Source organism: Rhizobium laguerreae, assembly GCF_002008165.1.
Taxonomy (GTDB): Bacteria; Pseudomonadota; Alphaproteobacteria; order Rhizobiales; family Rhizobiaceae; genus Rhizobium; species Rhizobium laguerreae.
In genome coordinates this window covers 561,949-676,080 of the sequence record NZ_MRDM01000010.1, presented here as the reverse complement: position 1 = coordinate 676,080, position 114,132 = coordinate 561,949, and the positions used below count along the sequence as shown (strand labels likewise).

Below are 114,132 nucleotides of genomic sequence, written 5' to 3'. Positions count from 1 at the left end.
AATGCCGTAGCCGAAGGAATAATCATTCATCCTGCCATCGCGCATGATGTTGCTGCGCACCACGGCGTCATCCCCCAACGACGAAAAGGAGAAATTCTTGCCGCCGATGAAATTGTACTCGACCAGGTATTTTCGAGTTTTGTCGCAGACCAGCGCGCCCTTGTTCGATGCGCTCGCCGGCGACTGCAGGAAGAGGTTGCCGCGGATCACGATATCGGAGCTGATATTGTCGTCGCTGTTTTGATAGGCGAACTGGCAGCAGTCTGCTCCCTCGCCTGGCGCCGCGCCGATGCGATTATTCTCCAGCAGCACGTGCGTCGTCTTCGTCAGGTAGATGCCGTCGCCGTTCACATTCTCCGTTTCACAGCGCCTGACGGTGAGATTCCTGCCGTTGTGAAATTTGAAGCCTCGAGGAGAATTCTTGACGATAACGTCTTCGATCACCGTATCGGAAAACACCTGATAGGCGACGCCGACATCGGGCGCACCATCGATGACCTGGCCGCGTGTAGACGCGCCGTGAACTTTCTTTCGCAGGATGGCGGTCATTACATTTCCTTCGATACCGGTGCCGCGGGAATTAAGCAGAGGGCATGTGGCGGATGTTTGAATATTTGGAAATTCAGCTTGTAAACCGCCCATCTTTCAGAAACGACAGGGTCTGGCTCCACATCACCTTATTGACGGGCAAGAAAGTGTGGTTTGCCGGAATGACGACATGCGCCGACGCGCCGTCGAGACGGGTGCTCTCCACCGAAACCTTCCCATCGTTCGGAACCCTGAGGCCGATGATAAGCGAAGAGACCGGGTCGATGGTCCGATTCCCGGCGATGATGCCAAGTTCATAATCCACCGTGCCGAACAGCTCGGTCATGGCGGTTTGATCGGTAATCAGCTGCTGCCCCGCCGGTCCATAGAACTTCCTGTATAGTGGCCAGCTCTTGAGTAAATCGGCAATCTGGCTGCCGTTGTTCGGCGTTCCGACCATGACCACCCTTCCCAGATTGGCTGGGCGATAACGCGCAAGAAAAGCACGGATGATTAACCCACCCATCGAATAACCAACGAAATGGACCCGACCGTCGCCTGCCTCCTTCGCAGCGTCGTCGATCTCAGGTCGGATGGTGTCGACGAGATCGCTGATCGAAAACTTGGTGGAGGGGTAACCGACATTCACAACCCGATAACCGTGGCCGGACAGGAAGCCGGCGAGCTTCGCCATGCTTTTCTTCGTCCGGGCAATGCCGTGAAAAAGGAGGACAGTGTCGTCCATCAGTATCCGCTCAACGGGCTGCATCGATCAGGCGCCTATCCTCTAGCTCTCAAGGTGACGCTTGTCACGAACGGCAGACGTTCTCGAATAGCGGCGTGCTTGATGCGGCGTCCCGCTAGTGATCTAGTGGATGATGAAATCAAGGTGAACTTCAGCAGCCGTCTCATGAATGTTCGACCGCTCCTATGCAAGCGTCTTTTGTGGGTCTGAAAAGGACGCGCGGCGCTGTAGAGAAAGAAATGCGTGCACGTGACGACCAGCATCCGACATATCGCTAAACTTGCAGGAACGTCAGTCTCTTCGGTCTCGCGCGTGCTCAACAACAGCGGTTACGCCTCGCCTGAGCTCAGGGATCGCGTCGAGGCGGCTATCCGAACGCTGAACTACACGCCGAGCAAGGGTGCCCGTATGCTGCGCGGCGCACCAAGCCGGATGATCGGACTGATGCTGCCGTCGATTGAAGTGCCTTTCTTCGGCATCCTGGCCCATGCGATCGAACAGGAATTGTTCCAGCACGGCTATCAGACGCTGATCTGCAGCACGGCGGAAAATATGGACCATGAGGTGCGCTATATTTCCATGCTGCTCGCCCAGCGCGTCGATGGCGTTATCGTGGCAAGCGCCTTCGGCAGCATCGAGCATTTCGGGGTGCTACGGGACGCTCGCATTCCGATCATCGCCATTGACCGCGAGCTGAGCGGCATTGCCGACGATGCTGTCATGGCCGATCACGAGGAAGGCGGACGGCTGATGGCGCGCCATCTGATCGATCTCGGCCATCGGGCAATCGCCATCGTCGGCGCGCCGGCCCACAGCCAGCCGATCCAGCTTCGCCTGCAAGGCATCACGGCCGAGATGGCGAAAGACGCCATCGCGCCCGCCATCGTGGCGATGGCCGAAGAGCACAGCTTTGCAGAGACCTACCGGCTGGCGCGGGAGCTGCTGGCGTCTCGACCTGAGGTCACCGCGATCATCGGCACGACCGACGTTTCGGCGATTGCGGCAATCCATGCCATCCAGGATCGCGGATTTTCCGTTCCGAGCGACTATTCGGTCGTAGGCTTCGACGACCTGCCGGAGGCAGCCTACGTCTTTCCACGGCTGACAACGGTCGCACAGCCGATCCGCGACGTCGGGCGGCAGGCAGCACGGCTGCTGGAAGCGCTGATCGACGAGCACCACACGGGAGACGAATCTCGACAGGGTGCGATCGTAAAAGTGCCGGTCACGCTGATCGAGCGCGATTCCACCGGTCTCGTCCGCAACTGAGGTCGGACCCCGAAGCTAGGGCCGGACGATGACCTTGATCTCGCCTGGCAATGGCGCGTTGCCCACCACCTCGGCGACCTCCTCGAGACCTATGGTTTTGGTGACCAATGCGTCCAGTTCCAACACCCCGCTCGCGACCATTGCCGCAGCACGCGAATGAGTGAAAGGGTTGAGGTAGGCCGGCCTGATATCGACTTCGTTGACCAGCAGATCGAAGGGCAGAACCGGCACCTCGACACCCGCCGGCGTCACCCCGAAAAGCACAAAAGTGCCACCGCGCCGCGCCATTTTCAGCCCGTTTTGAAGCGTGTCGCTGACGCCGGCGCACTCGATGACCACGGCGGCGCCGCCTTTGGTGACCTCTCGAACGGAAGCGATTGTGTCTGAACCGGCCGGGTCGAAGGCGTGCGTCGCCCCCAGGCGCAGAGCGGTTTGGCGTCTCGATTGCTGCCGCGTGATCAAAATAATCTCGCCTGCCCCAGCCAGGCGGGCCAGTTGCACCATGAGCAGGCCGATCACTCCCCCGCCGAGGATAGCGACGCTGTCGCCCGGACGGATCTTTGCCTTGTCGATGGCGTGGATACAGCAGGCCAGCGGTTCACTGAAGGCGCCGTGAACGGGATCGAGGTCAGCCGGCAGGACGAAGGCCTGGGCCTGTGGCACCGCCACATATTCGGCAAAGCCGCCATCCCGTGTCACACCGATGGCAGTCAAGCTCTCGCACAAGTTCGGCCGCGCCTGCGTGCAAGCCCGACAGGTGCCGCAGGCAATATTCGGGTCCACCGTCACAAGCTCACCACCGGTAAAGCGGGTAACGGTATCGCCGATCGCTTCGACTATGCCGCAGAATTCGTGGCCCAGCGTCACGGGGATAGCCGTCGGATACTCACCCTTGTACATGTGGCGATCGGAACCGCAGACGCCGGCCACTGTAACCCGGACAAGCAGCTCGCCCGGCCCGGCAACCGGCTTCTCGACGCTGCGCATGGTCAAAGACCCGATCGACTCTAAACGTACAGCTCTCATTCCACTCCTCCAGACCACAAGTGATTGTGCTGATCACACGTCCGCCCCGCGGCATCGACCATCCCGGGCACGGCTCAAGCGCTCAGCTCATGACATTGCCGCCATCGACATTGTAGCACTGCGCCACGATATATGCTGCATCGGGCCCGGCCAGGAAGGCGGCCATGGCAGCTTGTTCTTGGGGGGCGCCAAATCGTCCGGCGGGCACGGCGGCGGCCACGCGGCGCTTGACGTCGCCGGGTTTCAAACCTTCCCGGCTGCCGAGTTTTGCATCGACGACGTCCCACATCGGCGTATCGACGACGCCGGGAGCGATGGCGTTGACGTTGATCCCGTAACGGATCAGCTCAAGAGCGCAGCTTTGGGTGATGCTGATGACGGCCGCCTTGGAAGCGCAGTAAGCCACGGCCGGTCCTTCGCCCCGGCGCCCAGCCTGGGACGAGAAGTTGATGATGCGTCCACCTTCCCCTCTCTCCACCATGTGCCGGGCAACGGCCTGCGTCATGAAGATCAGGCCTTCGATATTGACCTGAAATACCCTAGCGGTCCGTTCCCGGGATATTTCCAGGATGGACTCGACGTCGTAAATGCCTGCGGCGTTGACCAGGATGTCGGTCTGACCGGCGGTGGCGATGGTGAAGCGTACAGCTTCTTCGATGCTGTCCTGGCTGGTCACGTCAAGCGCCACACCCCAGGCCTGCGGGCCGATCGCTTCGGCGACCCGTGCGCATCGTTCACCGTCGAGGTCCGCCACGACAACCCTGGCGCCTTCGGCGGCAAAGCGTTCGCAGACCGCCTTGCCGATGCCGCTCGCTCCTCCTGTAACCAATGCCACCTTGCCGGAGAGCCGCGCCGTTTCCGTATGGGTCATCGCACTGCCTCCCCGGTCGCGCCTAAATCGGCAAAGGCGCCGTGCGCGGCTGCCATAATGAATAGCTTCATGTTTGCTCCTCCCCTTTTGACTGAACGATAATCGGAGCCGCCCTCCTGAGGCCGCGCCAATGGGCTAAGCGGATTCCGGGTTCGTCTCCTTCGCCTCGCGAATAAGGACAGACATGTCGGGGATGCCATCGGTGGCCGTCGCCCCCTTGAGGCAACGCGCAGCTGCGGCATGGGCGACGGCGCAGATATGCTCGACCGGCCAGTTCTCATGCAGGCCGTAGAGCACGGCGGCGCAGAAAGCGTCTCCTGCGCCGACGGTACTGACGATGTCATCGGGATCGACGGGTCGTGAACGCGTCATGATCGGAGAAGCGTCGGGCGAAAACCAGAAGCAGGTTTCCGGCGCATGGATGATCGCGCCCTTGGCGACGCCCGCCGCAAGCAGGCGCTCGCCCGCTTCCAAAAGCCCCGCCTCGATCAAATCTCCCTTCGCATCGCGAACGATAACGCCGGTTGCCCGCCCCGCCTCCATCTCGTTGATGATCAGGAAATCGCAGAAGGGCAGAGCGACGCCGACCTTGGCCGCAAATTCCGGGTCTTCGCTCGATACGAAATCCACGCAGGTCGTCAGGCCGGCGCGCCGCGCCGCTTCCAGCAGGCGCGATGCTCCCGAACGGCCGTCAGGGCCAATGCGGTCGAGACCCGGCAACAGCATGAGATAACCGAGATAGAACAGCCGGTAGCCGGCCGTGGCGAAGACCACGGGTGAGACAAACTTGTCCGTGACGGCATCGTTGGCGCCACCATGATAGAAGAAGGTCCGGTTCTGGCCGGGCACATTCATGACATGCGTATGCGCCGTCACCCGGTCGGCAAGCGCGGTGAGCCCCCCGACATCGACGCCGGCAACGGCCAGGCGGGCTTTGACGATCTCTCCGTCCTGATCGGCGCCGATGCATCCTGCTGCCGCCAGCTTTCCCGGAAATCCGAGCGAGGCCAGATCGGTGACGACGTTGGCCGCCCCGCCCCCCACGCCCAGATCCTGGTGCAGGATATGCGCGAGATTGCCCTGTTCGGGCCAATAGGACAGGGTGTGGACACGATCGACGATGAAGTTTCCCGCGCAAACGATGCCGCCCTGCTTTTGACTGTCGCGATCGTGAACCTCCTCCCCGGCTCGCATCAGCTGACTCCTTCGTTCCACAGAGGTCTCAGCGGCGGCTCGTCTTCCTTGATCGCGGCAAAGCGGCCGATCGGCTCCAGAAAGAAATTGTCGCTATTGTCGTCGTTGACCTGGCTGACCTCGCCGACAAGGACAGGTCCGCCATCTTTCCAGCCGTAGAAGCGGTGGTAAAGCCCGGTGCGGATCGTCACGCTCTGGCCCGGCCGGAGAACCAGCGGCTCCCATGCCGCGAGCCGGTGCGGTAGCCCGTCTACCGGCACCGTCACATCCTCCGTCAGCACATTGCCATCGGCATCGGTTGCGGCGAATTCGATGACGAGATCGCCGCCGGCGCGATTGATGATGTCTTCCATCTTCGCCGCATGACGGTGCGTCGGCGTGAGCTGCCCTTCCTCGACGAAGAGCAGCTTTTCGGCATAGGTCCGCTCACCCCAGATATCAACGATGCCATTGCGCAGGCAAAACAGCACGAGGCCGCATTCGGCGAAGCGGTTCGAGCCGAAATCGGTGACATCCCAACCCAGCTGATGGGCGCGCAAATAGGCTGAGGCCTCGGGATGAGCGGCAAAATCGGCCGCCGTCCAAGAGCCCCATGCCGGCAGGGACCAGTGCCAACGCTCGAGAGTCTCGGTTGCCTGCAGCAACGCGGCGTTGATCTCGGAGCGCTTCATCAGGCGGATGCCCCGTCATAGTCGACCGGCACCACGACGTCCTCGCGGCCGGATTTGAGGGCTGCCGTCAGGACCGCATGATGCGCCTGCGCCTCCGCCGGGGTCGCGCAGCCGAAACCGTTGGCATTGCCGCCGGCAAGCTCATCGACGAAGGCCGCCCACATCTGCTGTATGGCGTCGGCAAAACCGAATTCGAAGATCTTGCCTGTTATGGCTGGAAACAGCGAGCCATAACCAAGATCCTCGGTGCTCCAGGCCTGGGCACCGCCATTATAGTCCATCCACTGCCACTGGCGCGGCGACTTCGTGCTGAAGAACGCGCTCTTCTTCATGCCGAGAACCCGGATGTACCAGGTGTTAGATTCGCCGGGCGCGATGCGCCAGGTTTTCAGCACCATCGGGAAATCCTGATCCCCGGTGCGCACACGGCTGCTGATCGTGGCATTGTCCCAGGTGGTGCAGGGCAGCATGCCGCCCTTGCCGTCAGGACGTTCAGTGACCTTCTTGACCAATTGCGCATGCAGGGTCGTGGGGCGCCAGCCGAGACGCAGCGGCACGTGCAGCACATGCATGCCGAGATCGCCCATGCAGCCATAATCGCCATTGACCTCGGCCATGCGCTTCCAGTTGATCGGCTTCTGCCGGTCGATATCCGAAGAGTGCAGGAAACCCCCCTCGACTTCGATTATATCCCCCATCTCGCCGCTTTTTGCGAGCGCGATGACCTTCTGTGCGCCGGGGAAGAAAGGCATTTCCGAAGAGCAGCGGACCAGGAGTTCAGGATGCTCGGCGAGAACCGCCATGATTTCCCGGTTCTGAGCGGCGTCCATGCCGAAGGGCTTTTCGCCGAGAAGATGCTTTCCGGCCTTCAGAATGTCGACGTAGAATTGCTGGTGCAGCACATGCGGGACAGCACAATAGACCGCATCGACCTCGGAATTGGCCAGAAGCTCCTTATAATCGGCGGTGAACTGGCGAACAGTCGGCACATGATCCCTGAACCAGTCGAGCAGCGTCGCGTTGGTATCACAGACGGCGACGATTTCCGGTCGCGCCTTCACATCGGCCAGATGCAGCCAGCGCGCCGCAGCGCTCGCGAACTCGCGCCCCATCAGACCGCAGCCGATGACGCCGAAGCGGAATATATTCGTCATGACATGTCCTCCCAGACGCTCGTCAGCCAATATGCAGCGAGGCTTGCTCGACGGAAGCCTTGTCATGGACAATCGCCATCAAGGCCCGCGTCATGCCGCCGGGATTATGATGTTGGATGACGTTGCGGCCATAGACGATGCCACGGGCGCCCTGCTCCATCAACTGCTTGGTGCGGACCAGGATTTCCTGATCCGAAACGCGGCCGCCGCCGCGCACGAGCACCGGCAGGCCTTGGGCGATTTCGACCACGCGGTGATATTCCTCGACATTGTCGCAGGGGTCGGCCTTGATGATATCGGCGCCGAGTTCGGCCGCCTGGCGCACAAGCGGCAGGATCTTGTCGATCGCGCCGTCGACCATATAGGCGCCCTTGGAATTGTCCTGCATGACGAGCGGCTCGACCATCAGCGGCATGCCGTAGATCTCGCATTCGCGTTTCAGGCTGTTCACATTGCGCACGCAGGCGCGGTAGACTTCCGGCTGGTCCGGCAGCATCAAAAGATTGACGACGACACAGGCGGCATCCAACGCAACGCCCTGTTCCACCGCCCTGTCGATCATTTCGGAAAACAGCTGAGACGGCAGAGGATTGCCATAGATGTTGGCGATGTCGGTGCGCAGCACCAGTGCCGGGCGATGTTTGCCGGGAATAGCCTGCAGAAGGGGTGCCGTCCCCGGCGGAAGCTGAATGGCATCCGGCGCCGCATCCGCGATCACCTCGATCGCCGTCTTCATGTTCTCGATGCCGGAAAGGAAGGTTCGTTCATTGAACATGCCGTGATCGATAGCAACGTCAAAACAATTTCCAGACACGCCGAAAAGTCGGTTCAATCGCGCGGATTTCATCAAACTTCCTCCCAATATGGTAACGTTTCCACATTTGGATAAACGCAGCAGGAATGCGAGTCAAGGTAATGTGGTAACGTTTCCATACTTGGTTTCCAGGTGTGGACGAGGTGCCGCTCGCACCTCGTCCGGGACCGACTACCAGCAGGTGAACCCTGCATCGACGTTGACGATCGCCCCGGTCATGAGGCTGGCGGCGCCTGATGCAAGGAAGAGGACCGCGCTGGCAACCTCCTCCGGCGTTCCCATTCTTCCCATCGGCGTGTCGGCGAGCCAGAGCGGGATACGCTCCCGATTGGCTTCGACGGCCACCACCATCGGCGTTTCGATGTAGGTAGGCGCGACGGCGTTTACCCTGATGCCGTGATGCGCCCACTCGGCGGCCAACGAACGCGTGAGGTGATGGACCGCCGCCTTGGAGACGTTATAGGCCGTCTGAGGCTGGGGCCGGTTGCAGATGTGCCCCGACATCGAGCCGAGGTTGACGATGGCGCCGCGTTTCATCGAAATCATGGAACGACCGAAGGCGCGCGAGCACCAGAAGACGCCGTTGAGATTGACGTCCATCATGCGCAGCCAATCGGCGTCGGTGAGATCCTGCGCCGGGATGCCGCTTTGGCCAATTCCGGCATTGTTCACCAGGATGGTCGCCGGCCGCCCGCCATCGGCAAGCTCGGTTGCGATTGCGTCCATTCGGGCCGCGTCGGTGACGTCGCCGACCCGGACTTCGATGTCGTAGCCTCGGTCGCGCAGCGCAAGCGCTTGCTCAGCGTCGGCCTCGCTGCGTTCGATGACGACGACGGCGGCGCCCGCCTCCGCCAGCGCCTCGGCGCAGCAGAGCCCAATTGCGCGCCCTCCTCCGGTGATCACCGCCCGTTCGCCGTCGAGGCGAAATTTCTGCTGGTAGCTCATCTCACGTCTCCTCAAATGTCAAAGGCGCTTGGCAGCACGACGATATCGCGGATGGTGACGTTGCGCGGCCGGGTCAGCATGAAGATGATCGCGTCGGCGACTTCCTTGGGCTCGATCAAGGCTCCGGCCTCCTTGGCCTTGCGAAGGTTTTCCTCCGGCCAATCCGCAAGCAAAGCGCTGATCACCGGCCCTGGAGAAACCGATCCCACACGAATGCCACTTTTCAGAAGCTGGCGCCGCATCGTCTGGACAAAACACGTCATCGCCCATTTCGACGACGAATAAACCGGTTCCCATGGAATCGCCGAGTGTCCGGCGACGGAACTGGTGACGACAATGTCGCCGGTGCCGCGTTCGATCATGTGCGGAATGACGTTTCGAACGTTCTTGATGACGACATTGACGTTGAGATTGAGCATCCGATCGATGGTATCGAGATCGGTCTCCATCAGGTCGCCGCCGATATAGGTGCCTGCATTGGCATGCAGGATATCGAGCTTGCCCGTCTTCGACAGGATGCCCTCGAGCAATCCCGCGCACTGGTGCGGATCCAGCAAGTTGAGCACCAGCGGAATAGCGCGCTCGCCAAGCCGGGCACAAACCGTCTCAAGGGCCTTCTCATCGCGGTCCACCAGCACGACCGTCGCGCCAGCTGCGAGCATTGCCTCCGTCGAAGCGAGCCCTATTCCGGACGCAGCACCCGTGACCGCCGCGATCTTCCCATTCAATTCCGTCATCGATTTTTCCTCCTGTCTTGATTCTGATTGCTATTTATTCCCGACGCCGCAGGCGGCGTGATAGTCTGCAAGACTCTTCGTCACCCTCCAGATCAAAACCTGTTCCGGATCGAGCGGCGCATCTGCGAATTCCTGTGCGGCCGGCATGTGCTGCCAAAACAAGGGCAGCGGTACGATTTGCCCTCGAAGCGCCTCACATAGCTGCCGGACGGCATCTTGGGCTTCAGCCGACGCCCAATAATAGCGAATGCGGTCAGACAGCGAATAGTGCCGCAACCAGCGCATCTCGGCGTTCGTGCCGTGGTAGTGGCGGCTCCAGTTGCCCGGCTGATCGAGCATCAGCGCCTCCATCGCCACATAGAGCGGACGCTGGCCGTAATCGGGCAAGAGGTCAGAGGCGATCGCATCCAGTGCGTAGAGCGCCTCGCGCAGGACGAAGGTCAGCTCGGGACCGACCTTCAAAATGGGAAAGCCGTCCTCCACCAGCGCGGTCAAGGGCCGGGTTCCCTGATAATCCGTCGAGTGCGCCTCGAAGACGAACTGCGGCTCCTCGGTGAGCACCGATTTCAGCGCGTCTATCTTGCTGCGATCATAATGGATGACATTCTGATTGCCGAACTCGACGCCCGGCTGAACGACCAGACCGATGGCCCGTCCAAACGCTTGCCCGAGTCCGGCCTCCGCAAAGATCCGGCGGTGGACTCCGATCGTCTTCAGCGCCGCTACGGCCGCCGTCGGTTCGATCGTTGTCAGGGCGTGGTCGGCTCCACCCGGCGGTGGCACTTCGGTGCCGATGACATAAACCGGCATTGCGCCGCCGCTCTTCTTCGCCGACGCCTCGGCGACCGCCGCAAGCCGGGCGGCGCGATGGGCGGTGGTTTCGTCGTCGAGCGCCGCCGGCTCGCCCCTGCAGCCCATCGAGGCGTCGAGGTGAAGCTTGCGAAACCCTGCCTCGACATAGGCGGAAACCATCTTCTCCGCCTCGGCCATGGCCTCTTCGGCCGGGCGGTCGCGCCAAGGATTGGGGCCGAGGTGATCGCCACCGAGAACGATCAGATTTTCGGGGCACCCCTCCTCGACTGCTATTTTGCGGACGAGGGACGCGAAGTCGCTTGGCGTCATCCCGGTGTAGCCGCCGAGGTGGTTGACCTGGTTGCAGGTCGCTTCGATCAGGACGGTGCTTGCCTGTTGCCGCCCGTGTCGGAGTGCTGCTCGAAGCACGATGGGATGGGCCGAGCATACGGAGGTCACGCCTCTGGGGTGGCCTTCGATCCTCAGCCTGGCCAGTTCGTTGAGATGCACCTGCATCACGGGCGCCTTTCCGTTGAAGCGATAAACGCGTCGAGTTCTTGCTGAGTGCCGGCACCTTCCATCGGACCGAGGACCGTCACGTTGCGGGCGCCGGCGGCGGAGGCATAGGTCAGAGCTTGCTGCGGAGACATTCCGAGCCGCCGGCAGGTGAGATAGGCACCCCCGAAGCAGTCGCCGGCGCCGGTGGGGTCGACCTCTTGAACGACAAATGCCGGAGCGTCGATGCGGTCTCCGTCTCTGCCGAAATAGGTCGCGCCTTCGGCTCCGCGCTTCAGCACGATCTCTTTGACGCCCACCTCGAACAAGCGGCGGATCGCGTCTGCCTCCCCTTCGACACCTGCGGCACGCTCAAGCTCCTCTCCGGACGGCAGAAGCAGATCGGCGGCAGCGACAAGCTTGGAAAAGCGGCGCTTGGTATTCTCATCCAGCTTCAATTCCTTGCGAATGTTCGGATCTACCGAGAGCGTTCCCCCGCGTGCCTTGACGATGTCGACCGCCTTGTCGATCACCTCACGCGCACTGGGGACCGACAGCGCGGAACCCATCACGTGAAGATGCCCGCTCCGATGGATGAGATCGCCGACCGGTTGAGACCAGCCGAAGCGCGCAGCTGCTGATGTGGCGATGTTGTAGACGAAATCCCGGGAGCCATCCTTGCGGTAGCGAACGAAAGCGCTTCCCGTGGGATAGTCCGGATCGATCGAGATCGTCGAAACATCGACGCCGTCGCGTTTGAGGCGATCGGTATTGACACGACCGAAATCGTCATCGCCGACGGCGCCGACCATTGCGGCCTTACCGCCGAGGCGGCCGCATTGGGAGATGAAGATCGCCGGCGCTCCGCTCGCGAACGGACCGACGAGCGGCTGGGCTTCGAGAAACCCGTCTCCGACCGTCGTGGCGACGATCTCGACGAGGATCTCCCCTACGCAAACGGTGGGACCAAGCGGGTCCGGAGCCAGTACTGAAGTCATTTGCAATCCTGCTTTCGATCGTTCTTGTCGTCAACTCGTCGCCGACTGGATCGGCGCACCGTCCTCGCCGCCGAATTCCTCGCTCTCCAATGACAGAAAGCGCTGGTGCAACATGCACGCCGCCCCGAAGGCGGAACCGAACTCCGCATCATCGTCCACGACGATGTCAGGCGTGGGGAAAGGTATACTCTGGCCCTCCGACATGTGGACCGCCACGCGGGCGGCCACCATCGGGTAGAGGGATGCCACGGAGCCACCCAGCACGATCCTGTCGGGGTCGAGCAAACGACAGGCCTGCAGCAATGCGTAAGCGAGATGGCGCGACCAGGTTTCGGCGATATTGACCGCGGCCGGGACGCGATCATGAACGTCGCCAAGGAACTCCTGCAGATCGACGTGCTTACGTCCAATAGCCTCGCGATACTGCCTGATCAGCACTTCGCGACCGATCAGCTGCTCAAACTTCTGACCGCCGCTTCCCGGCACCAGAGTGTGGCCGATTTCTCCCGCCAGGCCGTGGCCGCCCCGGAACAGTTTGCCATCGATCATGATGCCGCCGCCGACGCCGGTTTCCATCAGCAGGAACAGGGTCACGCCTGAGACGCCGTGACGATAGCTGTCGCCGATCGCAAAGGCGTTGGCGTCGTTTTCAACCGCGATCGGGACGGTGGCCGGGAAAGCAGACCGCCCAACCTCCTTCAACGACACCTCCCGCCAGCCGATGATGGGTGCGAGGGTGACGATTCCGTCCGGCCGGATGTGGGCCGGCGCCGATATGCCGAGACCCTTGCACCGTCCGATCATCCCCTTCGCCATTGCGCCTATGATCAGCTCGACGCCCTGCGCCACGGCCTCCTCCACGGTCGACGACGGCGTGTCGAACGCGATTTTCCGACATGCCCGGACTTCAGCGGAGAGATCGACAACTGCAGCCGATATATGCTCGACGCCAATCTCTATCCCGACGAAGAATGCGGCATCGGGCACAAGTTCGAGCATGATGCCCGGGCGCCCGGCACGGGAATGTTCCAGGCGCTGCTTGCCGCTCTCGTCCGACTCCTGAACGAACCCGCCTTCCGTGAGTTCGGCGACGATCTCTCCCGAGGACGAGCGATTCATCCCGAGCTTCCGGGCGAGATCCGCCCGGCTGAGGCTTCGGTGGGCATAGATCGTCTGCAAGGCGGCGACGATATTATTCTGCCGGATCCTGCGCGGCGAACTTCCGATGGAGACGGTGTCGTTCATATTTCAATTCCCTTCAGTCGGCCCAACCCTTACACGACTGGAACAGGCTGTCAGAGGGATAATCAGGGCCGCGCGTTTGTGGCGCGGCGGCGCTTGGCCTCGTCATATTTCAGCTCGATGTAGCGCTTGGCGTGCGCCGCAAGCGGATCATTATCCTCCCAGGTGTCGCGCCAGATCGCGCAGGCGAGCGACAGACCTTCGTCCACGACCGTCGTCGAGAAGCTTTCGAACACGATGTCGCGCTTGTAGTCGATGTCGAGCAGAGCGTCGAAGATCAGATCGAAGTTGATGACGCCGTCGCCGAGGTAACCGCGGTTGCTCTCGCCGATGTGGAAGTAACCGATCTTGTCGCCGGCCAGGCGGATCGCCGCGGCCGGATTGGCTTCCTCGATATTCATATGGAACGTGTCGAGGTGGAGACGGACATGCTCCGATCCGGTCTCGGCGATGAACTTCAGCCCCTGCGCCGCCGTATTCAGCAGGTTCGTCTCGAACCGGTTGACAATTTCCAAGACGAGGTCGACGTTCGCTTGTCTCGCGACTTCGGCTGTCGCGGCGATCGCGGCGACGCTGTTGTCCCAGCCCCTCTTCGTCGGCTGGCGATTGTACTTGGTGTGCGCGGAATAGAGAATTCCACCCAGCTTGTTGCCGCCGATATCACGGACCGCACGAACGGCGTCGGCCAGCGTCTGCTTGCCGGCAGACACGGCAGAAGCGTCCTCGCTCGATACGTCCCTGTCGAGCGGCAGACCCATCGTCACGCCAATCTCGACGTCAAGCGACTGCGCAAGCTTTGCAAGTCGATCGAGATTGAATTTCTCGGGTCGCAGATAGGCAAATTCGATGGTGCGATATCCGTGTTCGGCCGTCTTGTTCAGGGCCATCTCCAGCCCTTCCTGCGTTTGGCCGCCTGTCCATACAAATGAATGGATACCCAATCGACGCATAGCCTTTTCCTCCAAAAAATGCCTTTGGCTGTGGACAGTGCTATGCCATTTAGTTTGGCAAGACAACAAATAATTTTAACGGCAATTTTTGTGCTGCTTTGCGAAATTACCTTGCAATGCAATATATTACACTTCTTGCGATTTGCATCGCACCCTCCGCCGGAAATTAGTTTCTGCAAAAATCAATGGGATAGATCAACGATTTGCATGTTTAGACAACAAATGTTGCGTCGCCAGTTTTTTTGGCCTACACAAAGGACCGGCGAAATGATCTCGCTGCACTTTGGGAGGATTGAAAATGAATTATGCTTTGAAGGCTAGCGCGCTTGCGCTGACGCTCGGCCTCGCCACGACTGCTTCGCCGGCCTGGGCTGACTTCTGGTCCGACGCCGGCGCCAAATTCAAGGGCGTGACACTGCACGGCGTCACCGAAAGCACCCCGCCATCGAACTACATCAGGAACGTGCTCGCTCCGGAATTCGAAAAGAAGACCGGCATCAAGGTCGACATCGAGACGACGTCCTGGGATCAGATGTACGACAAGGCCATCAAGGACATGGAAGCCAAGACCGGCATCTATGACATGGTCTATATCGAGCAGGACATCATCTACTCCTATCTGGCCAGGAATTTCCTCGTCGACATCACGAAGACGCTGAAAGACCAGCCGGATCTGAAGGCGCCGACCTACGACGACGCCAATTTCACCAGCTTTGCCGACTACTTCAAGGACTCGAGCGGCGATCTCTTCGGCGTTCCGATGGAAGCCTTCCTGAAGGCGTATCTCTATCGCAAGGACCTCTTCGACGATCCGAAGATCAAGGAAGCCTTCAAGAAGGAAACAGGCAAGGACCTGAAGCCGGCGACCACACACGCGGAATATACTGAGATCGCCGAATTCTTCACGAAGTACGGCAAGGACAACGGCATGGAGCTCTGGGGCACGACCGCTCAGGCACATACAGGCCATCCGGCGTCCTGGTACGAATTCTTCGAGTCCATCGTGCCGACCTTCGGTGTCTACAATTGGGGCATCGACGCCAAGAACAACTATGCGGCGACGGTCGAACATGGCGGCGCGATGAACAGCGACAAGGCGAAGGCCGCCTTGAAGTACTGGCTGCACCTGCGCGACATCGCTCCTCCGGAATCGACGCAGTCAACCTGGACGGAAACTGCAACGACCTTCGCCGCGGGCCGTGTCGCCCAGGGGCTGATCTATGGTGAGAACGCCGCCTGGATCGCAAGCGATCCGGCGCAGTCGAAAGTGGTCGGCCAGGTCGGTTTCGCTCTGCCGCCGCTCGAGCCGGGCGTGCTGGACGACGCGAAAGCCGGAAAGGGCTATATCGGCTACTACGATGGCGGTGCCTTCGGCGTGCCGGTCACGTCCAAGAACAAGGAAGCGTCACTGCTGTTCCTCGAATTCATCGGCCAGAACGAAGTGCAGCCCGATTGGGCGATCGCCGCACCACGCATCACCAATACGGCGACGTTCGACGATCCGAAGGTGAAGGAGATGGACGTCAAGCTCGGCGGCTTCTACACGATGCTGAAGGACGACGGCAAGCTCTTCGCCGGCGCTCCCCCCTACCCCTTCCATGCGCAGGTGCGTGAAGCGACCGCTCCCATCTTCTACGACATCCTGACCGGCAACATCGGGCCTGATGAAGGCCTCGACCAGATGGCGGCCAAAGCCGAAGAAGAGCTCACCTCGCTCGGTTATCGCAAATAAAGCATCCTCCCCAACTGACGGGTCGTTCCGACGACCCGTCATCTTTCGCTCCTGATCGAGCGGACGTCCACATAGTGTTCAATGGGGGATAGGCGATGCATTCGCAGAAGCTCGGGTGGCTGTTGCTGTCACCGACCATAGTGATCCTCGGACTGTTCGGGATATTTCCGTTCATTTACGTCCTCTGGGTCTCTTTCCATTCATGGAACCCGTTCGCTGCCAATCCGGGCATGATCTTCAACTGGGCTGAGAACTATCGGCGGCTCGTCTTCGACCCGCAGTTCCTGGCATCGCTCGGCATAACCCTGGCATTCGTCTTCTTCGCGGTCGTGTCGGAGTTGGTCCTCGGCTACATCCTCGCCCAGGCGCTGCTTAAGGACTTTCCCGGAAAAGCAGTGTTTCGCACGATCCATACTCTGCCGCTGATCATGGCGCCGATCATCGTCGGCTCCGTCTGGAAGCTGATGACCACGCCGTCGATCGGCATCATTCCCTATCTTCTCAGGAGCTGGTTCGGCTACGATCTGAATATCGGCCAGAGCGCCGTTGCGGCCTTCACCGTCACTGTCATCATGGATATCTGGCACTGGACGCCGCTCGTCACCCTCTCGCTGATCGCCGCACTTGTCTCGCTTCCATCAGACCCGTTCGAGCAGGCGCAGATCGACGGCGCCGGCAAGAGCCAGATCTTCTGGCACATAACGCTGCCCCTGATCCGCCCGGCCCTGCTCGCCACGGTGTTCATCAGGCTGATGGACGCACTGCGCACCGTCGACGAAGTCCTGATGCTGACCGGCGGCGGCCCGGGCTCATCGACGCGCTACATCGGCGTCCATATCTTCAGGGAAGTCTTTCCCAAGACGAATTACGGCTACGGTTCGGCGATCTCCGTCATCGTCCTCTATCTCACCATCGTCGTCTGCTGGCTGCTCTATGTCGGCCTGATTGCACCCCGCGTGAAGAGAGGTTGAAGCGATGAAGACCCGTTTTCCCTGGCTTCCGGTCGTCCTCTGGACCTTGATAAGCTTCGTCACCCTTTTCCCGATCTACTGGCTCTTCGTCATATCGGTGAAACAGCCGTTCGACCTGTTTTCGACGCCCGATGTCATTCTCCGGAGCTTCTTCTGGAAGAATTACCAGGACGTGCTGACCAATCCGACCTTGCGCGGATACATGCTCAACTCGCTGATCATTTCGTCGGGCAACGCGCTGCTCGTCACCACGCTCGGCTTCCTTGCCTGCTACGCCCTGACGCGCTTCGACCTCGCCGGCAAGGAAAGCATCTTCTTCTGGACGATCACCAACCGCATGGCGCCGCCGGCGGTCTTCCTGCTGCCGCTTTTCCTGCTGCTGACGCAGGTCTACAGGATCGGCGACTTCTCGCTCGCCGATTCCAAGTTGGGCATGATCCTGGTCTATTGCTCCTTCAACCTTCCCTTCGCCATCTGGACGCTGCGCCCGACCGTGGAAGGCATTCCGAAGGAATTGGACGAGGCGGCCTATATGGACGGCGCGAGCCCATGGACCGTGCTCTATGATATCATCTTTCCTTTGGCACGGCCCGGACTTGCGGTGACGCTGATCCTGACCTGGGTGTTTGCGTGGAACGAATATCTGCTGGCGGCGACGCTCACCAACTTCCATGCGCGGACACTCACCACCGGCCTGTCGGAATATGTGACGACGACGGGGACGGCCTGGGGCATCATGGCCGCGATCTCGATGCTGACATTGGTTCCGGCGCTCATCGTCTTTTCGGTGGTCCAGCGTCACATCGTCGCCGGCCTGACCTTCGGTGCCGTGAAAGGATGAAACGATGACGTCTCAATCAGAAAATAACGAACCCAAGCCAGGCTTCCTGCCAATCGAAACGAACTGGTTCGACCGGCTCTTCATCTCGATCGTGATCTGGGTCGCGCTCTCCCTGTTTTGGATGCGGTTCATCGAGCCGTTCGGGCTTTCCGTATGGTTCGCGGCGGCAATCTCGGCAGTCCTTGGCGCCTATATCGTCTGGAAGGGATGAGGCGATGAATTCCGTCAACGACATCAAGTCACAAATCGTGCTGCTTAGGGGGAACGACATTGGCAAACGTACAGGTTAGCGACGTCACCAAGAAATATGGCTCTCTTCAGGTCATGCATGGCGTCAGCGTCGACATCGAGGACGGCGAATTCGTCGTGCTGGTCGGTCCATCCGGCTGCGGCAAATCCACCCTGCTCCGGATGATCGCCGGGCTGGAGACGGTCAGCAGCGGAGATATCCGGATCGGCAGCCGTGTCGTCACCAATGCTCCCCCGAAGGAGCGTGACATCGCGATGGTGTTTCAGAGCTACGCGCTCTATCCCCACAAGACGGTCGCCGAGAATATGGGCTTTCCGCTGAAGATGGCCAAGCGTCCGAAGGCCGAGATCGCCGAGAAGGTCGGCAGGGCAGCCGAGATCCTCGACCTGACGCGTTATCTCGACCGTTATCCGAAGCAACTGTCGGGCGGGCAGCGTCAACGCGTGGCAATGGGCCGTGCCATCGTCCGCGATCCGCAGGTCTTCCTGTTCGACGAGCCGTTGTCGAACCTCGACGCCAAACTCCGCGTCACCATGCGCGTCGAGATCAAGGAGCTTCACCAGCGGCTGAAGACCACCACCGTCTACGTCACGCACGACCAGATCGAGGCGATGACGATGGCCAACAAGATCGTGGTGATGCGCGACGGCAGGGTCGAGCAGATCGGCAAGCCTCTCGATCTCTACGACTTCCCCGTCAACCTCTTCGTCGCCGGCTTCATCGGCAGCCCATCGATGAACTTCCTTCAAGGCCGCATAGCCACCCGCGACGGCAGGAAGATCGTCGTCACCGACCAGGGCATCGCCCTTCCGATGGCGGACACAAATGCGGATGAAGGACGAGCCGTTACCTACGGCATCCGACCGGAGCACATCACGATCGGCGAAGAAGGCGTTCCGGTCGAGGTATCGGTGTTCGAGCCGACGGGTTCGGAGACGTTGATCTTCGGCCGCACGGGAGGCGTGCCGATCGACGCCCTTATCCGCGAGCGTATCGAGGTCGACCCCGGACGGACGATGTACTTCCACATCGATCCCCGACGTGCGCATATCTTCGATCGGGAAACAGGCCAGAGACTTTAGGAGAACGATCCATGGAGTTCAAAGGAAAGACGGTGATCGTGACCGGCGCCGGAAAAGGCATCGGACGCGAAATTGTAAGGATGCTCGTCGAACGGGATGCGCAGGTCGTCGCGCTGACCCGCAGTGCTGCCGACGTCGAAACGCTGCGAGGGGAATTCGGCTGCCGGGCAATCCAGGTCGATCTCGCGGATGCCGATGCGACCAGAGAGGCGGCAATCGCTGCCCTTCCCGCAGATTTGCTTATCAACTGCGCCGGCACGACCGAGCTTCAGCCGTTCCTGGAGACAACCGTCGAAGCATTCGATCGTCTCGTCGCGGTCAACACGCGTGCTCCGATGATTGTCGCCCAGGAATATGCCCGCTCGCTGATCAAGGAGGGCCGTCCAGGCGCTATCGTCAATGTCTCGTCGGTCGCATCCTTCGTCGGCATCCCCGACCACGCTGCCTATTGTGCGTCGAAAGGTGGATTGGACGGCTTGACGCGGGTTATGGCAAAGGAACTCGCGCCTCACGGCATACGCGCAAACGGCGTCCACCCAACGGTGACGTTGACGCCAATGGCGGTGAAGGCATGGAGCGATCCCGAGAAGGCCGCAGGGATGATGAAGCGAATTCCCGTCGGTCGCTTCGCTGAGCCGGCAGACATTGCCGAGGTTGTTCTTTTCCTGCTCTCCGATCAGGCTGCCATGGTGAACGGCATATCGATGCCGGTGGACGGCGGCTATATGATTGCCTGAAGGTCAGGGCTAACGTGTCGTACGATCCTGCGATTGCAGCACGGGAAGCGGCGAGGTTGACCGCCGCACCAACCGACGCAGCTCATCTTGATCGACAAAGTGATCCGTCACTCCGGCCTCCTTATCCGGATGACTGAAGACAAGACCGTCGGAATCCTCAAGCTTCAGAGCTTGCTCGGTATTCATGATCCCCAGTGCCTGGCGCTCGTACTCGGACTCGAGCGCCGCCTCGACGATGGCTTTTTTCTTGCGCATGTCCATTTCCTCCGTTGCTCAATGGTAACGGACGGGCGGAGTCGCGGTTCCCATCAGGCGATCACGATATGAGACCCGTTGACACGACCGCCCCGTCGATACACGGCCATGCATCGCGCCGGCCAAGCTGATTTTTGCCCTCGCTGCGGGGTTAGGCGCTGCCACCAGCATGCCACTACGGCCGCCAAACACGAAAGCGGCCACATTTATCGCGACCGGCGCGATAAGTGTTCATGTCCGGGGAGCCTTCAACGCGCTGGCTCAGGCGCACCCCTTGAGGCTCCAGAGCAACGCCGGCAAGATGGGTAGAGGAGCTGCGATCGTTTCGACTGGCTTTTTATTCGTCAAGCAGTTCCCGCATCGAGAAATATTTTGACAATTAGCAAATTCTCACGAATTCGACCTCCAACAGCTTTCCTAATTTTTCGATGCTGCTCCCAATGTGTCCGACGCCGACTGCGCAATGATGCGCCGGTCCTTCGGCGTTCCAATTCTCGACGAACGCGCGCGCCCCGATTGGAAATTGATAGCGGCTGTTGGTGTTTCCAATTTCCAGGATGGGCCCGGGCACCGATTGTCCTTCGGCGCACAACAGCTTCACTTTTCCGGCGCACTCCACCACGGAGAGCAGTGTGACCGGGCCATTCTTAACCGACATTTCGACGCTAACGCCGGAGCCGACCTTACCGTGATAGACCTCCAGAGGACGGATCTTGGTTCGACCCTCTGCAATTTTGGTATGGCCTGGGCCATCATGGCCCATCAGGACCACATCTGCTTCGAAATCCATTGCATAATATTCGGTGAAGGAACCTCCGGCGCCAAAGCTGTCCATGATCTTCATGGCCTGCGCGTTCTTGATCTCATATTCGCCAGCAACGGGTATGCCTTCGGCGGTGAGCATCGAACAACCAACGATTACCGACGTGATGACGTCCTCGTATTCATGCCCGGACACCGATTCATAATAATAGGCGAGCGAGCCGAGACGCTTCGCGTCGACGAGTTTGCGCAGCGCGACAGCAGTTCTTGCCGCCCGCGCCAGTTCGTCCGGATCGCAATCCGGCTGCACGTCGAATTCCGTTCGGATTCTGTCCAAGCAGGCCGCCACTTCCGCCTCGCCAACGTCGCGTCTGAGGCGTGCTAGTTCGTCAATCTCCACCACTTCGATGTGTGTCCCGAATGCCGTGCTTTGAGCTGTGAGATCGGAATAGATATCGAGCATGCCGTTGTAATAGCGCCCCATGACGCCAAGGCGATTATGCGACATGACTTGGGCTACCCGTGCGGCCTCGATCCACTCCTCGATCTCGTTGTCGACAAACGGGTCATCGTTGAGAACGCCTGTTACTTGGTGGAACCGAATGCCCGCTCGAGTGAACACATTGGCAATCTCGGGCACCGGGCATGCAGCGCAGTGCGCCAGCCACTCGCCGGTCATGGCAGTCCTATTGCCGAGTGCGTTGAAGGACGCGTAATCGATCGCACCAGCCGGCTGCAGATTCAAAATAATGACCGGCACCTTTGCACGCCGAACAACCGGCAAGACGGTCGACGATAGAGCGTAGGTGGTGATGTAAAGGAAAATGATATCGACATCGGCCTGGCGAAACAAATGGCCGGCATCGACGGCCTTCTCCGGCGTATCGACGAGGCCAAGATTGACGACTTCGACCCCAGGCCGTTCCAGCTTGGACGCGACGACATGTACATATCCGCGCAGCCTTGCTTCGAGGCCGTCAAACTGCGGCCAATAGGCCTCCAGACCGATCCCGAACAGGCCGGCCTTCAAAGGGCGATCAGACATTCCATTTTCTCCTGGAATTATAGCGGGGTCAGCCCTGCAGGCGGACACGAAGCTGGTCGAGGCCCACGGCCAGAAGCAACACGACACCGCGCGTGACATCCTGCCAAAAACTGGACACATTCATGAGGGTCAGGCCGTTGTTCAGAGTTCCGAGGATCAGCACCGCAATCAGCGTACCCCAGACGCTTCCCCGCCCGCCAAAGAGGCTCGTGCCTCCAAGAATGATCGCGGCGATGATCGTCAGCAGATGCTGACTTGCTGCATTCGGGGCTGCCGCGCCGAGCATTGCTGCAAGAATGATACCAGCGGCAGCGCCTGAAATGCCCGAGATCACGTAGAGGATCATCTGGGTGCGCTCGACCGGCACGCCGAGAAGGCTGCTGGCCTCGGGATTGCCGCCGGTTGCGTACACAAACCGTCCGAACGGCGTCTTGGCAAGCACGAGCCAAAGGACGGCAAAGACGATCAGCATGACGATGACGGGAAACGGCACGAAAAAGATGCGACCTGAACCAAGCCAGTTGAAGGCCGGCACGAAAAGCGGCTTGCTCAAGCCACCCGTCATGACCATCGACAGGCCCGAGAAGATGCTCATCGTCCCGAGTGTCACAATCAGGGGATTGAGGCGCAGCTTGGTGACGATCACGCCATTCAAAATTCCGACCCCGGCGCCGATGACCAAGGCTGTCAGGCATCCAACCCAGATATTGATCCCGTTGGAATGAATCAATGCGACGATGACGCCGGCCAGTCCGGCAACGGCAGCCACCGACAGGTCGAGTCCACCGCCTATGATCAGCGGCGTTCCGGCTGCGGCCATGAGCCCGATAAAGGCCATGTTCGTGCCGATATTGGCAAGATTGCTCACCGACAGAAAGAACGGCGACAGCATAGCGAAAGCCGCGAGAAGGATGACATAGAAGCCCAGCAGGACCACGATCCCGGCGACCGGTCTGGCAAGGATCTCCGTCATCGACTGGCGTTGGCTGGTCGGCTTGGGTTCGCCCGCAACGATCGAGTTTGACTTGTTCATGCTTTCTCCAATTCGTTCGCAGCAGACACGGAGTGCGACTCCGCCGCCTGCATCAGCTCGGCGGCCGATGCATTGGCTCCCAGTGTGGCCACGGCCCGGCCTTCTTCGAAGACGATCGCTCGGTCGGCAAGACCGGCGACCTCCTCAGCGTCCGATGAGACGAGGAGTATGCCCAATCCGTTCGCTGCGAGCCGGCGGATCTCCTCATAAATCTCTCGTCGAGCGCCGAGGTCGACCCCGCGGGTCGGTTCCTCGAGAATGAGCAGCTTGGGGTCGCCGAGCAGCCATCGCACCAGGCACACTTTCTGCTGGTTGCCGCCGGACAGGAGTCTTATCTCCTGCTCCGGACCCGTCGTCTTGACGCGCAGGGTGCGGATCCAGTGTTGCGACATTACCCGCTCCCGATTGTCATCAACGAGCCCGAAGCGCGTAAACCGCGTGAGGTAAGGAAGGGTCGTGTTGGTACGGACGGTGAGGTTGGCAATCAGGCCTTGCCGCTTGCGCTCGGCTGCAACGAAACCGATACCGCTTCGAATGCTTGCCCGCGGGTTCGACAACGCCGTTTCGGCTGTCCCCATCCGGATTGAACGGACCTTCGCCCTGGGCTCCGCCCCATAAATGGCTCTGCCGACCTTCTCAATCCCGGAGCCGATCAGGCCGAACGCACCCAGGACCTCGCCGCGGCGCACCGAAAAGGACACGTCGCTGAGCCAGCCTGGCAGCGACAGTCCTTCGACAGTCAGGATCGTCTCGTCCGGCAGGAATTGCGACTTTGCCGGAAAAAGATCGCCGAGATCGCTTCCGAGCATCGCCCGCAGCACCTCTTCGTGACTGGTGGCGCTCGTCTGGAACTGGCCGCTCACCTCGCCGTCCCGCAACACGACGATCCGGTCGGAGAGGCGAAACACCTCGTCGAGGTAGTGGGAGATATAGATGATCGTGACGCCGTCGGCGCGAAGCGCGTCGATCACCCCGAACAGGGTTTCGGCATCTGCTTCTCCGAGTGCAGCAGTCGGTTTATCCATGATCAGAATACGAGCCTGGCCGGCCAATGCCCGGGCGATCTCGACGATCCGCTGCTCCGGAAGCGATAGCGATCCCATTCTCCGGCTCGCAGAGACATGACCGAGCTTCAGTCGGCCGAGCAGCGTCGTCGCCTGCCTCTGCATGGCGGCACGGTCGACGAAACTTATGCCGGCGATCTTGCGCTGGGGCATCGATCCCAACGCGATGTTCTCCGCGACCGACAAGTCCGGATGCACGGACAGTTCCTGCGGCATCAGGCGAATGCCCGATGCTATGGCCGCACGTGCCGACGTGATGTCGACTGCGGCCCCATCGATCTGTATCTGTCCGGCGTCGCAGGAATAGACGCCGGACAGGATCTTCATCAGCGTGGATTTGCCTGCACCGTTAGCCCCGAGCAGCGCCACGACCTCGCCAGCATCGGCCGAACAGGTGACGTTTTTCAGGACCTGCACGCCGGAGAAGGACTTCGTGACGTTGGTGATTTGGAGCCGCTCCACGCGGTTCTCCGTGCTCGATACAGTCTGCATCAGAATCGCCTCCGACCCCAGATCATTGCTTGGGGAGAATTGCCTCGTACCCCTTCAACCAATCCTCTTTTTTCAGACCAGAGAGGTAGCTTGCGAACTCTGCCTCGGGAAACGTGTAACCGTCGGCTTCGCCGGCGCACGCGAATTCCTTGTAGAATTTGCAGATGTTTGCCTTGGTTACCATCTGATGGGTGACGAAGGTTGCCTCCGGCACGGCCTTTCCGGCGAGCGCAGACAGCGCAATCGGAATGAGATAATTCCCGTAGCTGCCTGGAAACGAACCCGTCGCCGCCACGAGTTTCGGGTCCGTGGCAAGCGCCTCGGCTTCATCCGCGCCGTTGCCGACGGCGATGGCCTGATCAACACGTCCGGCTGCTCGGACGGCCTGCAGCATGCCCATGGTCGCCTGGTCGTTGATCGCGATGATCAGGATCGGCGCTCCTGGCGGAATGCGGCCGAGTACGTTGTTCATCTGGGTATAGGATTCCTGCAGCGTATTCTTCGTATCGATCTCGATGATGTGGTCGGCCGGGAAATCCTTGGTCAGGGCCAGGAAGCCGGCGCGCTGACCTTCCGTGCGCATGCGCGGGATGACGCCCGACTGGGGCAGTGCGCCGATGACGAGATAGCCGCTTTTTACCGTGTCCGCGCCTAATTGTTTTGCCGCAGCCGTTGCAAGGTAGGACCCGCCCATGAAACCGGACTTCGGATTGTTCACGCCGAAGAAACTTGCACCGGGCATGGGGATATCGATTGCCGTGACCTTGGTGCCGTCTTGCTTGAACACGTCCATCACGGTCTGACCGAAGTTTGCGTCGGTCTGAAACTCGATGACGTAGTCAACCTTGCGTTCGGCGAAAGATTTGGCATTGGCAAGCGCGGTCGGCCCATCGAGCCGGTTGTCGGCGACAACGAGTTCCACGCCGGCAGCATCGGCGTTTGCCTGAATGCCTTTCTCCACGAGCACGCCGAAAGCGATGTCACGCTGAAGATTGGCGAAGCCGATGCTGTACTTGCTGCCGTTTTTCGGAGGCGTCACTTTCGACGCGTCGGCGGCCATGGCCTTGAGAGCCTCGGCCGAAAGCATATTGCCGTCGAACTTCGCGGGATCGAACCCGTGGAAATCATCGGCATGGGCAGCAGATGCGGCGAGGCAAGCGGCTGCGACCAGCAGTCTGGCGTGAGTTTTCATATCTATTCTCCTCCCAGCCCCTACCCTCCCCGGCAGCGGCGATAGCTGATGCAATCAGCGTTTCGGCAAATTCGATCGACTTTGCCCTGACCTGATGACGGTACCATCGGCCCCACCTGTTGACACGACGCCAAAATCCACAAAAGTGATCATTTGCATACAAAAAATGATCCTAAAAAGGCGACGTCAAATGACGGAAAACTACTTCGTCTACATGCCTGACAACAGAATTTCTGCAGCATGGGGCTGCACCGCTGTCTCGACGGGCTATTCGGTCATTGCGCCGCACTCCAGTTACCCTCCGAGCCGTCATCCGGACGACCATCATTTCAGCTGGTCTCGAGGCCGCATCCTTCAGGCCTATCAGGTCGTGCTGATCAGCGCCGGCAGCGGGAAGCTCGAATTCGGCAACCTGCGCCGACAGGTGCGCGTCACGGAAGGATCGATTTTTCTCCTGTTCCCAGACGTGTGGCACAGGTTCGCGCCCGATCGGCGAACCGGCTGGACCGAGCACTGGATAGAGTGCCGGGGAACCGCTTTCGATTTTGCAGTGGATGCTGGCCTCCTGCATGTCGAACGCCCGCTCAACCCGGCAAGCGATGAGATCAATCATGTGTTCGCCGCCATCCATGACCTGGCGCGGCAGGATCCTGTGCTTCATCAGCTGGTGATATCCACGCTCGGGTTGCAGCTCCTTGCGCTGCTCTGCCGGCCGGACGATCTGGCAAGCGGCGCCGGCGCGCGCCTCGTCGATCGGGCGCGCATGATCCTGATGGAGCGCTGCGGAACTTCACAATCGGTCGAGGATCTCGCAGCAGAGATGGGGGTGAGCTACCCCTATTTTCGCCGGCTGTTTCGTGAGCAAACCGGGATGTCGGCGAAACAGTATCAAATGAACGTCCGCGTTCAGCGAGCACGCGACTTCCTGGTAAACACCGACAAATCCGTAAAAGAAATCGCCGGCCTTCTCGGCTTTCATTCCGCCTTCCATTTTTCCAGCCAATTCAAAAATGCGGTTGGCTGCGCACCGACGGAATATCGTAGGACCTCTGAGAATTGAGAGGTCTGCCGATCCGTGGCACCGCGCGACCCCAGACGTCGCTCAGTCCGTCTTCGACGTCAGGAACCAGCGGCAGCGTGCTTGATATGGTCCGACAAGGCTGCACGCCGTTTCGCGGCGTAGAAACGAGAGCGGCGGCGCGTCGGGCAATGGGAACCGCAGTTTTTGGAAGACCTCTTATTTCATTGAAAGCTAATTTGAACTTCGTTAGCTTCCTTTGCGGGAGGACTACAATGCAACACATTGATTCGATTACTGCCGAGCCTATCGCAGCGGCGAAGGTCTGGTGCATCGCGGACTTCTGCTCGCAGCACCGATTGGATGGCAAGGAGCAAGCCAAGCTTACTGCTTTATTCGGTGAGTTCGCGACCATCAGCGAACTCGTCCACAATGTAACGCGTAGATCAAGGTTAAGGTGAAGAGGCCGACCCGGCGAAACGGCTGACGTTCCATGCGCTCACCTGGCCGGCGGCACCAGCGAGCGTGCGATATCGATGATGTCGTCATGCGAGGTGGTCGGGTCTTCCCTGTTCCAGGCCATTACGATATGAGGCCCGTTGAAACGAACGCCCCGTCGATACACGGCCCGCCATCGCGCCGGCCACGCTGTTTTTGGCCCTCTCCACCCCGTTTGGCGCGGCTACCAATGTGCTACCACGGCCGCCAAGCAGACGCCTTTTTCCAAGGCCAAAAGTTCGCTAATTATGCAAGGAAATCAAAGTGGTGCCCAGGACCGGAATCGAACCAGTGACACGCGGATTTTCAATCCGCTGCTCTACCAACTGAGCTACCTGGGCTAACCTGCTTCCAATGGCTCCTTTCAAGAAAGGAACCATGGGGCCTTGGTTCACCCCGGAAGCGAGCGGGGTTATAGCATCTTGTTCGCCCATGGCAAGCGTCAAATGACTCTTTTTTGACGGTCTTGCCGGCTTTGCGGATTCATGAGGAAAAATAAGAGCTTCGCGGGTGGATTTCTCTAGTTTTCCTCATCCGGATAATCGGCCTTCGTCTCGTCGTCGGCAACCGGAATGGCATAGGCGCCGGTCAGCCAGCGGGAGAGATCGGCCTCGCGGCAGCGGTTGGAACAGAAGGGATAATGTTCGCGGTGGGAAGGTTTGCCGCATTCGGGGCAAGGGCGCGTCTTGCGCAGCGGTTCGACCTTGGCGGCCGCTTTCTTGTCTTCAGGCATATCGGTTCATCCTATGGGATTAGCCGTCGGGCTCAGCCCTCGGGCCACCGGCTATGCACATCGAAGCCCTCGCCGGTCAAAAGCAAAATGGTTTCATAAAGCGGCAGGCCGACGACATTGGTGTAGGAGCCCACCATCTTCTGTACGAAGGTGCCGGCGAGGCCCTGGATGCCGTAGGCGCCTGCCTTGCCGCGCCACTGGCCGGAGGCCAGGTAGTTCTCGATCTCGAAGCCGGAGAGACGCTTGAAGCGCACCTTGGTCTCGACGATCTTCTGACGGACCTTACGATCCGGGGTCACCAGGCAAACGCCGGTGTAGACCATATGGTTGCGTCCCGACAAGAGATGCAGCGAGTTCAACGCCTCGTCGGCGAACTCTGCCTTGCCGAGAATGCGCCGGCCGACAGCGACCACCGTATCGGCAGAGAGGATATAGCTGCCCTTCCAGGTGATATCGGTCTTGATGGCGGCAAGGGCTGCTTCCGCCTTCTCCGCCGAAAGCCTGCGGGCGAGCGAACGCGGGTGCTCCGACTTCTTCGGCGCCTCGTCGATATCCATCGGCATAAGGCGCGACGGCTCGATGCCGGCCTGGTTGAGCAGGTCGACGCGACGGGGCGAGCCCGAGGCCAGAATGAGCTTGTATTTCAGCGCCATGGAACCTCGACCATCGTCAGACGGGAGCAAAAACCCTTGCGGGGACCTTCGGGCAAACTTACTTGAAACGGTAGGTGATGCGGCCCTTGGTCAGATCGTAGGGCGTCATTTCCACAAGTACCTTGTCGCCGGCGAGAACGCGGATGCGGTTCTTGCGCATGCGGCCCGCGGTGTGGGCAATGATCTCGTGTTCGTTTTCGAGCTTCACGCGGAACGTCGCATTCGGCAGAAGTTCGGTGACGATTCCCGGGAATTCGAGGACTTCTTCTTTAGGCATATAAGTGTTTTCTTCCTGTGCGTTGAATAGGCAGCGCAGCGCGCGCCTTTAAAATTTGGGCGGAAACTACACAATCAACGCAGGTTTGTGAACCTCGTTGATCAGGCTTTCCTTTATTTGTTTTCACGCCGATTGCGCGGCAATGCCATTTCGTTTGAGTAGCCGGCTTTCGATGAGGCCGGCCAGGTGATCGCGGACCTCGCGGTAGCTCTCCAGAATCTGCTCGCGCGTTCCGATTGCAACCGTCGGATCCATGGTCGGCCAATAGACAACGTCGATCGCATTCGACCGCGTCAGCTCGAGTGCTGCATGGTGGGCCTGGGGCGACAACGTGATGATCAGATCGAAGTAATCATCCTCGAGCTCTTCCAGCGTCTGCGGCTGGCGGCGCCCAAGGGAAAGCCCGATCTCCTCGAGCACGACGTCCACGAAGGGATCGCGCTCGCCGGCGCGAACGCCGGCAGACCTGATATAGGTATTGGCCGGCAGAATGCTACGGGCGATCGCTTCGGCTATCGGCGAGCGGATGGCATTCATCCCGCACATGAAGAGGATGGCACCCGGCCGCTTTCCCTCCTCGACATCGGCGGCGCGCTCCATTGCCGTCATCCGCGCCAGTAGAGCACGCAGACCAGCGTGAAAAGGCGCCGGGCGGTATCGAAATCGACCTCTATCTTGCCGGCCAGCCTATCCTTCAGCGTCTGCGAGCCTTCATTGTGGATGCCGCGCCGGCCCATGTCGATCGCCTCGATGCGGCTCGGCGTCGACGAACGGATCGCTTCGTAATAGCTCTCGCAGATCATGAAGTAATCCTTGACGATCCGCCGGAAGGGCGTGAGCGACAGGATATGAGTGGCGACACCGCCACCCTCTTCGGTGGTGATGGCGAAAACCAGTTTCGAATCGACCAGCGAGATGTTCAGCCGGTAAGGCCCGCCGGCATGGCCGAGCGGCTCGAACCTGTTCTCCTCGATCAGATCGAAGATGGCGACGGCGCGCTCATGCTCGACATCGGGCGTCGAACGGCCGATCGTATCGTCAAGGACGACGTCGCAAAGCCGGAATTCGCCCTTCGCCATGCCCTCACCTTTCGAGGTTGAGGCGGATCGCGACCGATCGCGCATGGGCATCGAGGCCTTCGGAAACGGCAAGGGCGATCGCCGCCGGGCCGAGGGTGCGGAGCTGCTGCGGGCCGAGGCGCAGGATCGAGGTGCGCTTGACGAAATCGAGCACCGAAAGACCGGACGAGAAGCGCGCCGAACGCGCCGTCGGCAGCACATGGTTCGAACCGCCGACATAATCGCCGATCACCTCGGGCGTATGGGCGCCGATGAAGATCGCGCCGGCATTGCGGATGCCGTCGAGCAGCCGGTCCGGATCGGCAACGGCGAGCTCCAGATGCTCGGCAGCGATACGGTTTGCCAGCGGAATGGCCTGTTTCAGGTCGGAAACGAGGATGACTGCGCCGAAATCGCGCCAGCTTGCCGCCGCCGTCTCGGCGCGGTTCAGCGTCTTCAGCTGGCGTTCGACCGCCTGCTCCACCGCCTTGCCGAATGCGGCATCATCGGTGATCAGGATCACCTGGGAACTGACGTCGTGCTCGGCCTGGGCCAAGAGGTCGGCTGCGATCCAATCCGGATTGTTGTCCTTGTCTGCAATGACAAGCACCTCGGAGGGGCCGGCGATCATGTCGATGCCGACGGTGCCGAAGACATGGCGCTTGGCGGCGGCGACATAGGCATTGCCGGGGCCGGTGATCTTGGCGACCGGAGCGATCGTCTCAGTGCCATAGGCAAGAGCCGCGATCGCCTGGGCGCCGCCGACACGATAAATCTCCGTGACACCGACAAGCTTGGCGGCGGCAAGCACCGCCGGATTGACGGCGCCGCCGGTGGCAGGAACGGCGATGACGATGCGATCGACGCCGGCGACCTTGGCCGGCACCGCATTCATCAATACCGAGCTAGGATAGCTCGCGGTGCCGCCCGGAACATAGAGCCCGACCGCTTCGATCGCCGTCCAGCGCGAGCCGAGACCGACACCCATATCGTCCTCGTAGATATCGTCCTTCGGCAGCTGCCGGCGATGATGGGACTCGATGCGCAGTGCGGCGAGCTTCAGCGCCCCCAGCACTTCCGAAGGCACCGCATCGACGGCGGCGTCGATCTCTTCAGCTGTGACGCGCATCGGGACGGTGGCGTAATCGATGCCGTCGAATTTCAGCGAATATTCGGCCAGCGCCACATCGCCGCGGGCGCGCACGTCATCGATGATGGCGCGAACGACCACGTTCACATCCTCGGAGACTTCACGTTTCGTCGTCAGAAAGGCGGCAAAATGCTGCTCGAAACCTTCCGATGCCTGATCCAGCCAGATTGCCAAGGCCGATATTCCTTCTCAACTCGAAACTGCGATATTCAAACTTTAGGGCGTCAAACACTCATTGTTTTATGCATGTCGTTATCCCGGAACCGCTGCACACTTCCGGGCGACATGGATTAGCGGTGGCGAGGCTTGGAGGAAGCCTCCCAGGCGCCGCCGATATCGGCCAGCTGGACCTCGATACATTCGACATCGAGCGCAATCGAGGCCGTGCCGGACAGCGACAGCTCGACCGTGCCCTCCGGCCCCTCGCCCTTCTGCTCGAAGCGCAGCGCCAGCAGCGACAGCACCTCGTCGCGTTTGCCGCGATCGATGCCGAGCGAACGGACGGCAAGCACGCGCTTGAAAACCAGGACAGCACGGCGCCGCTCGAAACCCTTGCGCTTGCGCTCGGCACCTTCCCAGACGAAACGATTGGCGGCAAGCGCGAACTGCGCGCCGCGCGGCGACCAGTCGATGTCGCCGACCTTGAAGACGCTGTCCTGCATATGCGCGGACATGATCGCTAGATCCTCGCTATCGAGCGCAACAAGTTTCAGGTCGGTCATTCAGCCTCATCCCATAACCGGCCAAGGCCGGGCACCGCCGGAATGGCGATGCGTCAGACAAGGGAAATAAGGCGCGGCGACCAATTACGCAACCGGGATGAACGGCGCTTACTCGCTGATGCGCTCGACGATGGCGCCGCAGCGGGTCAGCTTCTCCTCGAGACGCTCGAAACCGCGGTCGAGGTGATAGACGCGGGAGACCGTGGTTTCGCCCTCGGCGGCAAGGCCGGCGATGACGAGCGAGACGGAGGCGCGCAGATCGGTCGCCATGACGGGTGCGCCGCGCAGGCGTTGGACACCCTCGATCTTCGCCGTCTGGCCGGACAGCGAGATCCTGGCGCCGAGGCGGGCAAGCTCCTGCACATGCATGAAACGGTTTTCGAAGATGGTCTCGGTGACATGCGAGACGCCGGAAGAACGGGTCATCAGCGCCATGAACTGCGCCTGCAGATCGGTCGGGAAGCCCGGGAAGGGATCGGTGACGATATCGACCGGCCTGATGCCGGCGCCGTTGCGCTTGACGCGCATGCCATTGTTGGTCGACGAGATTTCCGCACCGGCCCGGCGCAGCGTTTCCAGCGCGGTTTCGAGCAGCGCCACATCGGTATTTTCGAGCACGACGTCGCCGCCGGCCATGGCGACGGCCATCGCATAGGTGCCGGTCTCGATGCGATCCGGCAGGACGCGGTGGCGGGCGCCGGAGAGCGAGGTGACGCCTTCGATGGTGATCGTCGCGGTACCCGCGCCCGATATCTTGGCGCCCATGGCGTTCAGGCAGTTGGCGAGATCGACGACCTCAGGCTCGCGGGCGGCATTGCCGATGACCGTCGTGCCGCGGGCAAGCGTTGCCGCCATCATCACCACATGGGTGGCGCCGACGGAAACCTTCGGGAAGGTGTAGCGTGCGCCGATCAGGCCGCCGGCAGGCGCCTTGGCGTTGATATAGCCGGCATCGATCTCCATGGTCGCGCCGAGCGCCGTCAGGCCCTCGATGAAGAGATCGACGGGACGCGTGCCGATGGCACAGCCGCCTGGCAGCGAAACGCGGCAATGACCTTCGCGCGCCAGCAGCGGGCCGATGACCCAGAAGGAGGCGCGCATCTTCGAGACCAGTTCATAAGATGCGGTCGTATCGACGATGGTGCGGCAGGTGAAATGGATCGTGCGCGAATAGGAATCTTCCTGGCGCTCGCGGCGGCCGTTGACGGCTACATCGACGCCGTGATTGCCGAGGATGCGCATCAAGAGTTCGACATCGGCCAGATGCGGCACATTTTCGAGCGTCAGCGTATCGCTGGTCAGAAGCGAGGCGATCATCAGCGGCAGTGCGGCATTCTTGGCGCCGGAAATTGGAATGATGCCATTCAGCTCATTACCGCCGACGATTCTGATACGATCCATGTGCGCTTACGGGCAGCGCCCGCCTTTCCTGAAAGTTCTGCCTTGAAATAAGGAGTGAGGTGTTTAGGGGATTTATCGAGACGCTTCAATTCGCGACGGACGGAACATTACGATTCGTCCATTTTTGCGGCGGGCAGTCCATTTGTTTCGTCGGCCTGGCCGGAACGGCGGGCGCGCACCTGCTGTTTGCGTCGCCCCAGATTTTCCCTGAGCTTTTCGGCGGCGCGCTCGCGGCGCAGTTTCGCCTGTGCCTCGATCGCCTGTTTGCGGCTCTGATGGCCGGTTTCGGTCTTTTCGTTCATGCGACAGGATTAGCTGAATTCGCGCCAATCCAAAAGGCCCTTCGCCGCAATCGACGCAAAGTTGGAATTTGCGGCTTGCACTGGCCGCCAAGCTGTGGCAATAGCCCCCCGTTCTCGCGATTGAGCCACTGGCTCGCACGGGTTCTGGTCCTGCTGCCGTAGCTCAGTGGTAGAGCACACCCTTGGTAAGGGTGAGGTCGGTGGTTCAATCCCACTCGGCAGCACCAGTTTTCTCAGGCAGAACACCGACCTGCAATCGTGATGCTGCCGGGCAAAGCCCAGAACAGAATGCGAATCGCCGCAAAAATCCGTACAGTCCATTCGCTATCGTTCTGACTTTTGGGCCGGTGGTGATTTGACGCCACGTTTCCGTCAATCCGACAATACAATATTTTCGGCCTGGGTCTTTCCGTCGGCCCTGCGTGTTACTTGGTATCTAACAGGGTTCCCCTCACACATTGCCTCCCACAGAACGTCGCCGACGGCCGACCTGGCAACGTAGGTTTCTGTGCCAAATGGATCGGCCAGAAAGCCGAATGTGGGTTTCCTGCCGTTTTCTTTTAGACGGCCAACAGATCCCTGCCCATCCAGGGCCGGCAGGAGGGCCGATATGCTGTCTGCGAGAGCTGAAGCTTCGGCCTTATCTACCGTGCGCTCGATCTTTCTTATAGTCGCAAGCGATGAGAACAAGTGGCCGATCATAGTCGGATCCAAAGTCTCCCGTTTCACTGTACGCATGAAGGCATTGTATTCGCATACGATCGAGGCGACCTCGGGGTGGAGGCTTCGCGCCAATAGGTACTCCAAATTTCGGGTGTAGGCTTGGATACGGAGATCAGTGAGAATTGTTGCTTCCCGTGAGTTCCGCACACCTCTTTCCTGAGCTTCTGCCAATAGCTTATGAGCCTGCTCAAATCGGTGTGCATAGATGTTCGTGCGCGCTAGCTCTCTCTGGATCTCATTGGAGCTGGGGTCTAGCTCTAATGCCCTCCCAAACGCTTCCTGAGCGCCGTCGAAATCATCGTATGCACGCAAAAGGAAGCCGCCGAAGAAATAAAAGATTTGAGGCTGATCGCCTGCCAGTTCCACCGCAGCCTCATAGCTTAGTTTGGCCCTGGCGAAATCCGACTGCCGAAAATAGACGAAAGCTTCGGCGCGATAGACCTCGAAGTATTCGGGATTAGAGATTTTAGCGTCTTCCAGAAGCGTAATGGCTTCTTCAAAAAAACGCTCTTTGGCAAGAACAGCTGCTTTCCGAAGTTTTTGGACGGCAAGCGCCTCTGATGGCGAACGAACGGTGAATGACCGAATACTATAGCGATCTCGATGTGCCGCTCCCTGCTCGGACTGGAAGGTCGATGAGACGGACTTGTACTTGGAGATGATTGAATTGCTGTCTTGTGGGCTGAGATCCAATACGCGAATGATGTATGATCTGGCAAACGGTCGAATCTGATAGCTCGTTTCATGCATATTTTCAGTCGTCCGCTCGATAAGCGAATACTGCAGCAACTCAGCGATTCCTGCTTCGATCGTCGTGGCTTCGAGGGACGCAACGTGTTGAACAACTGCCTGTGATGCGGCACGGGGAAGAGTAGCCATAATCGAGAGCACCCGTTGCGCGTTTGGCGACAGTGCCTCGTATATGTTTTCCATGCAGAACCGAAGTGCAATCTCGGGATTCTTGACGATGGAATGCGGGGAAAGGCCTGCCATCACTCCGAGACAAAACCATTTGATCAGCAATGGCTTGTTTCCAAGCCGCGAGGCAAAATGCTTCAATTCCTCGTTGGAGTGCCCCTTTAGGCTTTCGATCCCGTAGGTATTGAGCAGGCTGCGCAAATAGCTCAACGCCTCGGAGTCGGAAAATGCCCCGACATGCATGGTGAGGTCGGCACCAAGAGGAATGCGCGACGTGAACACGACCTTGCTTTCGCCCGGAACGTCTGTCGCAAAAGATGTTATCGACTCATCCAGAACCGTTTCGAGGTTGTCGATCGCAAGAAGAATTTTGTTATTTTCTAGGAGCAGGCGAACTCGCTCGAGTGGATTTGCCGCCCCCGGTTCGAAGACCGATGCAACCTCACTAAAGAGGGCAAGGGAGGTCGTTATCGCATTTTCGATCCGTTCTATTTCACCAACCGTCAATCGTGACGACTTGGCCGAAACCCAAACGATCGCATCGAAAGGGTGATCGTTCGAGTTGATGAGTCCGTACAACGTTTGAAGTGTGATTGCGGTTTTGCCATTTCCACCGTCGCCGAGGACGGTAACTACCGGATGTCTGCTGAGGATCTTTTTCTTGAGCTCGGCTTCCAACTGCGGACGCGGGAAGAAACCCGTGTCATCATAATCCGGCACCGGAAGATTATGAAAAACTTCCGCGCTGTCCGCTGTCTCGATAAACGAAATGGCAAGATTGCCAATTGAGTGGGGATCCCTGTTGTACTTATTGAAAGCAGCTGAGAGGCTTGGCCAATAAGAGGGGCTTTTTATAAGATCGCTGGCTAGCGCAAAGGAGCGTGAGTATTCTTCGATCGTCAGCGGGCGGCCGTGCATCACTGCATTCCGGACGGCAATGCAGGAGATGAAAGCCGAGTGTTTACTCTGATAGTGCTTTCGCTCGGCGTCTGATAGAAGCGCCTTGCTCCGAAGCAATACGGAGTACTTGTCCCCTATATCCAACCGGTGCAGTAGGTCGAAATCCGTGAGACCCTCGCGGGCGAGATCATTCTCCTTTAGTCGGCCGAGCGTCTTCTCTCTTTCGTCGGGGGTTAGGATGGAATCTTTTGCCTGCAGAATCGAACGCAGGCGAAGCACTAAATCCTGCTCGATAGAATCAAAAAAAACGAACAGCGCGATCCGCTGATAGCTAGCCATCATACCCCTCCCCATGAGTGATTCCTCGAACATACTAACCGCCTACCAAGGGCTGTAAACACTATTATCTTCATTAAATCACAGGTTTATCAGCCATTGATTTGGGTCTACAGTGATGCCTCTGCGCTAAGGTAGACATTTCGCCCTCACCGTCATCAACCGATCCACCATTGCTGACGGCAAAAATCGCGCTAGAATATTAACTATCGCAAAGTCTCCCCGGAGGAACCGGGAGATGCTGCACCCTTGTTTCTGTCGACAATAGTGGAGGAGTATCGATGGCAACTGAAAGATGGAACAGCCCGGTCACGGTCGGTTTCGAAGGTGCCGATGCACGAACGGTCAATGGGCCGTTCGATGCGCTGAAATGCCTGGCGGATCTCTGGCCGAGTATGCGCGGGCTTCGTTACATCAAGGCACGCAGCGCCTGCCGGGCGGCGCTCGATGGGCGCAAGAGTTTGGAAGAAGCAAGAGCCGAGTTCTTGGCGGCAGCCGAAGAGGCGAAGCTGAAGCTGCATTAGCAGTTCGGCAAGGAATTTCGGGCGATTTTCGCCTTCTGGGCGCGTTGGCGTGCCGGAATAGAACAATGCTTTAATTTTGGTTTAACCCTGCAACAAGTGCACGCCGGGTTTTGTTGCAAAGGGCGTTGCGCCTGCTACAGTTGCATCAATAGAAGACGACCAGCCATCATGATGATGGTTAGAGGCTCGTCACCTCTGCGGAAGCGCAGGCGAGCCTCGTCCGAGCAGGACCGCCTTTGTTCAGCAATCCGCGCCGCTCTCATTCTCGATCTCGACATAACCGACGCCGATGATCGTGCCGTCCGCCGCGCGGATGAAGGAGGGGAGATAGTGCGGCTCTACCGGCTCGCAGGCGACGGTCCCGGTATATTCGTTGAGGGCGATCTGGTCCTTCGGCAAAGCGGAATAATCCGTGCCGGTTTCGAGCGAGGCATGGGCGGAGCCGGCAAGGACACCGCAACCCACTATCAAGGTCGTTGCCCAGAGGCGAGGAAGCAGCTGCATGGGAGTCTCCAGCGTTTAGGTCCGGCATTTCAACACGCGGGAGAGCACTTGGTTCCCTTTATGCATTGCAAGGACAGTTGAGCACAGGGCCGGCGCAGCATCCGATCTTTCGACTTCAGCGTCGCAGCAGGCGGCTGCGCACATAGCCTCGTCCGACGACGCTCTCTGCGATCTCCATCGCCCGCTCGACATCACCCCGCCGGCGCACGGAACCTTCCAGGATGACATATGAGCCTAAAGTGGTGACGATGATGTCTATGGCTTCGATATCGCCTGCCGCATGAAGTGCGCACTCCACCGAGGCGCGTGTTGCCGCGTCGATGTGATCCTGCCGGCCGGATTCGCCATAGTTCGTGAATGCTGCAAAGCCGAGCACAGTGACCGTCTCCTGATGTCAGTTGATATCGGTTAACCCGCGGCGAGGCATTTCGTTGCGGTGCGCCACGCATGGAGGAGCCTATTCGAGAGCGCTTCCTATGGACCCTGGCATGGACGACCCTTGGCGAAAGACGTCGCGACTTCCATATCTGGCTGCAGTCGAAAGAGGGATGACGACGATGAAAGCGCTTCTGTCCGCCTTGTTTGCCGGGGCAATGCTTGCCGGCTGCTCCACGGCCGATGCGCCAGCGCTGGAACCCATTCCCGGCAGCATTACGTATGGCGGCCAGCCGCGAACGAAGCTCACCAAGTCGCCGGTCGGCAGCGCCGTCTACAACCAGTTCTACAACGGGACGGGCCAGCGCGTGGAGGAAACCTATATCCTTCAGCCCGACCGCAGCCTGAAGCTGGTGCGGCGCGAGATCGGTCCGGATTTCCCCGACTGAGATGTTGCTCGCGCGCCGCAGCGCTTGACAGAGGCCGCAATCGCGAACATTCAAGGAACATCTAATCTTTCCGCAGTGATTCTGCGGGAGCCCAACCGGACGGCTGGATGTATCTCGAAAAGCTCAATCCGCAGCAGCGCATGGCCGTCGAGCACGGCACGCTCATCGACGGCAGCCATATTGCCGGGCCGCTGCTGGTCATTGCCGGCGCCGGCTCGGGCAAGACGAATACCTTGGCGCATCGCGTCGCCCATCTCATCGTCAAAGGCGCTGATCCCCGCCGCATCCTGCTGATGACCTTTTCGCGTCGGGCAGCAGCCGAGATGGCGCGGCGTGTCGAGCGCATCTGCCGCGACGTGCTTGGTTCGAATGCCGGCGTCATGGCGGATGCGCTTTCCTGGTCCGGCACCTTCCACGGCATCGGCGCCCGGCTGTTGCGCGATTATGCGGAGCAGATCGGTCTCGATCCTGGGTTTACCATCCACGACCGCGAAGACAGTGCCGATCTGATGAACCTGATCCGGCACGACCTCGGTTTCTCGAAGACGGAAAGCCGTTTTCCCACAAAGGGCACCTGCCTTGCCATCTATTCCAGGGCGGTGAATTCGGAAACCGCGCTCGACCTCGTGCTGCGCGACGTCTTTCCCTGGTGCGCGACGTGGGAGAAACAGCTGCGCGAACTTTTCGCCTGTTATGTCGAGGCCAAGCAGAGCCAGAACGTGCTCGATTACGACGATCTGCTGCTCTACTGGGCGCAGATGGTTGGCGAAGCGATGATTGCCGAGGATATCGGCAGCCGCTTCGACCATGTGCTGGTCGACGAATATCAGGACACCAACCGGCTGCAGGCCTCGATCCTGCTGGCGCTGAAGCCCGGCGGCCAGGGGCTGACCGTCGTCGGCGACGACGCGCAGTCGATCTATTCCTTCCGCGCCGCGACGGTGCGCAACATCCTCGATTTTCCCGCCGCCTTCAGCCCGGCCGCCAATATCGTCACGCTCGACCGCAACTACCGCTCGACGCAGCCGATCCTCGCGGCCGCCAACGCCGTCATCGATCTCGCCTCGGAGCGCTTCACCAAGAACCTCTGGACCGAGCGGCAATCCTCCGAGCGGCCGCGCCTCGTCACTGTGCGCGACGAGGCCGAGCAGGCGCGCTACATCACCGACATGGTTCTCGACAATCGCGAGGAAGGCCTCACGCTCAAGCAGCAGGCCGTGCTCTTCCGCACCTCGCATCACAGCGGGCCGCTGGAGGTCGAATTGACCCGGCGCAACATTCCCTTCGTCAAGTTCGGCGGGTTGAAGTTCCTCGACAGCGCACATGTGAAGGACATGCTGGCCGCCCTTCGCTTCGCGCAGAACCCGCGCGACCGGGTGGCGGGCTTCCGGCTGATGCAGATCCTGCCGGGCGTTGGGCCGTCGACGGCGCAAAAGGCACTCGACCTGATGGCCGAAGACGCCAGCCCGATCTCTGCTCTTGCCGCCATGCCGGCGCCGCCGCGCTCCGGCGAGGACTGGACTGATTTCGTTGCCATGCTGCAGGAGATGAAGTCCGGCAAGGCAGGCTGGCCGGCGGAGATCGGTCTGGCGCGGCAATGGTATGCGCCGCATCTGGAGCGGCTTCATGAGGACGCGACGACGCGGCAGGCCGATCTGCTGCAACTCGAGCAGATCGCTAGCGGTTATGCCTCGCGCGAGCGTTTCCTCACCGAACTCACCCTCGATCCGCCGGATGCGACCAGCGACCAGGCGGGCGTGCCGCTTCTCGACGAAGACTATCTCATCCTGTCGACCATCCATTCCGCCAAGGGCCAGGAATGGACGAAGGTCTTCATGCTGAACGTCGTCGACGGCTGCATACCGAGCGATCTCGCCGTCGGCACCACCGCCGAAATCGAGGAGGAACGTCGGCTGCTCTATGTGGCGATGACGCGCGCCCGGGATGGTCTTGACCTCGTCGTGCCGCAACGCTTTTTCACCTATGGGCAGAATTCGCAGGGCGACCGGCACGTCTATGCCTCACGAAGCCGCTTCATTCCGGCCACCCTGCTGCAGTTCTTCGAGGCCTGCAACTGGCCGCAGGGAAAATCGGAGGCAGCTCAAGCCCGGGCGCGGCAGGTGCGCATCGATGTCGGCGCCCGCATGCGCGGCATGTGGCGATAACTGGATAGCGTTCAGAGTGAAAGCGGCGGCTCGGCCGGTTTTAGGAATTGCTCGACCCTAGCCACCTCCACAGCCTCGACTGATGCCGGCGACCATTGCGGATTGCGATCCTTGTCGATGACGGCAGCGCGGATGCCCTCGAAGAAATCCGGATTATCCAGCATCTGCAGACAGGCGCCGAGTTCACGGCCGAGGCATTCGGCAAGCGAGGCGCTGCGGCGGCCGGCTCTGAGCAGCCGCAAAGCGAGCTTCAGGCTGGTCGGCGAACGCGTCAGCATCACCCGGCGCGTCTCAGCGGCGAATTCGCCTTCCTCCTCGGCGAGTGCTGCCAGGATTTCCTCGACGCTGTAGAAACGGAATGTGCGATCAATCACCGCCGCGTTCTGCCGCAGCCGACCTTCTCCCGCGGGCTCCGCAAGAGCTTGTAACACGGCATCAACATCGCTCGACGTGCTGGCGCGCGGCAGCGCCGAGAGAGCATCGCTCACTTCGCCCAGCCGCGACGAAGCGATCTGAAGGTCGGCAAGGCGAGCGTGGATCGCGTCGGCAGCGCCGATATCGAGCCCCGTCAGGCCGAGCCATGTTCCAGCCTCGCCGGGGCCACGCGGCAGCAGCCAGGTGGCGCCGACATCCGGGACATAGCCGATGCCGGTTTCGGGCATGGCAAGCCGCGTGCGCTCGGTGACGATGCGGTGGCGGCCATGCGACGACAGGCCGACGCCGCCGCCCATGGTGATGCCGTCCATCAGCGCGACATAGGGTTTGGGATAGGCGGCAATCATATGGTTGAGGCGGAACTCCTCACGCCAGAAGCTTGCCGCCAGGCCATCGCCGGCGCGGGCGCTCTCATGCAGGGCGCGGATATCGCCGCCGGCACAGAAGCCGCGTTCGCCCTCTCCCGTCGCCACGACGCTCGCCAACTCGGGATCACCGGCAAAGTCGTGAAGGGCCGCAGTGATCGCCCGGATCATCGGCAGGGTCAGGCTGTTCAGCGCCCGCGGCCGGTTGAGGCGGATGATAGCAGCAGTCCCTCGCCGCTCAATGATGACTTCGCCGTCTTGCATGGTCCACCTCATCTGTTGAGACCATGAATAGACGACGGTGAAGCATCACTCCAGTCGATTTGCGGCGGATCGAGATCGATCGTTCAGGCAGACAGCGAATTACGGGCGGAGGCATCGGCCTCGCACCGGGCGGCGTAATCGATGGCAAGTTCGAGCGGCAGCGGCCGCGAGAAATGATAGCCCTGCGCCAGACGAACGCCCATCGCCTTCAATCCCTCGGCGATCTCTTCGCTTTCGATGCCTTCGGCGACGGAGGCAATGCCGAGATTCTGGCAGAGATTGGCGACCGAGCGGGTGATGTTCATGCAACGGGCGTCACGATCGAAATTCACCACGAAGGACTTGTCGATCTTCAGCTTGTCGAAGCCGAGACGATGAATATGGCTGAGGCTCGAATAGCCGGTGCCGAAATCGTCGAGCGCGATCGAGATGCCGGCAGCGCGCAGCATAGTGATCACCTGGTCGGCGGTGTCGAAATCGGAGAGCAATGCGGTCTCGGTAATCTCGAATTCGATGCGCTTCGGATCAATGCCGGAGCGGGTGATCATGGCCAGCAGCGCCATCGAGGTCTCGTGGTCGCAGATATCGCGCGCCGAGAGATTGAAGGACAGCCTGAGATGCCGTGGAATGATCGCCAGCGCTTCGAGCGCCTTGGCGAAAAGGATGCGCGTCATGCGGCCGATGACGGCCGTGCGCTCGGCCGCCGGAATGAAGGCGTCTGGACTGATGCGGCCGAAGCGGGCGCTGTCCCAGCGGGCGAGCGCCTCGTAGGCGACGACGCGGCCGCTCTTCAGCTCGACGATCGGCTGATACTCGAGTTTCAATTCCTTGGCGAAATCATTCGCCTGCAGCTCGAGTTCGATCAGGTAGCGCTGCGTCAGGATCTTCTCGTGCTCGGCCGAGAAGAATTCGACGCCGCTGCTGCGCTTGCTCTTGACCTGGTAGAGGGCGAAATCCGCCTTCTCGTAGAGATCCTCGGCGGCGTAAGTGCCGATATCGGGATAGACGATGCCGCAGGAGCCGAAAACGCGGACCGAGCCGTCGGGAATTTCGAAAGGGTCGCGGACGGCCGCACAGAGCGCCAGGCCGAGATCGGCGATCGCCTTGCGTGTCATCGAACAGGGGAAGATGATCCCGAACTCATCGCCGCCGAGACGGGAGACGATGCCCTCTTCGCCGACCAGCGCGACGAAGCGGCGCGCCGTCTCCTTGAGCACGAGGTCGCCGGCGGCATGGCCGAAGACGTCGTTAACAGGCTTGAAGCCGTCGAGATCGAGAATGCCGAGGACGGGCGGCGAGGACGGATCCTTCTGCAGCCGTTTTTCCAGCGAGAGAAAGAAGCTGCGGCGATTGGCAAGGCCGGTCAGCTGGTCATGCAGCGCATTGCGGCTGTTGACGAGGTTCAGTTCCTCGGCCTCCGCCTGCTTCTTCTTCAGCTCCTCGGTCAATTGCACGAGACCGACGAAATTCTGGAAATAGCTGTTGATCACCCTGAGGAAGGGCAGGATCAGGAAGAGGCCGCTGATGGCCGTCGCCACGAAAACGGGATTGCCTGAGAACAAGAAGGTCGCGACCATGGCCGAGAAGGTGATGACCGTGGTGAGCGCCGCCGCCATCGGCAGGTGCATCAGGCAAAAGATGCAGGAAATGCCCGTCACGACGAGGAAATAGGCGATCTGGCCCTGCTGGGAAGCGTCGCCATATTGGTAAAGCGCGATCGCCCAGCTGCCGAAAGCGACGGCCAGGATGCCGGCCCCTGATATCGTGAGCTTCATCAGCCTGTAGGCCCGCTCGGCGGTGACGTTTTCCTTGCCCCGGATCTCCCACCAGCAGAGACGGAAGACACAGACGACGCTCAAGGCCACGGGAATGTAGAGCGAGAGCCAAAGGGGCGCGGATTTGAGGTGGGTGATCGCCACCGCAAGGGCGTTGATGACCAACAGGACATAGAGAATGGGAATCTGCGACGACAGGGCCCTGAACTGCGCCAGCAGAAGCGTCGGATTGTCTTTTTGCAGCTGCAATGAGGCCAGAAAGTTCTTCATCTTCTCTTTTCCGTTGGCCAGAGCCAGCCAGAGAAAGCTTGATTTTTCCTTATTCACGTGACGGCATGCGGCCCCCGCGGGCGCGGGGATGATAAACGGGTTCCTGGATCAGAAGGACGCGGCGGCGAGTGCCCGGTGGATGCTGTGCAGGTCGTCGACATTCTTGTTCGAAAGGAACAGTTCCCAATCGAGCGAGCTCTGGACGATGGTTTCCAGCGAATCGTATTTGGGCTTCCAGTCGAGCACCTGCCGGGCGAGGGAAGCGTCGGCGACGACGCTTGCCGAATCGCCGGCGCGCCGCGGCGCCATGTGGATCTTGAAGGAATGTCCGTGCAGGCGGGTGACCATGTTCAGCACGTCGAGCACGGAATAGCCGCTGCCATAACCGCAATTGGCAACGAGTGAACCCTTATCCCTGCGCAGGTGCTGCAGCGCTTTCAGATGCGCATCGACAAGATCGCTGACATGGATGTAGTCGCGCACGCCGGTGCCGTCATGGGTGGGATAATCGATGCCGTAGACATTGACGCTGTCGCGCCTGCCGAGCGCTGCCTCGCAGGCGACCTTGATGAGGTGCGTGGCGCCTGAGGTCGACTGGCCGGCGCGGTGGTGCGGGTCGGCGCCGGCGACGTTGAAGTAGCGAAGCGCGACATAGTTGAAATCATAGGCGGCGGCGGCGTCGCGCAGCATGAACTCGGTCATCAGCTTCGACTGGCCGTAAGGATTTTCCGGGTTGAGGGGGGCCGTCTCCTTCACCGGCAGGTCGGTCTTTTGCTGGCCGTAGACGGCCGCCGTCGAGGAGAAGACGAAGTTGCGGATACCGGCCTTGACCGAAGCGCTCAGCAGCGCCCGGGTCTTGCCGGAATTGTTGTCGTAGTAGGAGAGCGGATCGGCGACCGAGACCGGGACGACGGCGGAGCCGGCGAAATGGATGATCGCCTCTATGTCGTTTTCGATGAAGACCTTTTTCAAAATATCGGGATCGGCAACGTCGCCGAGATAGAAGCGCGCCGCCGGCGCCACGGCCCAGCGAAAGCCTGTGGAGAGACGGTCGAGCACGACCACATCCTCGCCTGCATCCAGCAGCGCCCAAACCATGTGACTGCCGATATAACCGGCCCCGCCCGTCACCAAAACCGCCATGTCCCGCATCCCTGCTTTCGTTTTTTAGAAGCAGGGGCATCAGGCGCCGGTTTTTCTTTCCAATTTTCTTATCGCACGGCCTTTGGAAGGCCTTTGAACGGGTATGTTTGGAGTCGTGGTTAGAGGCCGATTTCGGGCTTTGCTAGAGTTTTATCGATCCGGCGATTTCGGCACAAAATCGGCTTGGCCGACGCTTCTCAGAGCTTGAGGATATAGTTGCAGAGGCGCTCGGCCGCGACCGCAACCTGCGTGGGGTCACGTAGGAAGCAGGCGCGCAGGAAGAGTTCGCCGCCCGGTCCGAAGGCTGTTCCGGGTGCAAGCCCGACGCCTGTCTTGTCGACGATGTCGAGCGCTGCCTTGCGGCTGTCGGCGACGCCGTCGATCTTCAGGAAAGCATAGATCGCGCCATCCGGTTTCAGCGTCTCGACGCGGTTCGTGGCAATTAGCGCATCGCAGAGGATATCGCGGGAGCGGGCCGCCTTGGCAATATTGGCAGCGACGAAATCGTCGCCTTGATCAAGGGCTGCGACAGCGCCCTTCTGCATGAACTGCGCCACCCCCGATGTCGAATACTGAATGAGGTTTTCGAGCACCTGGCCCATTTCAGGGGGCGCGACGATCCAGCCGACGCGCCAGCCGGTCATCGACCAGTTCTTCGAGAAGGAATTGACGAAGATGATCTTGTCACCCTCGTCCATCACATCGAGGAAAGAGGGCGCGCGGCCGCCGGCAAAATAATAGCGGGCGTAGATTTCATCTGCCAGGATCCAGAGGTCATGCTTGCGGGCAAGCGCCAGGATATCGCCAAGATCCTGCTTCGTTGCCGTCCAGCCCGTCGGGTTCGACGGCGTGTTGATGAATATGCCCTTGGTCTTCGGGGTGATCGCGGTTTCGATGCGGCCAAGATCGACCGCCCATTTGCCACCTTCAAACTGCAGCTCGACACTGAGCGAACGCGCACCTGCTATCTCGAGGGCGGCGGCAATGTTCGGCCAGGAAGGCGAGAGGTAAACCAGTTCGTCGCCGGGCGAGGTCAGCGCCTGCACGGCGATCTGGATCGCCTGCATGCCGGAGCCGGTGACGTAGAAATGCTCGACCGGAAGCCGGATTTCGAAATGTCTGTTGTAATAATCGGAAAGCGCCTGGCGAAGCTCCGGAATGCCGCGCTGCCAGGTGTAAAAGGTCTCGCCGGCGGCAAGCGCATCCATCGCCGCTCTGCTGATGAATTCAGGCGTCGGCAGATCGCCCTCACCCACCCAGAGCGGCAGCAGGCCTTCGCGGCCACGGGCATAGTTGACGAGTTCGACGATCCCGCTTTCGGGCGCCGCCAGGGCGCGCGGGCTGAGGCTGCTGACAATCGACATGCATATCTCCGGTTTCCGCCTTCATAGCGGATTTGCGCCGGCAAATCCCATGACATCCAGTGATGGCATATCGATTTTGGTGATGAATAAGCCCGGCCGAAGCGGACGGGATCAAGCCGTCGGGCGCGTGGCGAGAAGATCGCGGATTTCCGTCAGCAGCTGAACGTCTGCCGGCGGCGCTGGCAGCTCCTCCGGTGCCGCCTTTTCCTGGCGCTCGACCTGGGCACGCAGGGTGTTCACGCCCTTGACCATCAGAAAGATGATCCAGGCGAGAATGAGAAAGTTGATGAGCACGGTGAGGAAGCTGCCATAGGCAAACACCGCTCCCTGCTCGCGGGCGGCGGCGAGCGACTGCGCGTTGACGGCCGACGAGAGTGGGAGGAAGTAATTCGAAAAATCGAAGCCGCCGAAAATGGCGCCGACGATCGGCATAATAAGGTCATCCACCAAAGATTTGACGATGCCGCCAAAGGCGCCGCCGATGATGACGCCGACTGCAAGATCCATGACATTGCCACGGGCGATAAAGGCCTTGAACTCATTGAGCATCGGATCCGTCTCCCTTTGATACAATTGTGTTAATTAGCTACATCTTCATTGCAATTAATCAATCGGCAATCGCAATTATTCGGCAATACCTCCCCCGCGGTCTTTGACTTAAGGCCTAGATGGCCAGCAATTTTCAAAGTGCCTGAAATGACTTAAGCTGACCCGCGTTGCGGGAGGTCCCGGCGGGTTTCCGCCGGCGGAGGGTCAATGCTTCCAGGCTGGGTCATATTCGCGTCTGCCTTCGGCTATCTGCTTCTGCTTTTCGCCGTGGCAAGCTATGGCGACCGCAAGAACCGCGGCCAGGGCACGCTCGGCCCGGGCACGCTGGGCGGATGGCCGGTGGTCTATGCGCTGAGCCTCGCGATCTACTGCACCTCCTGGACCTATTTCGGCAGCGTCGGGCTTGCGGCGCAGCGCGGCCTTGAATTTGCCGGCATCTATATCGGCCCGATCCTGGTCTTCACGCTCGGCATGCCGCTGCTTCGCCGCATCATCGAGCTCGCCAAGGCGGAGAAGCTCACCTCGGTCGCCGATTTCGTCGCGGCGCGCTACGGCAAGAACCCGACGGTCGCCACGATCGTCGCACTGATCTCGCTGATCGGCGCCATTCCTTATATCGCGCTGCAGCTCAAGGCGATCTCGAGCACCGTCAGCGCCATGGTCAATCCGTCCGATTACGGCATAGGCAGCGGCAATCTCTATTTCCTCGACCTGCCGCTCGCCGCGACGCTGGTGCTTGCCTGTTTCGCCATCATGTTCGGCACGCGGCATACGGATGCGACGGAGCATCAGGATGGCCTGATCCTCGCCGTCTCTATGGAATCAGTGGTCAAGCTCGTCGCCTTCCTGACAGCCGGCGTCTGCGTCGTCTGGTTTCTGTTCGACGGTCCGACTGATCTCTGGCGCAAGACCGTCGACAACGAGCTGGTCATGTCGGCGCTCAGCTACCATACGCCGATCAGCCGCTGGATCACCCTGATCATCTTGTCGGCCTTTGCGATTATCCTGCTGCCGCGGCAATTCCATGTGACGGTTGTCGAAAACCGAACTCCGAAACAGCTGAAACTCGCAGGTTTCCTGTTTCCCACCTATCTCATCGCCATCAATCTCTTCGTGCTGCCGGTGGCAATCGGCGGACTCTTGACCTTCGGCGGCACCGGCAATGCCGATTTCTACATGCTGTCGCTGCCGCTTGCCGGCCAGATGCCCGTCATTTCGCTGATCATCTTCATCGGCGGTTTCTCCGCCGCAACGGCGATGGTCATCGTCGATTCCGTCGCACTGTCGATCATGGTGTCGAACGACATCATCATGCCGATCTTCCTCAGGCGCAAACTCGCCGGCCGCGCCGGCCAGCGCGACAATTTCGCCAAGACGCTGCTCAACATCCGCCGCAGCGCCATTTTCGCCGTGCTGCTGTTCGGTTATGCCTATTACCGCTCGACCGACAGCACCGCCGGCCTTGCCTCGATCGGCCTTCTTTCCTTTGCCGCGATCGCGCAAATCGCCCCAGCGCTGTTCGGCGGGCTGATCTGGCGGCGGGCGAATGCGCGCGGCGCGATCCTCGGGCTGACCTCCGGCTTCGTCATCTGGATCTACCTGCTGTTCCTGCCCTCGCTCGGCGGCCCCGATTATTCCTATGTGGCGAGCGCCGTGCTCGGCTTCATCTTTCCCGGGACCACGCTGTTCACCGCGCCCGACGCCGATCCGCTGGTCAATGCGACGGCGATGAGCCTGATGGTCAACAGCGCCTTCTTCGTCGTCGGCTCGCTCACCCGCAACGCCAAGCCGCTGGAGCGCATTCAGGCCGGCATCTTCGTCAAGCGGCATTCGCGTTCGCAATTTGCCACGCGCGGCTGGAAGACCCGCATCAGCGTCGGCGATCTCAAGGCAGCGATCTCGCGCTATCTCGGCGAAGAGCGCATGCAGCGCTCGCTCACGACCTACGAACAAAGTTCCGGCCGCAAGCTCGAAGACGAGCAGCCGGCCGACATGGCGCTCATCCACTTCAGCGAACAGCTGCTCGGCAGTGCCATCGGCTCGTCCTCAGCCCGGCTGGTGCTGTCGTTGATCCTGCAGAAGATCGAGGATGCCTCCTCCGACACCGCCTGGCTGCTCGATCAGGCAAGCGAGGCGCTGCAATATAACCAGGACATGCTGCAGACCGCGCTGTCGCAGATGGACCAGGGCATTGCCGTCTTCGACAGCTCCAACCGGCTGACGATCTGGAACCGGCGCTTCCGGCAACTGCTGGATCTGCCCGAGAATGCCGGCCAGGTCGGCTTTCCCCTGTCCGAGATCGTCACGACGCTCAGCCAGCGAGGCGACATCCCGCCCGGCGATCTGCAGCAGACGGTGCGGCATTTCCTGACGCTCGACAAACCTTTTTCGCTGGTGCTCGGCGGCGGCGAGCGGATCATCGAGGTGCGCTCCAATGCCATGCCCGACAAGGGCATCGTCGCCACCTTCACCGACATCACCCAACGCGTCAGCGCCGACAAAGCGCTGAAACAGGCGAATGAGACGCTGGAGCAGCGCGTTGCCGAACGTACGGCAGAGCTTACCCGCGTCAACCGCGAACTCGGCGAGGCGCGCGCCGCCGCCGACGAGGCGAATATCGGCAAGACACGCTTTTTCGCCGCCGCCGGCCACGATATCCTGCAGCCGCTCAATGCCGCCCGGCTCTATTCCTCGGCATTGGTCGAGCGCATGGCGCAATCCGAGAACAGCCCGATCGTGCGCAACATCGATTCCGCGCTGGAATCGGTCGAGACCATTCTCGGCGCGGTGCTCGATATATCCAGGCTCGATACCGGCGCCATGCGGCCGCGGCTCGCCTCCGTCGCGCTATCCGACCTCTTGGAGCGTATCCAGACCGATTTTGCGCCGATCGCCCGTGAAAAGCGGCTGAAGCTGGTGGTCATGCCGACGTCGCTACGCGTCCGCTCCGATCCCAATCTGCTGCGCCGGCTGGTGCAGAACCTGGTCTCCAACGCCATCAAATACACGATCACCGGCAAGGTGCTGGTCGGGGCGCGGCGGCGCGGCAACCAGGTGATCATCCAGGTGATCGATTCCGGCATCGGCATCCCGCCGTCGAAATTCCGCACTGTGTTCAAGGAATTTGCGCGGCTGGACGAAGGCGCGAAAACCGCCTCCGGCCTCGGGCTCGGCCTGTCGATCGTCGACCGCATCGCCCGCGTGCTCAACCATCCGGTCGAGCTGCAGTCGACGCATGGCAAGGGCACGGAATTCCGCATTGCCATGCCGCTCGACGTGTCGCGCACGGCCGCGGCTGCAGCAGCGATTGCGCCCGCCGACCGCCCCGGCCAGCCGCTCAGCGGGCTGAAGATCCTCTGCATCGACAACGAGCCGAAGATCCTCGAAGGCATGCGGCTCTTGATCAGCGGCTGGGGCTGCGAGGTGGAGTCGCTCAATTGCCTCGCCGACGTCACCGCCCTCGATGGCCGGGAGGGATCACCTGACATCGTCATCGCCGATTATCATCTCGGCGACGGCACCGGAATTGCCGCGATCCTGCATCTGCGCCGGCGGTTCGGCGCCGATATCCCCGCTTTGCTGATCACGGCAGACCGCACGCCGGAGGTGCGCAGCGAGGCCGAGCGATACGGCATCGCCGTCCAGCACAAGCCGGTGCGGCCGGCGGCGCTGCGCGCCTATATCACCCAGATTTCCGGCCTCAAGCGCGCCGCCGCGGAGTAACACAAAAACTTAGAGCATTTCCGTTTTCTCCGAAACACGGAGATGCTCTATCTTCTTGTTTTCACGCAATTCCGGACGCAAAACCGCTACGCACTTTTGCTGGGATTGCTCTAGTCCGTTGCGCTCATGACACGCGCAACCAGATCACGCACGCGCCTTGTCGCCGGCACGTCGCCAAACAGGATGCGGTATATAATCGGCGCCACGACTTGGTCCATGACGCGCTCGACATCCGGAAAGACCTCGCCGCGGACCTTTGCCCTCTCGGCGATGACGCCGATCTGCTGGCGGGTAAATTCAGCGCATTTGCAGGCGTTCGCGCCCGCCTGCGCCGCCAGCACGTCGCGGATCATCTCTCGGCCCGGCCCGGAGGACATTTCCTCGGCATATTGCTCGGCCCAGGCTTCGAGATCGGCCTTGCCGCTACCGGCATCGATCGGCTCCATATCCGGCCGCAGCCGATCGACGGCGACATCGGCGAGAAGCTCCTGCAGGTCGCCCCAGCGGCGATAGATGGTCGACGGCGTTACCCCCGCCTTGCCGGCAATCAGCGGGATCGTCACGTCGGCGCGGCTCATCTCGGCCATCAGCTCACGGACCGCCTTGTGTACCGATGCCTGAACCCGGGCGCTTCTGCCGCCCGGACGGAGATTCTCTTTCACTGTCACGTTTGCAACCCGACTTTCTCTCCTTGCCACCGATGGTTCAAAATCTTTGACATACCTATTAACGCAAATAATCTGCTTTTACGAAATGCCGGCTCTACATAGGCTAAAGCAACGGCTTAGCTTTAAGGGGCTTATATATGTTCGCCGCAGCCAAATCCACCAAGAATTCACCGCGCCCCTCGATCGGCTTTCATGCGCTGACGCTTGCGACCTTCTTCGGCGCCTCGGCGGCGCCGACGCCGCTCTACCGGATCTATCAGGAAAACTTCTCCGTCTCGCCGGTGATGATCACGGTGATCTTCGCAGTCTACGCCTTCGCTCTGCTGGCGGCGCTGCTGATTGCCGGTTCGATCTCGGATCACCTCGGCCGCAAGCCGGTGATCTTTTTCGCCCTCGTGCTCGAAATCGTCGCCATGGGCCTCTTCGTCGTTGCAAGCGGTCCCGCCTGGCTGATCGTGGCGCGGATCGTGCAGGGGCTGGCAACGGGGATCGCCGGCGCCTCGATCGGAGCGGCGCTCGTCGATGTCGACCGGGCAAAGGGACAGATCGTCAATTCGATCGCGCCGCTTTGCGGCATGGCGGTGGGTGCGGTCGGCACCAGCGCCCTGATCCAATACGGCCCCTTCCCGATGCATCTGGTCTATGCGCTGTTGTTTGTCGCCTTCACGCTGCAGGCGGCCGGCATCTGGCTGACAGGCGAGACCGGCGGCACGCGGCCGGGCGCTCTCGGCTCGCTGATACCGCGGGTCACCATTCCCAAGCAGGTGAAGCGGCCGCTCTTTCTGGTGACCCCGATCAATATCGCCAACTGGACGCTTGCTGGCTTTTATCTCTCGCTGGTCCCGTCCTTGGTCGCCAGCACGACCGGCAGCCGGGCGCCACTGACCGGCGGGGCCGTCGTTACCGCACTGATGGTGAGTGGGGCAATCGCCGTCTATCTCAGGCGCGGCAAGACGGCATCGGCCAATCTCACTTTCGGCGTGTCGGCCAAGGCGCTCGGCATCCTGACCGTCGTTGCCGGCGTGCATCTCGCCAATGTACCGCTGCTGCTAATCGGCACGATTTTCACCGGCGCCGGTTTCGGCACCAATTTCCTGGGTTCGATCGGCACCATCATGCCGCTCGCCAAACCGGACGAGCGGGCCGGGCTGCTGTCGGCCTTCTATGTCCAGAGCTACCTCGCCTTCAGCCTGCCGGCGATCCTGGCCGGATTTCTGGCAAAGTCGGCCGGTTACGCATTGACGACGGATATCTATGCGACGGCGATCCTGCTTTTGATGGGCGTCGGATTGGTGAGCATTCGCGCCGACCGGCGGAAGGTCGCGGGGAGTGCTGCCTGACAGTCTTCACGGTTTGAGATCGAGTAGCGCCCGGCCGCTGCCATCCATGGCGAAGGGCACCGAGGCGTGCTGGTGGGCAACCAGCCATCGGCCATCCTGCTTGACGAGGCCGAGGGTCTGGCGGAACCACAGATCGACGGCGGCGCCGTCGGTCTTGGTCCCGGTCATGCGCGTGAGGCCGCTCCAGAAAGCGACATCCTCGCCGACGGTCAGTTTGGCATCACGTACATCGCCGCCGATCGGGCCTTCCCAGGTATCGAACCAAGCCTGCAGGCTCGCCTCATCCTTGCCAATGCCGACCAGCGGCGGCGCTAGCGAAAATTCGATCTCATCCTCGGTTTCGTAGGAAAGCACGTCCTTGGCGTTCTTTTCGCCCAGCGCCTTGGCGCGCATCATCAACATGGCGATGATCGCCTCTTCGTCGATCCTGGCATTCGCTTCGTCTTTCACGATCGTTCTCCTTTTCCGTTATGGACAGAGGACGAAGGGGAGGACGAGGATCCGACATCGATTAGAGATAACTCGTCACCGTCGGTTCGTTCCACCAGGCATCGTGCCTGCCGTCGGAGTAACGGACCGGCAGTGCTGCCAGTTCCTCAGGGGTGATATCGTCAAGGCAGGCGATGTTGATCGAGACATAGGCGCCGCCGATCGCTTCGACATAACCGTCGCCATAGGATGATACACCGCAGGTGCGGCAGGAGCGGTGATGACCGCTCATGGTGTTGAACTGATAGTCGGACGTTTCCGCCTGGTCGCACATCAGCCGGAAATCCTCCGGCTTGACGTTGGCGCCCCAATAGCGGCGCTTGGCGCAGATCGAACAATTGCAGCGGCCGGTGCCCTCCTGGAGGTCCATGTCCACCTCGTAATGCACTTTGCCGCAATGGCAGCTTCCCTTGTAAGTCTTCCTCATGGCGATCTCCTCCTCCGGCGTTGCCTTCAGTCTCCGCATATGACAATATGTTGTCATTATGGATGAGATACAAAATCGACAACATGTTGTCAAACAAAATCGACCGGAGCGGACGATGGAGGGGGATGCGTTCTCCGCATTCGCGATCACCGCTCTCCGCCTCGCCGGCCACCTGACGGCCGCCGGCGACCAGTTGGCAAAGCCGGCGGGACAAACCAGCGCGCGCTGGCAGGTGTTGGCCGCGGCACGACGCGGCGGCACGTCGGTGGCGCAGATCGCCCGCGCGCTCGGCCTCGCCCGCCAGGGCGTGCAGCGGCTTGCCGACGTGCTGGAAAGCGAAGGGCTGATCGCCTATGCCGACAACCCGCTGCACCAGCGCGCCAAGCTGGTGCGGCTGACGGAAGAAGGAGCGGCGCGGCTCGGCGTCATCGAGATCGCCCAAGCCGGATGGGCCGATGGGCTGGGCGCGGCGTTTACCTCAGCCGAACTCGATGCGGCGCGGGTGGTGATGACGCGGGTCATGGAGATGCTGGATGGTGGCGAGGCGGTAGGCGGTTGAGGGACTTACCTGTATTGCGGGGCTTGTTGTCGCCGGTTACGTATTCAGCTTGGCGAAACGGAAGATTCTTTAAGGTCGTGCCGTGGCCGGCTACTCCGCCAACTGGGCACCACATCAGCCAGCCAGACACAAAAAAAGGCCGGGTTAACCCGACCTTCCCTGCTATCTCAACGAACCGTGCCAGTACATCCGTGGTCACGATCCGGAGATGATATTTAGAGACTTGCTGCACATTTGCAGCAAGTCAAAGTGTTACAGCGTCCTTTGCGCGTCCAGAAGACGCGCGGCGCTGTAAAAGGCTCAGGCCGCCTGGAGGCGGTCTGCCGACATCTTGCCGGACTTGTTGTCGCGGACGAGCTCGTAAGACAGCTTCTGGCCATCCTTGAGATCGCGCATGCCAGCGCGTTCAACGGCAGAGATGTGGACGAAAACGTCGGCTGCGCCGTCATCCGGCTGAATGAAGCCGAAGCCCTTGGTTGCGTTGAACCACTTTACGGTACCTGTGCTCATGACGATATCCTTTTCGAATCGTTCATAGAAGACTGCAGCTCGGATAAATGCCAAGCGGCGATGAAAACCGATTTTGGAGGAAGTTCGCCAGGAACGACGCGAGGTCGTTTCAAAGTTCATCTAGCAAGATCGATGCGCGAATATGTAATCGGAAATTGTGTCCGTGACAAGGCCGCAGCAAGGGAAATCGACGACGTTTCAGGCACCGCCGGCAGGTCTCTCCCCGCCGAGCAGCGCGGAAAACCGGCGGCAAGAATTGGGCAGAGGCTGAAAATACTGTCTATTCTGCCTGCGCCAACCTGGTGATCGCCTTGCCGAGGCGGGCGACCCGCACTTCCGGGGTCGTTGCCTTGAGAAGCGGAAGAACGATTGCATATTGGCCGGTCTTGTCGAGCCGCGCAAAGGCAGCGCCGGCGGCAGCGTTCTCAGCGAGCGCCGCCAGCAGATCGTCCGGCAGGCTGGCATCGCGCTGCGGAGCGTAGGCGGCAGCCCACCGTCCGTCGGCTTTGGCGGCAGCGACTTCGGCAAGTCCTGCGGGCCGCATGCGGCCAGCTTCTGCGAGTGTTGCTACTCGATCGACATTGAGCTTGGACCACGGACTTTTGGTTCGCCGGGGCGAGTAGCGCTGCAGGTAGGAGTTCGCGTCAAATCCTTTGCGCTGGCTATCGATCCAGCCGTAACAGAGCGCCACATCCAGCGCCTCGTCGATGGTGATCAGAGTTCGTTTCGCATTTTTCTTGCCGATCTTCAGCCAAGCGCCGGTCGATGCTGCGTGATGCCGGCAGACCAGGATTCCCACGCCATGGGATCGGCGAATCCTAGGATATCGGTTGATGGTTGCATGGGCGGTCCGGTCCAGGTGACAGCGAGGCGTGCGCTGCTTGCGGTTGAGATTGCCGCAGCCACCCTGTCCCATTCAATTTGAAACCCGGCAAGAGCTGCACAGCTGAAAGGCGGCCTAGGCCGCCTTCCCCACCTTCGCATAGGGGTCGAACCGGCCGTAGAACGTCTCGCCCTTAGCGGCCATGTCCTTCAGCAGCGGCGTCGGGCTGAAGTGATCCCCGTAAGCAGCAGCTAACTTTTCTGCCAATTCCACGAAAGCCTTCGCACCCATCCCGTCGATATAGCTCAGCGCGCCGCCGGTATAGGGCGCGAAGCCAAAGCCGAGGATCGAGCCGACATCCGCTTCGCGCGGATCGGTGACGATGCCTTCCTCGACGGTGCGGGCGGCTTCGAGCGCGATGGTAACGAGGAAACGTTGTTTGAGGACGTTGAAGTCAACCTCATCCGCCGGCTTCTGCGGGTAGAGGTTCTTGAGGTCGGGCCAGAGGGACTTCTTCGCCGGTTTCGGCGGGTAGTCGTAGAAGCCCTTGGAATTCTTGCGGCCGAAACGGCCCTCCTTTTCCACCATGCGGGAGATGAGTTCCATATGCTTGGGGTCGATGGCTTTTTCGCCGAGATCGGCGACCGTGGCCTTGAGGATCTTCAGCGAGAGGTCGATAGCGACCTCGTCGTTGAGCGCCAAGGGACCGACCGGCATGCCGGCCATCTTGGCGGCATTCTCGATCATGGCAGGCGGCACACCCTCGATCAGCATGTCGTAGCTTTCCGACATGTAGCGCAGCACGCAACGATTGACGAAGAAGCCGCGGGTGTCGTTGACGACGATCGGCGTCTTCTTGATGGCTGCGACATAGTCAAGAGCAACAGCCAGCGCCCTGTCGCCGGTGTCGCTTCCGAGGATGACCTCGGTCAGCATCATCTTCTCGACAGGCGAGAAGAAGTGGATGCCGATGAAATCGGCCGGGCGTTTCGAATTCTTGGCGAGACCTGAGATCGGCAGGGTCGAGGTGTTGGAGGCAAAGACCGCGCCTTCCGGCAGCACGGCTTCGACCGCCTCGATGACCGCTTTCTTCACCTCGCGATCCTCGAACACCGCCTCGATGACGAGATCGGCATTGGCGAGGTCGGCATAGTTTGCCGAGGGCGTGATGCGGGAGAGCAATGCAGCAGCCTCATCCTGCGTAATACGTCCCTTACCGACAGAATCCTTGACCAGGCCTTCGGAGACGGTCTTGCCCTTGGTCGCCGCTTCGATGTCGCGGTCGATCAACGTCACCGGGATTCCGGCGGCGGCGGTGACATAAGCGATCGAGGCGCCCATGAAGCCGGCGCCGACGACGCCGACATGCTTCAGCTCGGTCATCGCGTGACCTGCCGGGCGGCGGGCGCCCTTGCCGAGCTCCTGCATGGAGATGAACAGCGAACGGATCATCGAGAAGGCTTCGCGGGTCTGCAGCACTTCGGTGAAATAACGCTGCTCGATCTTCAGGCCGGTGTCGAACGGCACCTGCAGGCCTTCGTAGACGCATTTCAGGATGGCAAGCGCTGCCGGATAATTGCCCGATGTTTCCCGGCGCAGGATTGCCGGGGCTGCCGGCCAGAGCTGGGCAGAGGCCGGCGTCCAGATGCCGCCGCCAGGCAGCTTGAAGCCCTTCTCGTCCCAGGGGGCGACCGGCTTCAGGCCATCCTTGATCATCTGCTTGGCTGCCGGGATGAGCTGATCTGGCTCGACCACCTGATGCACGAGGTTCATCGCCTTGGCGCGGGAGCCGGTCAGCGACTGGCCCGTCGTCATCATCTGCAGCGCATCCTGGGCGTTCGCCAGCCGCGGCACACGCTGCGTGCCGCCGGCGCCGGGGAAGATACCGACCTTCACTTCGGGCAGCGCGATCTTGACGCTCTTGGCATTGGAGGCGACGCGGCCGTGGCAGGCGAGCGACAGTTCGAAAGCGCCGCCCATGCAGGTGCCGTTGATGGCTGAAACCCAGGGCTTACCCGATGTTTCGAGCTTGCGGAACAGGCCGCTCATGCGGCCGACCAGACCGAAGAGGTTCTGCACGGCCGTCTCGGGGCTCTTTGCCTTCTCCTCCTGGTAGGAACTGAACATCGACTTGATCATCGACAGATCGGCGCCGCCGGAGAAGGAGGATTTACCCGAGGTGAAGACGACGCCCTTGACGGCGGCATCAGCGGTCGTGGCGTCGATGATCGCGTCGAGTTCGACCATCACCTCCGCGGTGAAGACGTTCATCGATTTGCCGGGCATGTCCCAGGTGACGAGAGCGATGCCGTCGGCGTCGGTTTCGAGCGTGAAATTGGTGTAGGTCATTGGGTTTCCTCCCCGATCAGGCCGGCAAATGGCTGCGCTGCGCGTCTAAGGTCTTCGTCTTTTCGGTGACGACATCGCCGGTATGCTTGGTCTGCGACGGCTCGGAAAGCACGATCCAGCATTCCTCCTCGGCAACCGGATTATGCTCGACACCCCTCGGCACGACATGAAAATCGCCCGCCTTGAGATGCACATGCGGCCGGTCGCGATATTCGATGGTCAGCGCGCCCTTCCAGATGAGGAAAAGCTCGTCCTCGTCGCGGTGCGAATGCCAGGCGAGCTGGCCTTGGACCTTGGCGAGCTTGACGCTCTGGCCGTTGAGATCGGCGATGACGCGGGGCGACCAGTGCTCGGTGACCTCGGCATATTCGGTTTCGATCGTACCGGTGTTGAAGCCCATCGTCAGACCCTCTCGATAACCGTTGCCGTGCCCATGCCTGCGCCGATGCAGAGCGTCACCAGCGCGGTGTTGAGGTCGCGGCGTTCAAGTTCGTCCAGCACCGTGCCGAGGATCATCGCGCCGGTGGCGCCGAGCGGATGGCCCATGGCGATGGCGCCGCCATTGACGTTGATCCTGTCATGGTCGATGTCGAAGGCCTGCATGTAGCGCAGCACCACGGCAGCGAAGGCCTCGTTGAGTTCGAAGAGATCGATGTCGGCAAGGCTCATGCCTGATCGTTTCAACAGTTTCTCGGTGACGTCGACAGGCCCGGTCAGCATCAGGGCCGGATCGGAGCCGATATTGGCGAAAGCCCTGATGCGGGCGCGCGGCTTTTTGCCCATGCTCTCACCGCCGGCTTTGGAGCCGAGCAGGACGACGCTGGCGCCATCGACGATGCCGGAGGAATTGCCGGCATGGTGGACATAGTTGATGCGCTCGATTTCAGGATGGGCCTGGATGCCGACGGCCTCGAAGCCGCCCATCTCGCCGGGCATCTGGAAGGACGGATTGAGGGAGGCGAGCGCCTGCATATCCGTGCCGGGACGCATATGCTCATCCTTTGCCAGGATCGTCAGGCCGTTCTGGTCCTTGACCGGGATGACCGACTTGTCGAACCAGCCCTTTTCCCAGGCCTGGGCGGCGCGCATCTGGCTCTCGACCGCGTAGGCATCGACATCGGTTCTGCTGAAGCCGTATTTGGTGGCGATCAGGTCAGCCGAGACACCCTGCGGCATGAAATAGGCCGGGAAATTTACCGACGGGTCCATGAACCAGGCGCCGCCGGACATGCCGAGGCCAACGCGCGACATGCTTTCGACGCCGCCGGCGATGACGATATCGTCGGCCCCTTGGGCGATCTTGCCGGCACCGAAATTGACGGCATCGAGGCCGGAGGCGCAGAAGCGGGAAATCTGCATGCCAGGCGCCTTCGTGGAGTAACCGGCTTCGAAGGCGGCGGCCTTGGGGATGACGGCGCCGGCATCCATGACCGGATCGACGCAGCCCATGATGATGTCGTCGACCGTTCCCGTATCGAGCCCATTGCGGTCGCGGATTGCCTCCAGCGTCTTTGCCGCAAGGCGGACGGAGGGCACCTCATGCAGGGCGCCGTCCTTCTTGCCGCGGCCGCGCGGCGTACGCACGTGGTCGTAAATGAAAACCTCGGTCATCGTCTCATCTCCCTGACGGCAATCTATCTTGCCTGAACTCTTGGAAGGAGGAGATAAGACCCCTCCCCAGCCCTCCCCACAAGGGGGAGGGAGAACCGGCTCAAAACGCTTCGGCGGCCAGTTCCATCATCGTGTCGGCGCCAGCCTCGATGCGGGCCTTGCGAAGCGCGGTTTCCGGCATGAGGCGTTCCATGAAGAAGCGGGCGGTGACCAGCTTGTTCTTCAGGTAATCCTCGCGAGCCGCATCGCCGGATGCAAGGCCATCCTCGGCGGCTTTGGCCATCTTCGCCCACATATAGCCGAGAATGACGAGGCCGAAGAGGTGCATGTAGTCGGTCGAGCCGGCGCCGGCATTATCGGGTTTGGCCATGGCGTTCTGCATGAACCAGATGGTCGCGCCCTGGACGTCGTTCAAGCCCTTCTTGAGATGCTTGGTGAAGAAGGAGAGCTTTTCGTTGCTGCGGTTCTCCTCGCAGAAATCACCGATCTCCTTGAAGAGGGCCATGGCGGCACGGCCACCGTTCAAGGCGAGCTTGCGGCCGACGAGATCGAGCGCCTGAATGCCGTTGGCGCCCTCATAGATCATGGCGATGCGGGCATCGCGCACATACTGGCTCATGCCGTGTTCTTCGATATAACCGTGGCCGCCGAAGACCTGCTGGGCCATGACGGCATGATCGAAGCCTTTGTCGGTCATCACGCCCTTGAGGATCGGGGTGACGAGGCCGAGAATATCGTCGGCCGTCTGGCGCTCCTTGTCGTCGCTAGCGCGGTGGGCGATGTCGGACTTGAGCGCGGTCCAGAGCAGGAAGGCGCGGCCGGCCTCGTTGAAAGCACGGATGGTCATCAGCGTACGGCGAATATCCGGATGGACGATGATCGGATCGGCCTTCTTGTCCGGTGCCTTGGGGCCGGACAGCGAGCGGCCCTGGATGCGGTCTCGGGCGTAGCTGGCGGCGTTCTGATAGGCGATCTCGGAAATGGCGATGCCCTGCAGGCCGACCATCAGGCGCGCCTCGTTCATCATAACGAACATGGCGTTGAGGCCGCGGTTTTCGGCGCCGATCAGGAAGCCGGTCGCCTCGTCGTAATTCATCACGCAGGTGGCGTTGGCGTGGATGCCCATCTTGTGCTCGATGGCGCCGCAGGAGACAGTGTTGCGGGCGCCGAGCACGCCGTCCTTGCCGACGAGAAATTTCGGAACGATGAAGAGCGAGATGCCCTTGGTGCCCTCGGGCGCACCCTCGATGCGGGCCAGCACCAGATGAATGATATTATCGGTCAGGTCGTGCTCGCCGGCGGAGATGAAGATCTTCTGGCCGGAGATTTTGTAGCTGCCGTCGGCCTGCGGCACCGCCTTGGTGCGCAGCATGCCGAGATCGGTGCCGCAATGCGGCTCGGTCAGGTTCATGGTGCCGGACCACGTGCCGTCCACCATCTTCGGCAGATAGGTGGCCTTCTGTTCATCGGAGCCGTGGACGAGGAGTGCCGCGATCGCGCCCTGCGTCAGGCCCGGATACATCATCAGCGACATGTTGGCAGCCGAGGTATATTCGCCGACGGCGGTGTGCAGCGTATAGGGAAGCCCCTGCCCGCCGAATTCCTCCGGCACCGCAAGGCCGATCCAGCCGCCTTCGCGATAGGCTTTATAGGCCTCCTTGAAGCCCTTCGGCGTCGAGACGCTGGCATCGTCGTGACGCGTGCAGCCTTCCTGGTCGCCGGAATAATTCAGCGGAAAAAGAGCTTCCTCGGCAACCCTCCCGGCCTCGCCGAGGATCGCTTCGATCATATCGGGGGTCGCGTCGGCAAAACCCGGCAGATTATTGTAGCGCTCGAGACCTAGCACGTCGTTCAGGACGAAAAGCGTATCGTTCATCGGGGCCTTGTAGACTGGCATCTCTCAAATTCCTCCCATTCAACTGACCGGATCGCGACGGCCTTGCCACTATCTTACAAAATATTGACGTTTGCGTAAACGTCAAATTTTGCAGTCGCGCCGTCTTTTCCTGAAAAAATTCGAGAGCATGAATCTGGAGGAGACGTCATCTCATCTTGCTTGTCCACCGCGGAAAGGAGTCAAAGCGGAAGCGTTTGTAACCGCGCGCACGGAGGGCAGACGAGAACAAACCGTTGCAGCGCAGTAGCTCGGTATTGCTGTCTTAACCATCGCGATAAATCGGTTGCGATGGTTCAATGGCCGGCTGCTATATCGGAATGTATGAAATAGCGCGTTCGGGAAATCATTTGAAACAGATAATTGGTGCCGTCACAGGATTGCTGATCAGTTGTTCGGCGGCAATTGCGCAGGAACCGGCGCTCCATCCCAAATTGACGAAAGAGCAGTTTCTGTCCTTTTCCGCCGGGGCGGTCGTTGCGGGTATGTATTGCGGGAAGCTTGAGCTAAATGCCGATTTCTTTGCCGGTTACCAGTACGGAACCGGTATTTATCCGCCACTCAATCCCTATTTCGGATCAGAAATGGCGCGGCTTGAAAAAGAAGCCAAAAGCGATTTGAAGAGCTATTGTTCGACAGCAAGACTAATGTTTTACAAGGGTAACAAGCCAAAGCCGTTGGTGGCTCCTCTTTTGATCGACAAGCCGTAGTAGCGCCTCTGCGCAAAGAGCCGTGCGCCTTCGACTTCGAGCCCGCCTTCAACGGCTGGTCTCTGCAGACCGGCCTTCCCTTCATCCATCTCTCGCGCATCAGCGCCTATTCGATCGATTCGACGCAGCGCGCTGAAATTCCGGCCGAGTTGTGGCGAAGGCCGTTCAGGCTTCCTACGTCTCTCGGACGATCCATCGAGGAAGATATTATGACCGACTTTCCCTATGAGAGCGCGCTTATCGTCGGCGCGGGCTCCGGCATCAGCGCATCGCTTGCGCGGCAATTGTCGGCGCAGGGCGTCAGGCTCGGGCTCGCCGCCCGCAATATCGAAAAACTCCAGGCGCTGGTCGATGAAACGGGCGCCAGCGCCTTTACCGCCGACGTCTCGCAGCCGGCGAGCGTCGCGGCACTCTTCGAAGAGGCCGCTGGCGCAATCGGCGGGCCTGACGTGGTGATCTTCAATGCCAGCGCCCGTCAGCGCGGCCCGCTGGCGGAACTCGATCCCGCCGAGGTCGAAAAGGCGATTGCGACTACTGCTTTCGGCGGTTTCCTGGTGGTGCAGCAGGCGGCGCGACGGATGATCCCGCGCGGCCGCGGCGCCATCCTCATCACCGGCGCGTCGGCAAGCGTGAAGGGCTTTGCGCAATCGGCCCCCTTCGCGATGGGCAAGTTCGCGCTGCGCGGCCTTGCCCAGAGTGCCGCCCGCGAACTCGGGCCGATGGGCATCCATGTCGCGCATTTCGTCATCGACGGCGCGGTGCGCTCGCAGATCCGGCCGGACCGGGTGGAGAAGCCGGATGGCACGCTGCTGCCGGATGCGATCGCCCAGACCTATATCGATGTGCTTCGCCAGCACCGCAGCGCATGGTCGCTGGAGGTGGAAGTCCGGCCCTGGACGGAGAGCTTCTGAGCCCTGCTGGCGGGCGGCTATCGCTACGAATATTACGATATTCCCGGCACTGATCTCGGCCAGGTCTTCGTCTATGGTCCTAAAGGCGTGAAGATCGAGCTGCAATATCCAGGCCGGCCTGAGCGCGCGAGCGCGCCATTCGATATGACGCGTTCGGGGGCAATTGCCGCCAAAAACGGCGTTTGGAACACAAACGTTAAAAAATTCCCATCGGCATTAACGGCTTGTTTACCACGTTTCGTGAAAGGTGCGGATTGAGCAGTAGTGATCCGCATTCCTTTCCCCCGTCTCGCGTTCCCTTAGGATGCCGCTACATCGTTCAGCTTGAGGAAAGTCTAATTGACTAGCTTCTTATGAATGGTGCGCTCAGGTCCGCGTAAAGCGGGCAGCAGACGAAAAGCCAAAGATCGAGCTCTGACGAGGGGTCGAGCAGTCGAAGCGAGCAAGAAGATGAACGGATCGCGATCAAATCCTTCCCGACAGTCCGACAGGACCTCGCTCGATGCGCTGAACCGCACGATCGAAGGGCTGGAGGCGCGCATCGAAGGGCTGATGGGCAGCGGGCGCGAACAGCGGCCGCGCACGGCAACGGCCGAGCGCGATCCTTATGCCGGCTCCCATGCTCCCCGGGCCGCAAAGGCCCCGCCCGAGCCGCGGCCGGACCCGCTCGCCGAAATCCGTCAACGCCAGCGCGCGCTTGAAGCCGGCCGCGAGCGGCCTTACGCACGCGAGCAGGCTCCGCAGCTTCGTGAATCTGCGCCACGCGCCGCTGCCCCAGTGCGGGCACCGGCCTTGCGCGCCGGCGACGACACGATGACGGAGATCGCCCAAGCGCTCGTCAATCTGCGGCAGGACCTGAAGCGCGACATTTCCGAGGGCGTCACCCGCGAGATGAACGCGCTGCGCACCGAGCTGCGCGACATCAAGACAAATGCCGGAGACGGCCGTTTCGCCGACGACATGCGCGCCGATATGGGCCGCCTTGCCCAGAGCATCACCCAGCTGACCGGCCGCTCCGCCGCACCGGAGGCCACGGGCCTTCGCGAGGATTTCGAAGAGCTGCGCTCGCTGATGGACGGGCTGGCGCGCGAGGATTCGCTGCGCCATTTGGAAAATCGCTGGGATGGTTTCGAAAACCGGCTTGCGGCGCTCGATACCGAGGGTTTGCAGGAAGAGCTCGTTTCGCTCGCCTATCGGCTCGATGATATCAAGCGCCATATCGGCGGCATGGGCGAAAGCCCGGCTGTTCGGGCGCTGGAAGACAAGCTGATCTCGATCGCCACGGCGATGGAGCATTTCGGCAATATGATCCAGCCGCACGACCGGGTGATGTCCGAGCAGTTCGCCGCCATGGACATGCGGCTCGACGAGATCAGCCGGGCAATCGCGGCAAGCGGCCGCACCGCCACTGCAAATGATCCGGGTCTGATGCAGCGGCTGGAAAGCCGGCTTGCGGCGCTCGCCGACCAGATCGACCTGATGAGCCATGATGCGGCCAGCCGCGTGAACCCGGCCGACGAGCTGGCGATGCGGCTGGAGGCGCTGACGGGACGCGTCGAGGAACTGACGAAGGCGGAATCGACGTCGCGGCTCGACGAACGGCTGGAACATCTTTCCTATCTGCTAGAGCGCACGCAGGAGACTGCGCCGCAGACCGATCTCACCGGCACGCTTTCCGACATCTCCCGCAAGATCGACGCGCTTGAGAACGGCGCCGTCAACGACGTGCTGGCGCAGCGGCTCGACCATCTCGCCCGGCGCATCGACGAGATGGCCCATCAGCAGCAGGCGCCGGCGCCCGCCGCTGTAGCCGACGACAGCGCCTTCCTGCGTCTCGAAGGGCGGCTGAGCGACATTGCCGCCCGGCTGGAGGAGAGCACATCGGCAGCGCCGACCGATCCGCACGCACTGAAGAACCTCGAAGACCAGATCGCCAATCTTTCGGCACTGATGAGCGCGCCGCGCGAAAGCGCTGCGATACCTCCCGAATTCGACCAGCGCATGGGCGCGATCGAAGATTACATGGCAACGAGCGACGAATATATCATCGAGGCGGCACGCCAGGCGGCAGAGGCCGTCGTCGAAGCCTATTCGCGCCATGGCGGCCCGCAGGGTGTCATGCCCGCCGCCGACATGTCGGCGCTGACGGCACTGGCCGAGGATCTGCGCCACCTCGAGGATCTCAGCCGCGACAGCGAAGAACGCACGCACAAGACTTTCCAGGCGCTGCACGAGACGCTGGTGCATATCGCCGACCGCCTCGACGGCATGGAAGATCGCGGCCGGCCGGCGGCCCAGATGCCGATCGCCGACGTCGATTTCGATGTCGATCCCTATGCGCTGATGGTGGCCGAAGCCGAGATGAACAGGACGCCGGCCGCTGCCCCGATAGCGAAAGCTTCTCCTGTTATCCGCACGGCCGAGGTCGCAACAGAGCCTGCCGCCCCGGCAAAAGCCAACGCCCCGGCACAAACCAACGCCATGAGCGGAACGAGCGCGATCGCGATCGAAGCCGCGACCAGGACGACGGAGGCTGCGACAGCGGCACGGACACAGGCGCCGGCGAAGGCCAGCCTGCTCGCCAACCTCGGCAAGCGGCTGCTGCCCGGCAAGAAGGCCGAGAGCCGGACGACCGAACGCCCGATGATCGACCCAGCGCCGTCGATCGATCCCACCGACGTCGTGCCGACGGATGCGGCAAACGAATTGCTCGAGCCGGGTTCGGGCGCGCCTGACGTGAAGAAGATCCTTGAACGGGTTCGCGCCAGCCAGAGTGCGGCACGCGGCAAACCTGCCGGCGAAACCGATCGCGCAGATTATATCGCTGCCGCGCGCCGTGCGGCGCAGGCGGCTGCGATGGAGGTGGATGCCAATCCGAAGCAGGTAGCCGGCAAGGCCGAGAAGAAGGGCGCGAATGCCGACAAGGTCGACAAGGCTTCTGACAAGACCGGCAAGACCAGCGCCTTTTCGCGCTACCGGCGGCCGATCCTGCTGGCTGTCGGCGCCGTGCTGCTCGCGATCATGGCCTTTCCGCTCGCCCGAACGCTGACAAGCGGCGAGCGCGCGCCGCAGCCGCCAGCGGAAGTCTCGGCGCTGACCGGCGCGGAAAACCCGGCGCCAGCCTTGCCTGACGCGACACCCGCCCAGCCGGATGCCGCCGCTCTCGGAACGACCGCTCCGGCAGCGGAAGCTGTACCGCCCGCCGCCGAACAGGCGCAGCCGGACGCAGTCCCGCCGGTCGGCGGTGAGCATCTGACCGACGAGACACCGCTTGACGGCGAAGGGGCAGCGACCTTTGCCGCTCCCGGTCCGTCCGGCGCGGCACAGGAAGCATCGGGCTTCGTTCCGAACGCCCCGGCTGCGGCAGCACCCGCACCGGCCATCACCATTCCCGACACCGTCCAGCCGAAATCGCTTGCCGATGCGGCGAGCAGCGGCGATGTGCTGGCGCTGTTCGAGATCGGCGCGCGTTATTCCGACGGCCGCAACGGCATGACGGTCGATCAGAAGCAGGCCGCAGGCTGGTACCAGCTTGCGGCCGATAAGGGCTTTGCGCCTGCGGAATACCGGCTCGGCAGCATGTACGAGAAGGGCAACGGCGTCGAACGCGACATCGCCAAGGCGAAGGGTTTTTACGAGCAAGCGGCAAACCAGGGCAATGCCAGCGCCATGCACAATCTTGCCGTCCTCTACGCCTCCGGCGCCCTCGGCCAGCAGGATTATGCGACGGCCGCCTCGTGGTTCACCAAGGCAGCGAACCTCGGCATCACCGACAGCCAGTTCAACCTGGCAATCCTCTGCGCGCGCGGCAACGGGGTTCCGGCGGATCTCGAAGAGTCTTACAAGTGGTTTGCGATCGCCGCCAAGGGCGGCGACAAGGATGCGGCGCAGAAGCGCGACGAAGTGGCCAAAGCCATGAAGCCCGACCAGCTCGAACGGGCGCGCGCCAAGGCCGATCTCTGGAAGGCGGAGCCGGTCGACCATCGCACGAACGCCATCGACATTCCCGACGAATGGGCGGGAACCGGCGTCAAGACAGCGAGCGTCGACATGAAGAAGGCGATCCGCAACATCCAGGCGATCCTCAACAATAACGGCTTCGACGCCGGCGTGCCGGACGGCGAAATGGGTGCCAAGACCGTGACCGCGATCAAAAACTTCCAGAAGTCCGTCGGCCAAGAGCCGGACGGCAAGGTGACCGACGCGACCGTGAAGGCGCTGCTCGAGCGCAACAAGCAGGGCAGCAAGGCAATCTGACGCCCGCGTCGCATCGACGCAGGATAGCCTCTTTATTCCGGGCGATGAAAAGTGCCTGGCGGCACTATGCCGCAAGGCTTTTTTCAATTTTGCCGTCGCCTGTCACAAAACCTGAAAAAAGCCGGATTATGCCCGGACATATCGATCCGCGCATCCGGCGAATCCTCTGCCACCGATCTCTCCGTCATTCTCTATGGCTTAATCACGGGGCCGATCGAAAGCCTCTGGCAACGATTTCACAGTATGGTGCGCATTCGAACGGGGACGTGACAAGAAACCGCCCGGCAGGGGCGGTCATCATTCGGGGTCGGCTGTGACAATCTATCTGCCCATCGCAGAATTGTCGGTGAACATCTTCATCATTCTCGGCATGGGGGCGGCCGTCGGATTCCTGTCTGGAATGTTCGGCGTCGGCGGCGGTTTTCTCATCACGCCGCTGTTGATCTTCTACAACATCCCCCCGGTTGTCGCAGTCGCGACCGGCGCCAACCAGGTGGTGGCGTCGTCGATATCTGGCGCGATCTCGCATTTCCGGCGCGGCTCGCTCGACGTCAAGCTTGGCACGGTGCTGCTGGTCGGCGGCCTTGCGGGTGCGACGGTCGGGATCTGGATCTTCTCGCTGTTGCGCGCCATCGGCCAGCTCGATCTCATCATCTCGCTGATGTATGTCATCTTCCTCGGCACCGTCGGCGGACTGATGCTGCTCGAAAGCATCAATGCCATGCGGCGGGCAGCGCGCAACGAGCCGCCCGTACCGCGCAAGCCCGGTCACCAGCACTGGGTGCACAAGCTGCCGCTGAAGGTGCGCTTCAAGAAATCAAAGATCTTTCTCAGCGTCATTCCGATCGTCGCACTCGGCTTTGCGATCGGAATCCTCACCTCGATCATGGGTGTCGGCGGCGGCTTCATCATGGTGCCGGCGATGATCTACCTGTTGCGTATCCCGACCAATGTCGTCGTCGGCACCTCGCTGTTCCAGATCATCTTCGTGACCGCCTATACGACGATCGTGCAGGCGGCGACCAACTTCTCCGTCGACATCGTGCTCGCCTTCATCCTGATGGTGGCGGGTGTGATCGGGGCGCAATACGGCGTGCGCGTCGGCCAGAAACTGCGCGGCGAGCAGCTGCGCGCCCTGCTCGGCCTGCTGGTGCTCGCCGTCGGCGTGCGTCTGGCGGTCGCGTTGGTGGTGACGCCGGCGGACGTCTACTCGGTGGTGATGGGAGCGGGCAACTGATGCGCCTGGCTGCCGCTGTCATCGCATTGCTTTGCCTGCTGCCGACCTCTGCCGGAGCGCAGTGGTTGCCGGGGCAAGCAACGGAAGCGGTGCGTGAAGTTTTGGAAATCGGCACGTCGACCAGCGAAATCGCCATCACCTCGGATTTCCACGGCGCTGATCTCACCATCTTCGGGGCGCTCTCGAATACCGACCAGCTGCTGCTCGCCATCGGCCAATATGACGTGGTCGTGGTACTGGAGGGCCCGCGCGAGGATGCGACGGTGCGCAGGAAGGAACGCGTCTTCGGCATCTGGGTGAACACCCGCTCGATGACCTTCGAAGCGGTGCCGCATTCCTATTCGATGTCGAGCTCGCGCATGATCGACGATCTGACGACACCGCTCGAGCTGACCGATCAGGGGATCGGCATCGACCACATTCCGCTGACGCCGGTCGGCTTCGTCGGCGACGGCAGCAATCTCGGCGAGTTCCGCGACGCCTTCCGGCGGCTGCAGCAGGGCGGCGGGCTCTACGACCGCAACCCGAGCGGTGTGCGGTTCGTTTCCTCCAACCTTTTCAAGGCGAGCCTGCGCCTGCCGGCAAATATTCCGAACGGGGTGCACACCGTGCGCGCCTACCTCTTCAAGAGTGGCCTTTTCGTCACCGAAAAATCGTTGCCGCTGCGGGTCATCAAGACCGGCATCGAGCAGACGATCACCGATGCGGCGCATGAGCAGCCGATCCTCTACGGCTTTGCGGCCGTGCTGCTCGCCGTCATCACCGGCTGGGGTGCCAGCCTGATCTTCCGCAAGGACTGACCCGCCGCCAAGGCGCTCAGGATTTCCTCCCGAAAGTAGGCTCAGCAAGGCGTTGAGGCGAAGGCCTGCAGGAGCAGCTGCTTGCCCGAATGCGCTACTCCAAAAAAACCGCTTGCATTTCGCTATCAGTCGGCTTAGCTTTCAACCAGTTGTTAAACGCAACCAGTTTTCATGATGGATGACAATTCAGAAGGAGGATGAAAATGAGAAAGCTTGTTGTCTGGAACCTGATGACGCTCGATGGCTACTTCGAAGGCACGAAGCCTTGGGATATCGACTTCCACAATTTCGCTTGGGGGCCCGAGCTGCAGCGCTATGCCGAACAATTCGGCAGGGAGGGCGATCTACTGGTGTTTGGCCGCAAGACCTATGAGGGCATGGCCTCCTACTGGCCGACCGCCGAGGGCGAAGGTGAGATCAAGGCCTATATGAACGGCATCGCCAAGATCGCCGTGTCGCGGACGATGAGCGAGCCCGGCTGGAACAATGCCCGCGTCGTCAGCGATCCGATCCCCGAATTGACGAGGCTGAAGCAGGAGAACGGCAAGACGATCTTCATCTTCGGCAGCGCCGAGCTTGCCGACACTCTGCTGAAGGCCGGTCTTATCGACGAAATCAGGGTTTGCCTGGTGCCGGTGATCCTTGGCGGCGGCAATCCGCTTTTCAAACCGGCAGAGGGCCGGGTGCCGCTAAAGCTCATCGAATCCTCGACGACGGAAGGCGGCGCGGTGATCCTTCGCTACGAACCCGTCAAAGCGTAGTGGCGTTCCACCCGGTGCGATTTTGATGCGACGCCGTCCCGGTGATCAGGCCAGGGTAATCATCCCTGGCCGCACAAGAGAGCAGCCCGGGAAGTTCGCATTCGACTAAAAACCGGTTTTTAACATTTACGAGTTAGTAATCTCTCGGAAACGAGAGGTTTTGTCATGCGTACTCGTATCGTTCTGACGGCCGTGGGTCTGGCGCTGCTTGCCGGCTGCGCGACGGCGCCGAAGCAGACGAGGAACATCTGTGCCGTCTTCGACGAGCGCGACGGGCTCTTCTCCAGCTGGCAGAGCGCCGCCGAACGGACGGAGAAGAAATACGGCGTGCCCGTGCCGATCCTGATGGCGACGATGTATACCGAATCCGGCTTCCAGCCCTATGCGCGGCCGCCGCGCACCAAGCTGTTCGGCTTCATTCCCTGGTCCCGTCCTTCGACCGCCTACGGCTATTCGCAGGCGCTCGACGGGACCTGGGATCACTATCAGTCGCAGACGGGGAACTGGACGGCGCGACGGGCAAACTTCGCCGACGCGATCGATTTCATCGGCTGGTATCATTATCAGAACAGCCAGGAGACCGGCATTCCGCTGAACGATGCCTATAATCTCTATCTTGCCTATTATTCCGGTCCGACAGGGTACAAACGCGGCGACTGGCGCTCGAACGGGCAATTGCAGCAGACGGCGCAGAAGTTTGCGCGCATGGCAGGGACCTATCAGCGGCAGCTGCAGGAGTGCAATTGAGGGTATTCAAGGGCGTGCCATGTCCGCCCCCCTCTGCCCTGCCGGGCCCGGGGTCGAGCCACGTGTCTCGACCCGTCCTTCGGACCCCCCACAGGTGGGGAGATCACAAGTGGCTTGAACTTCCTGTCCATCTACCGTTTCGCCGTGCTGGACGCTCATTATTTGGGGAAGCCAGTGCGCCCAGCCAATCTCCCCACCTGTGGGGGAGATGCCCGGCAGGGCAGAGGGGGCTTACGTGGGACATCGAGATAACAAGCGCTATCCCCACAAATTCCCATACCTGACAGAATAGATCCGGTCCTTGCCGAGCAGATGCGCCACCAGCAAAGCCTTGTCGAATAGGCCCTTCATCGCCTGGTGGCCGAGATCCAGACCGCCGCTCATGAGGCCGAAGGCCGGCATCAGCAGGCGGGCGCCGTCAGTGGCAAAGCAGGGGCGGCGGACGGATTTCTCGCGGCGGCGCACGGTCGCCGACGGATGCAGGTGGCCGGCGATTTCGCCGCTCTGCAAACCGTTCTTCGGCTCGTGCCGGAAGGTCAGGCCGGCATAATGCATCTCGTCGGCAGATGTGCCCGGCAAATCGACGATGCCATCCGGATCATGGTTGCCATTGATCCAGATCCATTCGCGGCCGCGCACCATCTCGACGATCAGGGCGCGAAAATTCTCCGGCAGGTGCTTGGAACCGATGCGGTCGTGGAAATTGTCGCCGAGCGAGATAACGAGCTTCGGGTTATAGCGGGAAATGACGGCGGCAAGGACGGTCAGCGTCGCCAGCGTATCGTAAGGCGGCAGCATCATGCCGCGGCGCGCAAAGGCTGCGCCCTTTTCCAGATGCAGGTCGGAGACGACAAGCAGGCCGGCATCCGGCAGATAGAGGGCGCCGAGCGGATCGCAGACGGCGGCAATGCCATGGACCGATGTCTCGATGCCCGGCATCGCGGCCAGTCCTGATATGTCGCGCGCCAACGCCAGGCGGTTCATCACGGTCGTCATTCCCAAATCGTCGTCAGGCCTAAATCGTCGGGCCCTAATTCTCATCAGGCCCGATTCTCGTCAAGCGAGCGCTTCGGCGATCAGATCGTCCGCCGCTTCGGCCAGGAGTGCGTCATGGGCCTCGCCCGGCACCGCCTCGCGTCCGATTTCCAGCATCACCGGCACGGCGAGCGGGGAAATATGGTCGAGAGCGCGGTGGGTGATGTGGCCCCTGATTCGCCTCAGCATATCGCCAAGACGGCCAATGTCCAAAAGCCCCGTCGCCGCATCCTGCCGCGTCGCCTGCAAGAGGATGTGATCCGGCTCGTGGCTGCGCAGCACGTCATAAATCAAATCGGCGGAGACGGTGATCTGGCGGCCGCTCTTTTCCTTGCCCGGATGGCGGCGTTCGATCAAGCCTGCAATCACGGCGCAATTGCGGAAGGTACGCTTCAACAGGAAGGATTCGTCCAGCCAGGCTTCGAGATCGTCGCCGAGCATGTCCTCGTCGAAGAGGTCGGAGAGATTGAGCCGGCCATTGCGGATCATCAGTCCCATATCCTCGAGGCCCCAGATGGCCAGCGAATAATCGGTGGCGACGAAACCGAGGGGCTTGGCGCCTATCCGCTCCAGCCGGCGGGTGAGCAGCATGCCGAGCGTCTGGTGGGCAAGACGGCCTTCGAAGGGATAAGCGACCATATAGGCGCGGCTGCCGCGCGGGAAGGTTTCGATCAGGAACTCGTCGCGCTTCGGCAGCATCGACTTGTCGTCCTGCAGCGACAGCCAGTCGCGCACCTGATCCGGCAGGTGGCGCCAGCGATCGGGATCGGCGATCATCGCCCGCACCTGCTCGGCGAGATAGGTCGACAGCGGAAACTTGCCGCCATTGTAGGAGGGGATCTTCGGATCGAGCGAAAAGGCCTGCGACGCCAGGCACTCATTTTCGCGGATGCCCTCGAAGCGCAGCACCTTGCCGGAGAAGACGAAGGTATCGCCCGGCGACAACTGCTCGAGGAAATATTCCTCGACCTTCCCCAGCGTGGCGCCGCCGCGGCCGATTCTACCGCCCTCGCCGCGCTTGACCATGCGGATATTCAGCATCGGGCTCTCGACGATGGTGCCGAGGTTGAGACGGTATTGCTGGGCGACTGCAGGGTTGGAGACGCGCCAGCGGCCCTCCGCTGTCTTGCGGATACGGGCGTAGCGGTCATAGGTGCGGAGCGCATAACCGCCGGTTGCGACTAAATCGACGACGCGCTCGAAGGTCTCCCAACTCAGATCGGCATAGGGCGAGGCGCTGATGACCTCATCGTAGAGTTCCAGCATGTCGAAAGGTTCGGCGCAGGCCATGCCGAGCACATGCTGGGCGAGCACATCGAGCGCGCCGCGGCCAACCGGCGGGGTGTCCTGCGCGCCAATATAATTGGCATCGAGGGCGGCCTGACACTCCATGACCTCGAAACGGTTGGCGGGCACGAGGATCGCCTTCGAGGGCTCGTCCATGCGGTGGTTGGCGCGGCCGATGCGCTGGGCAAGACGCGAGGCGCCCTTCGGCGCGCCGACATGGATGACGAGATCGACATCGCCCCAGTCGATGCCGAGATCGAGGGTGGAGGTGGCAACGACGGCGCGCAGCCGGTTTTCGGCCATCGCCGCCTCGACCCTGCGGCGCTGGGCGACATCGAGGGAGCCGTGGTGGAGGGCGATCGGCAGGTTGTCGTCATTGATCGTCCAGAGCGCCTGGAAAAGCATTTCTGCCTGGCTGCGGGTGTTGACGAAGAGCAGCGTCGTGCGATGTTCGAGGAGCTGGCGGTAGACATCTGGAATGGCATATCGGGCGGAATGGCCGGACCAGGGAATACGCTCCTCGGTCGACAGGATCGAGATATCGGGCTTGGCGCCGCCTTCGACGACGACGAGGCCGGCATGATGTTCGCTACCCTCTTCCTGGCCGACCAGCCATTTCTGCAGATCCATCGGCTCGGCGACGGTCGCCGAGAGACCGATGGTCCTGAGGCCGGGGGCAAGCCGGCGCAGGCGGGCAAGGCCGAGCGAAAGCATGTGGCCGCGCTTGGAGGTGACGAGCGAATGCAGCTCGTCCAGGACGATATATTTCAGGTCCTTGAAGAAGCGCTCGGCCTCCCGGTTCGCCAGCAGCAGGGCGACCTGTTCCGGCGTCGTCAGCAGAATATCCGGCGGATTAAGCTTCTGGCGCTGGCGCTTGGCGTTCGGCGTATCGCCCGTGCGGTTTTCGACGGTGACCGGCAGGCCCATCTCCTCGACCGGCTTCATCAGGTTGCGCTCGATATCGATGGCAAGCGCCTTCAGCGGCGAAACATAGAGCGTATGGATGCCGGTGAAGGCGGAGCCGGGCGGGATCTTGCCGCGGCGGGTGAGATCGGTGAGCGAGGGCAGGAAACCGGCGAGCGTCTTGCCGGCGCCGGTCGGCGCAATCAGCAGCGTGCTTTCCCCGGCCTCGGCGCGGGCGAGCAGTTCCAGCTGATGTACACGCGGGCGCCAGCCCTTTTCCGCAAACCAGCGGGTAAAGGCGGCAGGAAGCAGGGCACGGGCTTCGGAATCGATCTGGTCCACGTCCTGAAAGTAGTCAAACGCCAGGGAAAAAGAAGAGCGGCCAAAGCATGTCGCGCAAAAGTGTGCCGCGGTTTTGCGATAACGACATGCGTAAAAACAAAGACCTAAAGCGCGATGAGCGAATCTGAAAGATCGCGACGCGCTTTAGCAATTCACATGGCGATATAGCGGTCCTTGCGGTGGTTGATGGCAATCGTCAGGTTGAGAACGATCGCACCAAGCACGGAGCAGGCGATGATGAAGGGGCTGGCGACGAAGAAGGAGAGCGCCAGGATGATGCCGTCGAAGCCGAGCTGGACGAAGCCGGCGCGCCAGCCGAAGCGATCCTGGATATAGAGGGCGAGAATGCCGATGCCGCCGAGGCTGGCGCGGTGGCGGAAGAGCGCCAGCATGCCGGCGCCGATGACGAGGCCGCCGAAGAGCGCACCGGCGATGGGATCGACATGCGCCATGCTGATGAAGTCCGAGACGAATTCGGACAGGACCGAGGTCAGCGCGATGGCGGCGAAGGTCTTGACGGTAAAGGCGGCGCCCAAGCGGCGGAAGGCGAGATAATAGAACGGCAGGTTCACGGCAAAGAAGCAGAGGCCGAAGCTGAAGCCCGTCGCATAATGGGCGAGGAAGGCAAGTCCCGCCCTGCCGCCGGCAAGCAGCCCCGCGCCGGAGAGAAGCGTTACGCCGAGCACGGCGAGCATGCTGCCGGCGACGATGCCCTGGGCGTCGTCGAAGAGCGAGTGACGATCGGCGCTGGAATTCAGAAGGCCTGCGAAAGCGTTGGATGCCATGTTGTTCCCCTGTCGGCGTTTCCGTCTTCTATCCGGGGTCAGGATAAAGGCAAGTAGCAAGCAGCAAGCCCGCCTCTTGACATCAGGCATAATCGTGGATATTTTTTATCCACGAATTGAGGAGGCCAGGTGCATGAAGATGGGCGATGGGGTCGAGCAGGCCATTCACAGCGTTGCGATGCTTTCCGGCCTCTCCGAAGGCGGCGTGCTTTCGGCCGCCGCGCTGGCGGAATTCCACGGCGTTTCGACGAGCTATCTGCTGAAGCATCTGCAGGCGCTGTCGGGCGCCGGCATCCTGGATACCGTACCGGGGCCGAAGGGCGGATATCGCCTGGCAAAAGCGCCGAAGGAGATTTCACTGCTCGACATCGTGCTCGCGGTCGAGGGGTCTCAACCAGCGTTCCGCTGCGCCGAAATCCGCCAGCGCGGCCCGAACCCGGTCTCCGATCGCTTGTTCGCCCAGCCCTGCACCATCAACGCGGCGATGCTGAAAGCGGAACGGATCTATCGCGCCGAACTCGCCAAGACGAGCCTGGCCGATATCGGCATCGAACTTGCCGCCGTCGACGACGGATCGATCGCAGCCAGAGGCTGCGCCTTTCTTGAAATCCATGAACGCAAGACGGCTCGTTGAGCCACAACAAAGGAGAAAGAGCATGCAACCACGCTTCAATTTCGCCAAAGCCGCTCCCGACGCCTACAAGGCAGTCGCCGCGCTCGAGCAATATGTCCAGTCCTCCGGGCTGGAGCGCCGCTTCATCCACCTGATCAAGCTGCGCGCCTCGCAGATCAACGGCTGCGCCTATTGCGTCGACATGCATGTGAAGGAAGCGCGCCATGATGGGCTCTCCGAACAATGGATCAACCTGATGTGCGTCTGGCGGGAATCCCCGGTCTATGACGCCCGCGAACGGGCGCTGCTCGGCTGGGTGGATTCAGTGACCAATATCGCCAAAACAGGCGCGCCGGATGCCGACTACGAGACGCTGAAGGCGCATTTTTCCGAGGAAGAAATGACCAAGATCACGGTGGCAATCGGCGCCATCAACATCTGGAACCGGCTTGCCGTCGGCTTCCGCTCGCAACATCCGATTGATGCGGCGCAAAAGGCGGCGTGATCGAAATCTGCTTTTGCAGGGAATTCATCCTGGCAACCGACCCGAAAATCTCGGGTCGGTCGAATATCGGGTCACTCGCGATCCCTGGTGGCCAGTACGGCAACGGCGTCAAACCGATTGCCCGAGATGTCGACGCTGTTGAACAGGTCGCGGACGACTTTCGCAATTTCTTCTGCGGAAGCGCCCTTGGCGTATTCTTCCTGCATACGGCGTCTCACAAGTTTTTCCAAATCTGACATAGTTCACCTCATCAAATCCGGCGCGAGATGAGTTTGGCGCCGAGACCGATCACAGGCAAGTTACGTTTTATTTAGAATGGCTTACGGATTGGTAATGTTAGAGCGCGATGTAACGGTCGGCCCGGTGATTGATGGCGACGAAGAGGTTGAGGACGACGGCGCCGAGCACCGAATAGAAGACGACAGGCGGCGTGGTGACGAAGAAGGCGGCGGCGAGCACGCACATGTCGATGGCGAGTTGGACGAGGCCGGCGCGGATGCCGAAACGCTCCTGCAGGTAGATGCCGAGGATGCCGACGCCGCCGAGGCTGGCGCGGTGGCGATAGAGGGCCAGCAGGCCGAAGCCGAGCAGCAGGCCGCCGAGAAGTGCCGCCCAGGCCGGATGAATGCTTGAAATGGACAAAAAGCGCGACTGCACATCGGCAAGCACCGAGGTCAGGCCGATGGCGATGAAGGTCTTGATGGTGAAGGCCATGCCGAGTCGCTTCCAGGAGAGATAGAAGAACGGCAGGTTGAGCAGGAAGAAGGCGAGACCGAAATTGGCGCCGAAGGCATAATGCAGGAGGAAGGCCACGCCGGCCGTGCTGCCGGTGAGAAGGCCGGCGCTGGCGAGCACATAGAGGCCGAGTGCGGCAACGAGGCTGCCCGAGAATATGCCCTGCACGTCTTCGATCGGGGTGTGGCGCGTCGCAGTCGTATTCCAAAAGCCAAGGGCATTGATGAGCTGTGTCATGTCGCCAGTCTCCACGGCAGACGAGTTCAAGAACGCGCTTGGAAAAACCCGGCGCGGCGGAATTTGGATCATGAAAGGAGCCCGAGCGCCTCGGCGTGATATTGCCGGGCGCTCTGCCGATGCGATGTAGTATCGGGCTTTTCGATGTTCCGATCAAGCGAAATAGGTAAGTAGTACTGACCTATTAGAACATCGCAAGAAATGTTCGCTCACACGAGCTTGCGCGTAAGGAACAGAATGCCGGAAACCGGTTTTCCGCCATCTTTGCGAATGACCGACTTGACGGTCTTCAGGATCTCCAGCCCGTGACGGGCAAAAAGCACGCTGACATAGGTTTCCGAGTGGGCGTAACGCAGCGACGGGGCGAGATGGAAGCCCTCGCCCTCCCCCGCATCCTCGACGGAAAAGGCGATATCGGCGCCTGATGTCGCGAGTTCTCCGACGATGGCAAAGACGCTCTCGAGATTGCCGAGATACATCAGCACATCGGCTGCCGTCACCAGGTCGGCGCGATGGCGCGCTGCATTGGCAAAGAGGCCGGAGAGATCGGGTGCGAGCGAGAGATCGGCCTGGGCGAGACTGTCATAGACATGTTTCTCGGCGGCCTTAGCCAGCATGTTCTGCGAGAGATCGAAGCCCTCGAGGCGGCCGACACGGCCGCGGATTTCAGGGCCGAGCAGGCCGGTGCCGCAGCCGAGATCGACGGCCCGTTCGTAGCGCCTGCGGGTGGAGGCGATGAGCGCTGCCAGTTTCTGCGGGACGCTGTAGTCGAGCTTTTCGACAAGCGCTGATTCGAAACGGTCGGCATAGTCGTCGAAGAGGCGCTCGACATAGCGGCTCGGCGGCAGGTCAGGCGTGGCTGCGTCGCCGAGAAGGGCGAGCTTGAGGGCGGCGCCGAAAATGTCCTCGGGATCGAGGGCAAGCGTCCTGCGATAGGCCTCGATCGCGGCCTCGCCCCTGCCCGCCTTTTCCAGATAGGTGGCAAGGCGATACCAGCCGGCGGCCCAGGCAGGCACGAGCTCGAGAGCCTGTTCCATCAGTTCGGCAGCCGCTTCCGGCTCGCCGCCTTCTTCGAGCATCCTGGCATAATCGGCGCGGCGGTCGGCGATAACGTCGCCTGAGGAAAGCTGGTGGGGCTGCATAAGTTGACCTTGGTTCGCCCGCATTTGGCGGCGGCCACAAAAAAACTCAAGTCCTATTTCAGAGGCGGAGCGGCCAATTCCGGAAAGGGCTTGCAGGCGCCGCGCCGCGACCTTATTCCAAGGGCAAACAGGAGATGGCTTATGTCCGATCAGGCGAACAGGTTCCTCGGCGATTCAATCGGCCGCACATTGATAAAGCTTATCGTGGTGTCGCTGATCGTCGGTTTCGTCATGACCGTTTTCGGCCTGACGCCGTGGGGCATCATCTACGGCATACGCGATTTCATCCTGGAGATCTGGTACCGGGGCTTCTCAGCGCTTGGGCGCGTCGGCGACTATCTGATCCTCGGCGCGACGATCGTCATCCCGCTCTTCATCATCCTTCGTCTTTTCAGCTACCGCCGGTAACATGACATCCATCGATCTTTCCAGGCGCGGCCTGCTGCGCCTTTCCGGACTTGCGCTCGCCGCCGGCATCGCCGGCTGCACCACGACCCCGCGGATGGCCGGCACGCCGTCAAACGGCGAGGACGAGACGGCGAGCGTGCTGCCGCTCGTCAACCAGCTCAGGGCCAAAAACGGCCTGCCGCCGCTTGCCGTCGATCCGGCGGCGAGCACTGCCGCTCTTTTCCAGGCAAAACGCATGGCCAGCGCCGGCAAGATGGCGCATCTGATGGGTATAACCGACAGTTTCGGCGCGCGCGTCAAGGCGAGCGGCGTTCGGCTGCCGGCGGCGGAAAACATCGCGTCGGGCCAGCAGAGCGTCGATGCCGTGGTGACGGCCTGGATCAACTCGCCGCATCACCTGGAAAACATGCTGGGACGTTATGGCGGCCTTGGCGTTGCCGTCGCCCATAATACATCTTCCAGGAACCTGCCCTATTGGGCCATGGTGCTTTCCAGCTGAGGTGATTCCGCCTGCAGCAGTTCAAAGTGTACGGCGTCCTTTGGGCGTTTGAGAAAACGCGCGGCGCCGAAGCGGCGAGGCAGGCATGGATAGCAGAACCAACGACAATGCGCTGGCATTCGACGTGACGCACCTGATGGTGCTGTCGATTGCCATTCCGATGATGCTCGGCTTTCTGACGACGCCGCTGCTCGGGCTGACGAACACTGCCGTCGTCGGTCATATGGGCGACCCGGAAGCGCTTGCGGGACTGGCGATCGGCGCCATGCTCTTCGATCTCATCATGGGCAGTTTCAACTTCCTACGCGCCTCGACGACAGGGCTGACGGCGCAGGCCTATGGCCGGCGGGACCAGCACGAGCAGCAGGCGGTCTTTTCCCGGGCGATGATTTCGGCGCTCGGCTGCGGTCTGGCGCTGCTCTGCCTTTCGCCCCTGCTGATCACCGCCGGGCTGAGGCTGATGGGCGCGCATGGGCCGATTGCAGAGGCGACCAGCACCTATTTTTCGATCCGCATCCTGGCAGCACCGGCGGCACTGGCGAATTACGCCATCCTCGGTTTCGTGCTCGGGCGCGGCCAGGGCAGTATCGGGCTGCTGCTGCAGGCAATCATCAACGGCATCAACATCGTGCTCTCCATCTATCTCGGCCTGACGCTCGGCTGGGGCGTAGCCGGGGTCGCCTGGGGCACAATGGCTGGCGAAACCGTCGGCGCGCTTGCCGGACTTTTCATCGTACTCAGCGGCTTTAACAAGGCCGAGCGGCCTCAATGGGCGGAGGTCTTTTCCCGGCACCGGCTGGCCGAGCTTTTCGCCCTCAACCGCGACATCCTGATCCGTACCTTCGTGCTGCTCGGCGCCTATACCGTCATGACGCGGATCGGCACCAGCTTCGGCGCGGTGACGCTTGCCGCCAATGCCGTGCTGATGAATTTCTTTCTGCTGTCCGGCTATTATCTCGACGGGCTTGCCAATGCCGCCGAACAGATCGCCGGCCGGGCGATCGGCGCGCATTACCGGCCGGCCTTCGACCGCGGGATGAAGCTGACGATCTTGTGGTCCTTCGGGCTGGCGGCGATCGGCTCGGCCTTCTTCTTCCTCGCCGGCACCTGGCTGATCTCGGTGCTGACGACCTCACCCGAGGTGCGGCAGGCGGCAGAGATTTATCTGCCCTGGGCGGCGGTGACGGGCCTGACCGGCGCACTCGCCTTCCTGATGGACGGGGTCTTCATCGGTGCCACATGGTCGGCCGACATGCGTAACCGGATGCTGATCTCTTTTGCAGGCTATCTCCTGATGCTCGCGGCCTTCGTGCCGCTCTTCGGCAATCACGGTCTCTGGCTGGCGATGAACGCCTTCCTGCTCTTCCGCGGTTTCTTCATGGCGATGCTCGTCAAGCCGCGGGCCGATCAGACCTTTCGCGCCGCCCAATAATCCAGTCTGGTATCGCGCAGGTCGCGGATCGAGCCGGCCTTTTCGCGGTCCAGGAGTTTCGACAGGCCGCGGACGATATCGCCGGCCAGGCCTGGCCCCTCATAGACCATGCAAGAATAGAGCTGGACGAGATCGGCACCCGCCCTGATCTTCTCCAGCGCGGTCTCGGCCGAGGACACGCCTCCGACGCCGATGATCGGCAGATCAGGGCCGACGCGCTTGCGCATCCTGGCGAGCACGGCCGTCGACTTTTCGAAGAGCGGCACGCCGGAGAGACCGCCCGCCTCCTTCGCCTGGCGCTGATCCTTAAGGCCGTTGCGCGACAGCGTGGTGTTGGAGACGATCAGCCCGTCGAGCGCATGCGAGAGCGCTTCCGCGGCGATATCGTCCATGCCTTCCTCGGTCAGATCAGGCGCGATCTTCAGAAAGACCGGGATCTTCCGGCCGGATGTCCCCGCCATCTCGTCGCGTGCCGCAAGCACTGATGACAGCAGCACCGCAAGGCTTTCGCGCCCCTGCAGATCGCGCAGACCGGGCGTGTTCGGCGAGGAGATGTTAGCGGTGAAATAGCGCGCGACGGAATAGAAGCGGCGGATGCCGGCGGCGTAATCGGCGATGCGATCCTCGCTGTCCTTGTTGGCGCCGATATTGACGCCGACCATGCCGCCGCCCCTCAACGCGGTGAGGCGCCCGAAGGCGGCATCATGGCCTTCATTGTTGAAGCCGAGACGGTTGATGACGGCTTCATCCTCCACCAGGCGGAAGATGCGCGGGCGCGGATTGCCCGATTGCGGCTTCGGTGTCACCGTGCCGATCTCGGTAAAGCCGAAACCGAGCTTCAGGAGCGCCTCCGGCACCTCGGCATTCTTGTCGTAGCCGGCGGCCATGCCGAGCGGATTTTCGAAGGTTAGGCCGGCAACGGTCTGGCGCAGGCGCGGATCAGGCGTCAGCTGGCAGGTGGGCACAAGGCCGGATTTCAAGGCGGCGATGGACATGCCGTGCGCGGTTTCCGGATCGAACAGGAAGAGACCCTTGCGGGCGAGACGCTTGAAGGGATCGATCATGGCGCGAGCTCCGGGAAGATATGGGCGCCGGCTTCGTCAAGCGGCAGCAGCACCTCCCAGAGCACGGCCGCAAGCGGCAGATCGGCGTAAAGATGCGGGAAAAGATCGCCGCCGCGCGAGGGCTCGAAGACCAGCTTGTCGGCGAAGCGGCTGCTATCGACGGCAATCAGCAGCAGGCCGGACTGGCCGGCAAAATGCAGCGCGGCGGTCTGCTTTACCTGGTCCGCCGTCGAGAAATGGATAAAGCCGTCCTTGAGATCGATGCCGGCGCCATGAAAAGTGCCGGTTTGTCTGGCTTGCTGCCAGAGCGTTTCCGTCACGATCTTGTAAAGGGTCGGTGTCAGGGTCATCATGGCCTCACGATAGGCTGTTCCTTGGTCACGAGGCTTTGCCGGAAAGAGACGGCGATGTCCACGCCCCGGCGCCGAAAAACGGGACAGCTGGAACAGAATTGGAGCATGATGTCGTCCGAAAACCGCGCACACTTTTCGGCATCATGCTCCAGAAAATCCGGAGGATGAAACGATGAAGGCATTCGTTATCACGCTTGGCATTTTTCTGATGCCGTTGGCGGCCGCGGCGGCCGAAGCGGATGCAAGCCGCTTTCAGCTGGAGAAGAGCGGCGACCATTTCGTCCGGCTCGACCGGCAGACCGGCGCGATGTCGATCTGCCAGGACAAGGATGGCGCCCTCGTCTGCCGGATGGCGGCCGACGAGCGGGCGGCCTATGAGGACGAACTCGACCGGCTGGCGAAGCGGGTGACGGCGCTCGAACAAGGCGGCGTTATCCAGCGTGCGCTGCCGAGCGATGCCGAGGTCGACCGTTCGATCAGCATCATGGAGCGGATGATGAAGAGTTTCATGGGGATGGTGAAGGAGTTCCAGGCCGAGGAAAACACCAATCCCCTTCCGCAGAAGACTTGATCTGATATAGTCAGCATGAGCAAGCCGGCATGCAACGCGGAGGGCTGGCGTCGCATGCAGGGCATGATCGGGCTCTTGGGAGGGAGTTTTCGATGCAGGAACAGACCATTATCATTGCGGACGATCATCCGCTTTTCCGTGACGCGCTGCGCCAGGCGGTGATCGGCATGGAAGGCCGGCAGTCGATCGTCGAAGCCGGGGATTTCGCTGCCGCGCGCCGGGCAGCTGGCGCCCATGCGGATGCCGACCTGATGCTGCTCGATCTCGCCATGCCCGGCGTCAGCGGCTTTTCCGGCCTGATGGCGTTGCGCTCCGAATTCGCAAGCCTGCCGATCGTTATTGTCTCGGCGACCGACGATGCGACGACCATCCGCCGGGCGCTGGAACTCGGCGCTTCCGGCTTCATTTCGAAATCCGCCGGCATCGAGGACATCCGCCGCAGCATCCAGACGGTGCTTGCCGGCGACATCGCCACGCCGGAAAGCTATCGCGACGGGCAGGAGCAGGATCCCGACGTCGCCGACCTGATCCACCGCCTGCATACGCTGACGCCGCAGCAGAGCCGGGTGCTGACCATGCTCGGCGAAGGGTTGCTGAACAAACAGATCGCCTACGAACTCGGCGTTTCCGAGGCGACGATCAAGGCGCATGTGTCGGCGATCCTGCTGAAACTCGACGTCGACAGCCGGACGCAGGCCGTCATCCAGCTCGGCAAGATCAATATGGCGATGGTCGCCTGAGCGATACATTTCCCTTTGGAAACAGGATTTTATTCCTCTTCCATCTTTACTCAGACGGCACGCTCGATTAATATTCCGCCGGGTTGAAGCGCGGCGTTGAAATAAGCCGCGACGGAATCGCGCGCATGCTGTCACACGACCAGATCTGGGAAGCGCTCGACAGGCTTGCCGAACGGCACGAGCTGACGCCCTCCGGTCTTGCGCGGCGCGCCGGCCTCGACCCGACCTCGTTCAACAAATCGAAACGGCTTTCCGCCGACGGGCGGCTGCGCTGGCCCTCGACGGAATCGATCGCCAAAGTGCTCGACGCCACAGGGGCAAGCATGGAGGAGTTTTTGGCCTTCATGCGGCGGGATGCCGATCTTTCCAAACAGCTGGCCGCGCCGCAGGAAAGCGCGTTTCCCCAGCAAGGCGGCTCCATCCCCCTGCTCGGCTTCGCCCAGGCGGGCGCCGGTGGTTTCTTCGACGATGGCGGCTTTCCGGCCGGCCAAGGCTGGGACGTGGTGGAATTTCCGGCGGCCCCGGCACAGAAGGCCGGCGTCTATGCGCTGGAGGTGCAGGGCGAGAGTATGATGCCGCTCTATCGCGACGGCGACGTGCTGATCGTCGAGCCCGGCGCACAGGTGCGCCGCAACGACCGCGTCGTCGTGCGCACAAATGAGGGCGAGGTGATGGCCAAGGTGCTGCTGCGCCAGAGCACGCGATCGATCGAGCTGATGTCGCTCAATCCCGAACATCCCAACCGCACTCTCGAGCTTTCCGACGTCGACTGGATCGCCCGGATCATCTGGGCCAGCCAATAGGAAGATATTCCATGCGCCCTGCCGCCTTCATCACAGGTATCACGGGGATGGCGGTGGTGGCCGGCCTGCTGCTGGCAGGCCAAGCAAGGCTTGGCGGCGGCATGGCCGGCGAAGAGACGATGTCCGCAGAGGAGACGGCGACGGCAGCGGCGGATGCTGCTCCCGAAGCCGGCGAACGTGCGACAATCTCGGACGACCGTGCCGAAATGATCGCTCGCTCAGTGGAGCCAAAGGCTCCGCCCTCTCCGGCGGCTCCCCCCTCCCCCGACCCGGGCGACGGCGGGGCACCCAAACCGGCCGATGCACCGCAACAAGCGGAGACTCCGGCCGGGGCAACGCCAAGTCCGGCTGCGAAAAAGGCGGTGGACCTGGCGCGGCCGATGGCCGACAATGCCGGCATTCTTTCTTTCGGCAAGCGCCGGCTTCAGCTTGCCGGCATCGTGCCGACGCCGGTCGACAGGATATGCGGGCCGGCGGGCCGGCAATGGCCCTGCGGCATGATGGCGAAGACGGCGCTGCGCCTGCTGTTGCGCAACCGCAGCGTCAGCTGCGATCTCGAGACGGTGGAATGGAAGGAAACCGTAACGACTGCCTGCCGGCTGGGCACGGAGGATCTCGGCTCATGGCTTGCCGAAAACGGCTGGGCGGAACCGACGGCGGGGTCGCCGCTTACATCCGCCGCCGAAAAGGCCAGGCAGGCGGGAAAAGGCCTCTACGGCGATGACCCGCGCCGCAATTAAACCGGCAGCCACGACAGTGGTCGGACAGCCCGGATCGGGCCGATCCCTTGTAATGGCTGTCGCCAATTCCTAATCTGGGCTGACCGAAAAAGGAATCAGAGATGAACAAGCCGCTTTCCGCCCATGATGCGCTGATCTACGTGATGGTGATGGCATCCGCCGTCGACAGCACGATGAACGACAGGGAGATGACAAGGATCGGCCAATTGATCGGATTCCTGCCGGTTTTCCGGGACTTCGATGACGACAAGCTGATTTCGGTGGCGCGCGACTGCGCCGCGCTGCTGGCCGGGCCGGAAGGCCTCGACGTCGTCCTCGAAACCGTGCGCGATACCCTGCCCGCAAAGCTCTACGACACGGCCTATGCGCTGGCCGTCGAGGTGGCATCCGCCGATCTCTCGGTCAAGGCGGAGGAGTTGCGGCTGCTCAGCCTGCTGCGCGATCGGCTCGGCCTCGACAAGCTCACCTGCGCGGCGATCGAGCGCAGTGCGATTGCGCGCTTCCGCAGGGGCTGAAGGCGAGCAATTTGGACTGCGGCTTCAATAAAGCCCGTAGGGGAAATAACGCAGATAGATTTCCTGGAGGCGGCCGTTGCGCGACAGCGTGGCGAGCGCGTGGTCGATGGCTGCCGTCAGCACGCTGTCCTTCTGCCGCAGCATGATCGTCATGCCCTCGCCGAGGAAATGCTCGGAGAGATAGGGGCCGTCGAACAGCGCGCAGCATTTGGCCGAGGCCGGCGAAGAGACCCAGAAGGAAAGCTGCAGCGCATCGGCAAAGGCGGCATCGACCTTGCGGTCCTTGAGCGCCGCAAGCAGAGCGTCCTTCGTATCGAACGGCTCGGCCTTGAGCGTGGGGAAGAAGGCGGCCAGCATCGCCTCATGCACCGTCCCCCTGACGACGCCGACCGGATGGCTGGAAAGCGCGGCAGCGGTCTTTCCGTCAAGCGGCACGGCGAGATTGCGCACGAAGCGCGCCGGCAGCATCAGATAAGGTCTGGAGAAGACGAATTGCCGGCGCAGCTCCGGGGTCACGGCAAGACCGGCGATGATGGCATCGCCCTGTGAGGCGGCGAGCGCATCCCTGAGGTCGGTAAAGGGGAGCGCCTGGATCTGGCACTTGTCTGAAATCTCCAACTCACTGCAGATTTCGCGGGCGAGGTCGACATTGAAACCGGAAAGCTTGCCGTTCTGATCGCTGAAATTGAAGGGCGGGAAATCGACCGAGGTCAGGAAGCGCAGGCGGACCAGAGAGGAGAGATCGGGCCTCGCAAGGCGTTCGCGCGCATCGAAGAGCAGCGGCAGCGAAGGTGCAGCCTGCTGGGCCGACGCGGCAAAACTTGAAAGCAGCGCGCCGAAAAACAGGCCGAGCGTGAAAAAACCCTTCAGAGTCAGGGATGCCAGCTTGGATTGCATCATCGTGATCGTGGTCTCTGGGTTAAGCGCGAAGCGTGCGGCGTCGGCAAGATGTATCAGAGTCACGCGTGGCGGGGAATATGAATGCCGGCGCTCCGAGACTTGATCCTCGGTGCCTCTCATACGCGCTCGGTTAAAATGCAACCTCTCAGCCCCTAAAAATCATAGCCAACCGCCGCCTCGTGTTAGCGCGGAATTAAAGAATATCGCCTCTTATTTGTTGCGACGACATCGGACCCCGCCAGCCGATCGCATGATGCAAGCGTCAGCCCAAACGTAATCCCTAAACCGCGATATTGAAGCAGCGCTTTTTCTGCAGCAATTGATTTCAAAAGCACCGGGCGCGCGAGCACGCCCCGTCAATCGGGTGACATTTCCATGCTGAAACATCTGAAAATCCGCACAAAAATCATATCGGTCGTAGCGCTGCTCGGGCTGATCACGATGGCGGGGTTGATCTACGTCATTTCCGAGTTCCGCCGTGCGGACGCCGCCTACAGCGCCTTCATCGATCATGAGGCGCAGGCCTCGATGCTGAGCGCGCGCGCCAGCGCATCGGCGGTCGCCTCGGTGCTGCAGGTAAGCCTGATTGCCGACATGAAGCCCGATACGTCCGAATTCCAGACGGCGCTCGCCACACCGAGCAAGCTGCCGCAGGCGCGCGACCGGATGAAGCAGGCGCTGGCGCTGGTGCCCAGCCGCAAGCCGGCGATCGATGAAATCCAGGCGGGCATCGATGAGATCGAAACGCTGGCGAACAAGATCATCGAACAGAGCAAAGCCAAGGACGGCGCCGGCGCCCAGGCAAATGTTGCCCTGATCAATGCCAAGCTCGATGCACTGACGCCGAAGATGATCGCCAACAATGATGCGATGATGGCGATGCTCAACGATGGCGGCGACGCGCTCTCGGCTTCCGTCAACGAACGGATCGTCTTCTGTCTCGTTCTGATCGGCATCGCCGTTCTCGCTGCCGTCGGCTTCAGCGTGGTCGTGGCCCAGATAGGCATCGCCGGCCCGATGATGCAGCTGCGCCAGCGCATGACGCGGCTTGCCGAGGGCGATACGACAAGCGATGTCAGCGGCCTCGACCGCGGCGACGAAGTCGGCCAGATGGCAAAGGCCGTTTCGGTCTTCCGCGACAATGCGATCGAGCGCGCCCGGATCGAAGCGCGTGCCGAAGCAGACCGCGACGTCAGCGACAGCGAGCGCCGCGACCGTGAGGCGCAGAAGGCCCGCGAAGCATCCGAACTCGACCGCGCCGTCACCGCACTCGGCGACGGCCTGCGCCGCCTTGCCGCCGGCGATCTCGCCTCGCATATCGCCGAGCCCTTCGTCGCGCATCTCGATGCGCTGCGTGAGGATTTCAACAACTCGGTGGAGAAGCTCAACGAAACCCTGCATACGGTCGGCGCCAATGCCCGGGCGATCGGCGCAGGCGCCAACGAGATTCGTTCCTCCGCGGACCAGCTTTCCCAGCGGACGGAACAGCAATCGGCCTCCGTCGAACAAACGGCAGCAGCGCTGGAGGAGATCACCACGACAGTGCGCGATGCCGCCAAGCGGGCCGAGGAGGCGAGCCAGCTCGTTGCCCGTACCCGCCTCGGCGCCGAAAAATCCGGCGAGGTCGTCCGCAAGGCCGTCTCCGCCATGCAGCAGATCGAGAAGTCCTCGGGCGAAATCTCCAACATCATCGGCGTCATCGACGACATCGCCTTCCAGACCAATCTTTTGGCGCTGAATGCAGGCGTCGAAGCCGCCCGCGCCGGCGATGCCGGCAAGGGCTTTGCCGTCGTCGCGCAAGAAGTGCGCGAACTCGCCCAGCGCTCGGCGAAGGCCGCCAAGGAGATCAAGGCGCTGATCAGCACCTCCGGCTCGCATGTGCAGACCGGCGTCTCGCTGGTCGGCGAAACCGGCAAGGCGCTCGACGCGATCGTCCAGGAGGTGCAGGAGATCAACCAGCACGTCCACGCAATCGCCGAAGCCTCCCGCGAACAGTCGATCGGCCTGCAGGAGATCAACACCGCCGTCAACACCATGGATCAGGGCACGCAGCAGAATGCAGCGATGGTCGAGGAATCCACCGCCGCCAGCCATAACCTCGCCACCGAAGCGGCAGCGCTCAACAACCTGCTCGGCCAATTCAGGCTGACGGGCACCGGCGGCTTCACCGCCAGTGCGCCAATGGCCACAGCAGCACCACGCGCTGCCGCCCGCCCGGCAGCCAGGGCAGCTCCGGTCCGCGTCGCCCGCGAAGGCACCGCCCGCCCGGCCGCCTCGCCGGCCCGCGCGCTCGGCCAGAAAATCGCCCACGCCTTCGGCGCCGGCAGCAGCACATCGTCAAGCCAGGATCCCGACTGGACGGAATTCTGAGCCTGTCAAAACAAGCATTGGAAAGGGCGGCTGCGGCCGCCCTTTCCTTTTTTGGGTATCGTCTAACCCGGCCGCCAGCCGATCTCGATGAGGATGTTTCCAGGCGCCGTGCAATAAAACAGCCAGCCGCCGCGCATCGCGCCCGGCGGGCCAGACAGATCAGCACCGGCAGCCGCAAGCCCGGCATGGACCGTATCGACATCCGTCCTTTCGGGCAGGATGAAGCCGATGTGATAGGTCTGGCGCCCCATCTCCACCTGATCGGCGGTGCCGAATTTTGCGATTGCGTGGCTGAGGACGATTTCGAGGCCGGTATCGTCTTCCAAGATCGCCAGGCCGTTATGGCCGCGCATATCCTTAAGCTTCAGGCCGAAATGGCGGATGAAGAAATCCGCCGTGGCAACAATATCGGGTACGTGGAAATCGAGATGGTTCAAGTGCATGACAGTCTCCGTTCGAAAAAATCCCGGGACTGCCTTTTTGCCGTCTCCGCACGCCGCCGGGATCCCGCATCTTCATGCGGATCACGTCGCGGGTTCTCGTGCCATGGCACGGAGCATAGCTTCGCCAGAGCGCTTAACGCTCCAGCGGAAGGGATCGGGCTTACCTCAACCGATCCTGCCTTTTTCGACGATGCCGATCTAGCAGAGGGCACCGGTTTCGGCAATGACGCGTCATCGCGGCTGGAGAAACAGGATACTCACCCTAATATCAACGGGTGGATGTCGCGTCCGGCCGCTCGATCACGGCGCCCCCGGCGACGCTTCCCGAAGGATTGAAGAGCGGCATGGGCATTCGTGTCGTGAACTCTAGCCGGTGAGGCGTAGAGTGATATTATTCAAGCATTGGGAGGGATGGACATGAAAGCTGCAATCATCGGCCTCGTCGGCACGCTCGTTCTGGCGGGATGCAACACCGTCAGCTACAGCGGACCGGGTCTCGAACCCATCCCCGGCAGCATCACCTATAGTGGCCAGCCGCGCACCAAACTCACTAAATCACCCCCCGGCTCCGCCTTTCCGCATGATTTCACCGACCAATACGGCCGGCAGGTGGAGGAAACCTACATCATCCAGCCCGACCGCAGCCTGATCATCGCGCATCGGCAATACAAGCCGATCCGGTTCTTTGGAGACTAGGCTTAGTCGGCATGGTTTGCGGGAGATGGAGCGGGTGAAGGGAAATATGCGCTCAATTGCGAACGGAGGCCCTCAGATCGCATCTGACGCGAACCGGTTTGTTCAGCATAAAGCTGCATCAATCATTGCACATTGCGAAGATGAAAAAGAGAGGAGCAGGCATCATAGACTGCAACAGGCGGTTTAGAGGCCATGGGTCTGGATCAAGTCCGCGGTGTCTTCGGCAAGCGCGTCGACCGCCGCATAACGGATTCGAGTCTGGATTTCAGCCCGAGCCGGATCAACCCGTCAGGGCCAGCCAATCACCGATCGTTTTTCCGTAACGCCGCGTCGAGCGGATGGCCGGAGCCGGCCGCTGTTGGGTTGCCACCGTCCTTCGGATTTCACGCGGGCTCAGCCCGAATTCGTGGATGAAGGCGCGCGTAAAATTGGCGGCGACCTCGAAACCGGCGGCTTCTGCGATTTCTGAAATCGGCCTGTGGTCGGCCGAATTGCTGAGATCCGCATAGGCCTGCAGCAATCGCCGCTTGCGAATATAATTGAGCACGCCTCCGCTCGCCTCAAACAGTTGGTAAAGCCGCGTACGCGAAATCCCCAACGCGCGGCACATCACGTCCGGTGTCAAGTTTTCCGAATGGAGATTGACGTGAATGTAGCGGTGCGCCCGCTCCATCAGTCCCATGTTGGCCTGGTTTTGACCGGTATCAGTCCTTGTGGACGATGCGGCGCCCGCAACGACCATATCGCCGATGGTTTGGATGATCCGGGGCACTTCCTCTATCGTCAGATTCCCGAGGTTCGTTTCGAGGCCCGTGAGATAGCCCGTGAGCAACTCGGCATGGCTGCCCGAAAGAACCGTGTTGCCTGCGCTCTGGAGAAGGCTCGCATCGCGAGCCAGCAGCTCATACGGCAGGAACACGAGCAAAGCTTCGGTATCGGTCGTCCGTCCGCGATAGGGGCTGCCGAGAGACATGAAAAATATCTCGCCGGCAGCGGTCTCGGTGACACGACGGTTGACCTCGGTCCAGGCTTGGCCGCTGCGCTGCAGGCCGACGTTCCAATGGTCGATGGGGCTCGATCGAAGCATGGCCTGATCGCGGACATATCTATGGGCATGCGCGCGCTGCTGGACGATCAGGATATCGCCGAGCTGCCAGCCGGTCTGCTCCGCGAGGAATCCGTCTTCGGGTGATTTTCCCTCCGGCAGATGAACATCCACGAGCGGCGCCATATGTGCCCGCCAGGCCTGGAATTGTTCTGCCGGTGGCAGGTCCTGCGTCGAGAATCGCAGCGGCTCGAGTGCAGGGGAGGCATGGGGTGGGCGTTCCTTGCGCATGGCCGGTTCACGCGGCCAGCGCCGCCGCTCCATATGCGCCGGCCGTTCCTGTTCCGCGGCAGGATCATCGTCGGATTCAGACCCTGTAGCCATCCAATTCCTCCAGCGCATAACCCGACCCGAGCCATGGAAATTGAGAAAAGCAATTGTTTTTGCGGCTGAAATCTCCGCAGAACTCCGTCTGAAAAAGCGGAAGTGCCCGAAGAGTCTCCTCCATAAGTTGTTTATCATATTCCTTTTCGCTCTGAAATGTACGGAGCGATAATTTCCAGGACGTGAGGATAACGACAATTGCCTTTCTTAGCTGTATCTAAATAAACATTGGTTCTTTCCAAAAGAAAAACCGGACGAACAAAATATTCGCATGATCGAACGACTTGGTTTCGCGATATGTCGAAGTAAATATCGAATATCCCACAGCAAAATCTGAAAACACGGGAGGTAGTCGTGAACTATCTTGGTAAGATTCGTGCGCGCTCTGTACAAGCTTCGGCTCGTGATGCAAATTGTCCATCCGGAATACATCGCGCTCCCAAGAGAGTTCTTGTCACCGGCGGCGCAGGTTTCCTCGGATCGCATCTCTGCGAGACGCTTCTGGCCGCCGGACACCAGGTGATCTGCCTCGACAATTTTTCCACCGGCATGCGGCGCAATATCGTCCATCTGAAGCGAGTCGATCGCTTCAATGTCGTCGCCCACGATATCGTCCACCCGCTCGATCTGGAAGTCGACGAGATCTATAACCTCGCCTGCCCGGCATCGCCCCCGCATTATCAGGCCGATCCGATCCATACGACAAAGACCTGCGTGCTGGGCTCCCTCAACCTTCTGGAGCTGGCCGCGCGCACCGGCGCACGTATCCTTCAGGCATCCACCTCCGAAGTCTACGGCGACCCGAACGTCCACCCGCAGGTCGAAAGCTACTGGGGCAACGTCAATTCGTTCGGGCCGCGCTCCTGCTATGACGAGGGCAAGCGGTGCGCCGAGACGCTGTTCTTCGACTTCCACAACACGCACGGCGTCGAGATCAAGATCATCCGCATCTTCAACACCTACGGCCCGCGGATGCGTCCGGACGACGGCCGCGTCGTCTCGAATTTCATCGTTCAGGCCCTGACGGGGCAAGACATCACGATATATGGCGACGGTTCCCAGACCCGCTCGTTCTGTTTCGTCGATGATCTCATCGGCGGCATGGTCCGCATGATGGCCTCACCGTCGTCGCTGACGGGGCCTGTCAATCTCGGCAATCCGAGCGAATTCACGATCCGGGAGCTGGCCGAGCAGGTGATCGGATTGACCGGTTCCCGGTCGCAAATCATCCATCGCGCTCTGCCGGTTGACGATCCCCGTCAGCGTCGCCCCGATATTTCGCTTGCCATGCAGGAACTCGACTGGCGGCCGAAGATCGACTTGTCGAGCGGCCTGCGTCAGACGATCGACTATTTCGATGGCCTTCTCGCCCGTCCGGCACGCGAACTGGAGGCGGTCTGATGGATGCGCCCCGGGTCCTGGTCACGGGCGGTGCCGGCTATATCGGTAGCCACACCGCCAAGCTCCTCCGCTCGGAGGGGATTGAGCCTGTCGTCTACGACAATCTCACGACCGGAAACCGTTCGTCCGTGCGCTGGGGCCCTTTCGTCGAAGGTGACGTCCTCGACTCGTCATGCCTGATCGAGGTCATCGAGAAATATGCTCCCGATGCCGTCATCCACTTTGCCGCCTCGGCCTACGTCGGCGAGTCCGTGGAAAACCCAGCGAAATATTACAACAACAATGTCTGCGGTGCATTGTCGCTTATCGATGCCTGCCGGCAGACGGGGCTTCAGAACGTCATCTTCTCATCGAGTTGTGCCGTCTACGGCGTTCCCTCCGTGCTGCCGATCGATGAGACGTTGCCGAAGGCTCCGATCAATCCCTACGGCAAGACCAAGCTGATCTTCGAGCATATGCTCGCCGATTATGCGGCGGCCTACGGCCTGCGGTACGTTGCCCTGCGTTATTTCAATGCCTGTGGAGCCGATCCGGACGGCGAGCTTGGCGAATGGCACGTTCCGGAAACCCATCTCATTCCGCGGGCGCTGCTGGCCGCGGCCGGCCGGATTCCGCACCTGGAGATATTCGGCGATGATTACGATACCCCTGACGGCACCTGTATAAGGGACTATATTCATGTCGCAGATCTCGCGCGCGCCCATGTTCAGGCCTTCACCCATCTCGCCAAAGGCGGAGCAAACCTCGCTGTCAACCTCGGCACCGGGCGGGGGTTTTCCATCAGGGAAGTCCTGCGCGTGATTCAGGAAACGACCGGGTGCGAAGTCCCGGTCGTCATCCATCCACGCCGGCCGGGCGATCCGCCCAGCCTCTACGCCGACGCCAGCCTGGCCCGCGAGACGCTCTGCTTCCAGCCTCGATATTCCGACCTCGAAACCATCGTGCGGACGGCGGCTCCGTTCTTCGGACTGGAGGCGCGCGCGTGACCCAACCTGCGATCACCCAAGCGATGCATGCTCCGGAACCCTCCTACGAGCCGCTTCTTGTCCCGGTTCTGACCGGACATCGGCGGGCCGAATATCTGTTCTCGGCGGCCGTATGGGTCTGCGCCTTCGCCTATTTCTGGATCTGGTGGCTGGAGCCGCGCCATCACGTCGATGCTTTCGGCACAATTACGGTGAGCCTCGTTCTTGCCTGGGTTACCGCTCTGCCGGCCTATTTCATCGTCGTCTTGTATCGGGCGGCAAGACCGAACGGTCCCTTGCGCCTGCCGGCGGGCAGTCGAGTGGCCATGGTCGTGACCAAGGCGCCGGCGGAACCCTTCTCGGTCGTCCGTGAAACCCTGCTGGCAATGCTTGCCCAGGAGGTGGAACACGACACCTGGCTTGCCGACGAAGACCCTTCCCCCGAGACTCTCGACTGGTGCTCCGGGCACGGGGTCTTCGTCTCGACCCGCAAGGGGCGATCCGATTATCATCGGACGTCGTGGCCCCGACGCACGCGGTGCAAGGAAGGCAACCTCGCCTTCTTCTACGACCACTACGGCTACAGCCGCTACGATTTCGTGGCGCAACTCGATGCAGATCATGTTCCCGCGCCCGACTATCTCTTCCACATGCTGCGTCCGTTCGCCGATCCAAAGGTCGGCTATGTCTCGGCCCCCAGCATTTGCGACAAGAACGCTTCCGAAAGCTGGTCGGCACGTGGAAGGCTCTATGCCGAGGCCAGCATGCATGGCTCGCTCCAAGCCGGTTACAATGGCGGCCTGGCGCCGATGTGCATAGGGTCGCATTACGCGGTACGTACCGTCGCCCTCAAACAGATCGGCGGCCTCGGTCCGGAGTTGGCTGAAGACCATTCGACGACATTGATGATGAATGCCGGCGGCTGGCGGGGTGTGCATGCGCTGGATGCCATCGCCCATGGTGACGGCCCCAGAACCTTCAGCGATCTCGTGACGCAGGAATTCCAGTGGTCGCGCAGCCTGGTCATGGTGCTGTTGCGGTACTCGCCGAGCCTCGTCGGCCGGCTGCCGCCCCGGCTCAAGTTTCAGTTCCTCTTTTCGCAACTCTGGTATCCGCTTTTTGCGTTCTTTATGTTGCTCATGTTTACGTTGCCGATCATCGCGCTCGTGCGCGGCCAGAACTTCGTGACGGTGACCTACCCCGATTTCCTGGCCCATTTCGCACCGCTTTCTATCGCTCTCGTGGTGATGGCTTATCGCTGGCGCGCCAGTAGCTCGTTCCGCCCCTACGACGCCAAGATCCTGAGCTGGGAATGCATGCTCTTTCTCTTCGCGCGCTGGCCCTGGGCGCTCGCCGGCACGCTGGCTGCGGTGCACGATTTTGTGACAGGCTCCTTCGTCGATTTCCGCGTCACGCCGAAAGGCCGGTCCGAAGTCGATCTGCTGCCGGTGCGTGTCCTGGCGCCCTACGCTGTGCTGGCGCTCATGGCGGTGTTGCCTGCCCTGGCAATCGGCGATGCCGGCGCCTCCAAGGGTGGTTACTTCTTTACCATCCTGAACGCGGCAATCTACTGCGCGCTGTTGTTGGTCATCGTCGGGCGTCATTCGAAGGAAAATACTGTTGCGGCGGCCCCGCGTTTCTACCGTCCGGCGATGGCGACCGTGCTTCTTGCGCTCGTCGCGTTGCCGGGGGCTGCCACCATCATGCGCGGAAAGGATGCGACCGAGGCACTCGCCTGGGGCAGCGGCCGCCTTCAGCTGTTCGAAGAGCGCTACGCCGCCTCCGGTGCAGGCCGGGGCGGGACCGCCCTGCGCACGATCTTCTTCAAACCACGATGGATTTCCGATCCGGAGGAGATCCAACTGAGAACGGATGCCGCTCACCCGGATGTGCGGCCGAGCGTGGAGGAAATACACAATGCATAGCCCATCCAAAATAGCCCTGTTGTCGTTAACCGGCCTGTTGCTGTCGGGAGTCGCGGTCCTGCCGACCGCTCTGGGCAGTTCTGCCGAAGGGCAGCCGCTAGCAATGACGACATCGTCCATTGCGCCGCCGACCAAAATGCCGGTCGTCACGAAGGAGTCGATCACATTCGGCGCCTATGATCCGCACGGAGATTTAGGCGCCTCGCCCGATTCGAAGATCGAACATCTCTTCCTGCCCTGGGAAGATGTCGATCTGCGCACGCTCGCCCTCGCCGACGATTATGCGCAAGCGCGTGGCCGCACCCTGCTGATCTCGGTCGAGCCCTGGACCTGGTCGACCGGTTCGCGCCAAACCTCGCAGGAACTGCTGCACAGCATCCTGGACGGTTCGCGTGATGCGAACATGGCCGCCGTCTGCTCGACTGCTGCCAAGCTGAAAAGTCCGGTCATCATTCGCTGGGGACAGGAAATGGACGAAACCGACAGCCAGTTCTCCTGGTCGCATTGGCAGGGCGACGATTATGCCAAGGCCTATCGCCGGATGGTGGAGGTCTGCAAGGTCCACCTGAAGACGGCCAAATACATGTGGTCACCGAAGGGCAATGAGGGGCTTCAAGCCTTTTATCCCGGCAACGATGTCGTCGATCTCATCGGGCTCTCGGTCTTTGGCCTGGAGCAATACGACAGGGACAAGACTGGCCGTGACCAGACGTTTGCCGAGCACCTTGCGCCCGGATACGCCCGTGTCGCCGGTTACGGCAAGCCCATCATGGTTGCCGAACTTGGCTACGAAGGTGGCGATTCCTTCGTGCGAAACTGGGCTGAGAGCGTAACGAAACGCTATCCCCAGTTCCCGGCGCTCAGCGCCGTTATCTACTTCAACGACCGTGAAGTCTATCCGTGGCCGGACGGCTATGGCCGCCCCGACTGGCGGATCGTCCGCGAAAGCATCAATTGAACAAGAAGGAACCTGAACATGTCCATGCTTCAAAAAATGTTCCTGGCCGTGGCCCTGACCAGCGGTATCGCCACGGCCGCGTCCGCTGCCGGAACCAACGAGCCTGCGGGGATCGAGACCGCAAAGCCGATGAGCAGCGCGGAAATCTATCGGCTCTACAACCAGAATTCCTGGATGTGGAAAGCCGGCGCCGGCTACTTCTCCGCAAAGGCGCGTCGCTTTACCGCCTGGTCGCGGGAAAATGGCTCGCCTTCCTTCGGCAAGGGCCGCTGGTTCATCACGGAGTCGGGGAAACTCTGCTTCAACGCCGACTGGCACGCCAAGACCGGAACGGCGACGGCAATCACCTGCTTCAGCCACCGCAAGAAGGGCGGCCTGATCTATCAGAAACGCGAACCGGACGGTCAATGGTACGTTTTCAAGAGCGCACCGGCACAAGCCACCGACGAATTCGCAAAGCTTCGCCGCGGCGACTACGTGAGGTCTCAATTGGGGGGAATTGAGATGAGCGTCAGTAAGACCAGATAAAGGCGAAGCTAGGGGTTGCGCGCGGCCGAGGCGCCATCTGTGTCCTTGTAGGAGCCGATGCCTGCGCGCAACCCTTTTCATAAAAGATCACGAAGCGCCTTCAAAAGGCGGCGAACGGCCGGCCGGGGCAGCTGGAGCGGGTGAAGGGAATCGAACCCTCGTATTCAGCTTGGGAAGCTGCTGCTCTACCATTGAGCTACACCCGCGATGAAGCGAGATTTCCAACAGATGGGGGCCGCTGTCAAGTCGCGGCGGTCGGGAAGGCTCAGATGCGGAAGTGCTTCGAGAGTTTGAGGCCCTGGGCCTGGTAGTTCGAGCCGAGACCGGAGCCGTAGAGGCTGGCGGGCTTTTCCCGCATATGTTCGTAGACGAGGCGGCCGACGATCTGGCCGTCTTCGAGGATGAAGGGCACCTCGTGGCTGCGCACTTCGAGCACGGCGCGGCTGCCGCGCCCGCCGGCAGGCGCGTGGCCGAAGCCCGGATCGAAGAAGCCGGCATAATGGACGCGGAATTCGCCGACCAGCGGATCGAACGGGGTCATCTCGGCTGCGTAATCCGGCGGCACGTGCACCGCCTCGCGCGAGACGAGGATATAGAATTCATCGGGATCGAGGATCAGCTCGTTGCGGCCGCGGCTGTGGAGCGGTTCCCAGAAATCGAAGAGGTCGTGCTCGGCCTTCTTGTCGACGTCGACGACGGCGGTGTGATGTTTGCCGCGATAGCCGATCAGGCCGTCCTTGTCTCCGGCGAGGTCGATCGACAGCGCGATGCCGCCGCCAGAAATGTTGGGCAGCTTGCTGGCAACCAGCGTTTCGCTTTCATGTAGCTTCAACAGTTCCGGCTCGCCGAGCAGGGAATGGCCGACGCGGAAACGGATCTGCGACAGGCGCGAGCCGCGGCGCACGACGATCGGGAAGGTGCGCGGACTGATTTCGAGATAGAGCGGGCCGGAATAGCCTGATGGGATCTTGTCGAATTCCTGGGCGTAATCGGTGATAACGCGGGTGAAGATATCGAGGCGCCCGGTCGAGCTCTTCGGATTGGCCGAGGCTGACATGTCGGCCGGCAGCGCCAGGCTCTCCATCAGCGGCACGATATAGACGCAGCCGGTTTCGAGCACCGCCCCCTCGGTAAGGTCGATCACATGCAGGCTCAGCCGGTCGAGCTTGTCGGACACCAGATGCGAGGGGCCGGGCATGAAGCTGGCACGCACGCGAAAAGCCTTGCCACCCAATCGCAGGTCCAGGCTTGCCGGCTGGATCTGGTCGCGGTCCAGCTCCCGCTCGGAGATCAGACGCCCCGTCTCGAACAGCGCGGAGATCGCGCGATCCGCCAGAATTCCCGTTTCGCGAGCCATCATGCCTCATCCATCATTTGCCGCCGACAAAACCAAACTCGGGGAATTGACGCAAGCAGCTAACAGCAGTATTGCAGAATTATCCCGTGGTGATTTGGCCGGTCGGCTTGCAGCCACGTTAAACAAGTGGCTAAAAAGACCGGGTTGAAACCGGTCTGCTTTTGCGACCGGTTTTTTTTGTTATGTGAAGGTGATGGCATGAGCAAGACCTGGCGCCCGGCAACCCAACTCGTCCACGGTGGCACGCTGCGTTCGCAATATGGCGAGACGTCCGAGGCAATCTATCTCACCCAAGGCTTCGTCTACGAGACGTCGGAGGCGGCCGAAGCCCGCTTCAAGGGCGAGACGGAGGGCTTCATCTATGCCCGCTACGGCAGCCCCACCAACGACATGTTCGAAAAGCGCATGTGCATGCTCGAAGGCGCTGAAGACGCCCGCGCCACCGCTTCCGGCATGGCCGCCGTCACCGCGGCGATCCTCTGCCAGCTGAAATCAGGCGATCATATCGTCGCCGCGCGCGCCCTGTTCGGCTCCTGCCGCTGGGTCGTCGAGACGCTGGCGCCGAAATACGGCATCGACTGCACGCTGATCGACGGCCGGGATCTGGCCAACTGGGAAAAGGCGATCACGCCGAAGACCAAGGTGTTCTTCCTGGAAAGCCCGACCAACCCGACGCTCGAAGTGATCGATATTGCAGGCGTCGCCAAACTGGCCAACCAGATCGGCGCCAAGGTCGTCGTCGACAATGTCTTCGCCACGCCACTCTTCCAGAAGCCGCTGGAGCTCGGCGCCCATATCGTCGTCTATTCCGCCACCAAGCATATTGACGGCCAGGGCCGCTGCCTCGGCGGCGTCGTGCTTTCCGACAAGGAATGGATCGACGAGAACCTGCACGATTATTTCCGTCATACCGGCCCGGCCATGTCGCCGTTCAACGCCTGGGCTTTGCTGAAGGGCATTGAGACGCTGCCGCTGCGCGTGCGCCAGCAGACCGAGAATGCCGCAAAGATCGCAGATTTCCTGGCCGAGCAAGGCAAGGTCGCCAAGGTGATCTATCCCGGTCGCAAGGACCATCCGCAGGCCGATATCATCGCCAAGCAGATGACCGGCGGCTCGACCCTGGTCTGCTTCGAGCTGAAGGGCGGCAAGGATGCGGCCTTTGCGCTGCAGAACGCGCTTGAGATCATCAAGATCTCCAACAATCTCGGCGACAGCAAGAGCCTGATCACCCATCCGGCAACGACGACGCACAAGAACCTGACGGAAGAGGCACGCACCGAACTCGGCATCTCGCCTGGTACGGTCCGCCTTTCGGCCGGCATCGAGGATACCGACGACCTGATCGAGGATTTCGCGAAGGCGCTTGCCAAGGTATCGGCCTGATTTAGGAATAAAGGCGGCCGGACCCCACCCGGGTTCGGCCGGATCTCACCAAGGTGAGGCCGTGCCGGACCTCACTGGGTGAGGCCGGGGGAACAAGTTCGCTCGCCGCGGCGTTCCGAAACGGAATTAACACTGACAATTAGGCTTAACGATCGAAAACCCTCGGATCACAGCCATTTCAGCGATGATAATTGTTCCGTTTCTTGACGGACAGGGCCTCTTATAAGATACGGGTAACATATCTTGACTAAGGTGCAAGGCATGTATCGCGCCCTCACAAGAGAGATCGAAGTAGTCGTCGAGCCGTTCTATCTGGAGGAGCAATCCGATCCGGAAGACGATCGCTATGTCTGGGGTTACCGGATTGTCATCAGCAACAATTCCGGCATAGCCGTTCGGCTGGTCAATCGTTACTGGAACATCACCGACCAGAACGGCCAGGTGGACGAGGTGACTGGTCCCGGCGTCGTCGGCGAGCAGCCGCGGCTCAGGCCCGGCGACACCTACGAATATTCCTCTGGCTGCCCGCTCGACACGCCCTCAGGGCTGATGTTCGGCCACTACCAGATGGAAACGGACGACGGCGAGATGTTCGATGTCGACATCCCGGCCTTCTCGCTGGATTCGCCTGGGCTGCTGCGCGTGCTTAACTGAGGCGCATCAATTGAGACGTCATTTTCCGTCAGCGCCACGTTCCTGAGATCCTCGACGCCCGGGGCGAAGGGGCATGCCGCAACATCTCGACTCCCTCTTCTCCCCAGCGGGGGAAGGTGCCCGTAGGGCGGATGAGGGGGCCGGCGAAGCCGGTCTTTCCAACAACATCCATGCAGGTTTCGGCCGCGATGACATCGTCTCGACCATGTTCAGGGCGGCGGGGCACACGGCATTGCCGTCGGAGTGCCGGAATGGGTTTTATGTGAAGGATGTGCCGGGAGGCCCCCTCATCCGCCTGCCGGCACCTTCTCCCCGCTGGGGAGAAGGGACTTGGGGCAGCCATCATTGCAAACCGCGCCTATTCGGCCGGCTGAAGCTCGGCCGGCTCGAAGCGGTAGGTGGTCGAGCAGAATTCGCAGGTCACGGCGATTTCGCCATCTTCCTGGCTGGCCTCGATCTCCTCGGCCGAAAAGCCCTTCAGCACGCCCTTGATCTTGTCGCGCGAGCAGCTGCAGCGGTCGAAAACCGCGCGCGGTTCGTAGACGCGCACGCCGCGCTCGTGGAACAGGCGGAACAGCAGCCGCTCTGTGCCGACAAGCGGATCGGTGAGCTCGTCGGCGTCGATGGTTTCGACCAGCGAACGCGCTTCGAGCCAGGCATCGTCCTCGCCATGCGGGCGGCTGCCGGTGTCGCCGTCGCCGCCGTGGAGATCCGGCTGGCGCATGCGCTCCGGCGCTTCCGGCAGGAACTGGGCGACGAGGCCGCCGGCCCGCCAGCGATGGCGTGGCTTGCCGGCATCGTCACGATCGAAGAGCTCGGCCGCGGCGAGGCGGACGCGCGTCGGGATCTGTTCCGACTGGCGGAAATAGACGCCGGCAATTTCTTCCAGCGTGGTGCCGTCGAGCGGAACGATGCCCTGGTAGGGCTGGCTGAACTTGCCCTGATCGATGGTGAAGGCGAGAATGCCCTTGCCGAGCAATTGCTCCGGCTCGGTTTCACCCGCCTCAACTGCCTTGTTGAGCAGCGCCTGATCGAAACGGGCATAGGCGCGGACATTTTCCGGCGTCGAGAAATCGGCGACGAGAAGATCGACCGGGCCGTCGCCCTTGGTCTGCACCGTGAACTTGCCGTCGAACTTCAGCGAGGTGCCGAGCAGCACCGTCAGCACGACGACTTCGGCAAGCAGCCGGGCAACGGGTGCGGGATAATGATGGCGCTCTAGGATCGCATCGAGCATCGGGCCGAGCTGGACGGCGCGTCCGCGCACATCCAGCCCCTCCACCTGGAAGGGGACGACATGGTCATCGCCGGCGAAATCAAACTGGCCGAGGGCGGCTGCAGCTTCTGCCATGGCTTTTCACTCCTTTCAGAGCGATGGGCCAGCGTGCCCTTCGCTCGCGCGGTCGCGAGATCTTTCACTCTCGACGTCCGATTATGGTTCAGATCGCGCCCAGGCACCAAGCAAGAATCGACTTCTGCGCATGAAGACGGTTTTCCGCCTCATCGAAGACTACGGATTGCGGACCGTCGATCACATCATCAGTCACTTCCTCACCGCGATGGGCGGGCAGGCAATGCATGAACAATGCATCATTGCCGGCTTTCGCCATCAAGGCCGCGTTGACCTGATAAGGCTGGAAGACATTGTGACCCCGGGCCCGATGTTCCTGATTCATGGAGACCCAGGTATCGGTCACCACGCAATCGACGCCGGCGACCGCACGGTCGGCATCATGGCAAAGCATGATTTCGGCGCCCTCATTGCGGGCCCAGTTCAGATAGTGATCCTTGGGCTCCGAGCCAAGGGGCACGGCCATGTTCATGCGATAGCCGAAACGCGCGGCACCCTCGACCAGCGAATGCAGCACATTGTTGCCGTCGCCGGTCCAGGCGATGGTCTTGCCCTTGATCGGGCCGCGATGCTCTTCGAAGGTCATGATATCGGCCATGATCTGGCAGGGATGGGTGTCATCCGTCAGCGCATTGATCACGGGCACGGTCGCATGCTGGGCAAGCTCCAGCAGCCTGGAATGCTCGGTGGTGCGGATCATGATCGCATCGACATAGCGCGACAGCACCTTGGCGGTGTCGCCGATCGTCTCGGCGCGGCCGAGCTGCATCTCGGTGCCTGAGAGGAACAGCGTTTCGCCGCCGAGCTGGCGCATACCGACATCGAAGGAGACGCGGGTGCGCGTCGACGGCTTCTCGAAGATCATCGCCAGCATCTTGCCGGCGAGCGGCTTGTCGCCCGTGCCTGCCTTGAAGGCCTGCTTGCGGGTGAGCGCATCGTTCATGATCGTTCTGAGATCGGCGGATGTGACCGCCGAAAGATCGAGAAAGTGTTTAGGGCTCATATCGTCTTCTTACCTGTGCTGCGCCCGAAGGCGGCAATTTCTTCAAGCCGTCTTCTTGACCTTGGAAGCGCGGATGCTTTCGGCGGCGCGCTCGACGCGGGCAAGGCCCTCGCGGGCTTCCTCGGCGGTGACCACGAGCGGCGGAAGAAGGCGGATGACGTTGTCGCCGGCGGGCACGCCGAGCAGATGGGCGGCGCGGATCGCCTGCAGCAGTTCGGCTGAGGGAACGGCAGCCTTGATGCCGAGCAAAAGCCCCTCGCCGCGCACGTCTTCGATCACATCGGGATAACGATCCTTCAGCGAGGCGAGACCCTGGCGGAAGACGAGTGCTACGTCGCGCACCTGCTGGAGGAAGCCATCGGCAAGGATGATGTCGAGCACGGCGCTGCCGACGGCCATGGCAAGCGGATTGCCGCCATAGGTCGAGCCATGCGTGCCGGCCTTCATGCCGGAGGCGGCCTCTGATGTGGCAAGGCAGGCGCCGAGCGGGAAACCGCCGCCGATGCCCTTCGCGACAGCCATGATGTCGGGGGTGACGCCGGACCATTCATGGGCGAAGAGCTTGCCGGTGCGGCCGACACCGGTCTGGACCTCGTCGAGGATCAGCAGCAGGCCGTTGTCGTCGCAGAGCTGGCGAAGCGCCTTCATGAACTCGCTAGTGGCAGGGCGGACGCCGCCCTCGCCCTGCACGGGCTCGATGAGGATGGCAGCCGTCGCCTCGGTGATCGCGGCGCGGACCGCTTCGATGTCGCCGAATGCCACCTGATCGAAACCCGGCGCCTTGGGACCGAAGCCTTCGAGATATTTTTCCTGGCCGCCGGCGGCGATCGTCGCCAGCGTCCGTCCGTGGAACGCGCCTTCGAAGGTGATGATATGGAAACGCTCGGGATGGCCCTTGGAAAACTGATAGCGGCGCGCCGTCTTGATTGCGCATTCGAGCGCCTCGGCGCCTGAATTGGTGAAGAACACCTTGTCGGCGAAGGTGGCGTCCGTCAGGCGCTTTGCCAGACGCTCCTGGCCGGGGATCTCATAGATGTTCGACAGGTGCCAGACCTTGTCGGCCTGCTCCTTCAATGCGCCGACCACATGCGGATTGCTGTGGCCGACGGAGGTGACGGCGACGCCGGCGCCGAAATCGAGATATCGCTCGCCACTTTCGGTGATCAGCCATACGCCCTCGCCTCGCTCGAACCGCAGTGGGGCACGAGAATAGGTGTCATAAAGCGCGGCTTCAGCCATGGCGCGATCTCCATCAAAGTTGCCGGGCAATGACTCCGGCTAAGGAAACCAGGCCCGAAAAATCAAAAATGCCGCCTTGCGGCGGCGAGTGGCACTATTTCCTTTTCGCGCTGCAATGTCAACAAAACGGCGCCCTTAGCGTATGCAGCAAGGGTGTACAGCGGCATTTTCAGTCATCAACAGGCATTATTGCAGAAATGACACGCAGGGGCAGCAAGTTGGGGAAAACTACGAATTCGATTCATCCGGATTCATGCGACTCTTGTCACGGAGTCAGCCTCACACTAGGTTAAAGATCAATTACTAGACTGCATGCGGCGGAACTAGTCACCAAAATTGATCAAGCGTTTCTTGTTTCGGAGCTCCCGGGACAACGGTGAGGGATTCTGCCATCACCAACGCAAAAGGTGGAGACAGGGCATGAACTGGACAGACGAGCGGGTCGAGAAACTCAAGAAGCTTTGGGCCGAAGGACTGAGCGCCAGCCAGATTGCTGCGCAGCTTGGCGGGGTCAGCAGAAACGCGGTCATCGGCAAAGTGCACCGGCTGTGCCTTCCCGGCCGTGCCAAGGCCGGCGGCACCAACACCGCGGCGCGAACGCCGAAGCGCAACACATCGGCGCCGCGCGCACCGAACTACGCCTCCCGGATCACGACCCGCACCGTCACCCGCCAGCAGGGCGCGACGATGCTGAAGGAAGAGATCGAGATCGAAACGATCGAGGAAATGGAATACGTGCCGAGGGGCAACGTGGTGGTGCCGATTTCGCGCCGCCTCGGCCTGACGGAACTGACCGAACGCACCTGCAAGTGGCCAGTCGGCGATCCGCTGAAGGACGACTTCCATTTCTGCGGCTGCGAATCCCCCGACAATTCGCCTTATTGCGGCTATCACCAGAAACTCGCCTACCAGCCGGTGAATGAACGCCGCCGGGCAGCGGCGCGGGCCAGCTGAACGAGCGAACATCGTTTAGAATGCAGAAAGCGGGCCGAGTGGCCCGTTTTTTTATGCGAGTGGATGGAAGCGCTTATTGCGGGATGGCTGCCCCTCACCCTAACTCTCTCCCCGTAAACGGGGCGAGGGGACGTGCCACACGAGAGGTCGGGGACGGGGAACGGAGACGTCGCAGCGGGTCACTTCGCCCCGCGAGCGGGGAGAAGGTGGCGGCAGCCGGATGAAGGGCGGTCTATCGCCGCGAACCGGACAGCAGCGGGACAAGCCCGAGCACGACGAAAAAGTCGTCGGTCGACTCTGTCAGTAACCAGAACGGAAGCCCTCAGGCTTCCATCGAATAACCGGCGCCGCGGACGGTGCGGATGACGTCCTGCATGTTCGAGAAATTCAGCGCCTTGCGCAGGCGGCCGACATGGACGTCGACGGTGCGCTCGTCGACATAGATATCGTGGCCCCAGACGCCATCGAGAAGCTGCGAGCGGGAGAAGACCCTGCCCGGCGACGACATCAGGAATTCCAGCAGGCGGAATTCGGTGGGGCCGAGGCGGACTTCGCGGCTCTTGCGATGGACGCGATGGGTTTCGCGGTCGAGCTCGATATCGCCGCATTTCAGCACCGTCGACAGCACCTCGGGACGGGCGCGGCGCAGCATCGCCTTGACGCGGGCAACGAGTTCCGGGGTCGAGAAGGGCTTGACGACATAATCGTCGGCACCCGTCGACAATCCGCGGACGCGCTCGCTCTCCTCGCCGCGCGCCGTCAGCATGATAATCGGCAGGCGCTCGGTCTCGGGCCGCATGCGCAGGCGCCGGCAGAGCTCGATGCCGGAGACACCGGGCAGCATCCAATCGAGGATGAGAAGATCGGGCGTGCGCTCCTGAAGCCTCATCTCGGCTTCGTCGCCACGAAGGATGGTATCGACCTCGAAGCCTTCCGCTTCGAGATTGTAGCGAAGAAGCACGCTGAGGGCTTCCTCGTCTTCAACAACTGCAACTCTCGGGATCATGCGTGTCGGTCTCCTCGCGCATCATCCTTAAATCAGGGGTGATTTAAGCAATTCATCCTGCGCAAATTCAGAAATTGGCTGCGACCTTTTTGCGCGCCCCGGACGGGCGCGCACGCAACTAACTATGCGGGCGGTTATTCCGTGACCGCGCCTACGGTGTTGGCGCTGTCGTCCTTCGGACGATCGCCTTCCGGCTGTGCGCCTGTCGTCATGTAAAAGATCGTCTCGGCGATGTTGGTGGCATGGTCGCCGATGCGCTCGATATTCTTGGCGCAGAAGAGAAGATGCGTGCAGCTGGTGATGTTGCGCGGATCCTCCATCATATAGGTCAGGAGTTCGCGAAACAGCGAGGTGTACATCGCGTCGATCTCGTTGTCGCGTTCACGGATCGCATTCGCCTTGTCGGCTGAACGATTGGTGTAGACATCGAGCACTTCCTTGAGCTGGACGAGCGCCAGCTCGGACAGATGCTCGAGGCCGCGGGCGAGCTTGCGGGGAACGCCGGTGCTTTGGACGGCGATGACGCGCTTGGCGGTGTTTTTGCCGAGGTCGCCGACGCGTTCGAGATCGGCGGCGATGCGGATCGAACCCATGATTTCACGCAGGTCCGAGGCCATCGGCTGACGACGGGCGATGGTCACGATCGCCTTGTCGCCGATTTCGCGTTCGGCGTGATCGAGGATCACATCGTCGGAGATGACCTTCTGCGCCAGTGCGGTATCGCCGTTGACGAGGGCGCGGACGGCTTCGCTGACCATCTGCTCGGCCAGGCCGCCCATTTCGGAAATCCGCCTGGACAGGAACTTCAGATCATCATCGTAGGCAGAAAAAATATGTGTCGATGCCATGGGGCTTTATCCTCGAATAACGGGAAGGCTTGGTGTCGCCAAAATTAACCGAAGCGACCCATGATGTAGTCCTGGGTGCGCGGATCGTCGGGATTGGTGAACATCTTGTCGGTGTCGTTCTCCTCGACGAGATTGCCGAGGTGGAACATGGCGGTGCGCTGCGAGACACGCGCGGCCTGCTGCATGGAGTGGGTGACGATGACGATCGTGTAGTTCTCGCGCAGCTCGTGGATCAGTTCCTCGACCTTGGCGGTGGCGATCGGATCGAGCGCCGAGCAGGGCTCGTCCATCAGGATGACTTCAGGGCTGACGGCGACGGCACGCGCAATGCAGAGGCGCTGCTGCTGACCGCCCGACAGGCCGGTGCCGGATTCGTGCACGCGGTCCTTGACCTCGTTCCAGAGGCCGGCGCGCTGAAGGCTGGTCTCGACGATCTGGTCGAGATCGGCCTTCGACTTGGCAAGGCCATGGATGCGCGGGCCGTAGGAGACGTTTTCATAGATCGTCTTCGGGAACGGGTTCGGCTTCTGGAAGACCATGCCGACGCGGGCGCGAAGTTCGACGACGTCAATATCGGGATCATAGACATCGTCGGTATCAAGCGTGATCTTGCCGGTGACGCGGCAGCCGTCGATCGTATCGTTCATGCGGTTGAGGCACCGCAGGAAGGTCGACTTGCCGCAGCCGGACGGGCCGATCAGAGCGGTTACGGTGTTTTCGCGGACGTTCAGGCTCACATCGAAAAGCGCGCGCTTCTCGCCGTAGTATACCGAGACATCCTTTCCGATCATCTTATAAGGGACGTTGCTCATCTTCTGATCCAGCGCCTTTTCAACTGCAGCTTCCGTCAACATGTTCATGATCTTGTAACTCCGTTTACCAGCGGCGCTCGAAGCGACGACGCAAGAGGATGGCGCCCATGTTCATGACGATCAGGAACAGGAGCAGGACGATGATGGCACCCGAAGTACGCTCAACGAAGGCACGTTCTGCCTCGTTGGCCCACATATAGACCTGTACGGGCAGAGCCGTCGAGGGATCGAGCGGTGTCGTCGGCGCATTGGCGACGAAGGCGACCATGCCGATCAGGAGCAGCGGCGCGGTTTCGCCGAGCGCGTGCGCCAGGCCGATGATCGTGCCGGTCAGGATGCCCGGCATGGCGAGCGGCAGCACATGGTGGAACACCATCTGCATCTTCGAAGCGCCAAGGCCGAGCGCTGCGGCGCGGATCGACGGCGGCACGGCGCGCAGTGCCGCACGCGTCGCGATGATGATCGTCGGCAGGGTCATCAGCGTCAGCACCAGGCCGCCGACCAGCGAGGCCGAGCGCGGCAGGCCGATGAAATTGATGAAGACGGAAAGACCGAGCAGACCGTAGACGATCGAAGGCACCGCGGCGAGGTTGTTGATGTTGACCTCGATCAGGTCCGTCAGCTTGTTCTTCGGCGCGAACTCCTCGAGATAGATCGAGGCGGCGACGCCGATCGGCAGAGCGAGCACGAGGACGATCAGCATCAGGTAGAGCGAGCCGATCAGGGCGACGCCAAGGCCTGCGGCCTCCGGACGGCTGGAATTGCCGTTGACGAAGAGGCCGGTGTTGAACTGCTTGTGGAGAGCGCCGCTCGCCTTCAGCTCGTTCATCCAGCCGACCTGCTTGTCGTTGACCTTGCGGTTCTTCTCATCGACCGAGAGGTCGATCTGGGCCTTGTTGGCGCTGTCGACATTGGCGTCGGCGAGCACCGTGACATTGACCGTCTTGCCGATGATCGACGGATCGGCGATCACCATATCGCGCAGCTGGATCGGCGCACTCTTCGACAGCATGGCGGTTGCATCGCGCACGTCGGGACGGCTCGAGGCATTGATGTTCAGCTGCTTGACGATCGCGTCACGCAGGAGAACCGGATAGTTGGCGGCGATCAGCACCGAAGGGTCGGTCGCACGCTTGTTGTCGGGGTCGATCGTCTTCTCGACGAATTCGATCGGCAGGGTGATCGCCGTCTGCTGGAAGGCGGTATAACCTTTGCCGATCACCGTCCACAGCAGGATGAAGAGGAAGACGAGACCGAAGGTGATGGCGGCGATGCCATAGGCCTGGAACCGGCGCTCGGCGGCATAGCGGCGCTTGATGCCGATATCGCGGCGCGCGGGCGCCTTGGAAACGGTGACGCCTGATGTGGGAGAAACAATATCCGTCATTCGTACTGCTCCCGGTATTTGCGCACGATGTAAAGCGCATAGATATTGAGGCAAAGCGTGATGCAGAACAGGGTGATGCCAAGGGCAAAGGCAACCAGCGTCTGCGGCGAGGTGAACTCAAGGTCGCCGGTCAGCTGGTTGACGATCTTGACCGTCACCGTCGTCATCGGCTCGAACGGGTTGATCTGGATGCGGGCGGCCACACCGGCGGCCAGCACGACGATCATGGTTTCGCCGACGGCGCGCGAGGCAGTCATCAGCAATGCGCCGACGATGCCGGGAAGGGCTGCGGGCAAGACCACCTTCTTGACGGTTTCGGAGCGTGTGGCACCAAGACCGAGCGAACCGTCACGCAGGGACCGCGGCACGGCGGTGATGATATCGTCCGACAGCGAGGACACGTAAGGGATCAGCATGATGCCCATGACGATACCGGCCGTCAGAACGCTCTGCGCCTGAATGAAATTGCTGTAGTTGCCGGACAGAAGGCCGCTGACCTGAGCGGAGAAATCGCGCAGGAACGGACCGACGGTGACGAGCGCGAAGAAGCCGTAGACGATCGTCGGAATGCCGGCGAGCACTTCCAGCAGCGGCTTGGCGACCCCGCGCACCTTCGGCGAGGCGTATTCGGCCATGTAGATGGCGGCAAACAGGCCGACCGGCACGGCGACCAGCATGGCGACCAGGCCGATATAGATCGTACCGAGCAGCAGCGGGATCAGCCCGAACTGACCGAAGGACGAGCTGCCGGCGCCGGCAAAGCGCGGATCCCAGACGGTGCCGAAGAAGAAGTCCATGGCGGGAACGGCCGTAAAGAAGCGAGCGGCTTCCGACAGCATGGAGAGCACGATGCCGATCGTCGTCAGAATGGCGATCGAGGAGGCGAGCAGCAGGCCCCAGAGCATGACGCGCTCGACCCGGTTGCGGGCGCGGAAGCGCGGAGCGATGGAGCGCAGCGCATAGAAGGCGCCGGCAATGGCGAGCGCGAAGACGATCGCCGTCATGGCGATGCGGCTCGTCAAGCTCATGGCGTTGAGCGTCCTGGCGGCGTCGATCATGTAAGGCAGCGGCTGGCCGGCAAGCGGCACGCCCTTTTCGAGGAGCTTGGCCTGAAGCGCAGCTGGATCGTTGCCGACCGCCGCAGTTTCATCCGAGGTCAGCATCGTCAGGCCGCGGGCGACCGTCGCCACCGTCGAATAACCAAGATCCTGCTCGACCGAGACCTGAGCCTTGATGTCGTCAGGGAAAGCGCTGCGAACCGAAGACTGGATGATGCCGGGGCTGATGGAGAGCCAGAGGCCAAGGACGATGAGGGCGGGAAGAACTGCCCAGATCGCCGCATAGGCGCCGTAATAGGCCGGCCGTGAATGCAGTGCGGAGGATCTGCCTCCGGCAAGCGCCGTGGCACGGTTGCGCGCGACCAGATAGGCGGCGACTCCGATCACCACAAGGCACAAAAGTATGATGGATGTGCTCATTCGTTACGTCCCCAGGCCCATAGCCCCAAAAAGCCCGGCAGCTTCGTCAGCTGCCTTCAGCTTCCAATCATGGAGAAGGAATTCAACCCTGCAGCGGACATGCCCGGCAGGGACATAAGCAATGCCGGCGCGGGCTGAAAGGCACCGCGCCGGCAAAAATTCATTACATAGCCTTACCGGCTTCGACTTCCTTGCGGATCGCTTCGCGCTCGGCATCCGGAGCGGCAACGAGGCCGTATTCGACGAGCGGGCTGTCAGGACCGATCATCTGGTCGGATACGAAGAAGTTGACGTATTCCTTCAGGCCCGGAACAGCGCCGAGATGTGCCTTCTTGACGTAGAAGAACAGCGGGCGGGAAACCGGGTAAGTGCCGTTGGCGATCGTTTCGGTGGACGGAACGATACCGCTCATCGAAGCAACCTTGAGCTTGTCGGCGTTGTTTTCATAGAAGGAAAGGCCGAATACGCCGACGCCGGTCTTGTTGGCGGCGATGCGCGCCAGCGTTTCCGGATAGTCGCCGTCGATGTCAACGGCGACGCCGTCCTTGCGGACTGCGACGCAGGCCTTGCCCTGGGCAGCCTTCTCGGCGATTTCCTTGGCGATGACGTCGGTTGCGCCAGAGGCCTTGCAGCCGGCAGCGAGAACGTTCTGTTCGAAGACTTCGCGGGTGCCGTGCTTTTCGCCCGGAATGTAGGCAGCAATATCAACAGCCGGAAGCTTCGGGTTGACTTCCGACCACTTCTTGTAGGGGTTGGCGACGAGCTTGCCGTCGACGACGACCTGGGCTGCGAGGGCCTTGTAGATATCGGCAGGAACGTAAGCGAGATCAGGGTTGGAAGCGTCGGTTGCGAAGACGATGCCGTCATAACCGATCTTGACTTCCTGGATGTCGGTTACGCCGGCAGCCTTGCAGGCTTCCAGTTCGTTCTTGTTGATCGGACGCGATGAATTCGCAATATCGATGGTGTCTTCGCCAACGCCCTTGCAGAATTCCTTCAGACCAGCGCCCGAGCCGCCGGATTCGACGACCGGCGTCTTGAAGTTGGTGAAGGTTTCGCCGAAGGACTCGGCAACGATCTTTGCGTAAGGCAGGACGGTGGACGAACCAGCGACCTGAATCTGGTCGCGGGCGACGGCAGCGCCAGCGAAAGCAGCAGTTGCAGCGAGCGCGGCAACGGTGAGCTTGAAGGTGTTCATGTAAATCTCCCGCATTGGGCTTGTGTGAGTGCGGCCTTAGAGAGGCCCTCGCATTGCCTTTTTTCATCGGCGGGACTCTCTTAGCTCTTGAAGCCTCGTCCTTTTATGTCAAATCGATGAAACATTTGTGACAGTATAAGTTGTTGATTTAAAATTATAAAATCATGCAACGTATAAGTGTTGCGACATATCGTTAGAAACGGACGGTAAAATCGGTGCCTTTGCCGACTTCCGACTTGACGATCAGCCGCGCCCGGTGGCGGGTGAGGATGTGTTTGACGATGGCAAGGCCGAGGCCGGTGCCCTTCTTTGAGCGGCTGTCCTCGATGCTGACGCGGTAGAAGCGCTCCGTCAGCCGCGGCACATGCTCGGCCGGGATGCCCGGGCCCTTGTCGACGATGCTGACCTCGACCGGCTGGCCGGTGCCGTTCTTCAGCCAGACATCGACGACCTTGCCCTCCTGGCCGTATTTGCAGGCATTTTCCATCAGGTTCTCAAAGACCTGGACAAGTTCGTCGCGGTCGCCCAGCACCTCGACCTTGCCGTCGGGCAGATGCAGATTGATGTCGACGCCGACATCCCTTGCCAGCGGTACAAGTGCATCTCTGACATGGCCGAGCAGCGGCACCAGATCGATCTTCTCATCCGGCGCGATATGCGATTTCAGCTCCAGGCGCGAGAGCGACAGCAGATCGTCGACCAGCCGGCTCATGCGCGTCGTCTGGTCGAGCATGATGTTGAGGAAACGCGCCTGCGCCTTCAGATCGTTCTTCGCCGGCCCCTGGATGGTCTCGATGAAGCCGCGCAGCGAGGCAAGCGGCGTGCGCAGCTCGTGGCTGGCATTGGCGACAAAATCCGACCGCATGCGGTCGATGCGGCGGACCTCCGAAATATCGCGGAAGGACAGGATGAAATAGCGCTCACGCGGCCCGTCTTCGGCTGCGAATTCTATGGGCGCGCTGCGCACGATATAGACGCGCTCGGAGGGCAGCCGCTCGGCATGCTCTATCTGGTTCGGCGCATTGGTGGCGATGGTTTCGCGCACCATGTCGAGCACGCCGGGCGAGCGCATGCGGGCCGATATATGGGCGCCGAGCACCACCTCGCCGAAGGCCTTTTCGGCAGCGCGGTTCTGGAAGAGCACCGAGGCGTCGTCCGACAGCACCATGACGGGGATATCGAGGCCGGAGAGCGTGGCGGAAACTTCAGGCAGCCGGCTTGGTGGCGCTTCCGGCTCGATCTCCACCGGCGGTGCCGGCTCGGCCTCGATGGTGGGCGCCTCGTTGAAAAGCGCCGTGAGGATCATCACAAGCAGGAGGACAAGCACCACCCACTTGTTCATGCCGGCGGCAAGCGCGGCGAGCGCGCTGAGGATTGCCGCAAGCAGCACCGGCCGTTCGCGCTTTATGCGCGCCAACAGGCTTTTTCTCCATGGAGTTTCGTCTGGCAAGTGCCCTCGCGGCGTCGATTCGTTTTTCTTATATTGGAACTCTGCCTGATAGCGGCAATTCATGACAGAAGTTTTCGGGCTGCTGCTCAGATGCGAAAGACCGCAGCCGAAACCCGCGGATAATTGCCGGCGGGTCGCGAAAGATTTGATTTTCAACGGCAACTATGTTGGCCTGCGGGAGAAAAGCGATCAGGCTGAGGAGGATCATATGGACGAGGACGTCGAAAACAGGGCCGTGGAGCTGGAGATCCGCGGCAAGAAGCGCATCTTCGATGTCGACGATCCCACCCTGCCGGCCTGGGTGGACGAACGCGCGCTGGAATCCGGCGACTTTCCCCACAAGAAGAAGCTCAAGGAAGAGGACTATCTGGAGCAGCTGGAAAAGCTGCAGATCGAACTCGTCAAGGTGCAGTTCTGGCTGCAGGCGACTGGCAAGCGGGTGATGGCGCTGTTCGAAGGACGGGACGCTGCCGGCAAGGGCGGCGCGATTTCGGCCTCCTCGGCGAATATGAACCCACGCCTTGCGCGGGTCGTGGCGCTGACCAAGCCGACCGACCGCGAGCAGGGACAATGGTATTTCCAGCGCTATGTCGCGCAATTTCCGACGGCTGGCGAATTCGTGCTGTTCGACCGGTCCTGGTACAACCGCGCCGGCGTCGAGCCAGTCATGGGCTTCTGCACGCCGCAGCAATATGAGGATTTCCTCAAACAGGCGCCGCAGCTCGAAAAGATCATCGCCCATGAGGGCATCTTCTTCTTCAAATTCTATCTCGATATCGGCCGCGAGATGCAGCTCAAGCGTTTCCACGACCGCCGGCACGATCCGCTGAAAGTCTGGAAACTGTCGTCTATGGATATCGCGGCGCTGACGAAATGGGACGATTACAGCGACAAGCGCAATCGGATGCTGAAGGAAACCCATACGGATTTCGCGCCCTGGACGGTGATCCATGGCAATGACAAGCGGCGGGCGCGCCTCGAACTCATCCGCCACATGCTGAACAAGATGGATTATGACGGCAAGGACAGACAGGCGCTCGGCACGGTCGACGCGGAGATCATCGGCTCAGGGCCTGGCTTTTTGAAATAGGGCTTCGGAAACAGGCTGGCTTCC

General features: G+C 61.3%; 110 protein-coding genes, 3 tRNA genes, 1 pseudogene and 1 riboswitch (1 of these 115 only partly in view). Of the genes and pseudogenes, 45 read left to right on the top strand and 69 right to left on the bottom strand.

The genetic code is table 11. The features are described 5' to 3' along the window. Positions 1–549 carry the start of a right-handed parallel beta-helix repeat-containing protein gene (locus BS630_RS11855; RefSeq protein ID WP_077977560.1) on the bottom strand. 597 nt of this gene lie to the left of the window's left edge, so 549 of the gene's 1,146 nt are visible here — the first part of the coding sequence; the start codon lies at positions 547–549; its stop codon lies off the left edge, out of view. 73 nt (positions 550–622) lie between these two features. Next, positions 623–1,273 (bottom strand): esterase/lipase family protein, encoded by a 651-nt coding sequence (locus BS630_RS11850; protein ID WP_077977558.1) that lies wholly within the window; start codon positions 1,271–1,273, stop codon positions 623–625. Between the two features lie 249 nt (positions 1,274–1,522). Here BS630_RS11850 and BS630_RS11845 point away from each other — a divergent pair, with 249 nt between their 5' ends. Further along, complete coding sequence (locus BS630_RS11845; RefSeq protein WP_077977555.1) at positions 1,523–2,542, top strand: LacI family DNA-binding transcriptional regulator; 1,020 nt, start codon at positions 1,523–1,525, stop codon at positions 2,540–2,542. 15 nt (positions 2,543–2,557) lie between these two features. On the opposite strand, the gene BS630_RS11840 is transcribed toward BS630_RS11845, so the two are convergent. The 12 genes from BS630_RS11840 to BS630_RS11785 form a co-directional block, all read right to left on the bottom strand. After that, positions 2,558–3,568: a zinc-dependent alcohol dehydrogenase family protein gene (locus tag BS630_RS11840; RefSeq protein WP_077977552.1), complete on the bottom strand. Its 1,011-nt coding sequence runs from the start codon at positions 3,566–3,568 to the stop codon at positions 2,558–2,560. 82 nt (positions 3,569–3,650) lie between these two features. Then, a complete protein-coding gene (locus BS630_RS11835; RefSeq protein WP_077977550.1) occupies positions 3,651–4,439 on the bottom strand; it encodes an L-iditol 2-dehydrogenase in 789 nt (262 codons plus the stop codon). 135 nt (positions 4,440–4,574) lie between these two features. Next, positions 4,575–5,633 carry a carbohydrate kinase family protein gene (locus BS630_RS11830; protein ID WP_077977548.1) on the bottom strand — a complete coding sequence of 353 codons (1,059 nt, stop codon included), beginning with the start codon at positions 5,631–5,633 and terminating at the stop codon, positions 4,575–4,577. After that, a complete protein-coding gene (locus tag BS630_RS11825; protein WP_077977546.1) occupies positions 5,633–6,304 on the bottom strand; it encodes a D-lyxose/D-mannose family sugar isomerase in 672 nt (223 codons plus the stop codon). The genes BS630_RS11830 and BS630_RS11825 overlap by 1 nt, the downstream gene beginning before the upstream one ends. Then, positions 6,304–7,458: a Gfo/Idh/MocA family protein gene (locus BS630_RS11820; RefSeq protein ID WP_077977543.1), complete on the bottom strand. Its 1,155-nt coding sequence runs from the start codon at positions 7,456–7,458 to the stop codon at positions 6,304–6,306. Before BS630_RS11820 ends, BS630_RS11825 begins: the two co-directional genes overlap by 1 nt. 22 nt (positions 7,459–7,480) lie before the next feature. Then, positions 7,481–8,305 (bottom strand): class I fructose-bisphosphate aldolase, encoded by an 825-nt coding sequence (locus BS630_RS11815; RefSeq protein WP_077977541.1) that lies wholly within the window; start codon positions 8,303–8,305, stop codon positions 7,481–7,483. Between the two features lie 138 nt (positions 8,306–8,443). After that, a complete protein-coding gene (locus BS630_RS11810; protein WP_077977539.1) occupies positions 8,444–9,217 on the bottom strand; it encodes an SDR family NAD(P)-dependent oxidoreductase in 774 nt (257 codons plus the stop codon). A gap of 11 nt (positions 9,218–9,228) precedes the next feature. Beyond that, entirely contained in the window at positions 9,229–9,954 is a 726-nt protein-coding gene (locus BS630_RS11805; protein ID WP_003545418.1) for an SDR family oxidoreductase, read from the bottom strand. Between the two features lie 30 nt (positions 9,955–9,984). Then, positions 9,985–11,262, bottom strand: a complete 1,278-nt coding sequence (locus BS630_RS11800; RefSeq protein WP_077977537.1) for a D-tagatose-bisphosphate aldolase, class II, non-catalytic subunit — start codon at positions 11,260–11,262, stop codon at positions 9,985–9,987. Next, positions 11,262–12,239 (bottom strand): tagatose kinase, encoded by a 978-nt coding sequence (locus tag BS630_RS11795; protein WP_077977535.1) that lies wholly within the window; start codon positions 12,237–12,239, stop codon positions 11,262–11,264. Before BS630_RS11795 ends, BS630_RS11800 begins: the two co-directional genes overlap by 1 nt. 30 nt (positions 12,240–12,269) lie before the next feature. After that, a complete protein-coding gene (locus BS630_RS11790) occupies positions 12,270–13,484 on the bottom strand; it encodes an ROK family transcriptional regulator (RefSeq protein WP_077977533.1) in 1,215 nt (404 codons plus the stop codon). Positions 13,485–13,546: 62 nt separating this feature from the next. Continuing rightward, complete coding sequence (locus BS630_RS11785; RefSeq protein WP_017958932.1) at positions 13,547–14,431, bottom strand: sugar phosphate isomerase/epimerase family protein; 885 nt, start codon at positions 14,429–14,431, stop codon at positions 13,547–13,549. A 298-nt stretch (positions 14,432–14,729) separates the two neighbouring features. Between BS630_RS11785 and BS630_RS11780 the strand changes: the two genes are divergently transcribed. The 6 genes from BS630_RS11780 (at position 14,730) to BS630_RS11755 (ending at position 20,044) form a co-directional block, all read left to right on the top strand. After that, complete coding sequence (locus BS630_RS11780; RefSeq protein WP_043294391.1) at positions 14,730–16,163, top strand: extracellular solute-binding protein; 1,434 nt, start codon at positions 14,730–14,732, stop codon at positions 16,161–16,163. Positions 16,164–16,258: 95 nt separating this feature from the next. Further along, positions 16,259–17,134 (top strand): carbohydrate ABC transporter permease, encoded by an 876-nt coding sequence (locus BS630_RS11775; RefSeq protein WP_017958930.1) that lies wholly within the window; start codon positions 16,259–16,261, stop codon positions 17,132–17,134. 4 nt (positions 17,135–17,138) lie between these two features. Next, positions 17,139–17,975, top strand: a complete 837-nt coding sequence (locus BS630_RS11770) for a carbohydrate ABC transporter permease (protein ID WP_017958929.1) — start codon at positions 17,139–17,141, stop codon at positions 17,973–17,975. Positions 17,976–17,979: 4 nt separating this feature from the next. Beyond that, a complete protein-coding gene (locus BS630_RS11765) occupies positions 17,980–18,186 on the top strand; it encodes a DUF2160 family membrane protein (RefSeq protein ID WP_003545406.1) in 207 nt (68 codons plus the stop codon). A 59-nt stretch (positions 18,187–18,245) separates the two neighbouring features. Then, complete coding sequence (locus BS630_RS11760; RefSeq protein ID WP_020048422.1) at positions 18,246–19,307, top strand: ABC transporter ATP-binding protein; 1,062 nt, start codon at positions 18,246–18,248, stop codon at positions 19,305–19,307. Positions 19,308–19,318: 11 nt separating this feature from the next. After that, entirely contained in the window at positions 19,319–20,044 is a 726-nt protein-coding gene (locus BS630_RS11755; protein WP_077977532.1) for an SDR family oxidoreductase, read from the top strand. Between the two features lie 9 nt (positions 20,045–20,053). Here the strand turns inward: BS630_RS11755 and BS630_RS11750 are convergent, their stop codons facing one another. The 5 genes from BS630_RS11750 to BS630_RS11730 all read right to left on the bottom strand — a co-directional run bounded on the left by BS630_RS11750 (position 20,054) and on the right by BS630_RS11730 (position 25,887). Next, positions 20,054–20,305: a hypothetical protein gene (locus BS630_RS11750; protein WP_033181540.1), complete on the bottom strand. Its 252-nt coding sequence runs from the start codon at positions 20,303–20,305 to the stop codon at positions 20,054–20,056. Positions 20,306–20,678: 373 nt separating this feature from the next. Then, on the bottom strand, positions 20,679–22,106 hold the full coding sequence (locus BS630_RS11745; protein WP_077977530.1) for an L-arabinose isomerase family protein: 1,428 nt from the start codon (positions 22,104–22,106) through the stop codon (positions 20,679–20,681). Between the two features lie 28 nt (positions 22,107–22,134). Beyond that, a complete protein-coding gene (locus tag BS630_RS11740; protein ID WP_077977529.1) occupies positions 22,135–23,139 on the bottom strand; it encodes an ABC transporter permease in 1,005 nt (334 codons plus the stop codon). Further along, complete coding sequence (locus tag BS630_RS11735) at positions 23,136–24,695, bottom strand: sugar ABC transporter ATP-binding protein (protein WP_077977528.1); 1,560 nt, start codon at positions 24,693–24,695, stop codon at positions 23,136–23,138. Before BS630_RS11735 ends, BS630_RS11740 begins: the two co-directional genes overlap by 4 nt. Before the next feature lie 22 nt (positions 24,696–24,717). Then, positions 24,718–25,887 (bottom strand): sugar ABC transporter substrate-binding protein, encoded by a 1,170-nt coding sequence (locus tag BS630_RS11730; protein WP_077977527.1) that lies wholly within the window; start codon positions 25,885–25,887, stop codon positions 24,718–24,720. Positions 25,888–25,981: 94 nt separating this feature from the next. On the opposite strand from BS630_RS11730, the gene BS630_RS11725 reads away from it, so the two are divergent. After that, positions 25,982–26,947: a helix-turn-helix domain-containing protein gene (locus tag BS630_RS11725; RefSeq protein WP_077977526.1), complete on the top strand. Its 966-nt coding sequence runs from the start codon at positions 25,982–25,984 to the stop codon at positions 26,945–26,947. Between the two features lie 721 nt (positions 26,948–27,668). Here BS630_RS11725 and BS630_RS11715 read toward each other — a convergent pair. From BS630_RS11715 to BS630_RS11670, 10 genes are all read right to left on the bottom strand, one after another. After that, a tRNA-Phe gene (locus BS630_RS11715) sits at positions 27,669–27,744 on the bottom strand. Positions 27,745–27,923: 179 nt separating this feature from the next. Continuing rightward, positions 27,924–28,136: a DNA gyrase inhibitor YacG gene (gene yacG / locus BS630_RS11710; RefSeq protein ID WP_012755993.1), complete on the bottom strand. Its 213-nt coding sequence runs from the start codon at positions 28,134–28,136 to the stop codon at positions 27,924–27,926. 32 nt (positions 28,137–28,168) lie between these two features. Next, positions 28,169–28,789, bottom strand: coding sequence for a Maf-like protein (locus tag BS630_RS11705; RefSeq protein ID WP_025393095.1), 621 nt, complete (start codon positions 28,787–28,789; stop codon positions 28,169–28,171). A 58-nt stretch (positions 28,790–28,847) separates the two neighbouring features. Then, positions 28,848–29,066 (bottom strand): translation initiation factor IF-1, encoded by a 219-nt coding sequence (gene infA, locus BS630_RS11700; protein WP_003545338.1) that lies wholly within the window; start codon positions 29,064–29,066, stop codon positions 28,848–28,850. Positions 29,067–29,189: 123 nt separating this feature from the next. After that, positions 29,190–29,675: an arsenate-mycothiol transferase ArsC gene (locus tag BS630_RS11695; RefSeq protein WP_183594478.1), complete on the bottom strand. Its 486-nt coding sequence runs from the start codon at positions 29,673–29,675 to the stop codon at positions 29,190–29,192. Beyond that, on the bottom strand, positions 29,672–30,145 hold the full coding sequence (locus BS630_RS11690; protein WP_011650397.1) for a UPF0262 family protein: 474 nt from the start codon (positions 30,143–30,145) through the stop codon (positions 29,672–29,674). Before BS630_RS11690 ends, BS630_RS11695 begins: the two co-directional genes overlap by 4 nt. Positions 30,146–30,149: 4 nt before the next feature. Beyond that, the gene (hisD, locus tag BS630_RS11685; RefSeq protein WP_077977523.1) at positions 30,150–31,448 is read right to left on the bottom strand and encodes a histidinol dehydrogenase; all 1,299 of its coding nucleotides are present in this window, start codon (positions 31,446–31,448) and stop codon (positions 30,150–30,152) included. Between the two features lie 116 nt (positions 31,449–31,564). After that, a complete protein-coding gene (locus tag BS630_RS11680) occupies positions 31,565–31,996 on the bottom strand; it encodes a DUF2948 family protein (protein WP_077977522.1) in 432 nt (143 codons plus the stop codon). Between the two features lie 108 nt (positions 31,997–32,104). Then, positions 32,105–33,397, bottom strand: coding sequence for a UDP-N-acetylglucosamine 1-carboxyvinyltransferase (murA, locus tag BS630_RS11675; protein ID WP_077977521.1), 1,293 nt, complete (start codon positions 33,395–33,397; stop codon positions 32,105–32,107). A gap of 107 nt (positions 33,398–33,504) precedes the next feature. Beyond that, the gene (locus BS630_RS11670) at positions 33,505–33,699 is read right to left on the bottom strand and encodes a hypothetical protein (protein ID WP_077977520.1); all 195 of its coding nucleotides are present in this window, start codon (positions 33,697–33,699) and stop codon (positions 33,505–33,507) included. A 152-nt stretch (positions 33,700–33,851) separates the two neighbouring features. On the opposite strand from BS630_RS11670, the gene BS630_RS11665 reads away from it, so the two are divergent. Further along, a tRNA-Thr gene (locus BS630_RS11665) sits at positions 33,852–33,926 on the top strand. A 145-nt stretch (positions 33,927–34,071) separates the two neighbouring features. Here BS630_RS11665 and BS630_RS11660 read toward each other — a convergent pair. Further along, complete coding sequence (locus BS630_RS11660) at positions 34,072–36,579, bottom strand: tetratricopeptide repeat protein (protein ID WP_158081402.1); 2,508 nt, start codon at positions 36,577–36,579, stop codon at positions 34,072–34,074. Between the two features lie 278 nt (positions 36,580–36,857). On the opposite strand from BS630_RS11660, the gene BS630_RS11655 reads away from it, so the two are divergent. After that, positions 36,858–37,100, top strand: coding sequence for a DUF982 domain-containing protein (locus tag BS630_RS11655; protein WP_077977518.1), 243 nt, complete (start codon positions 36,858–36,860; stop codon positions 37,098–37,100). A 240-nt stretch (positions 37,101–37,340) separates the two neighbouring features. Here BS630_RS11655 and BS630_RS11650 read toward each other — a convergent pair whose 3' ends face one another. Together BS630_RS11650 and BS630_RS11645 are read right to left on the bottom strand one after the other, a co-directional pair. Continuing rightward, positions 37,341–37,604 (bottom strand): hypothetical protein, encoded by a 264-nt coding sequence (locus BS630_RS11650; protein WP_077977517.1) that lies wholly within the window; start codon positions 37,602–37,604, stop codon positions 37,341–37,343. A gap of 115 nt (positions 37,605–37,719) precedes the next feature. Continuing rightward, positions 37,720–37,980, bottom strand: coding sequence for a BON domain-containing protein (locus BS630_RS11645; RefSeq protein WP_077977516.1), 261 nt, complete (start codon positions 37,978–37,980; stop codon positions 37,720–37,722). A gap of 181 nt (positions 37,981–38,161) precedes the next feature. Between BS630_RS11645 and BS630_RS11640 the strand changes: the two genes are divergently transcribed. Together BS630_RS11640 and BS630_RS11635 are read left to right on the top strand one after the other, a co-directional pair. Continuing rightward, positions 38,162–38,428, top strand: coding sequence for a hypothetical protein (locus BS630_RS11640; protein WP_077977727.1), 267 nt, complete (start codon positions 38,162–38,164; stop codon positions 38,426–38,428). Positions 38,429–38,535: 107 nt separating this feature from the next. Further along, positions 38,536–40,593, top strand: a complete 2,058-nt coding sequence (locus BS630_RS11635; RefSeq protein ID WP_077977515.1) for an ATP-dependent helicase — start codon at positions 38,536–38,538, stop codon at positions 40,591–40,593. Positions 40,594–40,604: 11 nt separating this feature from the next. Here BS630_RS11635 and BS630_RS11630 read toward each other — a convergent pair whose 3' ends face one another. From BS630_RS11630 to mscL, 5 genes are all read right to left on the bottom strand, one after another. Then, positions 40,605–41,657 carry an enoyl-CoA hydratase/isomerase family protein gene (locus BS630_RS11630; RefSeq protein WP_077977514.1) on the bottom strand — a complete coding sequence of 351 codons (1,053 nt, stop codon included), beginning with the start codon at positions 41,655–41,657 and terminating at the stop codon, positions 40,605–40,607. 83 nt (positions 41,658–41,740) lie between these two features. Further along, complete coding sequence (locus BS630_RS11625) at positions 41,741–43,702, bottom strand: putative bifunctional diguanylate cyclase/phosphodiesterase (RefSeq protein WP_077977513.1); 1,962 nt, start codon at positions 43,700–43,702, stop codon at positions 41,741–41,743. Positions 43,703–43,810: 108 nt separating this feature from the next. Beyond that, the gene (gene galE, locus BS630_RS11620) at positions 43,811–44,845 is read right to left on the bottom strand and encodes a UDP-glucose 4-epimerase GalE (protein ID WP_077977726.1); all 1,035 of its coding nucleotides are present in this window, start codon (positions 44,843–44,845) and stop codon (positions 43,811–43,813) included. Between the two features lie 197 nt (positions 44,846–45,042). Continuing rightward, positions 45,043–46,209, bottom strand: a complete 1,167-nt coding sequence (locus BS630_RS11615; protein WP_077977512.1) for a pyridoxal phosphate-dependent aminotransferase — start codon at positions 46,207–46,209, stop codon at positions 45,043–45,045. A 111-nt stretch (positions 46,210–46,320) separates the two neighbouring features. Further along, entirely contained in the window at positions 46,321–46,758 is a 438-nt protein-coding gene (gene mscL / locus BS630_RS11610) for a large conductance mechanosensitive channel protein MscL (RefSeq protein WP_017958900.1), read from the bottom strand. Between the two features lie 207 nt (positions 46,759–46,965). On the opposite strand from mscL, the gene BS630_RS11605 reads away from it, so the two are divergent. Then, positions 46,966–50,481, top strand: coding sequence for a PAS domain-containing hybrid sensor histidine kinase/response regulator (locus tag BS630_RS11605; protein WP_077977511.1), 3,516 nt, complete (start codon positions 46,966–46,968; stop codon positions 50,479–50,481). Positions 50,482–50,591: 110 nt separating this feature from the next. Here BS630_RS11605 and BS630_RS11600 read toward each other — a convergent pair whose 3' ends face one another. Beyond that, a complete protein-coding gene (locus BS630_RS11600; RefSeq protein ID WP_077977510.1) occupies positions 50,592–51,149 on the bottom strand; it encodes a TetR/AcrR family transcriptional regulator in 558 nt (185 codons plus the stop codon). Between the two features lie 137 nt (positions 51,150–51,286). Here BS630_RS11600 and BS630_RS11595 point away from each other — a divergent pair, with 137 nt between their 5' ends. Then, complete coding sequence (locus tag BS630_RS11595) at positions 51,287–52,489, top strand: MFS transporter (protein ID WP_077977509.1); 1,203 nt, start codon at positions 51,287–51,289, stop codon at positions 52,487–52,489. 6 nt (positions 52,490–52,495) lie between these two features. On the opposite strand, the gene BS630_RS11590 is transcribed toward BS630_RS11595, so the two are convergent. After that, positions 52,496–52,939 carry a YybH family protein gene (locus BS630_RS11590; RefSeq protein WP_077977508.1) on the bottom strand — a complete coding sequence of 148 codons (444 nt, stop codon included), beginning with the start codon at positions 52,937–52,939 and terminating at the stop codon, positions 52,496–52,498. A 61-nt stretch (positions 52,940–53,000) separates the two neighbouring features. Next, positions 53,001–53,405 carry a GFA family protein gene (locus BS630_RS11585; RefSeq protein WP_077977507.1) on the bottom strand — a complete coding sequence of 135 codons (405 nt, stop codon included), beginning with the start codon at positions 53,403–53,405 and terminating at the stop codon, positions 53,001–53,003. 115 nt (positions 53,406–53,520) lie between these two features. Here BS630_RS11585 and BS630_RS11580 point away from each other — a divergent pair, with 115 nt between their 5' ends. Further along, the gene (locus tag BS630_RS11580) at positions 53,521–53,964 is read left to right on the top strand and encodes a MarR family winged helix-turn-helix transcriptional regulator (RefSeq protein WP_077977506.1); all 444 of its coding nucleotides are present in this window, start codon (positions 53,521–53,523) and stop codon (positions 53,962–53,964) included. Positions 53,965–54,264: 300 nt separating this feature from the next. Here the strand turns inward: BS630_RS11580 and BS630_RS11575 are convergent, their stop codons facing one another. The 6 genes from BS630_RS11575 to BS630_RS11550 form a co-directional block, all read right to left on the bottom strand. Then, entirely contained in the window at positions 54,265–54,474 is a 210-nt protein-coding gene (locus BS630_RS11575) for a cold-shock protein (protein WP_003545273.1), read from the bottom strand. A 280-nt stretch (positions 54,475–54,754) separates the two neighbouring features. Next, entirely contained in the window at positions 54,755–55,273 is a 519-nt protein-coding gene (locus tag BS630_RS11570) for a YdeI/OmpD-associated family protein (RefSeq protein WP_245310403.1), read from the bottom strand. 159 nt (positions 55,274–55,432) lie between these two features. Then, complete coding sequence (locus tag BS630_RS11565; protein ID WP_077977505.1) at positions 55,433–57,646, bottom strand: 3-hydroxyacyl-CoA dehydrogenase NAD-binding domain-containing protein; 2,214 nt, start codon at positions 57,644–57,646, stop codon at positions 55,433–55,435. 16 nt (positions 57,647–57,662) lie between these two features. Next, positions 57,663–58,046 (bottom strand): cupin domain-containing protein, encoded by a 384-nt coding sequence (locus tag BS630_RS11560; protein ID WP_025393074.1) that lies wholly within the window; start codon positions 58,044–58,046, stop codon positions 57,663–57,665. Positions 58,047–58,048: 2 nt separating this feature from the next. Next, positions 58,049–59,257 (bottom strand): acetyl-CoA C-acetyltransferase, encoded by a 1,209-nt coding sequence (locus tag BS630_RS11555; protein ID WP_025393073.1) that lies wholly within the window; start codon positions 59,255–59,257, stop codon positions 58,049–58,051. A 100-nt stretch (positions 59,258–59,357) separates the two neighbouring features. Continuing rightward, positions 59,358–61,154 carry an acyl-CoA dehydrogenase C-terminal domain-containing protein gene (locus BS630_RS11550; RefSeq protein WP_077977504.1) on the bottom strand — a complete coding sequence of 599 codons (1,797 nt, stop codon included), beginning with the start codon at positions 61,152–61,154 and terminating at the stop codon, positions 59,358–59,360. A 296-nt stretch (positions 61,155–61,450) separates the two neighbouring features. Between BS630_RS11550 and BS630_RS11545 the strand changes: the two genes are divergently transcribed. From BS630_RS11545 to BS630_RS11505, 9 genes and pseudogenes are all read left to right on the top strand, one after another. Next, complete coding sequence (locus tag BS630_RS11545) at positions 61,451–61,861, top strand: hypothetical protein (RefSeq protein ID WP_240601902.1); 411 nt, start codon at positions 61,451–61,453, stop codon at positions 61,859–61,861. 209 nt (positions 61,862–62,070) lie between these two features. Next, a complete protein-coding gene (locus BS630_RS11540) occupies positions 62,071–62,772 on the top strand; it encodes an SDR family NAD(P)-dependent oxidoreductase (RefSeq protein ID WP_077977503.1) in 702 nt (233 codons plus the stop codon). Between the two features lie 9 nt (positions 62,773–62,781). Then, positions 62,782–62,883 (top strand): annotated as a pseudogene (locus BS630_RS38640) (VOC family protein); the annotation flags it as partial. 339 nt (positions 62,884–63,222) lie between these two features. Then, the gene (locus tag BS630_RS11530; protein WP_077977502.1) at positions 63,223–67,029 is read left to right on the top strand and encodes a peptidoglycan-binding protein; all 3,807 of its coding nucleotides are present in this window, start codon (positions 63,223–63,225) and stop codon (positions 67,027–67,029) included. Positions 67,030–67,080: 51 nt separating this feature from the next. Then, the gene (locus tag BS630_RS11525; RefSeq protein WP_131639796.1) at positions 67,081–67,299 is read left to right on the top strand and encodes a hypothetical protein; all 219 of its coding nucleotides are present in this window, start codon (positions 67,081–67,083) and stop codon (positions 67,297–67,299) included. 43 nt (positions 67,300–67,342) lie between these two features. Next, complete coding sequence (locus BS630_RS11520) at positions 67,343–68,266, top strand: sulfite exporter TauE/SafE family protein (protein WP_025393069.1); 924 nt, start codon at positions 67,343–67,345, stop codon at positions 68,264–68,266. Continuing rightward, positions 68,266–69,066 carry a TIGR02186 family protein gene (locus BS630_RS11515; RefSeq protein WP_077977500.1) on the top strand — a complete coding sequence of 267 codons (801 nt, stop codon included), beginning with the start codon at positions 68,266–68,268 and terminating at the stop codon, positions 69,064–69,066. The genes BS630_RS11520 and BS630_RS11515 overlap by 1 nt, the downstream gene beginning before the upstream one ends. A 203-nt stretch (positions 69,067–69,269) precedes the next feature. Continuing rightward, the gene (locus BS630_RS11510) at positions 69,270–69,827 is read left to right on the top strand and encodes a dihydrofolate reductase family protein (RefSeq protein WP_077977499.1); all 558 of its coding nucleotides are present in this window, start codon (positions 69,270–69,272) and stop codon (positions 69,825–69,827) included. A 165-nt stretch (positions 69,828–69,992) separates the two neighbouring features. Then, a complete protein-coding gene (locus BS630_RS11505) occupies positions 69,993–70,574 on the top strand; it encodes a transglycosylase SLT domain-containing protein (RefSeq protein WP_077977498.1) in 582 nt (193 codons plus the stop codon). Between the two features lie 258 nt (positions 70,575–70,832). Here BS630_RS11505 and pdeM read toward each other — a convergent pair whose 3' ends face one another. The 3 genes from pdeM to BS630_RS11490 form a co-directional block, all read right to left on the bottom strand. Beyond that, a complete protein-coding gene (gene pdeM, locus BS630_RS11500; RefSeq protein WP_183594480.1) occupies positions 70,833–71,570 on the bottom strand; it encodes a ligase-associated DNA damage response endonuclease PdeM in 738 nt (245 codons plus the stop codon). A 60-nt stretch (positions 71,571–71,630) separates the two neighbouring features. Continuing rightward, positions 71,631–74,141: a ligase-associated DNA damage response DEXH box helicase gene (locus BS630_RS11495; protein ID WP_077977497.1), complete on the bottom strand. Its 2,511-nt coding sequence runs from the start codon at positions 74,139–74,141 to the stop codon at positions 71,631–71,633. A gap of 152 nt (positions 74,142–74,293) precedes the next feature. Then, positions 74,294–74,926, bottom strand: coding sequence for a YitT family protein (locus BS630_RS11490; protein WP_077977496.1), 633 nt, complete (start codon positions 74,924–74,926; stop codon positions 74,294–74,296). 133 nt (positions 74,927–75,059) lie between these two features. On the opposite strand from BS630_RS11490, the gene BS630_RS11485 reads away from it, so the two are divergent. Both BS630_RS11485 and BS630_RS11480 read left to right on the top strand, forming a co-directional pair. Further along, entirely contained in the window at positions 75,060–75,560 is a 501-nt protein-coding gene (locus BS630_RS11485) for an RrF2 family transcriptional regulator (protein ID WP_077977495.1), read from the top strand. Between the two features lie 22 nt (positions 75,561–75,582). Beyond that, a complete protein-coding gene (locus BS630_RS11480) occupies positions 75,583–76,044 on the top strand; it encodes a carboxymuconolactone decarboxylase family protein (protein ID WP_027666287.1) in 462 nt (153 codons plus the stop codon). A 71-nt stretch (positions 76,045–76,115) separates the two neighbouring features. Here BS630_RS11480 and BS630_RS36985 read toward each other — a convergent pair whose 3' ends face one another. From BS630_RS36985 to BS630_RS11470, 3 genes are all read right to left on the bottom strand, one after another. Continuing rightward, the gene (locus BS630_RS36985; protein ID WP_158081401.1) at positions 76,116–76,283 is read right to left on the bottom strand and encodes a hypothetical protein; all 168 of its coding nucleotides are present in this window, start codon (positions 76,281–76,283) and stop codon (positions 76,116–76,118) included. Positions 76,284–76,380: 97 nt separating this feature from the next. Then, positions 76,381–77,016, bottom strand: coding sequence for a YitT family protein (locus tag BS630_RS11475; RefSeq protein ID WP_065282120.1), 636 nt, complete (start codon positions 77,014–77,016; stop codon positions 76,381–76,383). Positions 77,017–77,225: 209 nt separating this feature from the next. Further along, the gene (locus tag BS630_RS11470) at positions 77,226–78,158 is read right to left on the bottom strand and encodes a class I SAM-dependent DNA methyltransferase (RefSeq protein ID WP_077977723.1); all 933 of its coding nucleotides are present in this window, start codon (positions 78,156–78,158) and stop codon (positions 77,226–77,228) included. Positions 78,159–78,299: 141 nt separating this feature from the next. Here BS630_RS11470 and BS630_RS11465 point away from each other — a divergent pair, with 141 nt between their 5' ends. The 3 genes from BS630_RS11465 to BS630_RS11455 all read left to right on the top strand — a co-directional run bounded on the left by BS630_RS11465 (position 78,300) and on the right by BS630_RS11455 (position 80,497). Beyond that, positions 78,300–78,566 (top strand): DUF6460 domain-containing protein, encoded by a 267-nt coding sequence (locus tag BS630_RS11465; RefSeq protein WP_026154422.1) that lies wholly within the window; start codon positions 78,300–78,302, stop codon positions 78,564–78,566. A gap of 1 nt (position 78,567) precedes the next feature. Next, positions 78,568–79,065: a CAP domain-containing protein gene (locus BS630_RS11460; protein ID WP_025393057.1), complete on the top strand. Its 498-nt coding sequence runs from the start codon at positions 78,568–78,570 to the stop codon at positions 79,063–79,065. Between the two features lie 85 nt (positions 79,066–79,150). After that, positions 79,151–80,497 (top strand): MATE family efflux transporter, encoded by a 1,347-nt coding sequence (locus tag BS630_RS11455; protein WP_077977494.1) that lies wholly within the window; start codon positions 79,151–79,153, stop codon positions 80,495–80,497. Here the strand turns inward: BS630_RS11455 and BS630_RS11450 are convergent. Together BS630_RS11450 and BS630_RS11445 are read right to left on the bottom strand one after the other, a co-directional pair. After that, entirely contained in the window at positions 80,473–81,561 is a 1,089-nt protein-coding gene (locus tag BS630_RS11450) for a quinone-dependent dihydroorotate dehydrogenase (RefSeq protein WP_077977493.1), read from the bottom strand. The genes BS630_RS11455 and BS630_RS11450 overlap by 25 nt on opposite strands. After that, positions 81,558–81,911: a DUF952 domain-containing protein gene (locus tag BS630_RS11445; RefSeq protein ID WP_077977722.1), complete on the bottom strand. Its 354-nt coding sequence runs from the start codon at positions 81,909–81,911 to the stop codon at positions 81,558–81,560. Before BS630_RS11445 ends, BS630_RS11450 begins: the two co-directional genes overlap by 4 nt. 175 nt (positions 81,912–82,086) lie before the next feature. Here BS630_RS11445 and BS630_RS11440 point away from each other — a divergent pair, with 175 nt between their 5' ends. From BS630_RS11440 to BS630_RS11420, 5 genes are all read left to right on the top strand, one after another. Then, positions 82,087–82,485: a hypothetical protein gene (locus BS630_RS11440; RefSeq protein ID WP_077977492.1), complete on the top strand. Its 399-nt coding sequence runs from the start codon at positions 82,087–82,089 to the stop codon at positions 82,483–82,485. A gap of 92 nt (positions 82,486–82,577) precedes the next feature. After that, entirely contained in the window at positions 82,578–83,225 is a 648-nt protein-coding gene (locus BS630_RS11435; protein ID WP_025393052.1) for a response regulator, read from the top strand. A gap of 125 nt (positions 83,226–83,350) precedes the next feature. Continuing rightward, a complete protein-coding gene (locus BS630_RS11430; RefSeq protein WP_077977491.1) occupies positions 83,351–84,028 on the top strand; it encodes a LexA family transcriptional regulator in 678 nt (225 codons plus the stop codon). 11 nt (positions 84,029–84,039) lie between these two features. Next, complete coding sequence (locus BS630_RS11425; RefSeq protein ID WP_077977490.1) at positions 84,040–84,768, top strand: thermonuclease family protein; 729 nt, start codon at positions 84,040–84,042, stop codon at positions 84,766–84,768. Positions 84,769–84,869: 101 nt separating this feature from the next. Further along, positions 84,870–85,283 (top strand): tellurite resistance TerB family protein, encoded by a 414-nt coding sequence (locus tag BS630_RS11420; protein ID WP_020048350.1) that lies wholly within the window; start codon positions 84,870–84,872, stop codon positions 85,281–85,283. 24 nt (positions 85,284–85,307) lie between these two features. On the opposite strand, the gene BS630_RS11415 is transcribed toward BS630_RS11420, so the two are convergent. Next, positions 85,308–86,183, bottom strand: a complete 876-nt coding sequence (locus tag BS630_RS11415) for a transporter substrate-binding domain-containing protein (RefSeq protein WP_077977721.1) — start codon at positions 86,181–86,183, stop codon at positions 85,308–85,310. A 375-nt stretch (positions 86,184–86,558) separates the two neighbouring features. On the opposite strand from BS630_RS11415, the gene BS630_RS11410 reads away from it, so the two are divergent. Beyond that, positions 86,559–88,553, top strand: a complete 1,995-nt coding sequence (locus tag BS630_RS11410) for a methyl-accepting chemotaxis protein (protein WP_077977489.1) — start codon at positions 86,559–86,561, stop codon at positions 88,551–88,553. A gap of 62 nt (positions 88,554–88,615) precedes the next feature. Here the strand turns inward: BS630_RS11410 and BS630_RS11405 are convergent, their stop codons facing one another. After that, positions 88,616–88,996 carry a VOC family protein gene (locus BS630_RS11405; protein ID WP_077977488.1) on the bottom strand — a complete coding sequence of 127 codons (381 nt, stop codon included), beginning with the start codon at positions 88,994–88,996 and terminating at the stop codon, positions 88,616–88,618. 417 nt (positions 88,997–89,413) lie between these two features. On the opposite strand from BS630_RS11405, the gene BS630_RS11400 reads away from it, so the two are divergent. Continuing rightward, the gene (locus BS630_RS11400) at positions 89,414–89,692 is read left to right on the top strand and encodes a hypothetical protein (RefSeq protein WP_077977720.1); all 279 of its coding nucleotides are present in this window, start codon (positions 89,414–89,416) and stop codon (positions 89,690–89,692) included. A 280-nt stretch (positions 89,693–89,972) separates the two neighbouring features. On the opposite strand, the gene BS630_RS11395 is transcribed toward BS630_RS11400, so the two are convergent. Further along, complete coding sequence (locus BS630_RS11395) at positions 89,973–91,121, bottom strand: helix-turn-helix domain-containing protein (protein WP_077977487.1); 1,149 nt, start codon at positions 91,119–91,121, stop codon at positions 89,973–89,975. Between the two features lie 354 nt (positions 91,122–91,475). On the opposite strand from BS630_RS11395, the gene BS630_RS11390 reads away from it, so the two are divergent. From BS630_RS11390 to BS630_RS11370, 5 genes are read left to right on the top strand one after another with little or no spacing between them, the layout of a single operon-like run. Beyond that, positions 91,476–92,522 (top strand): UDP-glucuronic acid decarboxylase family protein, encoded by a 1,047-nt coding sequence (locus BS630_RS11390; protein WP_077977486.1) that lies wholly within the window; start codon positions 91,476–91,478, stop codon positions 92,520–92,522. Beyond that, positions 92,522–93,508, top strand: coding sequence for a UDP-glucose 4-epimerase GalE (gene galE / locus BS630_RS11385; RefSeq protein ID WP_077977485.1), 987 nt, complete (start codon positions 92,522–92,524; stop codon positions 93,506–93,508). Before BS630_RS11390 ends, galE (BS630_RS11385) begins: the two co-directional genes overlap by 1 nt. After that, the gene (locus BS630_RS11380) at positions 93,505–95,412 is read left to right on the top strand and encodes a glycosyltransferase family 2 protein (RefSeq protein WP_077977484.1); all 1,908 of its coding nucleotides are present in this window, start codon (positions 93,505–93,507) and stop codon (positions 95,410–95,412) included. Before galE (BS630_RS11385) ends, BS630_RS11380 begins: the two co-directional genes overlap by 4 nt. A 19-nt stretch (positions 95,413–95,431) precedes the next feature. Next, entirely contained in the window at positions 95,432–96,370 is a 939-nt protein-coding gene (locus BS630_RS11375; RefSeq protein WP_077977483.1) for a glycoside hydrolase family 26 protein, read from the top strand. 18 nt (positions 96,371–96,388) lie between these two features. Then, positions 96,389–96,898: a DUF995 domain-containing protein gene (locus BS630_RS11370; protein ID WP_077977482.1), complete on the top strand. Its 510-nt coding sequence runs from the start codon at positions 96,389–96,391 to the stop codon at positions 96,896–96,898. Positions 96,899–97,030: 132 nt separating this feature from the next. Here the strand turns inward: BS630_RS11370 and BS630_RS11365 are convergent. Next, a tRNA-Gly gene (locus BS630_RS11365) sits at positions 97,031–97,104 on the bottom strand. Positions 97,105–97,163: 59 nt separating this feature from the next. Beyond that, complete coding sequence (locus tag BS630_RS11360; protein WP_077977481.1) at positions 97,164–98,258, bottom strand: 2'-deoxycytidine 5'-triphosphate deaminase; 1,095 nt, start codon at positions 98,256–98,258, stop codon at positions 97,164–97,166. Between the two features lie 73 nt (positions 98,259–98,331). After that, positions 98,332–98,410: riboswitch (SAM riboswitch) on the top strand. A 43-nt stretch (positions 98,411–98,453) separates the two neighbouring features. On the opposite strand from BS630_RS11360, the gene BS630_RS11355 reads away from it, so the two are divergent. Together BS630_RS11355 and apaG are read left to right on the top strand one after the other, a co-directional pair. Next, positions 98,454–99,638 (top strand): O-succinylhomoserine sulfhydrylase, encoded by a 1,185-nt coding sequence (locus BS630_RS11355; protein ID WP_077977480.1) that lies wholly within the window; start codon positions 98,454–98,456, stop codon positions 99,636–99,638. Positions 99,639–99,899: 261 nt separating this feature from the next. Continuing rightward, a complete protein-coding gene (apaG, locus tag BS630_RS11350) occupies positions 99,900–100,292 on the top strand; it encodes a Co2+/Mg2+ efflux protein ApaG (RefSeq protein WP_077977479.1) in 393 nt (130 codons plus the stop codon). Between the two features lie 358 nt (positions 100,293–100,650). On the opposite strand, the gene BS630_RS11345 is transcribed toward apaG, so the two are convergent. The 3 genes from BS630_RS11345 to BS630_RS11335 form a co-directional block, all read right to left on the bottom strand. Then, the gene (locus BS630_RS11345) at positions 100,651–101,643 is read right to left on the bottom strand and encodes an Hsp33 family molecular chaperone (protein WP_077977478.1); all 993 of its coding nucleotides are present in this window, start codon (positions 101,641–101,643) and stop codon (positions 100,651–100,653) included. Positions 101,644–101,731: 88 nt separating this feature from the next. Continuing rightward, a complete protein-coding gene (argF, locus tag BS630_RS11340; protein ID WP_077977477.1) occupies positions 101,732–102,646 on the bottom strand; it encodes an ornithine carbamoyltransferase in 915 nt (304 codons plus the stop codon). Between the two features lie 42 nt (positions 102,647–102,688). Continuing rightward, positions 102,689–103,885, bottom strand: coding sequence for an aspartate aminotransferase family protein (locus BS630_RS11335; RefSeq protein ID WP_077977476.1), 1,197 nt, complete (start codon positions 103,883–103,885; stop codon positions 102,689–102,691). Positions 103,886–104,305: 420 nt separating this feature from the next. Here BS630_RS11335 and BS630_RS11330 point away from each other — a divergent pair, with 420 nt between their 5' ends. Beyond that, complete coding sequence (locus BS630_RS11330; RefSeq protein ID WP_025393034.1) at positions 104,306–104,839, top strand: GcrA family cell cycle regulator; 534 nt, start codon at positions 104,306–104,308, stop codon at positions 104,837–104,839. A gap of 322 nt (positions 104,840–105,161) precedes the next feature. On the opposite strand, the gene phoB is transcribed toward BS630_RS11330, so the two are convergent. The 7 genes from phoB to phoR form a co-directional block, all read right to left on the bottom strand. Next, entirely contained in the window at positions 105,162–105,845 is a 684-nt protein-coding gene (gene phoB, locus BS630_RS11320; RefSeq protein WP_010068798.1) for a phosphate regulon transcriptional regulator PhoB, read from the bottom strand. A gap of 134 nt (positions 105,846–105,979) precedes the next feature. After that, positions 105,980–106,693 carry a phosphate signaling complex protein PhoU gene (phoU, locus tag BS630_RS11315; protein WP_003556199.1) on the bottom strand — a complete coding sequence of 238 codons (714 nt, stop codon included), beginning with the start codon at positions 106,691–106,693 and terminating at the stop codon, positions 105,980–105,982. Between the two features lie 44 nt (positions 106,694–106,737). Further along, a complete protein-coding gene (gene pstB / locus BS630_RS11310; protein ID WP_077977475.1) occupies positions 106,738–107,553 on the bottom strand; it encodes a phosphate ABC transporter ATP-binding protein PstB in 816 nt (271 codons plus the stop codon). Positions 107,554–107,569: 16 nt separating this feature from the next. Then, positions 107,570–108,892 (bottom strand): phosphate ABC transporter permease PstA, encoded by a 1,323-nt coding sequence (gene pstA / locus BS630_RS11305; RefSeq protein WP_025393033.1) that lies wholly within the window; start codon positions 108,890–108,892, stop codon positions 107,570–107,572. Further along, positions 108,889–110,370: a phosphate ABC transporter permease subunit PstC gene (pstC, locus tag BS630_RS11300; RefSeq protein WP_077977474.1), complete on the bottom strand. Its 1,482-nt coding sequence runs from the start codon at positions 110,368–110,370 to the stop codon at positions 108,889–108,891. The genes pstA and pstC overlap by 4 nt, the downstream gene beginning before the upstream one ends. Positions 110,371–110,533: 163 nt before the next feature. After that, entirely contained in the window at positions 110,534–111,568 is a 1,035-nt protein-coding gene (locus BS630_RS11295; RefSeq protein ID WP_017958845.1) for a substrate-binding domain-containing protein, read from the bottom strand. Between the two features lie 193 nt (positions 111,569–111,761). Beyond that, positions 111,762–112,985 (bottom strand): phosphate regulon sensor histidine kinase PhoR, encoded by a 1,224-nt coding sequence (gene phoR, locus BS630_RS11290; protein ID WP_077977473.1) that lies wholly within the window; start codon positions 112,983–112,985, stop codon positions 111,762–111,764. Positions 112,986–113,226: 241 nt separating this feature from the next. Here phoR and ppk2 point away from each other — a divergent pair, with 241 nt between their 5' ends. Then, complete coding sequence (gene ppk2, locus BS630_RS11285; RefSeq protein WP_020048334.1) at positions 113,227–114,108, top strand: polyphosphate kinase 2; 882 nt, start codon at positions 113,227–113,229, stop codon at positions 114,106–114,108. The last annotated feature ends 24 nt before the right edge of the window (positions 114,109–114,132 follow it).

Coding starts and splice junctions, on each gene's coding strand:
- BS630_RS11850 (WP_077977558.1), bottom strand. CDS start 1,273: ATGGACGACACTGTCCTCCTTTTTCACGGCATTGCCCGGACGAAGAAA.
- BS630_RS11840 (WP_077977552.1), bottom strand. CDS start 3,568: ATGAGAGCTGTACGTTTAGAGTCGATCGGGTCTTTGACCATGCGCAGC.
- BS630_RS11835 (WP_077977550.1), bottom strand. CDS start 4,439: ATGACCCATACGGAAACGGCGCGGCTCTCCGGCAAGGTGGCATTGGTT.
- BS630_RS11830 (WP_077977548.1), bottom strand. CDS start 5,633: ATGCGAGCCGGGGAGGAGGTTCACGATCGCGACAGTCAAAAGCAGGGC.
- BS630_RS11825 (WP_077977546.1), bottom strand. CDS start 6,304: ATGAAGCGCTCCGAGATCAACGCCGCGTTGCTGCAGGCAACCGAGACT.
- BS630_RS11820 (WP_077977543.1), bottom strand. CDS start 7,458: ATGACGAATATATTCCGCTTCGGCGTCATCGGCTGCGGTCTGATGGGG.
- BS630_RS11815 (WP_077977541.1), bottom strand. CDS start 8,305: ATGAAATCCGCGCGATTGAACCGACTTTTCGGCGTGTCTGGAAATTGT.
- BS630_RS11810 (WP_077977539.1), bottom strand. CDS start 9,217: ATGAGCTACCAGCAGAAATTTCGCCTCGACGGCGAACGGGCGGTGATC.
- BS630_RS11805 (WP_003545418.1), bottom strand. CDS start 9,954: ATGACGGAATTGAATGGGAAGATCGCGGCGGTCACGGGTGCTGCGTCC.
- BS630_RS11800 (WP_077977537.1), bottom strand. CDS start 11,262: ATGCAGGTGCATCTCAACGAACTGGCCAGGCTGAGGATCGAAGGCCAC.
- BS630_RS11795 (WP_077977535.1), bottom strand. CDS start 12,239: ATGACTTCAGTACTGGCTCCGGACCCGCTTGGTCCCACCGTTTGCGTA.
- BS630_RS11790 (WP_077977533.1), bottom strand. CDS start 13,484: ATGAACGACACCGTCTCCATCGGAAGTTCGCCGCGCAGGATCCGGCAG.
- BS630_RS11785 (WP_017958932.1), bottom strand. CDS start 14,431: ATGCGTCGATTGGGTATCCATTCATTTGTATGGACAGGCGGCCAAACG.
- BS630_RS11780 (WP_043294391.1), top strand. CDS start 14,730: ATGAATTATGCTTTGAAGGCTAGCGCGCTTGCGCTGACGCTCGGCCTC.
- BS630_RS11775 (WP_017958930.1), top strand. CDS start 16,259: ATGCATTCGCAGAAGCTCGGGTGGCTGTTGCTGTCACCGACCATAGTG.
- BS630_RS11770 (WP_017958929.1), top strand. CDS start 17,139: ATGAAGACCCGTTTTCCCTGGCTTCCGGTCGTCCTCTGGACCTTGATA.
- BS630_RS11765 (WP_003545406.1), top strand. CDS start 17,980: ATGACGTCTCAATCAGAAAATAACGAACCCAAGCCAGGCTTCCTGCCA.
- BS630_RS11755 (WP_077977532.1), top strand. CDS start 19,319: ATGGAGTTCAAAGGAAAGACGGTGATCGTGACCGGCGCCGGAAAAGGC.
- BS630_RS11750 (WP_033181540.1), bottom strand. CDS start 20,305: ATGGACATGCGCAAGAAAAAAGCCATCGTCGAGGCGGCGCTCGAGTCC.
- BS630_RS11745 (WP_077977530.1), bottom strand. CDS start 22,106: ATGTCTGATCGCCCTTTGAAGGCCGGCCTGTTCGGGATCGGTCTGGAG.
- BS630_RS11740 (WP_077977529.1), bottom strand. CDS start 23,139: ATGAACAAGTCAAACTCGATCGTTGCGGGCGAACCCAAGCCGACCAGC.
- BS630_RS11735 (WP_077977528.1), bottom strand. CDS start 24,695: ATGCAGACTGTATCGAGCACGGAGAACCGCGTGGAGCGGCTCCAAATC.
- BS630_RS11730 (WP_077977527.1), bottom strand. CDS start 25,887: ATGAAAACTCACGCCAGACTGCTGGTCGCAGCCGCTTGCCTCGCCGCA.
- BS630_RS11725 (WP_077977526.1), top strand. CDS start 25,982: ATGACGGTACCATCGGCCCCACCTGTTGACACGACGCCAAAATCCACA.
- yacG (WP_012755993.1), bottom strand. CDS start 28,136: ATGCCTGAAGACAAGAAAGCGGCCGCCAAGGTCGAACCGCTGCGCAAG.
- BS630_RS11705 (WP_025393095.1), bottom strand. CDS start 28,789: ATGGCGCTGAAATACAAGCTCATTCTGGCCTCGGGCTCGCCCCGTCGC.
- infA (WP_003545338.1), bottom strand. CDS start 29,066: ATGCCTAAAGAAGAAGTCCTCGAATTCCCGGGAATCGTCACCGAACTT.
- BS630_RS11695 (WP_183594478.1), bottom strand. CDS start 29,675: ATGACGGCAATGGAGCGCGCCGCCGATGTCGAGGAGGGAAAGCGGCCG.
- BS630_RS11690 (WP_011650397.1), bottom strand. CDS start 30,145: ATGGCGAAGGGCGAATTCCGGCTTTGCGACGTCGTCCTTGACGATACG.
- BS630_RS11680 (WP_077977522.1), bottom strand. CDS start 31,996: ATGACCGACCTGAAACTTGTTGCGCTCGATAGCGAGGATCTAGCGATC.
- murA (WP_077977521.1), bottom strand. CDS start 33,397: ATGGATCGTATCAGAATCGTCGGCGGTAATGAGCTGAATGGCATCATT.
- BS630_RS11670 (WP_077977520.1), bottom strand. CDS start 33,699: ATGAACGAAAAGACCGAAACCGGCCATCAGAGCCGCAAACAGGCGATC.
- BS630_RS11660 (WP_158081402.1), bottom strand. CDS start 36,579: ATGGCTAGCTATCAGCGGATCGCGCTGTTCGTTTTTTTTGATTCTATC.
- BS630_RS11655 (WP_077977518.1), top strand. CDS start 36,858: ATGGCAACTGAAAGATGGAACAGCCCGGTCACGGTCGGTTTCGAAGGT.
- BS630_RS11650 (WP_077977517.1), bottom strand. CDS start 37,604: ATGCAGCTGCTTCCTCGCCTCTGGGCAACGACCTTGATAGTGGGTTGC.
- BS630_RS11640 (WP_077977727.1), top strand. CDS start 38,162: ATGAAAGCGCTTCTGTCCGCCTTGTTTGCCGGGGCAATGCTTGCCGGC.
- BS630_RS11635 (WP_077977515.1), top strand. CDS start 38,536: ATGTATCTCGAAAAGCTCAATCCGCAGCAGCGCATGGCCGTCGAGCAC.
- BS630_RS11630 (WP_077977514.1), bottom strand. CDS start 41,657: ATGCAAGACGGCGAAGTCATCATTGAGCGGCGAGGGACTGCTGCTATC.
- BS630_RS11625 (WP_077977513.1), bottom strand. CDS start 43,702: ATGAAGAACTTTCTGGCCTCATTGCAGCTGCAAAAAGACAATCCGACG.
- galE (WP_077977726.1), bottom strand. CDS start 44,845: ATGGCGGTTTTGGTGACGGGCGGGGCCGGTTATATCGGCAGTCACATG.
- BS630_RS11615 (WP_077977512.1), bottom strand. CDS start 46,209: ATGTCGATTGTCAGCAGCCTCAGCCCGCGCGCCCTGGCGGCGCCCGAA.
- mscL (WP_017958900.1), bottom strand. CDS start 46,758: ATGCTCAATGAGTTCAAGGCCTTTATCGCCCGTGGCAATGTCATGGAT.
- BS630_RS11605 (WP_077977511.1), top strand. CDS start 46,966: ATGCTTCCAGGCTGGGTCATATTCGCGTCTGCCTTCGGCTATCTGCTT.
- BS630_RS11595 (WP_077977509.1), top strand. CDS start 51,287: ATGTTCGCCGCAGCCAAATCCACCAAGAATTCACCGCGCCCCTCGATC.
- BS630_RS11585 (WP_077977507.1), bottom strand. CDS start 53,405: ATGAGGAAGACTTACAAGGGAAGCTGCCATTGCGGCAAAGTGCATTAC.
- BS630_RS11580 (WP_077977506.1), top strand. CDS start 53,521: ATGGAGGGGGATGCGTTCTCCGCATTCGCGATCACCGCTCTCCGCCTC.
- BS630_RS11575 (WP_003545273.1), bottom strand. CDS start 54,474: ATGAGCACAGGTACCGTAAAGTGGTTCAACGCAACCAAGGGCTTCGGC.
- BS630_RS11565 (WP_077977505.1), bottom strand. CDS start 57,646: ATGACCTACACCAATTTCACGCTCGAAACCGACGCCGACGGCATCGCT.
- BS630_RS11560 (WP_025393074.1), bottom strand. CDS start 58,046: ATGGGCTTCAACACCGGTACGATCGAAACCGAATATGCCGAGGTCACC.
- BS630_RS11555 (WP_025393073.1), bottom strand. CDS start 59,257: ATGACCGAGGTTTTCATTTACGACCACGTGCGTACGCCGCGCGGCCGC.
- BS630_RS11550 (WP_077977504.1), bottom strand. CDS start 61,154: ATGCCAGTCTACAAGGCCCCGATGAACGATACGCTTTTCGTCCTGAAC.
- BS630_RS11545 (WP_240601902.1), top strand. CDS start 61,451: ATGGCCGGCTGCTATATCGGAATGTATGAAATAGCGCGTTCGGGAAAT.
- BS630_RS11540 (WP_077977503.1), top strand. CDS start 62,071: ATGACCGACTTTCCCTATGAGAGCGCGCTTATCGTCGGCGCGGGCTCC.
- BS630_RS11530 (WP_077977502.1), top strand. CDS start 63,223: ATGAACGGATCGCGATCAAATCCTTCCCGACAGTCCGACAGGACCTCG.
- BS630_RS11515 (WP_077977500.1), top strand. CDS start 68,266: ATGCGCCTGGCTGCCGCTGTCATCGCATTGCTTTGCCTGCTGCCGACC.
- BS630_RS11510 (WP_077977499.1), top strand. CDS start 69,270: ATGAGAAAGCTTGTTGTCTGGAACCTGATGACGCTCGATGGCTACTTC.
- BS630_RS11505 (WP_077977498.1), top strand. CDS start 69,993: ATGCGTACTCGTATCGTTCTGACGGCCGTGGGTCTGGCGCTGCTTGCC.
- pdeM (WP_183594480.1), bottom strand. CDS start 71,570: ATGACGACCGTGATGAACCGCCTGGCGTTGGCGCGCGACATATCAGGA.
- BS630_RS11490 (WP_077977496.1), bottom strand. CDS start 74,926: ATGGCATCCAACGCTTTCGCAGGCCTTCTGAATTCCAGCGCCGATCGT.
- BS630_RS11485 (WP_077977495.1), top strand. CDS start 75,060: ATGAAGATGGGCGATGGGGTCGAGCAGGCCATTCACAGCGTTGCGATG.
- BS630_RS11480 (WP_027666287.1), top strand. CDS start 75,583: ATGCAACCACGCTTCAATTTCGCCAAAGCCGCTCCCGACGCCTACAAG.
- BS630_RS36985 (WP_158081401.1), bottom strand. CDS start 76,283: ATGTCAGATTTGGAAAAACTTGTGAGACGCCGTATGCAGGAAGAATAC.
- BS630_RS11475 (WP_065282120.1), bottom strand. CDS start 77,016: ATGACACAGCTCATCAATGCCCTTGGCTTTTGGAATACGACTGCGACG.
- BS630_RS11470 (WP_077977723.1), bottom strand. CDS start 78,158: ATGCAGCCCCACCAGCTTTCCTCAGGCGACGTTATCGCCGACCGCCGC.
- BS630_RS11465 (WP_026154422.1), top strand. CDS start 78,300: ATGTCCGATCAGGCGAACAGGTTCCTCGGCGATTCAATCGGCCGCACA.
- BS630_RS11460 (WP_025393057.1), top strand. CDS start 78,568: ATGACATCCATCGATCTTTCCAGGCGCGGCCTGCTGCGCCTTTCCGGA.
- BS630_RS11455 (WP_077977494.1), top strand. CDS start 79,151: ATGGATAGCAGAACCAACGACAATGCGCTGGCATTCGACGTGACGCAC.
- BS630_RS11450 (WP_077977493.1), bottom strand. CDS start 81,561: ATGATCGATCCCTTCAAGCGTCTCGCCCGCAAGGGTCTCTTCCTGTTC.
- BS630_RS11445 (WP_077977722.1), bottom strand. CDS start 81,911: ATGACCCTGACACCGACCCTTTACAAGATCGTGACGGAAACGCTCTGG.
- BS630_RS11440 (WP_077977492.1), top strand. CDS start 82,087: ATGAAGGCATTCGTTATCACGCTTGGCATTTTTCTGATGCCGTTGGCG.
- BS630_RS11435 (WP_025393052.1), top strand. CDS start 82,578: ATGCAGGAACAGACCATTATCATTGCGGACGATCATCCGCTTTTCCGT.
- BS630_RS11430 (WP_077977491.1), top strand. CDS start 83,351: ATGCTGTCACACGACCAGATCTGGGAAGCGCTCGACAGGCTTGCCGAA.
- BS630_RS11425 (WP_077977490.1), top strand. CDS start 84,040: ATGCGCCCTGCCGCCTTCATCACAGGTATCACGGGGATGGCGGTGGTG.
- BS630_RS11420 (WP_020048350.1), top strand. CDS start 84,870: ATGAACAAGCCGCTTTCCGCCCATGATGCGCTGATCTACGTGATGGTG.
- BS630_RS11415 (WP_077977721.1), bottom strand. CDS start 86,183: ATGATGCAATCCAAGCTGGCATCCCTGACTCTGAAGGGTTTTTTCACG.
- BS630_RS11410 (WP_077977489.1), top strand. CDS start 86,559: ATGCTGAAACATCTGAAAATCCGCACAAAAATCATATCGGTCGTAGCG.
- BS630_RS11405 (WP_077977488.1), bottom strand. CDS start 88,996: ATGCACTTGAACCATCTCGATTTCCACGTACCCGATATTGTTGCCACG.
- BS630_RS11400 (WP_077977720.1), top strand. CDS start 89,414: ATGAAAGCTGCAATCATCGGCCTCGTCGGCACGCTCGTTCTGGCGGGA.
- BS630_RS11395 (WP_077977487.1), bottom strand. CDS start 91,121: ATGGCTACAGGGTCTGAATCCGACGATGATCCTGCCGCGGAACAGGAA.
- galE (WP_077977485.1), top strand. CDS start 92,522: ATGGATGCGCCCCGGGTCCTGGTCACGGGCGGTGCCGGCTATATCGGT.
- BS630_RS11370 (WP_077977482.1), top strand. CDS start 96,389: ATGTCCATGCTTCAAAAAATGTTCCTGGCCGTGGCCCTGACCAGCGGT.
- BS630_RS11360 (WP_077977481.1), bottom strand. CDS start 98,258: ATGATGGCTCGCGAAACGGGAATTCTGGCGGATCGCGCGATCTCCGCG.
- BS630_RS11355 (WP_077977480.1), top strand. CDS start 98,454: ATGAGCAAGACCTGGCGCCCGGCAACCCAACTCGTCCACGGTGGCACG.
- apaG (WP_077977479.1), top strand. CDS start 99,900: ATGTATCGCGCCCTCACAAGAGAGATCGAAGTAGTCGTCGAGCCGTTC.
- BS630_RS11345 (WP_077977478.1), bottom strand. CDS start 101,643: ATGGCAGAAGCTGCAGCCGCCCTCGGCCAGTTTGATTTCGCCGGCGAT.
- argF (WP_077977477.1), bottom strand. CDS start 102,646: ATGAGCCCTAAACACTTTCTCGATCTTTCGGCGGTCACATCCGCCGAT.
- BS630_RS11335 (WP_077977476.1), bottom strand. CDS start 103,885: ATGGCTGAAGCCGCGCTTTATGACACCTATTCTCGTGCCCCACTGCGG.
- BS630_RS11330 (WP_025393034.1), top strand. CDS start 104,306: ATGAACTGGACAGACGAGCGGGTCGAGAAACTCAAGAAGCTTTGGGCC.
- phoB (WP_010068798.1), bottom strand. CDS start 105,845: ATGATCCCGAGAGTTGCAGTTGTTGAAGACGAGGAAGCCCTCAGCGTG.
- phoU (WP_003556199.1), bottom strand. CDS start 106,693: ATGGCATCGACACATATTTTTTCTGCCTACGATGATGATCTGAAGTTC.
- pstB (WP_077977475.1), bottom strand. CDS start 107,553: ATGAACATGTTGACGGAAGCTGCAGTTGAAAAGGCGCTGGATCAGAAG.
- pstA (WP_025393033.1), bottom strand. CDS start 108,892: ATGACGGATATTGTTTCTCCCACATCAGGCGTCACCGTTTCCAAGGCG.
- pstC (WP_077977474.1), bottom strand. CDS start 110,370: ATGAGCACATCCATCATACTTTTGTGCCTTGTGGTGATCGGAGTCGCC.
- BS630_RS11295 (WP_017958845.1), bottom strand. CDS start 111,568: ATGAACACCTTCAAGCTCACCGTTGCCGCGCTCGCTGCAACTGCTGCT.
- ppk2 (WP_020048334.1), top strand. CDS start 113,227: ATGGACGAGGACGTCGAAAACAGGGCCGTGGAGCTGGAGATCCGCGGC.